A 114,505-nucleotide genomic window follows, 5' to 3' on the forward strand; every position below is an offset into this window, starting at 1 on the left:
CGGCGCAGCGTGCTCAAGGGCCTCGCGGCGAGCGCCGCGGCCAGCACGCTGGCGCTGCCGGGCTATGCCCGCGCGGAGACGGCCGGCAAGATCAAGCTCGGCTATATCAGCCCGACCACGGGCCCGCTCGCCCTGTTCGGCGAAACGGACGGCTACACGCTCCAGAAGATCCGCGCCGTGCTCGGCGGCCAGTTGCAATCGTCCAACGGCAAGACCTACGAGATCGAGATCCTCGATCGCGACAGCCAGTCCAACCCGAACAAGTCGTCGGAAATCGCCGGCAATCTGATCCTGAACGAAGAGATCCACCTGCTTCTCCCGGCATCCACCACCGACACGATCCTGCCGGCGGCCGAGCAGGCCGAGCTTTACGAGACGCCGTGCCTCTCGTCGGGCGCGCCCTGGCAGGCGGTCGTCTTCCCGCGCGGCGGCGGCAAGCAGACCTTCGACTGGACCTATCATTTCTTCTGGGGCCTCGACGAGGCGCTGAACACCTTTGTCGGCATCTGGAACGGCCTGGAGACCAACAAGAAGGTCGGCATGCTGTTCCCGCAGAACATCGATGGCGAGACCTGGGGCAATGATGAATACGGCCTTCCGGTCCCGACCAAGAAGGCGGGCTACGAGGTCTTCGTTCCGGGCTATTTCCAGCCGCGCACCAATGATTTCTCGGCCCAGATCGCCGAGTTCAAGAAGAACAATTGCGAGATCATCGGCGGCATCACCTATCCCGACGATCTGAAGACCTTCGTCACCCAGTGCAACCAGCAGGGCTTCAAGCCCAAGGCGATCACCGTGGCGGCAGCACTTCTGTTCCCCAGTGGTGTCGAGGCGATGGGTCCGCTCGGCAATGGCATGTCGTCGGAAGTCTGGTGGACGCCGGCCTTCCCGTTCAAGTCTTCGCTGACCGGGCAGGTGAGCCAGGATCTCGCGACCCAGTGGGAAGCCGACACCAAGAAGCAGTGGACGCAGCCGCTCGGCTATTCGCACGCCCTGCTCGAAGTGGCGATCGACATCCTGAAGCGTTCTTCCGATCCGCTCAGCCGCGAGGCCAACCGCGACGCGATGGCCGCGACCGACCTGCAGTCGCTCGTCGGCCACATCAAGTTCGACGGATCGCCCCACAAGAATATCTGCAAGACGCCGATCTTCGGCGGCCAGTGGGTGAAGGGCGAGAAGTGGCCCTATGACCTGAAGATCGTCGACAACTCCGTCAACCAGCTCTTCGCCCCGCAGCAGAAGATCGTTCCGATCTCCTGGTAATCGAAAACGCGGGACGCGGAGGGTTGTGATGGACAGGGAAATCCTGCTGAAAGCGAGTGGCGTGTCGAAGTCCTTCGGCGCCGTTCGCGTCCTGCATGAAGTGAGTTTCGAGGTCAATCGCGGCGAGGTGCTGGGCATCCTCGGCCCGAATGGAGCGGGGAAGACGACGCTTTTCAATATGATCAGCGGCGATCTGAAGACATCGGGCGGCGAGATCCGGCTGGGCGACACGATGCTCCGCGGCGAGCCGCCGTTCCGGCGCTGCAAGATGGGGATCGGGCGGACCTATCAGATCCCGCGCCCCTATTCCGGCATGACCACCTTCGAGAACCTGCTGGTCGCCGCCGCGTTCGGCGGCGGCCGGTCGGAAAAGAAGAGCTACGCCTTTTGTGCGCAGGTGTTGCGCGACTGCGAACTGATCGACAAGGCCAATGTCTCGGCCGGCTCGCTGACGCTGCTCGACCGCAAGCGGCTGGAACTGGCGCGCGCGCTCGCCTCGGATCCGAAGCTGCTGCTGCTCGACGAAATCGCGGGCGGGCTGACGGACGATGAATCGAAGGCGCTGGTCGCGCTCGTGCGCCGTATCCGCGACCGCGGCGTCACCATCGTGTGGATCGAGCATGTGCTGCACGCGCTGCTCGCGGTGGCCGACCGGCTGATGGTGCTGAATTTCGGCGAGAAGATCGCGGAAGGGCTGCCAGCCGAAGTGATCGCGCTGCCCGAGGTCCGCCGCGTCTATATGGGGATCGAGGTATGACCGCCGTTCTTTCCACCCATGGGCTTGTCGCCCGCTATGGCGATTTCCAGGCGCTCTACGGTGTCGATACCGAACTGCACCAGGGCGAGGCCGTGGCCCTGATCGGCGCCAATGGCGCCGGCAAGTCGACCTTCTTGCGCTCGATCATGGGCCTGCTGCCGGTCGCGCGTGACATGGTGCGGCTCGACGGCGAGCCCGTCGGCGGCACCGCCACGGATCGCATGGTGCAGAAGGGCATCGCCATCGTGCCGGAGGGCCGTCGGCTCTTCACCGGAATGTCGGTCGAGGACAATCTCCGCGTCGCGATCGACCAGGCCGGGCGCGTCGGCGCCAAGGGCGGCTGGACGCTGGGACGGCTGCACAAGCTCTTCCCGATCCTTGAGGAGAAGGCGCGCACGCCAGTGCAGAGCCTCTCCGGTGGACAGCAGCAGATGGTGTCGATCGGCCGTGCGCTGCTCTGCCAGCCGCGCGTGCTGCTCTGCGACGAGATCAGCCTCGGCCTCGCGCCCAAAGTGATCCGCGAAATCTATGCGGCGCTGCCGGAAATCCGCGCGTCGGGCACGGCGATGATCGTCGTCGAGCAGGATGTCGGTCTCGCCCAATCCGCTTCGGACCGCCTCTATTGCATGCTGGAGGGGCGCGTGACCCTCACCGGCAAGTCGGCCGAAGTCACACGCGAGCAGATCGGCGAAGCCTATTTCGGAGCCAGCCATGCAGTGGTTTGACGCATTGGTGCAGGGGATCCTGCTGGGCGGCATGTACGCCCAATATGCGCTGGGCATGGCGCTGATGTTCGGCGTCATGCGGATCGTGAACATCAGCCACGGCGATCTGGTGATCCTGCTGTCGCTCATCGGCATTTCCATGGCCTCGGCCTGGGGGCTCGGTCCGCTGCCGGTGCTCATCGCCCTGGTGCCCCTGGCCGTGCTGATGGGGTGGCTCCTGCAGAAGCTGGTGCTCAACAAGGTCGTCGGCAGCGATCCGCTCCCCTCGCTGATCGCGACCTTCGGCCTTTCGGTCGCCCTGCAGAACCTCATGCTGCAGATCTGGTCGGCCAATAGCCGCTCGCTGCCGGGCGGCGGGCTCGAAAGCCAGTCGATCGAAATCGGCGGGATCTATATCGGGCTCCTGCCGGTCATCGTGCTCGCGGTCGCGACCGGTCTTACCTGGGGCCTCGACCTGATGCTGAAGCGCACCCGCTTCGGCCGGGCGCTCCGCGCCGCGTCCGCCGATGTCGAGGCGGCGGCGATGACCGGCATCAATCCCCGCGCCGTCTATGCGCTGGCGACGGCAGCGGCGGTCGGCATCCTCGGCTTCGCGGCGGTGTTCCAGGCGCTGCGCTCTACTGTTGCCCCTGCCGACGGTCCGGCCCAGCTGATCTATGCCTTCGAGGCGGTGATCATCGGCGGCATGGGATCGGTCTGGGGCGCCTTCATCGGCTCGATGGTGCTTGGCATCTCGCAGGGCATCGGCTTCCGCATCGATCCCGGCTTCGGCGTCCTCGCCGGCCATATCGTCTTCCTGATCGTGCTGGCCACCCGCCCGCAGGGCTTGTTCGGAAGGGCATGACCATGACCGCTATCCCCTTTGCCGCCACCGAGGCGCCCGAAGTCGTCGTTCAGCGCCAGACACCATCGGGACGCATCGCGATGACGCTGGCGATCCTCGGCCTGATCGGCCTTGCCGCCATGCCCTGGTGGGCGTCGACCGGCACGATCCGCTCCATACTGGAGCTCTGCTGCTACATCGCCGTCGCGCAGATGTGGAACCTGCTTGCCGGTTATGCCGGCCTCGTCTCCGTCGGCCAGCAGGCCTTCATGGGCGCGGCGGGCTATGCGATGTTCGTGCTGGCGCAGACCTATGGCATCAATCCCTTCGTCGCGATCTTCCTGTCGCTCGTCGTCCCGGCCATCCTCGCCGTGCCGATCTATCTGCTGCTGCACCGGCTCGACGGGCCGTATTTCTCGATCGGCACCTGGGTCGTGGCCGAGGTCTTCCGCCTGACCGCCTCGAACCTGCCGATCGTCAATTCCGGCGCCGGCATGTCGCTGCGGGTGATGAAGGATTTCTCGTCCTTCGAGCGCAACATCGCCATGTCGCTGCTCTGCGCCTTCATGCTGCTCGTCACGCTCGGCGGCAGCTATTGGCTGCTGCGCTCGCGCTTCGGCCTCGCGCTGATCGCCATGCGCGACAATCCGGTGGCCGCGGCCAGCCAGGGCGTCAATGTCGCGAAGCTTCGCTTCCTGATCTATGTCGCGGCGGCGGTCGGCTGCGGCCTCGCCGGCTCGATCTACTTCATGGCGCAGCTCCGCATCACTCCCGGATCCGCCTTCGATCCGATGTGGGCGAATGTCGCGATCTTCATCGTGATGATCGGCGGCATCGGTTCGATCGAGGGCGTGCTGATCGGCTCGCTGATCTACTTCGTCGCCGACCGCTGGTTCGGCGAATATGGAGCCACCTATTTCGTCGTGCTCGGTCTGATGACGCTACTGGTCGCGCTCTATGCCCGAACCGGCATCTGGGGCCTCGTCTCGAAGCGGTGGGACGCGCCGTGGTTCCCGATCCGGCGCAAGCTCGTCAATCCGAACGGTTGAGCAGGGGGTTCCTATGAAAGCAGCCATTTTCGACCAGGTCGGCGTCCCGCTGCGCATTGGGACGGTCCCTGACCCATCGCCGGCACCGGACGAGGTCGTCGTCCGCATCGCCGCTTGCGGAATCTGCGGCAGCGATCTGCATATCACCGATGACCCGGCTCCCTTCGGCATCGGATCGGGCTTCGTTCTCGGCCATGAATTCGCCGGCAACATCGTCGCGCTCGGTTCCGACGTGACGGGGCTGCGCATCGGTGACAGGGTCGCCGTCGTGCCGATGCGCGGCTGCGGCCGTTGCGAAGCCTGTCGGCGCGGCGATCCGGCGCGCTGTCCGGAGATGACGCTGATCGGCGGCGGCTATGCCGAATATGCCACCGTCGCCGCCCGCCAGTGCCATATCCTGCCGGATGAAGTCGAGCTTGAGGATGGCGCGCTGGCCGAGCCGCTATCCGTCGCCCTGCACTGCGTCGTCCGCTCCGGCATGAAGCCTGGCGACCGCGTCGCCATCCTGGGCGCGGGGCCGATCGGCCTGCTTGTCGCCTTCTGGGCGCGGCGCATGGGCGCCGCAAAGGTGGTCGTTGCCGATATCCATGAGCATCAGCGTGAGCGTGCGCTGGCGTTGGGCGCCACCGGCTTCGCGCTTTCCGGCCAGAAGCTCGCCGAAAACCTCGCCGATCTTTGCGGCGGCGCACCGGATATCGTCTTCGAGTGCGTCGGCAAGCGCGGCCTGCTCGGCGCGGCGGCGAATGCCGTCCGCCTGCAGGGCACGGTGGTAGGCGTCGGGCTCTGCATCGGCGGCGACGAATGGGACCCGTTCATCGCGCTCTCCAAGGAACTGAACCTGCTGTTCTCGGTGTTCTTCCACCAGCGCAACGAATTCGGCGTCGCCCTTGACGCGCTGCGCGGCGGCCCGTTCGCGCCGCAGGCGCTGATCACGGACCGGATCGATCTGTCGCCCGTGCCGCAGATCTTCGAGAGCCTTCGCCGCCGTACCACGCAATGCAAGGTGCTGATCCAGCCTGAAGTTGTCTGAGGAGGAACGAGAATGACGGTAGCGTTCGAAACGCTCGAATATGATATCGGCGGCGTGAAGACCGTGGTGAAGGCGATCGGCAAGGGTAAGCCGGTGCTGTTCCTGCATGGTGCCTCGACGCTGGAAGGCTTCGATTTCGCGGAAGGGCTTGCGGATCGTTTCCGCGTGCTGGCCGCCAGCCATCCTGGCTGGGGCTATTCCGGCGACGCGCCGCACATCGTCGGCATGTCCGACATGGTGCTGCACTATCTGAACCTGCTCGACGCGCTCGACCTCGACGAGAAGCCGCATCTCATGGGCTTCTCCATGGGCGGCTGGATGGCAAGCGAGCTTGCAGCCGTAGGCCGCGAGCGCTTCGACAAGGTGGTGCTGGTGGCGCCGGCCGGGTTGAACGATCCGGCCCATCCAGCCACCAATCTCGGCGCGGTCGCCCCGCAGGACTTGCCAGGCTATCTGGCCCATGACGTGTCCGTGGCGCTGCGCTATTTCCCGGACGGCACGGACGCCGCCTTCGCCGAAGGCTTTGGGGCGGATCGGGCCCGCGAGGGCGAGACGCTGGGCCGTCTGCTGGCGCCGTTCGGCATGGGCCATCCAAACCTTCGCCGCTTCCTGGCGCGCATCACCAATCCGGCGCTCGTGGTCTGGGGCACCGAGGACAAACTGCTGCCCGCCAGCCAGGCGCCGCTCTGGATCGAGGCGTTACCCGATGCGCAACTGCTGCTGGTCGAGGACGCCGGCCATTTCGTGATGCAGGAGAAGCCCGAGACTCTGGCGAAGATCGGCGATTTTCTCGTCGGCTGAACCGTTTTTAAAGAGGAGGAGAGATCATGAACAAGCCCATCAAGCACGGCTATTGGGGCACGACTGTCGACCATCGCGATCTTCTGAAGCAAATCGCGGAGATTGGCCCGATCCTGGAGGCGAACGCCGCCGCCGACGAGGAGAACGGTGAGCTGACGGAAGCGAGCTTCGAGGCGCTGAAGGCCCTGCGCATGTCGCATGTGCTCGCGACCGAAGCGCTGGGCGGCGCGCAGCTGCCGCCGACCCAGGTGCTTGAACTGCTGGAGGCGATCACCTGGCATTCCGGCTCTGCCGGCTGGGTCTCGATGGTGCATGCCTGCATCGGCGCCATGTCGGCGGCCTTCCTGCCCGATAGCGCCGTCGAAAAGCTGTTCGGGCCCGGCACGGATAACCGCTTCTCGGGACAGGGCGCCCCGCTCGGCATGCTCAAGAAGGTCGAGGGCGGCTACCGGCTCAACGGCAAATGGAGCTATGGCAGCGGCTTCAGTCACGCCACCTATTCGCACAGCGCCGCCTTCGTCGATGATGGCTCGGGCAAGCCCGCCAAGGATGACAAGGGCAACGTCATCATCATGTGCGCGCACGCGCCGATCCCCGAGCACACGCAGCTCGGCAACTGGGATGTGCTCGGCCTCGGCGGCACCGGCAGCATCGACTATTCGGCGGAAGATGTGTTCATCCCAGAAGATTTCGTGTTCCCGATCCTGACCGCGCCGCCGCAGCGGCTGAAGGAACTCTTCAGCCTCGGCGTGGTGGGCCTTGCCGCCATCGGCCACACCGGCTGGGCGCTCGGCACGGGTCGGCGCATGCTGGACGAGATCGCCAAGTTCGCGCGCTCCAAGTCCGGCCGCGCCGGCCTGATCGGCGAAAGCGAGAAGTTCTGGTATGATTATGGTCGCGCCGAAGCGCGCTATCGTGCCGCCCGCGCCTTCGTCTTCGAGACCTGGCGCGATATCGAGGCCACCGTCGAGGCCGGGAACAGCGTCTCGACACGGCAGATCAGCCTCGTGCATCTGGCCAAGTCCGAGATCCACGAGACCGGCGTGGATATCTGCAACTTCGCCTATCGCGCGGGCGGCGGCGCGTCGCTGCGCGCCGGCGTGATCCAGCGCACATTCCGCGAGATGATGGTGGCGGCGAACCACTTCACCATCGCCCCGTCGATCGTCACTTCGGCGGGCCGTGACATCGGCGGCGTCTGGAACAATCGGGTCTGGCAGTTCTACGACCTGATCGAGAAGAAGTAGTCGTGCAAGGGCCGGGCGGCGAGAACCGTCCGGCCCCCTATCTCATGCAGCCGAAGAGATCCGTCGATGAGCCAGCCGCATCCGATGACCGCCGCTTTCCGCGAGGCCTTCCGCCGCCATCCGGCCGGCGTCGCCGTGATCACAGCCGATCCGGGGGAGAGGCCGGTAGCGATGACGGTGTCATCGCTGATCTCGGTCAGTGCCGCGCCACCGATCGTCGCTTTTTCTCTGTCGACGAAGTCGGCCTCGTCCGAGCCTTTGCTGAGGGCGGAAACCATGGTGATTCACCTACTGCGCTACACCGATATCGACCTGGCGCAGCTTTGTGCGTCGAGCGGCGCCGACCGTTTCGGTAAGGACATCGCCTGGGAACGGCTCCCGACCGGCGAGCCACGCTATACCGGCGTCGCGACCTGGTTCCGCGCCAAGAAGCTCGGCGTCCTGCCGATCGAGGGCGCGACGCTGGTCGCGGCGGAGCTTCTGGAAGGCGAGGCGCATCCGATGGAGGATCCACCGGAGGCCCACTCGCTGGTCTATCTCGATCGCCGCTGGCACCGTCTGCACAAAGAACTCGACGACGCGATCGATCTGGTCGATTCGTCGCGGTTCATGTAGGGGCGTGTTCAATCATTCGATGAAGGATCGCGGCGTTTCACCCGCCGATTTTGGCACCTTCGACGTCGTGATCGTCGGCGCGGGCTCGGCCGGCTGCGTGCTGGCCAACCGCCTTTCCGCCGATCCGTCGCGGCGCGTGCTGCTGATCGAGGCGGGGAAGAGCGACAATCACCCTTGGGTGCATATTCCCGTCGGCTATCTGTTTGCCATCGGCAATCCGCGTCTCGACTGGGGCTTCAAGACCGAGCCGGTTCCGGGGCTGAACGGCCGCAGCCTGCTCTATCCGCGCGGCAAGGTGCTGGGCGGCTGTTCCTCGATCAACGGCATGATCTATATGCGCGGCCAGTCTCAGGACTATGATGGCTGGCGCGACGCGGGCAATCCCGGCTGGGGCTGGTCCGACGTGCTGCCGCTGTTCCGCCGCTCCGAGCATCATTTCGGCGCCGCCGACGAAGCCCATGGCACCACGGGCGAATTGCGGGTTGAGCCGCAGCGCCTCCATTGGGCGATCCTCGACGAGGTGGCGCGCGCCGCCGAAGCGATGGGCATTCCCCGGTCGCATGATTTCAATGCCGGCGACAATGAGGGCGTCGGCTATTTCCCGGTCAACCAGAAGCGCGGCATACGCTGGAACGCGCGTAAGGCGTTCCTCGATCCAGCCCGCAAGCGGCGCAATCTGGCAATCCTGACGCAGTGCCATGTGCAGCGCCTCCGCCTCGATGGCAGGCGCGTCACCGGCATCGTGTTCTCGCGCGACGGCAGCCTGTTCGAGGCGCAGGCCCGTCAGGAAGTCGTCCTCGCCGCCGGCGCCATCGGTTCGCCGCAGATCCTCGAACTCTCCGGCATCGGCCGGCCGGACGTGCTGGAACGGATCGGCGTCCCGATCGTCCATGCGCTGCAAGGCGTCGGCGAGAATCTGCAGGATCATCTGCAACTGCGCACCATCTTCGCCGTCATCGGCGCCCGCACGCTGAATGATCGCGCCGCAACGCCCTGGGGCAAGGCTGGCATCGCATTGCAATATGCTATGACACAGAGCGGGCCGATGGCGATGGCGCCGAGCCAGCTCGGGATATTCAGCCGCTCGAGCCCGGCGCATGACCGCGCCAATATCGAATATCACGTCCAGCCGCTGTCGCTGGATGCCTTCGGCCAGCCGCTGCACAAGACAGCGGCGCTGACCGTCTCGGTCTGCAATCTGCGCCCAGCGAGCCGGGGCGCCACGCATGCGGTGAGTGCCGATCCGCTGGCGGCTCCGGCGATCCAGCCAAACTACCTATCGGCCGAGCCCGACCGCATCGTCGCGGCCGACAGCCTGCGCCATGCGCGCCGGCTGATGACGCAGCCGCCCTTGGCGCGCTATCGCCCGATCGAGCTGAAGCCGGGACCCGGTCCCGACGACGACGAGGCGCTGGCGCGGCTCGCTGGCGAGATCGGCACGACGATCTTCCATCCGGTGGGAACGGCGCGCATGGGCAGCGACGCGGATGCGGTGGTCGATCCCGAGTTGAAGGTGCATGGGCTGGACGGTCTCCGCATCGCCGATTGCTCGGTCATGCCGACGATCGTCTCCGGCAACACGCACGCGCCCGCAGTGATGATCGGCGAGCGGGCGGCGGAGCGCGTGCTCGCGGAGGGCAGGGGTTGAGCCCGAGTCGCTGATGCCCGGGCTCTATTTCAGCACGCCCCGGGCCTTGTAGAAGGCTAGCGCCGCCGGATGAAACGGAACCGCACTCGACGTGGCGGCCGTCGCAAGTGTCAGCCGGGCGGCCTCGGGGTGGATTTTGTGGATCGCATCCAGATTGTCGAAGATGCCGGTCAGCAACGCCTCGACCAAGCTATCCTCAGCCTTCGCCGAGACGATGAGGGCATTGGCGATACCGACACACGGCGTATCGGCCGTCATGCCGGCATAGGCCGTCTTGGGTAGCACCAGCGGCACATAGAGGCCGGGATATTTCTTGTCGATCGCGCTCTGTTCGTTGCCCGTCGGCAGAAAAACGATCGGCGGATGGCCGCCCTTCGCGAGTTCGGCGACCGCCGCCGTCGGCACCCCGCCGATCCAGAAGAAGGCGTCGATCTTGCCATCCTTGAGGGCGGCGGCGGATTCGGCGACCCCGAGATTGGACCGCTGCAAATCCGCCTTGGGATCCAGCCCCGCCGCTTCGAGCACGCGGTCGGCGATCGATTCCGTCGAGGAGCCGGCCGAGCCGATCGAGACGCGCTTGCCCTTCAATCCGGCGATGCCGGTGACGCCGGAAGCCTCGCTCGCGACGACATGCAGGTAGGAATCATAGAGGAGCGCGAGGACGCGGATGTCCTGCTTGCCGTCCTTGGCGAAGGCGCCGGTGCCATGGATCGCATCGAAGGCGGCATCGATCGTCGTGAAGCCCAGCTGGGCCTTTTCAGCCTGCAGCCATTTGGCATTGTCGACCGAGCCGCCGGTGACTTCGACCGTCGCCTTAAGTCCTGATCCCGATTTCGACAGGATCGCCGCCAGCCCCTCGCCATAGGGATAGAAGACGCCGCCCTTGCCGCCCGTCGCGATCTGGATCAGCAGCGGCGTCGCCGCCTCGGCCGGCATCGTTGCCATCGCGGCAGCGCCGGCGCCGAGGACAAGGAATTGGCGGCGGTTCAATCGAATGTCGTTCAAGTCTGCCTCCCCAGGCCGATCAAGCGCCGCATTCGGCCGCTCTCCGCCGCGGATGATAGACGTGAACCTGCCGGCCGCAAGCACAACGCGGAGGGGCGGTTAGCAGGCCTTCACCGCAAGATCTCCCGCATCCTCGCACTCACATCCCGAAGCGCCGGCAGGTAGCGCTCGACCAGCGCCTCGATCGGTTCGCCGCGAGCAGGCAGGCCGAGATTGACGGCGGCGACGGTGACACGATGCGCCGTCACCAGCGGGACGGCAATGGAGCGAAGCCCGATCTCCACCTCCTGGTCGATGGCGGCGTAGCCGTTCGCGCGGACACGGCCCAGCTCCGCCAGCACCGCCTCCGGCTCCGTCAGCGTATGCTCTGTCCGGCGGGGCAGGGGCGCCGTGCCCAGCCGCTGGCGCGCTTCTGCCTCGGGGAGGGCGGCGAGCAGCACGCGGCCCATCGAGGTGCAATAAGCCGGCAGGCGCGAGCCGGGCATCAGCGCGATCGACATCAGCTTCCGTTGCGCCGCACGGGCGACATAGACGATCTCGGCGCCGTCCAGCACCGATACCGAGGAACTCTCGCCGATGGCATCCGACAACTGGTCCAGCAGCGGCTGGACGAGCTGCGGCAGCGGCATGGTGGCGAGGCAGGCGGTACCCAGCCGTAGGACGCGCGGCGTCAGCGTGAAGAACTTGCCGTCATAATCGGCATAGCCGAGATGGGCGAGCGTCAGCAGACAGCGCCGCGCCGTCGCCCGGTCGAGACCCGCTGCCGCCGCCACTTCGGCGATCGACTGGCGAGGATGATCCGGGCGGAAGGTCTCGATGACGGCAAGGCCCTTGGCGAGACCGCCCATCAGGTCGCGTTCGGGAACGGCCATATCCGTGCTTGCCTTGAAGTTTGAGCGATATACGAACAAATGCAGCATATCGCACAAAATGGATGGACGGAAGCGCGGCCTCGGCCTATCGCTCTTGGCCATGCCGGGCGTCTGGCGCCATGGGCGCGAGGGAGAGCGAATGGACAAGACAGTCGGAGATCTGGCCACCGCGGTGGAGGGGATCGCGGATGGCATGACCGTGATGATCGGCGGCTTCGGCGGCGCCGGTTCGCCGATCGAGCTGATCCACGCGCTGATCGACCGCTTCCGCGCGACGGGCCATCCCAAGGACCTGACGGTCATCAACAACAATGCCGGCAACGGCCATGTCGGCCTCGCTGCCTTGATCGAGGCAGGCATGGTGAAGAAGCTCATCTGCTCCTTCCCGCGATCCGCCGATCCGGTCGTGTTCACTGATCTCTATCTTGCCGGCCAGATCGAGCTGGAGTTGGTGCCGCAGGGCACGCTTGCCGAGCGCATCCGCGCGGGCGGCGCCGGCATCCCGGCTTTCTACACCCCGACCTCCTATGGCACCGATCTCGCCCTGGGCAAGCCGGTCGAGGAGTTCGATGGCCGCGCCTATGTCCGCGAGCGCTGGCTGAAGGCCGATGTGGCCTTGGTCAAGGCCGAGACCGCCGACACGCATGGCAATCTGACCTACCGGGCGGCGGCGCGGAACTTCAACCCGCTGATGTGCATGGCGGCGGCACGCACCGTGGTGCAGGCGAGCCGGATCGTGCCGGCGGGCGGGATCGACCCCGAGATCGTCATCACGCCTGGCATCTTCGTCCAGGCCGTCGTCGAGGTGGCGCAGCCGCAGCAGGAAGAAGACCTGAACCGCGCCAACGCCGTCTATCCGGGAGTGGCATGACATGAGCGCCAAGCTGACCAACAACCAGATCGCCTGGCGCGCCGCGCAGGACATTCATGATGGTGCCTATGTCAATCTGGGCATCGGCTTCCCGGAGAAGGTGGCGCAGTACCAGCCGCCGGGCCGCGAGGCGATCTTCCACACCGAGAACGGCATCCTGAACTTCGGCGAGGCGCCGCCCGCCGGTCAGGAAGACTGGGACCTCATCAATGCGGGCAAGCGCGCCGTGACGCTTAAGCCCGGCGCCTCGTTCTTCCACCATGCCGACAGCTTCGCCATGGTGCGCGGCGGCCATCTCGATGTGGCGATCCTCGGCGCCTATGAGGTGGCGGAGAATGGTGACCTCGCCAATTGGTCGACCGGGCCGAAGGGCATTCCGGCCGTCGGCGGCGCGATGGACCTCGTCCACGGCGCCAAGCGCGTCGCGGTGATCACCGATCATGTGACCAAGGACGGCAAGCCCAAGCTCCTGAAGCGCTGCACGCTGCCGCTGACCGGCGTCGGCTGCGTGACGCGCGTCTATACCTCGTTGGCCGTGATCGACATCGAGGGCGGTCGCTTCGTCTTGAAGGAAAAGCTGCCGGCCTTGTCGCTCGATGATTTGCAGGCAGTCACCGGCGCCGAACTGCTGGTCGCCGGCCCAGTCGCCGATCTGATCGTTCCGGAGCTCTGAGATGACCGACGTTTTCATCTGCGACTATATCCGCACGCCGATCGGCCGCTTCGGCGGGGCACTCGCATCGGTCCGCGCCGACGATCTCGGCGCGATCCCGCTCAAGGCGCTTCTCGCGCGCAATGCCGGCGTCGATTGGGAAGCCGTCGACGACGTGATCTTCGGCTGCGCCAACCAGGCCGGCGAGGACAACCGCAACGTTGCGCGCATGTCCTTGCTGCTGGCCGGGCTGCCGGTCGGCGTCTCGGGCACGACGATCAACCGCCTCTGCGGTTCCGGCATGGACGCGATCATCACCGCGGCCCGCGCCATCAAGGCAGGCGAGGCGGAGCTGATGATCGCAGGCGGCGTCGAGAGCATGTCGCGCGCGCCCTTCGTCATGCCCAAGGCCGAGACGGCGTTTTCGCGCCATGCCGAGATCCACGACACGACCATCGGCTGGCGCTTCGTCAACCCGTTGATGAAGGCCCAGTACGGCGTCGATTCCATGCCGGAGACAGGCGAGAACGTCGCCGAGGATTTCGCCGTCTCGCGCGTCGACCAGGACGCTTTCGCGGTCCGCAGCCAGGCCAAGGCTGCTGCGGCGCAGGAGAATGGCCGACTGGCGCGCGAGATCACGCCGGTGACGATCCCGCAGCGCAAGGGCGATCCGATCGTCGTCGACAGGGACGAGCATCCACGCGCGACAACCATCGAGGCGCTGGCGAAGCTCGGCACACCGTTCCGCAAGGGCGGTAGCGTGACGGCCGGCAATGCCTCGGGCGTCAATGACGGCGCGGCGGCGCTGATCCTTGCCACCGAGGCTGCGGCGAAAAAGCATGGCCTGACACCGATCGCGCGCGTGCTCGGCGGCGCCGCGGCCGGAGTGCCGCCGCGCATCATGGGCATCGGCCCGGCGCCGGCTTCAAAGAAGCTGATGGCGCGGCTGGGCCTCACGCCCGTCGATTTCGACGTGATCGAGCTGAACGAAGCCTTCGCCTCGCAGGGACTGGCCACATTGCGCGAACTCGGCATCGCCGATGATGACGGGCGGGTGAACCGCAATGGCGGCGCCATCGCGCTCGGCCATCCGCTCGGCATGTCCGGCGCGCGCATCACCGGCACGGCGGCGCTGGAGCTCGCACTGACAGGCGGCCGCCGCTCGCTCTCGACCATGTGCATCGGCGTCGGCCAGGGCATAGCGGTGGCGCTCGAACGCGTCTGATCTCGCCCGCTTCCGGCGAGGCGCTTCGAAACGCCTTGCCGGAAATGTCACGAAATTCGGATTCATATTGCTCGCGGGAGAATTATCGGCACCTTACTAGAAAGTACCCTTTCTCGCTGACAGGCGCCCGACGCGACCGGGATGCGATTTCGCTGCCAATCGACCGGAAAACGTCCGCATGTCCCGTTCCTCGCTCCCTGCCGAAAGCGCCGTGTCGTTGCGCGGCGTCAGCAAGAGCTATGACGGACGCGCGGTCATCTCCGGCCTGTCGCTCGACGTCGCGGCCGGCGAGTTCCTGGCGATCGTCGGCCCGAGCGGCAGCGGCAAGACCACCGTCATGCGCATCATTGGCGGCTTCGAGCCGCTGGATGAAGGCGAGGTTCGGATCGCCGGCGAGGACGTGACCTTCGAGCCGGCCGAGCACCGCCGCGTCAACACCGTGTTCCAAAGCTACGCGCTTTTTCCGCATATGAGCGTGATCGAGAACGTCGCCTATGGCCCCCGAATGCGAGGGCTGTCGCGGCGCGGGCGGCGGGCGAAGGCGGCGGATTTTCTCGATCTCGTGCGGCTCACTGATTTTGCCGAGCGCTATCCGCACGAGCTTTCGGGCGGCATGCAGCAGCGCGTCGCGCTCGCTCGCGCGCTTGCCAACGAGCCGGAAGTGCTGCTGCTCGACGAGCCGCTCGGCGCGCTCGACCGTAAGCTTCGTGACGAGATGCAGCGCGAACTCCGCCGCGTGCAGAGCGAACTCAAGGCGACCTTCATCTATGTGACGCATGACCAGGACGAGGCCTTCGGCATGGCCGACCGGCTCGCCGTCATGCGCGAGGGTCGTTTCGAGCAGATCGGCGCGCCGGCGGAGATCTATGATCGGCCGGCCAATGCGTGGGTTTCGCTATTCGTCGGGTCGGCCAATACGGTTTCTGGCCGCGTCGATCGAACCGGCGATCCGGCGTTGCTGACAAGTGATTTCGGCCCGCTGGAAGTCGGGTATCTGGCGCCGGAACTTGCGCCGGGCGATCGCGGCCTCGTCGTGATCCGCCCGGAGGCGACCCGGTTCGAGCCGCGCGACGGCGGGTCGACGCGGCCAGCCAACCGCATTCCGGCGGAAATCGTCGACGTTGTCGCGATCGGCCCGTCGCTGCGACTTCGCGCCGTCACCGCTGGCGGCCTCGCTTTGGAATCCATCGTGCAACGCCATGCGAGCGCGCCGGACGGGGACGCCGCGCCCGACGATCTTGCGCCGGGGACTCCCGTCTTCGTCGTGTTCGACGCGTCCTCCGCACGCGCCTATCGCGACGAGAAATTCAGCTGAAGTCCGATCCTCCGACCAGAACGGAACCGACCATGACGACAACCATCAAGACCCGCCATCCCCAATTCGCCGGTCTCAGCCGGCGCACCCTGCTCGCGCTGCTGGGCGCGGCGCCGGCAACGGCCGCGCTGTCGGCAGCGTTCCCCGGTGCGTTCCGTGCCGAGGCTGCGACGGGCGCGCTCAACGTCTATTCCTGGCCGGATTATTTCTCGACCGACAATCTCGCCGCCTACGCCAAGAAGACGGGCGTGACGCCGAATATCTCGACCTATGATTCGAACGAGACGCTGTTCGCCAAGCTGAACAGCCCGGCCGGCGCTGGCTTCGACATCGTCATTCCCTCGTCGAGCTGGATCCAGCAACTCGCTGCCAAGGGCCTGCTGCAGGAACTCGACCACAGCCGGCTGAACCTCGCCTCGCTCGATCAGGACCTGCTCAACCGCGACTATGATCCGGGCAACAAGTACTCGATCCCGAAGGATTGGGGCCTGCTCGGCGTTGTCTATGATCCGGAAATCGTCGGTACGATCGAGACTTGGGAGGATTTCTTCAAGGCCTTCGAGAAGTCGGAAGTCTCCGGCAAGATCCGCATGTCGGATTCCGGCTGGGAGACGATCGGCCCGCAGCTCTGGATCGAGGGCAAGGACTGGAACACGGCGACCTCGGACGAGATCCGCGCCGCCGGCGAGAAGGTCAAGGCGCTTGCCAAGCACGTCAAGTCGTTCTCCGGCCTCGACCCGAACTCGGTCGCCAATGGCTCGATCGTGCTGGCCCAGACCAATCAGGGCACGGCGCGCGCCATCATCGGGCTCAATCCGAAGCTGAAATGGGTGGTGCCGGGGCCGTTCAGCGAGCTTTGGGTCGACAATTACGCGATCCCGAAGAGCGCGCCGAACCTCGACCAGGCCTATGACTTCCTGGCTTATCAGCTGCAGCCCGAGGTCCAGCTTTCGGAAACGCAGTATATCGGCTTCCCAGCCGCGCTCGCCGGCCTCGAGGCCAAGCTGCCGGCCGATACCAAGAACGCCGACCTGATTTTCGGCGGCAAGGGTCTCGACTTCAAGAAGCTGACCTCCTTCGTCGTCGATCCCGCGACGATCGGCACCTATCTCCAGGTCCAGACCGAGATCCAGGCGGCGGCGGGCTGATCGCGTAAGCCTATCTTCGATACCATCGCCGGACCCCGGCCTCCGTCGAGGGAGGTCGGGGCCGGCTTTTGCCTGGAATGGACCGTGACACGACACGAGGCGGAAGCCATGGGCACCGCATGACAACCCTTACCCGCCCTCGCTTCGCCACCGGCGCCGCCGATCATATCGTCGCGGCGGTTCCCGCTCTGTGGCTGGTCGCGTTTTTCCTGGCGCCGCTTGGCTTCACCGTCGTTTTCTCGTTCGGCCGCAACCTGTTCGGCGGGGTCGAACTCGCCTTCACCTTCGACAACTATCGCACGGCGCTCACCGGCTTCAACGGCACGACGCTGCTGCGGACTATTATCTTCGCGGCCTCTGCCTCGGCGCTCTGCCTCGCGGCAGCCTATCCGGTCGCCTATTTCCTGGCGCGGCACACGCAGCGCCGCCGAGCGCTCGCGGTCGTGCTGATCCTGGTTCCCTATTTCTCGTCCTTCCTGATCCGCATCATGGCGCTGCACATGCTGATGTCGCGCGGCGGCTTTGCGGAGAGCGTGCTGAATGCGCTCTATCTTCATTCCGGTCCGTTGGACGTTCTGGACACGCAACTCGCCGTCTTCATCGGCATGGTCTACGCCTATCTGCCGATCGCAATCGTGCCGCTCTTCGTGGTGCTGGACCGCATCCCCAAGCCGCTGCTGGAGGCGAGCCGCGATCTCGGTGCATCAAGGTTCAAGACATTCGTCTTCGTCACGCTGCCGCTCTCCCGTCCCGGCATCGCGACAGCGGTGCTGCTCACCGCCGTGCCCATGCTCGGCGAAATGGTGATCCCCAAGCTGCTCGGCGGTTCCAAGGGCGTGCTGATGGGGCAGGCGATCTCGTCGCAGTTCCTGCAGTCGCAGAACTATCCGCTGGGCGCCGCGATGGCCGTGCTCGTGCTGCTGGTCATCGGCGTGATCGTCGTCCTGCTGGCGCGGCTCACCAAGGGCTTCGCCGAGGTCGGCCAATGAGCGCACTCCGCTTCACGCCGGGCCGCTGGGGCGAGCGGACGACCAACGCCGCGCTGCTGCTCTGGTACGCCGCCGCCGTCCTGTTCCTGTTCGCGCCGATCTTCGCGGCGATCCTCTATTCGTTCAATCTCGGCGTCGTGAACAAGCAGACGGCGACGATCACCGGCTGGACGCTGAAATGGTTCCCGGCCGCGTGGAACGACCTGTCGCTGCGCCGTTCGGTCGAGGCCAGTCTCGTTGTCGCCTTCTGGTCAGCGCTGATCTCCATCCTGATCGGATCGGCGCTCGGCTATGCGATCGTGCGCCATCCGAGCGCGCGAATCCGGGCGGGACTGGCCGGACTCACCTATGTTCTTCTCATCGTGCCGGAATCGGTGATTGGCATCTCGCTGCTGCTCTTCTATGGCGTCACGCGCATCCCGCTCTCGACGGCGACGCTGGTCGCCGGCATCACGCCGATGGTGATTGCCGTCGTCGCGCTGATCGTGCGGGCCCGCGTGCTGACGCTCGATCGCCGCGTCGAAGAAGCGGCCGCCGATCTCGGCAGCACGCGCCTGAAAACGCTGTGGTTCATCGTGTTGCCGCAGCTCGCGCCCGCCATCGCCGCCGGCGGCATCATGGCCTACACCTTCTCCTTCGATAATCTCGTCGTCTCGGCCTTCCTCACCACGCCCCAGATCAATACGCTGCCCGTCTATCTCTATGGCAGCCTGCAATATGGACCGTCGCCCGCCGTCTATGCGGCCGCCTCCGCCGTCTTCGTCTTCACGCTCGCCATGCTCGGTGTCGCGGGGCTGATCTTCCGCTGGACCAGCCGCCATACGGCCGCGCCGCTTCCCTGAACGAACAAGGTTATCGCGCCGTGTCTCCTCATGATTACAACGCGCTTCTCGACATTCCGAACTTTCCACCCGAGCGCTATGCACCGCTCGCCGACCGGATCGCGCGGCTGCTCGGAACCCGCTCCGATATTGTGTTCGTGCAGGCCGAGGCGCTGCTGGCGCTGGAGGCCATTGCGACCAGCGTGGCGCGTCCCGGTCTCGTGGCCGCCAACATCGTGACCAGCCCCTATGGCGCCTATTTCGGCGCCTGGCTGCGGCGCGGCGGGGTGGAGGTCCTGGATATCGTCGCCGAGCCCGGCCAGCCAATCACGGCGCCGGCGGTCGAGGCGGCGATCAGCGTGCTGCCGAAGCTCGACATCCTCGTCATGGTCCATGGCGAGGCGGCGAATGGCGCGCTCAATCCGCTGGAGGCTGTGGCCCGGCAGGCGAGGGCGCATGGTGCGCTGCTGATCATCGACGCAGTTGCCTCCGTGGGAGCCCATGCGATCGATATCGACGGCCTCGGCATCGATTTCCTGGCCATCGGCCCGCAAAAGGCACTGGGCGGGCCCGTTGGCCTCTCCGCCGTCGCCATCAGCCCGCGCGGCTGGTCCCATATTGCCGCGACGCCTTCGCCGTCGCCTTCCTTGCTGTCGCTGGCGGACATCAAGGCCAACTGGCTGGACAAGGGGCGTGGCGCGCTGCCAGGCACGCCGCCGCCGCTCGAATTCTGGGCGCTGGAAGCGGCGATAGGCCGAGTCGAGGCGGAGGGCATCGACGCGCGTATCGCGCGGCATCAACTCGCCGCGCGCGCAACGCGGACTGGGCTGCGGGCGATGGGCGTCGAGCCTTGGATCGTCGATGACGATGCGGCGTCTGCGCTCGTCACCTCAGTGCCTGTTCCTCCCGGTCTCGATGCCGGGACGCTGATTGTGGAAGGGGCTGGCCTCGGCGTGGCGCTCGGCCGTGGTTTCGGCGACATCGAAGACCGTCTGCTGAGAATTGACCATACCGGCCGCCGGGCCGCCTTCGCCAGCGTGTCGGCGAGCCTTGCCGGATTAGGCGCCGTCCTCAAGGCCCATGGCGTCGCTGTCGATATCGGTGCCGCGATCCGGGTCGTCGCGGCCGTCTACAAGCGAACCTGACCTACTCGGAGAGCCCTCGATGTTCGATCTTTCGGCAGCGCAGGCCCATCTTCGCCAACAGGGCATCGACGCCTGGCTGCTCTATGATTATCGCGGCAGCAACCTCTTTTTCTGGAGCGTCCTCGGAGAGACGAAGACGCCGACGCGGCGGGCCTTTCTCGTCATCCGGCCGGCTGGCGAGCCGGTTCTGGTCCTGCATACGGTCGACCAGATGTTCTTCATCGACGTGAAGGTCGAGAAGCGCGTCTATCGCGGCTGGGAGGAGATGCGCGCTCTGGTGCGCGAACTGCTTGGCTCCGCGCACCGTCTCGCCGTCGAGTATTCGCCGGACGGCGCCGTGCCGACGGCCTCCTTCCTCGATGCCGGGACGGCGGAGTGGCTGCGCGAAACCGGCTATGACCTCGTCTCCTCGGCCGATCTCTTCCAGGTCTCGGCCTCGGCCTGGGACGACTTTGCCATCGAATCCCACAAGCGCGCCTGTGTCGTCGTCGCCGGCATCAAGGATGCGGCCTTCGACCTGGTCCGCCAAAGGATCCGTCGCGGCGAGACGATTGACGAATATGAACTGCAGCAATTCATCGTCTCGGAGTTCGAGCGTCTCGACCTCGAAAGCGAGGGCCATCCTGTGGTCCAGGTCAATGAGCATTCGGGCCAGGTATTCTACGAGCCGCGCCCGGGCGCCTCGTCGCCGATCGGCAAGGGCGACTGGCTGCTGATCGATTTCTGGGCACGCTATCCTGGCGAGCGCAACGTCTATTCCGACATCGCCTGGGGCGCCTATGCCGGCGAGGTCATTCCGGAGCGGTTGCAATCCGTTTTCGACATTGTGAGAGGGGCCCGCGACGCGGCGCTGGCTGCGATCCGCAATGCCTGGCAGCGGGGCGAGACGCTCGCCGGGTTCGAGGTCGACGATGTGGCGCGCGGCGTTATCGCCAATGCTGGCTTCCGGGCGAACTTCCACCACCGCACGGGCCATTCGATGGGGCCGGGCAAAAGGCTTCACGCGCTCGGTGTCAATCTCGACAATCTCGAGACCCACGACACGAGGCTGATCCTGCCGCGCACCGGCTTCTCGATCGAGCCGGCCATCTATCTGCCGGAATTCGGCGTGCGCCTGGAGATCAACGTCTTCCTTGATCCGGTAGCGGGGCCGAGCGTGACGACGCCGATCCAAGACGAGATCGTCCGTCTGGTCTGAACCATCCGATCGGCCGGCGCCCGGACGTCAGAAGGCGACGGCCTGGCCGTCCTTGCGCGGATCCGAGCCGGCAACATAGGCGTCGCCGAGCCGCTGCACGATCTGCGCGCCGCCAAAGGCGAAGACCGCGTCCGGCGATTCGAAGACAATCTCGTGACCCTTGGCGCGCAAAGCTTCAGCGACAGCCGGATCGTAGCTCGATTCGACGGCGACCGTCCTGCCGCCTGCGACGCGCCAACGGGGCGCATCCGCCGCGGCCTGCGGATTCTGGCCATAGGCGAGCATGCGCAGCATCATTTGGGTATGGCCCTGTGCCTGCATCGGGCCGCCCATCACGCCGAAGGCGGACAGCGGCGCCCCGGCGGCGTCGAGCGCAAAGCCTGGAATGATGGTGTGGAAGGGACGTTTTGCCGGCGCCACGCGGTTGGCATGGCCATCCGTCAAGGAGAAGCCGGCTCCGCGGTTCTGCAGGCTGATTCCGGTGCCCGGCACGACGATGCCCGAGCCGAAACCCATGTAGTTGGACTGGATGAACGAGACCATGCGGCCCTGGCTGTCGGCGGTCGCCAGATAGACGGTGCCGCCGGGTCCCGGGACGCCATAGGCGGGAAGGCTGGCCCGCGTCCTGTCGATGAGACGCGCGCGCTGATCGAGATAGGCCGGGTCGAGGAGCTGTTCCGATGCGAATTCCATATGGTCGGCATCGGCCACGTGCTGGTGGGCATCGGCCAGCGCCAGCTTGGTCGCTTCAAGAACGAGATGCACCGTCTCCGGATCATCGACGGGCCGGTCGCCAATGCCGAGCCGTTCCAGAAGCCCGAGCGTGATCAGGGTGACGATGCCCTGGCCGTTCGGCGGGATCTCGTGCACATGCGCGCCGGCAAAGGGCATTGCGATCGTGCCGACCCAATCGGCTTGGTGGGTAGCGAGGTCGTCCAGCGTCAACGCACCGCCATTCGCGGCGGCATGTGTGGTGAGCCGCTCGGCCAGGACGCCACGATAGAAGGACTCGCCTTCGCTGGCGACGATCGCCTCAAGGCTCTGCGCGAGGGCAGGATTGCGGAAGTGCTCGCCGGGGCGTGGCGCCCGTCCGTTCGGCAGGAACGCCTCGGCAAAACCCGGTTGCCGGCCAAGCGCTGCGCCGCCCTTTTCCCAGAGAATCGCGATGATCGGCGAGACGGGAAAGCCGTCACGGGCATAGCGGATCGCCGGTGCGGCGATCGTCTCCAGGCCCAGGCTGCCGAAGCGTCGCCAGAGCGCGATCCAGGCCGAAACGGCGCCTGGGACGGTCACGCTGTCCCAGCCGCGCTCCGGCATGCGCTCCGCTCCGGCGAAGCGCTCGGCGGTCCAGGCGGCGGGCGCGCGTCCGGAGGCGTTGAGCCCGTGCAGTTCGCTGCCATCCCAGAGGATCGCGAAGGCGTCGCTGCCAAGGCCGCAACCTGTCGGCTCGACGACCGTCAGTGCCATGGCGGCGGCGATCGCGGCGTCGATGGCGTTGCCGCCTTGAGCCAGCATCGCGAGCCCGGCCTGGGCGGCGAGGGGCTGCGACGTCGCGACGACATTGTCGCCATGGACGGGGGAACGTTGTGAAGTGTAAGGCAGTGCGAAATCCATGCCCGTCAGCTCTTCGACGGCTTGTTGCCGAACGATATCGGCGGTGTGCCGCGGTAGAGCGACATGTGAGTGTGATTGGCTACCCAGCGTTCCGTGATACTGCCGCGAATGAGGGAAACCGTCGCTCGTCCGGCGCGGACGAAAGTCGAGCCGTCCTCGTGGTAGCCGGTGGAATCGAACACAGCGAGGCCGACGGCGAACAGGCGGTCGGGAGAGACGAGTGCGCGGATGTCGTCACGGAAGGTGAAGCCGTCGATGGACGGCCAGACCTTGCGCCACTGCGTCATCTCGGCGACCTGCTGGCCAACCATGAAATCCGTGATGGTGCCGAAAGCGATGAAGTCCTCGACGACGAGCCGGCGGGCCGGCACGAAATCGACAGCGCGAACCAGCGCCGCAAGCTCGGTAAACCAGGCGCGGACACCTTCGAGATCCTCGTCATGGACCAGGGTGCCAGCTTCCTCATGCGTCGCCATTCGTCTTCTCCTGTTGGACGGAATCGTGTCCGGTGCCGAGCCGATTCCGGATTCTATGGGTCAGGTTACAGAATCGCGTGGTCTTGTGCAGCGCCACAACGTCGCGCGAACGTTCAAGCGTACGTGCACGCTGGCCGAAGAGCGTCCTGTGAGCCCCGGCAATTCGGCGGTCGGCCCTCAGCGATGAAGGGTTTTCAAGAAACGATCGAACTCGCCGAAATCGATCGACGCGGGGAGGGGGGTCGCCCCTATTTCCATGGCTTCGCGAAGCTCGCTCGGCGGGAGGCCGAAGGTCTGGCGGAATGCTCTCGTGAATGCCGAGGCATCGCTGAAGCCGTAGCGTGTCGCCAGCGAGACGATGGTCGGGCCGCCTTCCGCCTGGCCAAGTTCCAGGCGGGCGGCCTCCAGCTTTTCCCGGCGCACGAAGGTTGCGATTCCGCCGAGCGGCTCGAACAGGCGATAGAGCGTCGCCCGCGAAATGCCGAAACGCTGGCAGAGCTCGCCGGCATCCAGCGTCGGTGAGGTCAGGTTCTCGCGGATGTGGCGCTTGATGCGCTCGGTCAGGCCGGCGCGCAGAAGATCGCGAGCGTCTTCGATGTTGCCTGGCGTGGTGGAAAGGCAGGACAGGATCATGGCGCGGAGCGCATCGCGCACTTGGGCCGGGTTCAGTTGATCGGCGTGGGCGCCGAGACGATTGCCGAGCGAGACGACGAAGTCGGCGAGCAAGGCGTTCAGCCCCTGATCGGCGACGTCCGGATCGAGGAGATCGAAGACGCCTGGATTATCCCGGAACAGATCGCGCGGCACGAACAGCGAGACGACCCTCGTGTCTGAAACGGTGCCCGCGAGTGGCCGTGCCAGCGATCCGAAGGAAAGGGGGCGCCGTCGATAGGCCATTCCGGAGCCGTCGGCGATGGGGACGACGAGCGACCAATGGTCGAGTTCCGCCCGGGGATTGTGGCTCCAACGGCGGGCAAAGCCCTCGCCGGGCAAAGACATCGAGCCGAGCGCGATTCCACCAATGTCCCAGGCCTCCAGCGTTGCCGCGAAGCCGGTGTTGTTCCGTTCGCTCGCCGGCCGTTCGACCTGGATCGACCGGACCATTGCCGCATGCCAGGCATCGAACTGGTGTTCGGGGCGCTCGTCGAGGGTAGAGAAACGAAAGGACTGGACGGCCGGAACGTTTGCGTCGAGTGGCGATGGGATGGGTTCGTTCGTCGGAACGTCGGCTTGGCGCATGGAACTCCATCACCGGCGAAATGACGGCACGACGGCTGAATGCGCTCCGTCTACGACGAGATCGTGGCAACAATCCAGAGAAGTGGCGGTTCCAGAGCCGTCCGGCGGGCCTTCCCACGTCGGCCTGCATGCCTCTCGCACTGGAGCGGAGTTGTCTGCGCGTTGCATCCCAAGGCGAGCGCCGCGCGGAAAACGGATGGCCCCTCTTTATCTTTAGGGCCAGAGCTTCCTGCCCAAAAACGAACAACGCCCGGATCGACCGGGCGTTCTCCTGTGCGTGCCGTGCGGCAGCCGCTACTTCGTTCTCCTCACCCGGATCAAGCGATTTCCAGATGGTCGCGATCGGGAAGGGTGGGGAAGGGCGCGGTTGGGAGCGTCTGGTACCAGAAGGCGACCGAGGCGATATCGTCCTGCAGCGGCAGATAGCGCGGGTCCTTCTTCTCGGTTCGCCAGCCGAGCGCCTGGATGGTGACGCGCAGGTCGCTCTCGAAGCGGATCGGGTCGTTCAGGTGCCAGCGATACATGCCGAAGCGCTGCTGGCTGCGATAGACGCCGTCCGGCCTCAGCACCTGCGGCAGGCCCGAATAGGGCGTGGTGAATTCGCGGTACCGTTTGTCCATCGTGTCGTCGACGACGCCGCCGTCGAAATTATAGGCGCCGCAGAAATAGTCCTCGGTGCCGGTGCCGCAGATCGTCGGGAAGGTGGTGTCGCCATCCATGAAGAACTTGATCTCGCCCTCGCCCCACCAGCCGGAATTGTTCACGCCCCAGGCCATATAGGTGCCGACATAGTGGCCGCGGCCGCTGACGCCGTCGACGATCGTATAGTCTTCCTTGAACGGCAGCGGATTGGTGCGGCGGAACTGGGCGTGGAAATAGGCGGCGTCCTCCGGCACGTCGGTCAGCGTGTAGTTGATCTGGTAGAAGATGACGCCGAAATTCTCCGGATCGCGGTTCTCGATCTCGATGCGCGCGGCCTTGCGGAAGGGCATTTCCCAATAGCAGTTGAAGGCCCGGCCGGGATTGACGCAGACGGCGAGCGAGGACACCTGCGCATACTGGTTCCAGCCCGAGCAGAAGAAGTCGCCCAGCGGACACTCGACAGAGGGCTGCTCCTGATCGTCCCACCAGATGCGCAGGATTAGCTCGCGCCAGCGCAGATACGCGGATGTCATCCAGATCTGCTGGATCGCGCCCATGCCGCGAATGTCGGCGAGCACGCGCGTCTCGCCGGGCTCGATGCGGATCGAGGGCGAGACCTTCCAGCCGAGGACGCCGCCATCGGGCGCCAGGCCGCGCGCATGGATGGCGCCCGTGCCTTCGGTCGCCATGCCGCCCTGGCCCTTCTCGCCCGTCATGTTCTCGGCGGAGATGGAGCGCGTCTTGGCAGAGGAGAGGCGATAGAGATTGTGCAGGCCGACGCCGAGGCCGTTGAACGAGGTGGTCATGTGAAGATCCGTTGTTGGGGGCCGGATTTACTTGAGGCCCGTCGTCTTGATCGAATCCATGATCTGTCGCTGGAAGATCACGAACACGACGAGCATGGGGATGGCGACGATGACGGAGGCCGCCATCGTATAGTTCCAGGCAGCTGAGTACTGGCTCTTGAAATTGGCGATCGCGACCTGAACGACCCAGAGATCGGACTGCGGCGCGACGGTGAGCGGCCAGAGGAAGCTGTTCCAGTTGGCGAGAAAGAAGAGGATCGCCAGCGTCGAGACGATCGGGCGGCTGAGCGGCAGGATGATGCTCCAGTAGATCCGCCAATAGCCCGCACCGTCGATCAGCGCCGCCTCCTCCAGCTCCCGCGGCAGCGACAGATAATATTGCCGCAGCAGGAAGATGCCGAAAGCGTCGAAGATCGAGGGAATGATCAGCCCCGCCCAGCTGTTCACCATCCCCATCATCCGCACCATCGCGAAGAGGGGCACGATGATGACCGGCAGCGAGACCAGGAAGGTGGAGAGCATCGCGAGGAAGACCGCTTCGCGTCCCGGAAAGCGCAGCCGCGCCAGCGCGTAGCCCGCCATGGTGTGGAAGAAGAGCGCGACCACCGTGACGACCGACGAGACGATGAAGGTGTTGGCGAGATAGTGCCAGAACGGCACCTCGGTCAGCACATAGAAGAAGTTCGCGAGCGTCGGCTGCGCCGGGACCACGTTGGAACGGAAGACCTCCGGCGGCGGCTTGAACGAGATCGAGAGCATATAGAGCAGCGGATAGATCGCCATCACGCCGAGGATGGCCGTGATCACCATCAGGATGAGGCGGACGATGCGCTGCTGGCCGTCATAGACGGGCGGCGCGGGTGCCTTATTCATATTGGAACCTCCCGCCGCGCGTCGCCCAGAAGAAGGCGAGCGTGATCGCCATCAGCATCAGCACGAGCAGCGTCGCCATGGCGGAGGCGTATCCGAACGCGCCGTACTGGAAGGCCTGCTGATAGATGTAGGTGATCAGCAGCAGCGTCGCGTTCGCCGGTCCGCCGCGCGTCATCACATAGACGAGGTCGAAGGCCTGCTGGCCCGAGACGGCCGCAACCGACGAGACGACGAGCACGAAGAAGCTGGTCGGCCGCAGCAGGGGCAGCGTGATGTGCCAGAAGCTCTGGGCGCGGCTGGCGCCGTCGATGCGGGCGGCCTCGTAATATTCCTTGGGAATATCCTGCAGGCCGCCGATGAAGATCAGCATGTAGAACCCCATCAGGAACCAGACGAAGGCCAGCACCACGGTGAACAGCGCGACATGCGGATTGCCGAGGAAGGACACGGATCCCAGGCCAAGGCTGGCGATGAGGCGCGGCAGCACGCCGATCTTCTCGACGGACATGAGCTGCCAGACGAGCGCCACGACGACGAGGCTGACGACCTGCGGCGCGAAGAACAGGAAGCGCATCGCGGTGTTGAAGCGCGACGTCTTCTGGACGAGCAGCGCCAGCATCAGGCCGATGACATAGAGCAGCGGCACCGCCATCAGCGCGAAGGTCAGCGTGACCCGCAGCGCCGACCAGAACAGCGGATCGGCCGCCATGCGCGCATAATTGTCGAGCCCGACGAAACGGAAGCCGCCGAAGCCGTCAACCTCGAAAGCGCTCATGCCGATCGCCAGCAGCATGGGCAGGCCGATGAAGACCAGCAGCCCCAGCGCGTCCGGAAGGACGAACAGGATGCCGGCGAGGGCCTCGCGCCGCTCCGTCGGAAGCGCTCGCAAGGCGGCGCGCTTGGCCGCCTTGCGATCTTCGTTCAGCTGGGCCGTCACAGCAGCGGCGCGCCCTTGTAGCTCGCCAGGAAGGCGTCGATCTGCTGGCTGGCCGTCGCCGCGGCCTGCTGCGCATCCGCGCCGCCCAGCATGGTGCCCTGGATCGCGTCGGAGATCATCTTGTAGACCTCCGGCGGCAGGCGCGGCTCGGCCCGCGTGCCGGGATGGATCTCGCGGGTGAAGACGCCGAGCACGCCCTTGTCGAAGGCCGCGGCGCCCGCCTTGAGCGCCGAGTTACGCGGCGGCATGTCCGATTTGGCGACGGTGCACCAGTCCACGACGCGGTCGATCGATTCCTTCGACATCGAGGCGAGCGCCCAGGCGATGAACTTGCCGGCCGCTTCGGGATTCTTGCCCTTGGCGTTGGCGACGAACGCCCAGCCGCCGCCGACCGTCACATATTTTCCGCCCGTCGGAACGGGGAGCCTGAAGACGCCGTATTTGAAGTCGGGCGCGTTGTTGGCGAGGTCCGAGATGCCCCAGATGCCCATGTTCTGGATGGCGCAATAGCCCGAGGCGAGGTTGGCGGCGATGTCGCTGCCGCCACCGCCCAGTGCCTGGCGCGGCGCCGAGCCGGACGCCACGGCATCCTGCCACAGCTTCAGCGCCGCGACGGTCGCCGGGCTGTCGAACGCGCTCTTGCCGTCGGCCTTCTGGAACTCGCCGCCGCCCTGCCACAGGAAGGGATACCAGGTGAAGTTCTGGTAATAGCCGGGCTGCGTCTCGAACAAGAGGCCGTAGCGGTCCGCCGTCGTCAGCTTCTTGCCGACTTCCAGCAGTTCGTCCCAGGTCTTCGGAACGTCGTTCTCGTTGAGGCCTGCATCCTCGAACGCCTTGACCGAATAGTAGAAGGCCATCGGCTCGACTTCCATCGGGACGCCGTAGATCTTGCCGTCCACCTTGCGGTTGGCGATCACGGTCTCGGGGAAATCGGCCTGGGCGGCCGCGTCGATGTGGGGCGAGAGATCCGCCAGCACGCCGCCATTGTAATAACGCAGGAAATCGCCCGGCGAGATCAGGAAGATATCCGGGCCCTGGCCGGATGCGAACGACGTCGCCAGCTTCGTGCCGCCGATATATTCGCTGTCCGGCACGTAATCGAGCGTGATCTTGGCGTCATTGGCGCCGTTCCACGCGTCGACCAGTTTCTGGATCCAGTCGGACTGCGTCTTGGACGGGCCATTCGGCCCGATGAACTGCATGAAATTCAGGCCGGCGTCTGCGGCGAACGCGCTCGAACCCAGCGAGAGGCCGGTGAGGCCGGCTGCGCCCAGGCCGGCACCGACCTTCAGGATCGAACGCCGGGACCAGCCTTGTGGACGGAAATGGCTGTCAGTCATGGTTTTCCTCTGGAGTTTTGTTGGCTTTTTTGCAGTTTCTTGGCGTCGGGCCGTTTCGCCCGTCTCATTCCGCCTGCATCAGGCGGTATCGAATTGCCGGAGGATGCAGGGCAGGATCTCGTTGCGCGGCGAACCGTCGACGCGTCCCTCGACCCGGTCGAGCAGCATCGTGACCGAGCGTGTGGCGAGCAGCGCCGGGTCGTTGCCGACGCGGGTCACGCGCGGGCGGAAATACTCGAAGTGCTCCCACCCGCCGAAGGAAGCGACGGCGATATCGTCGGGAATCCTCAGCCCGTGGTCGTAAAGGGCCGCGAGCCCGCCCTGGGCCATCAGCGAACTGGAGAAGAAAATGGCGTCGGGAAGATTGCCGCCATGCTCGCGCAGCAGCCACTCGACGCCCTCATAGCCCGAGGGCGTGAGATAGCTGCCTTCATAGTGCAGACTTGTGTCGACGATGCCGCCATGCTGGCCGAAGCCTTCGTCGAAGGCTCTGCGGCGGACCACGGCCTGCTCGAAGAAGGATGGGCCGGTGATATGCGACACGCGGCGATGACCCGCCTCGGCGAGGTATTTCCCCATGAGATAGGCGCCGCCGGCATCGTCGATCCCGACGCTGTCGATGACCTGGCTCGGGAGCTGGCCGATGAACACCGCGGGGATGGTCAGGCGTTCGAGATCCTCATGCATCCGGTGCACGGCGAAATCGCCGATCAGGATGCCGTCGAAACGCTTGGGGCTGATCTGGCGCAGATATTCCCGGCCATGCTCGATCGATCGCCCGCCCGGCACGTCGGTATTGAAGATCATCGCCTCGAGCCCGGCCTTCTCGAGCTCGGTCTGGATGACATGGACGAGCTTCACGTAGAACGGGTTGAGAATATCTGGGATCAGGACGGCGATGAGGTTCGTGCGTCCGGTGCGCAGCGACCGCGCCTGCGGGTTCGGCGCATAGCCCAGTTCCTCGACGGCGGCCATGACCTTGTCGCGCAGCGGCTTCGATACGCGATCCGCGTGATTGAGCACGTGCGACACCGTCGTTCGTGACACCCCCGCTCGCTCGGCAACCTTTGAAATCGTGCTCATGACAGGAAGCTAGCGCGGCAGAAATCGATTTGCAAATTGATTTGCAAATCGATTTGGAAGATTGCCGGGTGCCTTGGTGCGCTTGGGAGCCATGCCATGGGATCGACCCGCTAGAAGAGCGCCTTGACACCCGCAGCCGAACCCTGATGCGGGGAAGATCACGCAGGATGAAGCACCGTCGCTTGATCGGCCAAGGGGTTCCTGTCCTTGGGCGCGGCGCGGGTCTTGGCTGAGGTGGTGACCGGGGCTGTTCCGGTATGGTCTGATTGCTGACACCCACGCCAGAGCCAAACATCGACCGATGACGGCCGACATAATGTGCCAGGCGGCGGCTCTCGAGATTGTAGCTGGGCACCGTCCGGACTTGGTTTCGGATGAGGCCGAGGCGATGAGAGGCGGGAAGGACGACGATCATCCCTTCACCCTCGGCCTTTATCTCGACCCGCACCCGGAGACTTCGCTTGCGGGATCGAGCGCCATCATCAGGTCGCTGCGAAGCTGCCAACCGCCAACCTGTTCGAATTCGCCTTCTGTGGTCGCGCCTACAGACAACGAAGGATCAGGCGGAGGTCATCGCATCGGGAGTACGCCAAACAAGGCATTGGACGGCTCCGGGAAACGCGGAGCGGTTCAGGCCACTGAACAACAGCCCGACATGGACGGATGATCCGCAGGCGGCCGGGCAATACATTGAAACACCAGCGGTTTCTGGCCGGCCGCTCCGTGCGTATCCTAAAGTCTGGGGACGAAAGTCTGGGGCTGACAACAAGCAGCACGACACCGAATATGGCAAGCGTCATGCTGTACGGGTTGCACATGCGACCGAGGCTTGCATAGCCGTCGGCGCGGTTCAATTCGTGGCGGATTGACTCCATTGCGCATGAACATCACCATATTCCAGCGTCACTCAGACGCCGCTTGGCGCATGTCGTCCACCACTCGCAGCTTGGGAATTGGGCCACTGCTGCGCCAAGGGTGAGGATCCGCGCGTTGCGGGTCTGCGCGTCGCCTCAGAAGCCGACCTTGAGGCTGGCGTTGAAGCCGTTCTGCTCGACGGCGTCGCCGAACTGGCCAGTATAGGCGATGCCGAGCGTCGATTCGGCGCCGAGGCGCATGTCCAGCCCCGCTTCCAGCACCGCCGCCGTTTCGGCGATCGGCGTGCCGGTAATGATGAAAGCGCCGGAGGTCGGGAATGCCTGGCTCATCGCCGGGGTGATGGCCCCGAAGGACTGGCGCCAGCCGACGGTTCCGCGCAGCGTCGTCGCATGGACGCCGAGCGTCAGTTCTTTCGCCATCCGCAGGCCAAGCGTCGCGAAGGTGGTGTTCATGTTGGCCCCATCCGAATGCAGCGCCGCCACACCGCCGGTCTCGGCAAAGTCCGACGTATCGAGGCTGACATAGGCGAGGTTGGCGAAGGGCTCAAAGCTGGCAAAGGCCGTGTCGATCCGGTTGCCGATCTCGCCGAATGCCTGGAATGCGTCGGCATTGTAGTCTGCCGTGAGATAATCCGCGAAACCCGGGAAGGCGACTGAGCGGCTGGTGGAAACGTCCTGCCACGTATAGGCAAGGCCGCCGCGCACGGCGAACGCGTCCCAGCTTCTACCGGCATAGAGGGCGGCGTGCCAGTTGTCGCTGTTGCCGGAGGCGGTACTGCCGCTCGCCTGGAAGGCGGTGTGGCTGTAGCCGCCGGCGAGGCCGACCCGCCAGGCGTCGCCGACCAGCGTATCGGCACCGATCAGGAAGCCGCCCGTGGAATCGCTGAGGCCGGCTGCGTTCGCACTGCCGTCGAAGGAGCCCCAGTTGCCGAACCCCGTCGTCCACAGCGCCAACTTTTCGACCGGCGCGGGCACCGCGTTGAGCGACAGGCCCATATTGGCCGCCAAGGGCGACTTCGGGGTGTCTTCCGCATAAGCGAGCGCACCACCCGCCGTCTCGACGACGCTGACGACGCTTCCCGCCGGGGCACCGACCCCGCCCTGCGCCGCCCGCAGGCGATCATTCACTGCACCGCGGATCAGCGCGCTCTGCTCCATGAAGACGCTCTGCGCCGACGCGTGCACGTCGCCGGAGAGCTGGTCGAATGCGCTGCGCGCTTCGGCATCGCTCTGCAGCCAGGCAATGGCGTCGAAGAGCGGATCGCCGAGGGTGAGGCTGTTCAGCGCGCTCGCGGTGTTCGCTTGGTTGGGCGTCGCCGCGGCTGAGGCGAAGGAGCGGGTCTGAGCCACGTCCAGGAATACGTTGCCGCCGGCATAGTCATAGACGACCACGGGAGCGTAGAAGGCGCTTATCGCGCCGACGTCGCCGGCGACGGTGCTGAAGCTGCCGGAGAGCCCGTTGGAGGCCAGCAGCGTGTAGTGATCGCCGAGGCTGAAGGGCTGCTGGGCCTCCACGTTAAGGGTCGTGCCGTCGACAATGGTGGCCGTTCCGCCGACCGTGAGCCGGTCCGATTGTCCGCCGCCGAGTTCCACCTGATAGGTGGAGCCGGCGCCGAAAGTGGCGTCCCCCGCTACGGTTAGGGCGCCGGTTGAATTGCCCGGCGCAACCGTGCTGCCGGCGCCGGCATTCAGCGCGCCGATGGTGCCGGTGCCGCTCAGCGTCGCGCCGGAGAGCACCTCCACAGTGCCGCCCAGAGTGCCGGTTACGGCGAGCCACCCGGCGGCAACGCTGGTGGTCCCGGCAAACCCGCCGCTGCTTCCCCCATAGACAAGGGTGCCAACCCCCTGTTTCTCGAACATGCCGGTACCGGACAGCGTGCCGTCAAAACCGCTGGTGGCCGTGGCGGTCAGTTCGAAGGTAGCGCCGCCCGAGATGTCGACATCCCCGGCGAAGCGGGAGATGTCGGCCGCGAGGCGTCCGGCCTCTAGCGTCCAGTCGAAGTCGGAGGGGCCGAAGAGGGCGAGCGTGCCGGCGCCGAGCTTGTTGAGGGTGCCGGTGCCGGTGATCGCCCCCGCGAGGGCGAGTTGCGTGCCGTCCGCCACGTCAAAGCCGCCCGCACCATCCACGCTGACGCTGCGCGCCGTGTCGAAGCTGGCCGTGGTCCCAAGCGTGCCGCCGGCGAGCAGGATGCCGTCCGAAGCCTGGCCGAGATTGGCGTCGGCAGAAACGGAGAGAGTGCCGCCGGAAACTTCTGTGCCGCCCGAGTAGGTGTTAACGCCGGAGAGCACCAGCGTGCCGCCGCCGACCTTCCTGAGGCCGTTCGCGCCGGTGCCGTCGGCGATCACGGAACCGATGGTGGTGGTGACGCCGGCATCCGTCGCGACCGTACCGAAGCTGCCGAAAGCGGGCGCGATGGCGAGCGTGCCGCCGGTCAGCCCATAGCCGTCGGTCTTGAACTGGAGGGTGTCGAACGCCTGCGTGCCGTCCACCGTCACGGTGCCGGCAGTGCCCATGAAAACGCCCACCGAGCCCATCCACGGCGCGTTGAGGCCGGCATCGCCGGGAGCGCCGGTCCAGTTGGTGGTGGCGGCGTTCCAGGTGCCCGTGCCGCCCTCGACGGTGCCATTGCCGGTGAGTTGCGAGCCGTCCCAGAACTGTACGGTCTGGCCCGTGCCGGCCGCCAGCAGCGTCACAGCACTGTCAGTCCCGCTGCCATAGCCGACGACGCTGTTCTGCATCTCGACGCCGCCGGTGCCGGTGACATGGGTGGCGTCGAAGCTGCTCCCGGAAGCGAGGCTGCCATAGGTGAAGAGGGCGTAGTAGCCCGCCGAGCTGACATCGGCGTCCAGCGTGCCGCCAAGGGTGAGGGTACCGTCGACCCGCACGAGATCGTTGCTCGCTCCGCCGGTCACGCCCGGTGCATTCAGTTCGAACAGGGAGGTGGAGCCGGAGCCGAGCGTCAGATCGTCCTGGAAGGTCAGCGTGCCGGGGCTGTTGCCGGCGGCGAGCGTGCCATCGATGGTCGTGGCGCCGCCGATGGTGCCGGAGCCGCGCAGCGTCGCCCCCGCGTCCACCTGCAGGGTGCCGCCCAGGGCGCCGCTCGTGCCGTCACCCACCCGCAGCGTGCCGGCGGCAACGGTGGTCGCGCCGGCAAAGCCGGAGCTGTCGCCGGTGAGCAGCAGGGTGCCCGTGCCCTGCTTGGTGAGAGTGCCGCTGCCGTCGAAGGCGCCGGCGAAGGTAGTGTCGTTGGCGGTGCCTGCGGCGAGGCCGTTGCTGCCCAGCTTGACCTTGGAGCCGGCGACGCCGGAGAGGTCGCCGATGGTGCGGCCGCCATCGGCACCGGACAGGTCGAACACCGAAGAGCTGCCGGTGAGCGCCACGGCGCCCGTGGCCGCGAGCGTGCCCGTGCCCGACAGGGCCAGCGTGCCGGCGGCGATGGTCGTTCCGCCCGCATAGGTGCTGGCTCCCGTCAGCGCCACCGTTCCGGCGCCGGATTTGGTGATCGCGCCATCGGCGCCGCCGAGCCCGCCGGCGAGGGTGAAGCTGTCGGTGGCGCCCAGCGCCGCGACGTTGAGCGCTCCCTCCAGCGTGATGCCGCCGGTGGCGGCGAGGGTCAGCGAGGTGGCGCCGCCCTTCTCCTTGAAGGTGGGGTCGGTGCCGCCCATGGCGGTATCGGCATTGCCGCCGCGCAACGTGGCGCCGTCCTCGAAGGTGATGGTGCCGGCGGTGGTGACGCTGTTCGCGCCGCCGGCGACCAGCGTGCCGTCGGCGCCGACCGTGAAGGTGGAGCCGGCGCCGTCGAGCTGAAGCGTGCCGACGCCGACCACGGCGTCCTCGTCGTCCGTCGTCGGGTTGTCGACCTCGCCGGCAGCGTAGAGGTAGAGCCGGCCTTCGGAGATGGCGAAATCGGTGCGGCCGGTGCCGGATACGGCGAGGACATTGCCGCCCCCCAGCGCCCAGGTGCCGTCCCCGGTCTTGGTCAGCGTGTTGGCGACGGTGTCGGCGTTGCCGCTCATCGGGTCGCGCATGTCGAGCAGCGCGCCTGTACCCGTGTCGACGTTGAGCGTGGACGCCGTGTAGATAAATTGGGGGAACGTGAGGACCCCGGTCCCCACATGGATCGCCGACGCCTGACCGCCGGCCATATTGCCGGAGAACAGGCTGCCGGAGCCATCGCTGACCGTCAGGTTCAGCGTGCCGCCCAGCAGCGCGATCGCGCCGCCTGCGGACCCGGCGCTGTTGCCGGTGAAATCGCTGTCGACGAGGCTCACGACGACGGGTCTGGCTGCCCCTTCAACAGAGATCGCGCCGCCCTGCTCTCCCGCGCTGTTGCCGGAGAAGCTGCTTGCGATGACCGTGGTGTACCCGCCAAAGGCGGCGATCGCTCCACCCACCGACTGCACGTCATTGCCCGCGAAGCTGCTGCGCTCGACGAGAAGGGTGCCAACCTGGGCCATGGCCCCGCCGGAGCCAGCGGAGTTCCCAGTGAAGGTGCTGTCGGCCAGCGCCAAGACGCTGTAATTGGCGATGGCTCCACCGGCGTAGCCCGCCGAATTGTCGCTGAAGGTCGCGCTGGCGATGCTCACCGTTCCAGCTGCGTTGTAGAGGACGCTACCTCCGTCGGAAGCATGATTCTCGCTGAAGACATAGCCCTGCGTCTGGCCTTCACCGACGCCCAGATCGAGCGTGCTATCGGGGTTGACCATGATGGCACTGCCGAACATGCTGCCCTGGAAGCCGCTCAGGGTCAGCCCGGCATCGGCGCCTTCCAGGCGGATCGCACCTGCCTGCCCATACCCTATCGTGATCGCGCTGTCGGTCGCCGGGTCGAGCGACACCGACCCGGTGATCTGCAGCGTCGGAAGTTCGCCGCTGGCCTGTCCTTCGTCGATCGCCTGCCGGTAGCCGGCCTGCGCCGCCGCGAGCGCCGCCGCGTTCTCTGCTGTCGGCACGCTGGCATAGGTGGAGATGGCGGATGAGAGGGCGGACGCCGTACCGGAAAGCCCGGTTACGCCGCTCACCGGCGCATTGAAGCGGAGGCTGACGCCGTCGCCCAGCGCCGCCTTGCTGGCCACGCTCAGCGTGCCGGAGGTTAATGTCGTGCCGCCGGAATAGCTATTGACGCCCGACAGCGTCAGAACCTGCGGCCCGACATTGACGACGACACCGCCCTGACCGGTGATGTTGTTCGATACATCGGCGTCTATGCCGTCCAGCTTGAAGGTGAGCGAACTGCCAGCGGCGTTCACGCCCAGATCGCCGGTAAGGCTCCAGCCCTCCTGAAGCGTCAGGCTATTTGAGCCGCCGGTAAAGGTGATGGCATTGGCACGTGTCCCGCCATCGCCCGACAACCCGCCGGAGATCGCGCCGGCATTGATGATCGTCAGATCGGCGCCGACGACACCGGTTCCACCGGCTCCCGCGGCCCCGGCTACGTTGGCGGACGTCCCCCCCGCCCCGCCTGCGCCGCCGAGGATGGTCCCCGAATTGACGAGCGTACCGCTGCCGGAGAAAAAGACGCCCGTCCCACCGGTGCCGCCGCTGCCCCCAACGCCTTGGGGGCCGCTGCCATTGCCGCCCGCGCCGCCCGTCCCCCCTTCGGCGGTCCCGGTCAGGGTGTAGGTAAGGCCGGTGCCGTCGACGACGACGCCCCAACCGGCTGCGCCACCGCCTCCGCCGCCGCCGCCGGGGGCGCCGGTAATCGGTGATCCATTGCCGCCACGGCCGCCACTACCACCGATCGCACCAGCATCGGTTGTCGTCGTCGTGAGCACTTGGCCATGCGCGCCGCCGCCGCCGCCACCACCACCGCTGCCGTTGCCGGCAAAGGTCGAGCCCTCGCCGCCGTCACTGCCCGTGCCGCCGGCTGCGATGGCTCCGGCACTGCCCGCGCCCGATGCGCCGCCGCTCTTGCCGCCGGCGCCACCAGCTACACCGGCGCCACCACCTCCACCGGCCGTGACCGCAAAAGTGCCCCCACCGCCGGCGTCGCCGGTTGCCGTAGCGGAATCGGCACCGCCAGCGCCGCCGCCGGAAATTGGTGAAGTCGAGGCGCCATTGCCGCCCTCGGCGAAAGCCGGCAGCAGGAACAGGGCCGGAGATAGCAGCAACACGCCGCACAACACGGTGGAAGACAGCAGAGTGCCCCGCAAGGCGAGGGATCCACGGGGTCCGACCCCGCAGCCGCGCCCTGGGGCCACGTCCGCATCCGCTGCCCGAGCCGCAGATTCAGTTCCCGCCATCATTCCAGCCCCGCAGCCTGGCGCCCATCGGTGCGGGCGATTCAACGCTGGACGGTAAGGGCAAGGGGGGAATGATCCTATTCCTCTAATCAGAGGAGAGGCCCGCGGGGCATCGATATCGCGGATCCGGACGGGTCCCAGGTCCACGATGCCGAGAACGTCGCCGTGCTGGTGTCCAATATGCTCATCACTATGAGTTGAATCATTATCGCCTGACGGACAAAGGCAGGGCGAATTGAGGCGGAGATCATCGACCCGAACCCTGGCGAGATCGCTACCGCCTGATCGACGACGACGACGATATGAAGAGGGCGCCGATCGGGGTCCTCTTCATATCGTCATGCCCGCATCAACAATGGCCTGCTTTTACTCCGCCCCACTGGCCTGGAATCTGACCGGCGTTGACAGCTTGATCGGTTGCTCCAATTCCTTGCCTCGCCCGCCCAGGTCCTCGCGATGTCGGCGTCCGATCTCGATTCCACCGTCCGTGCGAACTCGCCCCTCACTGCACTCGGACAAAGCGCGCTGCTGGAGGCAGCACAGCGGAACGCATCCGACCTTGCGACCGTCGATGCTGTGGCGCACCTCTGCGTTCTGCTCGCCGTGCTGCAAAGGGTCGATATGCACCGCGAGCCACGCTTTGGTACTGCCGAAAGCCGGCAGAGAGACCAGGACGATAAAGCGGCGTGGAATCGGCGCGGAAATCGTCTCGCACAACAGGCGCCCGTGCGTAGCCCTCGCAAGACCCGGAAACGGCGGCCGAATCCTCAGCGTAAAAAAGCAAAAAATAACAATATCAATGGGTTAATTGGTGGCGGAAGGGGTGGGATTCGAACCCACGGTGGGCTTGCACCCACGGCGGTTTTCAAGACCGCTGCCTTAAACCACTCGGCCACCCTTCCTCGCGGGGGATCAATGCGGATGCGTCCCGCAAAATCAAGGGGATCTCCGACCTCTCGGTGTTTTTCTCTCGGTCGCGCACATCATCCTTGCCCGCCTCGTCGGTGCGAGCCGGAGGTGTTCCCTGCCGTGCGGCGGGTCCTGCACATAAAGCGCTAACCATTCGGCGGGGCAGGGCGGGATAGGTCGGATTTGAGGGATCGCGGCAAGGCGGCATTAACGCTTCCTCAAGCGGAAGGCCTGTCTATGGAGTGGGCCGGAAATGGTTCAAACGGAGACGTCCCCACGACAGGGGTCGGATCCGGGCCAGAAAGCCGCATCGGTCGACAATTTCGCCGGTTGCTGCTATCGAGGAAGCAAGATGGGGACGAGCGCCATAACCGTGTTGTGTACCAAGCGCGTCGCATCGCCTGCCAGAAAGCGGGCGGTCCAGTCAGCTGTTTTGCTTTCGGCCGCTGTTCTTCTGGCCGCCTGCGCGTCCAAGCCGCCGACGCCGACCAAGCGTTCCAAGGAATATTTTCCGGAAAGCGTCTACGGCGTAAAGGCCAGCCCGCGCGTCGTCGAATATGGCCAGCCCGTACCGCAGGGAGGCGGGCGCTATCTCGTCGGCAATGCCTATAAGGTCAAGGGCCGGACCTACACGCCCAAGGAATACAAGCGCTATACGGCGGTTGGCTATGCCTCCTGGTATGGTTCCGCCTTCCACGGTCGTCGTACCGCCAATGGCGAAGTCTACGACATGGACACGCTTTCGGCGGCGCATCCGACCATGCCACTGCCGAGCTATGCCCGCGTCACCAATCTGCGCAACGGCAGTTCGGTCGTCGTGCGCGTCAATGATCGCGGGCCCTATGAGCGCGATCGCGTGATCGATCTTTCCGCAAAAACCGCCGAAATGCTCGATGTCAGGCGGCATGGGTCGGTCAAGGTCAAGGTGGAGTATGTCGGTCCCGCCCGGATGGAGGGACACGACAAGCAGATGCTGATGGCAAGCTATGTGCCGCCGCGCGGCGGGGTGCCCGTCTATCGCGACGCGCCGCCGGCGAGCCGCGACACGATGATCGCCATGACGCCGCCGTCGAACAATCCGTCCGTCGTCCTCGCCATGGTGCCGATCCCGCGCTCTCGCCCCGACCTCGAGGGCGGCGTCGCGATCGATCCCTACCAGAATTACGAGATCCAGGCCGCTTCGATCGAGGTGCCGCGCTCGGGCCGGGCGGCGCGGAACGATGCTGCCTTTGCCGCCACCGAGGCGCCCGACAATGTCGCCGTGCCGCAGGTCGTCCAGGCGTCCGCGGCGGGCGAGGGCGGGTATCCCGAGGGCGGGACGAATTATGGCGAGCGTACGCTCGGCACCTTCACGACGTCGGAGCCCGTCAGCTTCGCCCCGGCTACCGGCGGCTCGGCCCGGTCGTCCTACGCGGAGTCCTCTTCGCTGTCGCCAGCGCAGATTGCCGCCGAAACCATGGCCTATCCGGGCCGCCAGAAGCTCCAGTTAGCGCTCGCTGGCGCCGTGGCGCGCCAGGCCGCCGAGCGCAGCGCCGAACTCGTCGAGATCCAGGTCGGCGTCTATTCGAGCGCTGACAACGCTGCCGTGATCGGCGGAAAGATCGGCCGCCTCGGCCATGTCCGGATCGCGGCCGTCTCGGTCGGCGGCAAATCGATGCAGGCCGTGCGGCTCTATGTCGATCCCTCGATCGGCGGCGATGCGGCCCTTCAGGCAGTTGCCGACGCCGGCGCGCGCGGAGCCTATGTCGTCACGCGCTGAGGGCTGGGATTGATCCTCGGCTTGCCTAGCTGGTAGCAATGCAGACCGCCGCCGCTTCGGCGTACGGACCCGTGTCTCATGTGTGCCAAAAGCCAGCCCCTGCGCCTTGTCGTTCTGGCCTTGCTTGCCGCTGCCGGGAGCCTTGCGGCTGCCTGCGCCGCGGCGGCGCAGGGTTATGACAGCAAGGCTCCCTACGCGATCCTGATCGACGTCGATTCCGGCGCCGTACTCTATCGCAAGGCCGACGACGTACCGTTCGAGCCGGCAGCGATGGTCAAGATGATGACCATGGCGGTGGTGTTCGATGCGATCGCGAGCGGGCAGATCTCCCTCGATCAGACATTTCCGGTCAGCGAGAGTTCGTGGCGGAAGGGCGGGGCGCCATCCGGCGGCGCAACCATGTTCGCGGCACTGAAATCGCAGGTTCCGGTATCCGACCTTCTGCGCGGCGCGATCGTGCAGGCCGGCAACGATGCCTGCCTCATCCTCGCCGAGGGAATAGCGGGGTCGGAGGAAGCGTTTGTCCGCCGCATGAACGACAAGGCGAGCGAATTGCAGTTGACGGGAAGCACCTTCACCAATGTGACGGGCCTCGACGACCCGGCGCAAAAGGTGACGGCGCGGGATCTGGCGACCATTGCCGACTATCTCATTCGCCGACATCCGGACCTCTATCGGATCTATGGCGAGCCGGACTTCACCTGGAACAAGATCTATCAGCGCAACCGCAATCCATTGCTGGGCGCAGGGCTCGGCGTCGACGGGCTTTCCACCGGCTCCACAGCTTCATCCGGTTTCGGACTGACGATTTCCGCCATCCAGGATGGCCATCGCACCACGCTGGTCGTCGGTGGGCTCGGCAGCGACAAGGATCGCACCGACGAGGCGAAGCGGCTGCTGGGCTATGCCAATAGCGGCTTCGAGCGCGTCCGCTTCTTCGCGCCGGGCGAGCCGCTGGCCGAGGCTCGTGTGTTCGGCGGCGCGGCCAGCACGGTTCCGCTCGCGACGGAGGAGGCGCTTGACATCCTGCTGGAGCGGGGCGCCCGTTCGCGCGTCCGAGCCCGCGCCATCTATACGGGGCCGCTCGTAGCTCCGGTTGCGAAGGGCGCGCAGGTCGGCGTGGTGCGCGTGTGGATCGGCGACGATGTCGCGGTCGAGAAGCCGGTCTACACGACGCAGACGGTTGCCGAGGGCAGCATGACCCAGCGCGCTATCGATGCGGTCAGCCAATTGCTGATCGGTTGGCTGTGACCGTGTCGGGACATTTCATTACCTTCGAAGGCGGGGAGGGGTCCGGCAAGTCGACCCAGGCCCGCCGTCTGGCGGAGCGCCTGCGCGAGACCGGGGCGACGGTCGTCGTCACGCGCGAACCGGGCGGCACCGAGACCGCTGAGCGGATCCGCGATTTCCTGCTGTCGGGACGCGGGGAGGGGTTCGGGGCCGAGGGGGAGGCAATCCTGTTCGCAGCCGCCCGCGCCGATCACGTCGACCGGGTCATCCGTCCGGCGCTGGAGCGCGGCGAGTGGGTGCTCTCCGATCGCTTCTTCGATTCAACCCGCGCCTATCAGGGCGGCGACGGTGTCGACGAGGCGCTGCTTTCGGCGCTCGAGCATCTTGCAGTCGGGAGCGTACGTCCGCATTTGACCTTGCTGCTTGACCTGCCCGTCGAGGCCGGACTTGCGCGGGCGGCCAAGCGGCGAGGCGAGGGCGATGTGCCGGACCGCTTCGAGCGCGAGACCGTGGAGCGGCATGACCGGCGCCGGCAAGCCTTTCTCGCCATCGCGTCCCGTGAGCCGGAACGCCTCATCATTGTCGATGCCTCCCGCGGCGAGGATGAGGTTGCCGCCCATGTCTGGCGGGCCGTGGAGCTTCGTCTGTTGACCTCGCAGGAAGCGCGCTGAAATGGCCGATGCCGCCGACATACTCGCGCCCGATGCCATCGAAGGCTGGCCGCTGCCGGAGGCGCAGGACGAATGGTATGGCAGCCCGGAGGTCGAGCGGCTGCTGATCGAGGCCTATCGCGGTGGGCGAATGCACCATGCCTGGCTGATCGGCGGACCGAAGGGGATCGGCAAGGCCACGCTCGCCTATCGCTTCGCCCGATTCGCGCTGGCCTATCCCGATCCTTCGGTGGCGCCGGATGCGGAGACGCTTGAGGTCTCGCCGAACGCACCCGCGGCACGCAAGATCGCGGCCGGTTCGCATCCGAACCTCCTGACCCTGTCGCGTCCCTATGACGAGAAGAACAAGCGCTTCCTGTCTTCGCTCTCGATCGATGAAGTCCGCCGCACGATCCCGTTCTTCGGCTCGACTGCTGGCGAGGCGGGCTGGCGAATCGCAATCGTCGATTCGGCTGAAGACATGAACATCAATGCAGCCAATGCCTTGCTGAAGATTCTTGAAGAGCCACCGAAGCGTTCGTTGTTTCTCGTGTTGTCCCATGCGCCGGGGCGGCTTCTGCCGACCATCCGCTCGCGCTGCCGGCGGCTCGATCTCGAACCGCTGCCGGCCGACGCGATCGAGCGCGCGCTGGCCCGTCACACCGATGCGGACGTCGATGCGCGGCGCTTCGCGGCGGAGGCGGGCAGGGGGAGCCTGCGCCGGGCGATCCGCTTCCTTGACGAGGACGTCGCCGCCATCGGCCGCGCCTTTGCGAGCGCGATCGGGTCGATGCCGGAGCTGAATGCGTCGTCGGCGCATGCGCTGGGCGACATTGTCGCGCAGCGTGGTGCGGACGAGGCTTTCGAGGGCTTCCAGGACCTCGTTTTCGACTGGCTGGCGCGGCGGGCGAGGGGAGAGGACGAACCGGCGGAGCTTGGCGCCCTGCCCCCGGCGGCGGCCGCCGTTCCGCTTGCGGCCTGGGCGGAGGTATGGGAAAAGGTCCGCCTTGCTTCGGCAGAGGTCGAGGCCCTCAATCTCGACCGCAAACAGTTTGTGCTCACGACTTTGACCATGCTCGCCCGCGCGACCCGAATGTGACGCTAGGAGAGGACCGGCCCCGCCGGTCCCGCTTCGGCATGGTGCGGAACATACGAAAGGCGAGCAGCCGATGACGGCGCCCAAATTCTACGTAACCACAGCGATTGCCTATCCGAACGGCGTGCCGCATATCGGCCATGCCTATGAGATTCTGGCAACCGACGCCCTGGCGCGGTTCAAGCGCCATGACGGCTACGACGTCCACTTCCTGACCGGCACGGACGAGCACGGCATCAAGATGGTGCAGACGGCGGCGCGCGAAGGCGTGTCGCCACGCGAACTGGCCGACCGCAACGTGCCGCGCTTCCAGGCGATGGCCGAGGCGCTGGACTGCTCCAACGACGATTTCATTCGCACGACCGAGCCGCGCCATCGTGCCGCCTCGCAGGCGATATGGGAGCGCATGCAGGCAGCGGGTGATATCTACAAGGACACCTATGCCGGCTGGTATTCCGTCCGCGACGAGGCGTACTACGCCGAGAGCGAGACGGAAGTTCGGGCCGACGGCGTTCGCTATGGTCCGCAGGGCACGCCGGTCGACTGGGTCGAAGAGGAGAGCTATTTCTTCCGCCTTTCAGCCTATCAGGACCGGCTGCTCGCTCATTTCGAGGCGCACCCGGAGTTCATCGGACCCGATGAGCGCCGCAACGAGGTGGTGAGCTTCGTCAAGGGCGGGCTCAAGGATCTGTCGATCTCGCGCACAACCTTCGACTGGGGCATTCCGGTGCCTGGCGATCCGAAGCATGTCATGTATGTCTGGGTCGACGCGCTGACGAACTACATCACCGGCGTCGGCTATCCCGATGTCGAGAGTGAGTCTTTCCGCCGCTACTGGCCAGCCGATCTGCACGTGATCGGCAAGGACATCGTCCGCTTCCACACGGTCTATTGGCCCGCTTTCCTATTCTCGGCAGGACTGGAACCGCCGAAGCGCGTCTTCGCGCATGGGTTCCTGTTCAACCGCGGCGAGAAGATGTCGAAGTCGGTCGGCAACGTCATCGACCCGTTCTCGCTGGTCGCGGAATATGGCGTCGATCCAGTGCGCTTCTTCTTCCTGCGCGAGGTGCCGTTCGGCCAGGACGGCAATTACAGTCACGAGGCGATCGTCAACCGCGTCAATGCCGACCTCGCCAATGACCTTGGTAATCTGGCGCAGCGCTCGCTTTCCATGATCGGCAAGAACCTTGACGGCGTCCTGCCCGAGCCGGGCGCTCTGACGGCCGAGGACGAGGCGATCCTGTCGGCCGCAGACGGATTGCTGCCGCTCTGCCGGGAAGCCTTCGACGGCCAGCAGATCCATCTGGCGTTGAATGCCGTCTGGGGGCTGGTCGCCGAGGCGAACCGCTATTTCGCCAATGCCGCGCCGTGGCAATTGCGCAAGACCGATCCGGCGCGGATGGGTACCGTCCTTTATGTGACGGCCGAATTGATCCGCCAGATCGCGATTCTCTCCCAGCCGGCCATGCCCGGCTCGGCGGCGAAACTGCTCGATTTGCTGGCGGTCCCGGCCGATCGCCGTGACTTCGATGCGCTTGGGCCGGTTGGTCGGCTCAAGGCTGGAGCCGTGCTGCCGCCGCCGGCTGGCGTGTTCCCACGCTATCAGGAGAAGGAAGAGGGCGCCGCCGGCTGACGGCGCGTTCTCGTGCTCATCTTGCGCCGAAGCGCTCGTTGATGCGCTGGACCGTCGCGACCGTCTCCGATTCGGCCGTGCGCCGAAGTGCGAACTCCTGTCCGGCATTGGCAATGTCCCGGCAGGCTAGGTCGTGTTCGCGGCACCATTCGACCTTTTCGATCAGATCGGAAAGGTCGGCCGCGACGGGAACGTAGTGGGTCCATTCGACGAGGTCGTCATAATACCACTGCCGGAATCCGCTCTGCGAGGAGACCTTCAGCACGCAGCAGCCGAGCAGCAGGCGGGTGTAGAAATTCGCCCAGCTATTGGTCGGGCCATCTATGTCGAGCGCGAATTTGACGTCGATCCAGCGAGACGGCGCGATCGAGCCGCCGAGGATGCCATGCGCTCCCAACGCCGCGGTGGCCTGGTGCTCGGCCTTGTCGCGGTGGGTCGACAGCAGCTTCACATCGACATCCGGCAGACCGCGCAGCGCAAGGCAGAGACGCACGCGCTGTTTCAATGCCGGGTCGTCGACTTCCATCGCTTGCGTCACCGTGAGTCCTTCGCCGGCAATGGCACCGCGCCAGAGCAGCGTGTCCCTACGCGCGTGCCACCGGTCCGGTTGGCTGTCGCCAAGCTCGCGGAATGGCTCATAGAGATGCGTGGTCATGAAGGCCGGATCTGGCACAAGAAAGGCTTGCGGCTCGTCGGAGCAGAAGGCCAGCTCCTCCGGTTGATTGCCGCCGCCATCCGAGATATTGGCGCTGATCGGCGCGAGCTCCCGCGAAGCGCGCGACAGGAGCCGGATCAGCGTCGGCAGTCGCCGCCACGTCATGCGGTAAAGTTCCCAGTCGCCGGCAAGGCGCTCCCGGTCGAGAATGATGCTCAGACGATTGCCTTCCCGTCCAAAAGCCACCTGATGGCGGTGACGGCTGCGCTCGCCGCCATGCTCGAAGGCGAGGGTGGGCGGGGAGGGGGTCATGGTAGGGAGGGCGGTGCCGAGCCGCCGCAGCATCGCCTCTTCCTTGAGGCGCTTCGGCACGGAGCCGAACAGGATCTTCTCGGTGGTTAGCAAAGCTGGCCCGACTCTCGCGACGCCGAAGGAGCGAAGTCTAGATTGCGGCGATCCGTACTGTCCAGAACGGTCGACAGGGCCGGCGTAAGCCGGTACTGACAGGGCCGATAAGCGGCGCCGATATCGTAAGGCGCCCGTACTTGAAGTCCATTGAAATGCTCGTAGACAGCCACTGCCATCTTGATTTTGCCGATTTCGACGCCGACCGCGCGGCGCTCATGGCCCGAGCGGCGGAGGCAGGCGTCGGATTGATGGTGACGATCTCCACGCGGATCGCGACTTTCCCGCGCGTCCTCGCGATCGCCGAGGGTCATGGCAACGTCTATTGCTCGGTCGGGGTTCATCCGAACAGCGCCCATGAGGAGCCGGACGTCACCACGGAAGAGGTTGTCGACCTGTCCCGCCACCCGAAGGTCGTTGCGATCGGCGAGGCCGGGCTCGACTATTTCTACGGCGCCGAGCACAAGGCAGTGCAGGCGGTCGGGCTTCGCCGCCACATCGCCGCGGCGCGGATCACCGGGCTGCCGCTCGTGATCCATGCCCGCAATGCCGATGACGACATGATCGCGATCCTGACTGAGGAGATGGGGCAGGGCGCCTTCCCGGCTATCCTGCATTGTTTCTCTTCAGGTCCTGAACTCGCGCGTGTCGGCGTCGAGCTCGGCCTTTATGTCTCCTTCTCTGGGATCCTGACCTTCCGCAACGCCGAGGCGATCCGTGAGGTCGCGCTCTCCGTTCCCAAGGATCGGCTTCTCGTCGAGACGGACGCGCCCTATCTGGCGCCCATTCCCCATCGCGGCCAGCGCAACGAGCCGGCCTATGTGCGCGATACTGCGAAGTTTCTGGGCGAGCTGATCGGCGTTGGCGACGAGATCGAGGCGATCACGACGGCGAATTTCCGCCGCCTGTTCGCGAAGATCCCGGCCGAGGCGTTCGAAAGCAAGGCGCCGTTTCATGGCTGATGGCGAATATGGCCACGGGCCTATCGAGCGGCTCCGCATCACCGTTCTGGGCTGCGGCGCCTCGCCGGGCGTGCCGCGCATCGGCAATGATTGGGGCGCCTGCGATCCATCGGAGCCCAAGAACCGTCGCACCCGCTCGGCGATCCTGATCGACGGCTTGCGTGCCGACCGGCCCTATCCGACACGCATTCTGGTCGATACGGGACCGGACCTGCGCAATCAGCTTCTGGACGCTCGCGTCGATCGGCTGGATGGCGTTCTCTACACTCACGCGCACGCCGACCACACCCACGGCATCGACGATCTCCGCGCCTTCTGGCTCGAGAGCCGCCGTCTCGTGCCGGTCTATACCGACGATTTCACCCAGGAGCGTCTTGAGGAGGCCTTCGGCTATTGCTTCCGAACGCCAGCCGGCGGGAGCTATCCTCCGATCCTTGGAAGGCGCCGCATCGTCGCCGGCTCCGCCTTTGCGGTCGACGGCCCAGGCGGCAAGGTCGAGATCCTGCCTTTCCGGCAGATACATGGCGATATCGACAGCCTCGGCTTCCGGATCGGCGATTTTGCCTATTCGAGCGATGTCAGCGACCTGCCGCCCGAGACGCTCCCTGCGCTGGTCGGGCTGGATCTCTGGATCGTCGATGCGCTGCGCTGGCGACCGCATCCGAGCCATTTCAGCGTCGATGAAACGCTGGCCTGGAAGGACCGTCTCGCGCCGCGCCGCACCGTCCTGACCCATATGCATGGCGACCTAGACTATCGATCGCTGACGTCGCAACTGCCGGGCGACGTCGCGCCGGCCTATGACGGGCTGGTCCTCGACATTTCGATGTGACGGCGCCGCCTGCCTGATCACGAAGCATGAATTGCTGCAATTTGACGAGATTGTTTCCTTGGCACGGCCCTCGCCCGCATGCCAATCTCCGGCCGGGCCGACAGATTCCGGGGCCGTATCGAAGAGGGAAGGGGATCTCGCCTGATGAAACTCCGCAATGCCGCCTGGTCCATTTTCGGCATCGTTGCGGTTCTCGTGTCCGGATACATCCTCTATCGCGAGTTCCGCCGCATCTCTTTCGCGGAGGTAGCGGACAGCCTTGCTGCGATCAGCATGCACAATTGGGTGCTATCCGCCGTCGCGACGCTCTGCGCCTATGGCGCGCTCGCCTGGTACGACCGGATCGCGATCGCCCATATCGGGGCTAAGAAGATCTCCTGGCTGTTTATTTCGGTCTGCTCGTTCACGACCTATGCGCTGTCGCATAATATCGGTGCCTCGGTCCTTTCCGGCGCCGTGGTGCGTTACCGCGCCTACACGACACGGGGGCTGACGCCGCAGGAGATCGGCCTGCTGATCGTCTTCTGCTCCTTCACCTTCGCGCTCGGCACGGTGCTGACGACCGGCGTCGTGCTCGTCGCTGGCCCGCACATTGTCTCTCGCTTGGTCAACATGCCACCATGGATGAGCGTTGCGATCGGTCTCGTTCTACTGGGGTTGGTGGCGCTGTATGTACTCGGTTCCTGGCGGCATTTTCCGCCGGTTCATTGGAAGCGCTTCCATATCCAGTATCCGCGCCTGCCGATCGTTGGCCGCCAGCTTCTTGCGGGCCCGATCGAACTCTGCAGCGCCGCGGCGATCATTTATTTCGCCCTGCCTGTGGCCGACAATCCGGGCTACCTGATCGTCCTTGGCGTCTTTCTCGCGTCTTTCACGCTTGCTCTGCTCTCGCATGCCCCCGGAGGACTCGGTGTCCTCGAAGTCACGTTTCTCGCGGCAATGCCGGAACTGAACCCCAACGACGTGCTCGCGGCCCTGATCGTGTTCCGGCTGCTTTACCTCCTCATCCCGTTTGCCATCTCGCTGGTGATCGTTCTGTTGTTCGAGCGCACGCAACTCGCTCGCACAGACTCATGATGCGGCAATATTTGGCCACATAGTGCCGAATATTGCCCTATTCACGTCGAAGTTGGGCCTGATTGCCGGTCCATGCTCCACCATGAAAGATGAGCAATTTTAGGGACTGTGCCATGGCTGGCTATCTTGTTGCCGAACGCGTGATCGAGCTGGCTCCCGAAGGGGAGGATGGGGCAGGGCACCTGGCCCGCTACGCCCTGTATGCCGCGGCCGCTGCTGCCGCGCTGGCCGGCGCCTGGCTCATCGCCGCTCCATCTTCGGGGAGCGCCCCTGCCCCTGGGGCGATGACGGCCCGCACGGCGGAACTTCCCGTCGCCGCGGAGATGCCCGCCTCCAACATTCGGCAGATCGACATGTCGAAGGCCGCAGCGCAGGACGGCGGCGTGGATAGCGCTTCGACGGCCGCCGGCCCGACAGCCTATTCCGCGCCTTCGGTGCCGGCCGCTCCTGCACCGGCGGCCGCGATGGCTGAAATGTCGATCCCACCGAAGCCGGTTCCGCGCCCCACGAATGTAACCGTCCGCCAGGCGCCGGTCATTGCAGCGGAGCCGGCCGCACGGATCGCCGCGCCGGCCATGCCGGCGGCTGAGCCCGCACCGCGCATGGTCCAGACTGGAGCACCGCCTCAGGACCTCGGCGTCCTGCGTGACGCGGCAGCGCCGTCCTATGCGGCCCCGGTTTATGTTCCGGCCCAGCCGCCGGCCGTGGCCTACGAGCCTTCGGGTCCGGTTCCGCCCATGCCGGTCGAAGACGCTGCCGCTACCGCGGCACCGGCCGGCACGCCCGTCCATCATCAGGGATTGCTGGGTGCCAGCGAGCGCGCCGTCGGTACGGCATGGAACTGGACGACGGGTACCGTGGGCGGCGTTGTCCGAGGCGTCCAGCAGAGCTTCTGACGGGTCGATCGTCAGGCCAGGGTCTTGTTGTGGCTCAAAGCGATTGCCGCCCGGCTAGCCAAGGCTGGTCGGGCGCCGACGGTGACAAATGCCAAGATCCAGCCTCGGTTCGCCTGAGCGTCAATTAGGTTCCATAATATATCTTATGCGAATTACGTGTAGACTGGAGCGGCGTGGATCAATCGTAGCCATTCCTCCCCCTCGCATGCCGTCGGGTGCTCTTTTCGATGGCGAACGCTGTAGCCCGGAATGTGTCCGTGTCCGTGTCCTTGGATCAAGGATCGGATGGCAATGCTGAGCGTAGTTGGGGACGCCCTGCCCGCTACGAGCCTGTAGGCGTCGCCACGGCGCTTGCCGGTCGGTCAGAGCCTAACGGCGCCGACATGTATGTTGACGTGCTTTGCCGTCAGGCCTTGACGGCGTGCCGCGGCGCGCGGACCTCGCCGCGGACGCTGCCGATCCCGAGTTCGAAGCTGTCGGCAATGCGGTTGGCGCGGTCGATGAAGATCGCCGCCGCGTCGGGCGGCATGATCTCGGCCGTCGTGGCGCGGAAGAGCGTCAGCCAGCGGTCAAAATGGGTCGCCTGGATCGGAAGGCGCAGATGCTTCTGCATCGGCCGGCCCTGATAGCGCCCGGTTCGCAGCACGACGTTGGACCAGAAGTCACAGAGCTTCTGGAGATGCTCCGGCCAATCGTCGATCTGTGCGTCGAAGACTGGACCGAGCAGCGGATCCAGCCGGACGCGATCATAGAAGGTGTGGACCAGCCTGCGGATCGAGGCTTCGTCCACGCCGGCGATTTTCTCGTTCCAGCCGCCCGTTTCCATGGTCGCTCCGTCTCCGCGGCGTCTTGTTGCCATCGCAGCTAAGCGCTGGGCTGTTGCCGAACAAGCCGCTGCGGCAAGCCGCCGCTAGGTTTCAATTGACAGATACCGGTCTCTTCGACAGATAAACGTCCAACACTAGAGAACGGTGAAAAGTCGGCCGTCCGCCGACCCGTTTCCGCGCGAAGCGCGGCGCGTTCGTCACCCGCCGAACGGACCGCCTGCCGATCACGCATATCGAGACTCTCATTTCATGAATAGCGAAGCCCCGCGCATTTCCTTCGTCAGCCTCGGCTGCCCCAAGGCGCTCGTCGATTCCGAGCGGATCCTGACGCATCTGCGTTCCGAGGGATACGAACTGTCGCGCCATCATGACGGCGCCGACGTCGTCATCGTCAATACATGTGGTTTCCTCGACAGCGCCAAGGCGGAGTCGCTCGAGGCGATCGGCCTGGCGATGAAGGAGAATGGCAAGGTCATCGTCACGGGCTGTATGGGCGCCGAGCCCGAGCAGATCCGCCACGCCTTCCCGAACGTGCTAGCGATCACCGGGCCACAGCAATATGAAAGCGTGCTCGGTGCCGTGCATCAGGCCGTACCGCCGGCGCACGATCCCTTTGTCGATCTCGTGCCGCCGCAGGGCATCAAGCTGACGCCGAGGCACTACGCCTATCTGAAGATCTCGGAAGGCTGCAACAATCGCTGTTCGTTCTGCATCATCCCGAAGCTGCGCGGCGATCTCGTCAGCCGGCCGGCTGGCGACGTGCTGCGCGAGGCCGAGCGTCTGGTGAAGGCGGGCGTCAAAGAGCTGCTGGTCATCTCGCAGGACACCAGCGCCTATGGCGTCGATTTGAAATATGCCGCGAGCCCGTGGCGCGACCGCGAGGTGAGGGCGAAATTCCTCGACCTTTCGGCGGCGCTGGGCGAACTTGGCGCCTGGGTGCGCATGCATTATGTCTACCCCTACCCTCACGTCGACGCCGTGGTCGAACTGATGGCCGAGGGCAAGATCCTCCCCTATATCGACATCCCGTTCCAGCATGCGAGCCCGTCCGTGCTGAAGGCGATGCGCCGGCCCGCGCATCAGGAAAAGACAGCCGAGCGCATTCATCGCTGGCGCGAGATCTGTTCGGACATGGCCATCCGCTCGACCTTTATCGTCGGGTTTCCCGGCGAGACGGACGAGGATTTCGAGTTCCTGCTTGATTGGCTCGATGAGGTGAAGCTCGACCGCGTCGGCTGCTTCAAGTTCGAGCCGGTCGACGGCGCCCCGGCCAACGAACTGGCCGGCGCCGTTCCCGAAGAGGTCAAGCAGCAGCGCTGGAACCGCTTCATGCAGCGCCAGCAGGCGATCAGCGCCAGGCAGCTGGCGAAAAAGGTCGGCCGCCGGGTGCAGGTCATCGTCGATGAGAGCTCGGGCCTGACGGCCAAGGCGCGCACTGTCTGGGACGCTCCCGAGATCGATGGTACTGTCCACCTCACGTCGCGCCGCCCGATCCGGGCCGGTGAGATCGTCACGGCAAGGATCGAAAGCGCGGATGCCTATGATCTCCACGCCGTGGTTGTCTGAGGCCCCTCGCGGCGAACATTCCTTAATTTCTGCCACCTAGAGTGGCCGCGACCGAACGGAATCGGCGCAAGGCATGGCGGGGGCTCGTTGTGCCCCGCTGCGATTCCCGCAGGACGGGCCACGCGCTTGTTTTCTCCGACCAACCGGCATTTCGCGGCCCTGGATGGCTGCCGTGGCTTCTGCGCTGCCATGGTCGCGATCTTCCACTTCAACGCCTATAGCCATTTCCGCCTGCTTGGCGTCGTTGCGAACGCCTATCTGTTTGTCGATTTCTTCTTTGTTCTGAGCGGCTTCGTCATCGCTGCCAACTATGCTCGGGACCTCCGGGAGGGCTTCGGGGTAGGGCGATTCATGCTGCTCCGGATGGGGCGCCTCTATCCGCTCCATGTCGCCATGTTGCTGGTGCTTGTGGTGCTCGAATGCCTCCCTCTCCTGCTTCGTGGGCTCGCAGGGCATGACGCCGCGCCATTCTCGACCGCCGATCGGGGGCTTGGCTCGCTTGCCGCCAATCTCTTCATGATCCAGGGACTTGGCTTCGAACGCTCGCTCACCTGGAATTTTCCGAGCTGGAGCATCAGCGCGGAACTCGCCACCTATCTCCTGTTCGCCTTCGTCGCGACCGCCCTCCCCGCCGGTCGTCTCGTTCGCCTACTGGTCGTGGTCGCGTTCACCTGTCCGCTTCTGCTTGGCTGGATCAGCCCGCGCAACATGGACGCGACCTATGATTTCGGCCTTATCCGCGCCATGGGAGGCTTCAGCGCCGGCGTGCTCGGCTACGCGCTCTATAGCGGCATCGATCTGCAGGCGTGGGCCGCTCGGCTGAGCCGGCCGCTTTGGACATTCATCGAGATCGCCACCGTCTTCGCCATCGTCGCCTTCGTATCGATTGCCGGGATCACGCCGCTGTCGTTGGCCGGGTCGCTGGTCTTCCTTGTCGGCGTTCTCGTTTTTGCGGTGGAGGGCGGGGCGGTCAGCGCCGGCCTTCGCTCGCGCCCTGCCCTCAGAGTCGGTGTCCTGTCCTATTCGATCTACATGGTGCATGTGCCGGTGCTGCATGTTCTGATGATGGCAGTCCACACGCTTGAGCGCCGCACCGGCATCGATTTGACGACGCCCGGCTTTCGCGATGGCCACCCGGCGCTGTTCGTCGGTCGCGAGCGCTGGCAGGGCGATCTGCTGACGCTGGGCGTCCTCGCTGTCGTGCTGGTCGCCTCGTCGGTGACCTATGCATGGATCGAAACGCCGGGCCGGCGCTGGACGCGCCGCATCGTCGACCGCCACTTGCCCGGCAAGTTGAAGGGGCGCTTCGAGGCGAGGGACGCCCTGCCCTCCTAGCCGGCGTTGTCGATCAGCAGCGCCGCATAGCGCTTCAGCGTCTCTTCCGGCACGCGGCCGATCAGCATGCGCGCAAAGCCGCCGCTTGCCCAATGGACGACGTTGAATCCGTCCACCACAATCGCCGTGGGCGGCGTCTCGCGCTTGTTTGGATCGGTGATCAGGCAGAACGCGATCGGCTCGCCGTCGCGGTTCAGATAGGCGATCTGCGCCAATGGACGGCCGGCGAAATCGAAGATCGTCGCACCTCGAAATGACGCATCCGGCAAGGCCACGTTCTGCATGGCGAGCGGCAGGCCGAGCCGTTCGGCAGCGAGCTGCAACTGGCGCGCGGCGTGGTCGGCGGTGGGTTCGATGGCCAGCGTATCGGGCGTTGTCAGCCGCCAATATTCGGCTACGGCCTCCCGCCAGGTTTCGGGCGGACCACTGGACGGCGCGCCGAGAACCGCGTAGCCGATCCAGATACCGGCAATGCCGGCGATGACCGCCGTCAAGACCGGGGCGAGCGCGATGCGGAAGAGCGGCCAGGGCTTGCGGCGCACCGGCTCCTGGACGGGTGCCCTTGGCGGGGCCTGATCGGCAATGGCACGGTCGAGGATGGCGTCGAGGCGCTCGATCGGCGCTGTATCCAGCAGGAAGTCGAAGGCCGGACGAATCCCCTGCCCGCTCCGCTCCAGGCGTGCGAATTGATCCCGCAAGGCGGCATCCCCGCCGAGGCGGGCGATGATCGCTTCGCCTGTATCCGGCTCGATCTCTCCGTCGAGCAGGGCGACGAGAGCGTCGCGGTCGGTTGGATCGATCTCCGCCATCTAGTCCCGCCCCCTTTCCGTAGTTTCGGCCAGCTTTTCGCGGGCCGCGGCCAGCCGGCTCATGATTGTCCCGATCGGCACCCCGAGCAGATCCGCCGCCTCGCGATAAGCGTAGCCTTCGCCATAGACGAGAAGGACCGTCTCCCGCTGCGCCTCCGGAAGTCTTCCGATCCGCTCTAACAGTTGAGCCGCCAGAATATTCGTTTCGATCTCATGGGCGCCGTCGACCACAAGCGCGATCTCGGCATCGACCTCACCGGTCCCGTGCCGCACACGGCGCGCGCGCAGGTCGTTGATCCATATGGAATGCAGGATCGTAAACAGCCAACGATCCAGCCTTGTGCCGGATTGAAACTGCTCGGCGCGCTCCAGCGCCCGCAGGCAGGTCGCCTGAACCAGTTCTTCAGCTGTATCCCGATTGCGGGACAGCACGAGGCCATAACGCCAGAGGGCCGCCAGATGGACCCGCAATCCGCTTTTCACCTCTTCGTGACCGGGAGTGACCATGCGGGGAGCGAATAAGACCGACTTGGGGGCTGTTCATCGCGTGCCTTCGCAATCGGGCGACGGCGCATCAGGAGAGATCCATGACTATCATGTCTCAATCGGCGAAGCGATCCGTCGTCGCCCTGGCTATGGCCGGTTTCTGTGGTCTCGTCGCCTCCTCCGCCTTTGCGGCGAGCGGAAGTGGCGGCGGTAGCGGTGGCGGTGGTGGCGGGGGCAGCAACAGCGTGCCGGCCCAGCAGGTGTGCAACAAGGGCTGGGTGTGGAGCAAGGCGGTGCAGCGCTGCGTGAAGGCCAATTCCGGCAGTCTCGACGACAAGCAATTGCTGGAGCAGGGCCGGGCTCTTGCCCTTTCTGGCTACTACGACAACGCCCTCGCCGTTCTCGACGCCGTCTCCAACAAGAACGACGCCGTGGTGCTGACCTATATCGGCTACAGCCATCGCAAGATGGGCGATACCGACGTCGGCATCGGCTATTACAAGCAGGCCCTCGCCATCGATCCGCACAATCTGAACACTCGCGAATATCTTGGCGAAGGCTATATGAGCGCCGGAAAGCTGGAACTCGCCCAGGCCGAGCTGGCCACGATCGAGCAGCTATGCGGCAACCGCGAATGCGAGCAGTATCAGGATCTCGCCAACGCGCTCGCCGGCAGGCCGGAATAGCGGGCCGACCAGGCAGAAGGTCCAACAAGATCATGCTCGACCGTTCATCCACCGTCCCGGCGGCGCCCTTGGGCGCTGTCGCTGCCCTCAACGTGTCCATGCGCTCGCTCGTCACCGCGACGCCGCCGCACAAAGTTCCCCAAGCCCTCGCGAAGGAGCGGGCGCGGGAGGTTTTCGCCAGCCGGATGCCGTTCTTCCCCCAGCTGGAACAAGTGTTCGACAACGCCGCGATCGACTACCGCTATTCCTGCCTGCCGGTTGAATGGTTCCTCGGACCGGCCGATTTCGGCGAGAAGACTCGCCTTTATGTCGAGCATGCCACGGCTTTGGCTGAGGACGCGGCTCGCCGCGCGCTGGAGGCCGCGGCGATGACCGAAGCCGACATCGACGCCATCGTCTTCGTCAGCTCGACGGGCATCTCGACGCCGAGTATCGAGGCGCGGCTGATGAACCGGATGCCGTTCCGCAGCGATGTCATGCGTCTGCCGATCTTCGGGCTCGGCTGCGCGGGCGGCGTGATCGGCATGACGCGAGCTGCCCAGATGGCCCGGTCGCAGCCGGGTCTGAACGTGCTTCTGATCGTCGTCGAGCTTTCCTCCCTCGCGTTCCGCTATGACCGGATCAGCAAGGCCAACATGGTTGCCTGTGCCCTTTTCGGGGACGGTGCGGCGGCGGCTATCCTGTCGAGCGACACGGAAGGCGCCGGCGGCATCACGATCGGCGACGGAGGCGAGCATTGCTGGCCTGGAACGCTGGGCGTGATGGGCTGGGATGTCGACGGTCAGGGGCTGGACGTGATCTTCCAGCAGAGCATTCCGGAGATCACCGCCCGCGACTATCCCGGTGCGCTGGATGGTTTTCTCGCTCGTCGGGGCCTCACCCGTTCGGCGATCGATCGGCCGTGCTGTCATCCTGGCGGCGCCAAGGTAGTCGTCGAGCTGGAACGCGTCTTCGGCTATGGCGAGGGTGAACTGGACGCCGAACGCCGTGTGCTGCGCAATTATGGCAACATGTCAGCGCCGACTGTGCTCTTCGTCCTTGACGATCTGATCCGCAACGGCGCCAGCGGCCAATTGCTGCTCTCCTCCCTTGGGCCGGGCTTCACGGCGGCGTTCCAATTTGTCGAAGTGGGAGCGTCACGTAGCGCGTCATGACGCTTTTCTGGATCTATGCCTTGCTGGGTTTCGTCGTGCTGCAGCGCGGAATTGAACTCGCCTACGCACGACGAAATGCCGCCCGGCTGCTGGCCCGGGGTGGACGCGAGGTTGGGGGCGAGCACTATCCGCTCTTCATCGCGCTGCATGCATCGTGGCTCGCCGCGCTTATTTTGCTCGCTCGGCCAACGGAGAATGTTCCTTGGCTGCTGCTCGCAATCTTCGCCGTCCTGCAGATGTTGCGAATCTGGATTATCGCGAGCCTCGGGCCTTATTGGACGACGCGGATCGTGACCCTGCCCGATGCGCCCCTTCAGCGGCGTGGACCTTATCGCTGGCTCGAGCACCCAAACTATCTGCTTGTCGCTGCCGAGATCCCGGTTCTGCCGCTGATCCTGAATCTGCCAGTTGTGGCGCTGTTGTTTGGATTGCTCAATGCGGCGTTGCTGACCTACCGAATCCATGTTGAGGATCGGGCTCTGAAGCCGCGCAGGAGGGTCGCCGCTTCAGACTGAGAGCAGCGTTTCCAGTGCCCGGGCGACGATCTCGGTCGCGGCGCGCAAATCGTCGAGACGCAGATGCTCGTCGGCCGAATAGGCATTGGCCTCGACGATGGAGCGGGGCCCGGCGCCATAGAGCACGGTCGGAATGCCGGCCGCCGCATAGTGACGGGCATCTGTGAAGAGCGGCACGCCCGTAACCTCGATCGGCACGCCCAGAACGGCCTCCGCCGGCGTCTTCAACGCCGCCACGAGCTGTTCCACGCCAGGCAGCGGCCGGAGCGGCTCGGCGAGCAGTATGCGCCGGCATTCGATCTCGATGCCTGGTGTCGGCACAGCTGCCGCCTCGATCCGCTCGATCAGTTCCGCCTCGACCGTCTCACCGTCTTCTTCCGTGATCAGCCGCCGGTCGATCCGGATGACGATCCGCTCCGGCACGACATTGGTGTTCGTGCCGCCGGAGATGAGGCCGACCGTGATCTGCGGCGAACCGATGCCGGGATCGGCGGAGACGATGGATGCAAGGCGCCTCCGCTCGGCATAGATCGCGGCAAGGATTGGCACCGTCGCCTCCAGTGCGTCCGCACCGGCGGAAGGAACGGAGGAATGGGCCTGTCGGCCCCGCACGATGACTTCGAGATGCAGCACGCCGCTATGGGCCGTCGTGATCGCATAGGAGAAGCCGGCAGTAATTGCATAGTTCGCGCGGCTATGGCCGTGTTCGAGCAACCATTTCGGCCCGACGAATCCGCCGCTCTCCTCGTCATAGGTGAAGTGCAGTTCGACGCCGCCGTCGAGCGGCTTCCTGGATTTCCCGAGGGCGAGCAGCGCGAAGGCATAGGTGGCGAAGTCGGATTTCGATACGGCAGCGCCGCGCCCATAAATCGCGCCGCGACGCTCGTCGGCGCCATAGGGGTCGGTTGACCAGCCCTCCCCCGGCGGCACCACGTCGCCATGCGCATTGAGGGCGATCACCGGGCCCCTGCCCACGCCAAAGCTGCGGCGGACGATGAGGTTGACGATACTCTTCAGGCCATATTGCCGTGCGAAGGGGTCGGGAACCGGGTGGATTTCGACATGGAAGCCCAATTCCTGAAGCATGGCAGCCACGGCTTCGGCATGCGGTGCGCAGTCGCCCGGCGGGTTGCTGCTCGGCAGGCGGATCAGAGCCTTCAGAAATTCGACCTCGCGACCGAAATTTGCGTCGACCGCTTCGCGGATCATCGCTCGGCACTCTCCTGGCGGGCGATCTCGGCAATGGTGCCGACCAGCGCCTCCACGGCCGCGCCCATGTCGTCGATTGTCACCGACTCGTTGGGATTATGGCTGATGCCGGCCCGGCAGCGCACAAAGATCATACCGAAATCGCCGAGCTGGACCATGGACTGGCCGTCATGACCGGCCCCGGACATCAACGCACGCGCCGGCTTGCCCTGGATGGCGGCAACCGCCGTGCCGATCGCCTTTTGCAGGCGCGGCGCACAACGCGCGACGGACTTTTCCATCATCGTCTCGACGCCCACGACCACATGCCGGCGGCGGTCGATCTTGCGAGCGAAATTCTTGATCGTCTCGACGGCCGCCTGCCGCGCCGCATCGTCGGCAGCCCGGACATCAACGGTGAAGCGGACATCGGCCGGGATGACGTTGGAAGCGCCTGGCATCACCTCGACATGACCGACTGTCGCCACCAGCGAGTGCTTCTTGCCCTTCCGGGCGATCGCCTCGATTTCGAGAATGATCTCGGCCGCCGCCGTCAGCGCGTCGTGGCGCATGCCCATCGGTACGGTACCGGCATGCCCCGCCTCGCCCTTGATCCGCACGCGGTGGCGGCTCTGGCTGGCGATGGCCGTGACCACGCCGAGCGGCTCGTTCACCCGCTCCAGTACCGGCCCCTGCTCAATATGGACTTCGAGATAGCCTAGCACGCCAGGGCGGGCATAGGCCTCCTGCTGCAAGCGCGTGGGATCGCCGCCGAACGCAGTCAGTGCGGCGGCGAGCGATGTATCGCCCTCATCCGTGACGGCAAGGGCCTTCGGATCGAAGACGCCAGCGGCAACCGCCGAACTCGTCAGCGTTACCGGGAAGCGCACGCCCTCCTCGTCCCCAAAGGCGAGGATTTCCAGGCCGAAGGGCAATTTCACTCCCCTCGCCTTCAGCGTCTCGACAGCAAGGACGGCCACCACGACGCCCAAATTGCCGTCATAGCGGCCGGCATCGATGACCGTGTCGATATGCGAGCCGATCAAGAGAGCCTTGTTGGAGCTCTTCCCCGAGCGGCCAGGCGGCAGCGAGCCGCGCATCGTGCCGGCAGCGTCCATGCGGACGGAAAGACCGCTGGCAGCCATCCATTCGCCGACCAGTTCGGCGGCACGCTTATGCTCAGGCGTCAGATAGAGGCGGGTCAGTCGATCCGGATCGGCCGAGATCGCCGCGAGCGCATCGATCATGCGCTGGGCCTTTTCGCCGAGTTCACGCATCGACGGCGCACTGGACGCTACCGCGCTCATGACGCGACCCGGTCCTCAAGGCGGAAGCGCAGGATCCGCTGGACCTGGCCGAGCGCCGTCTGGAACTCCGTCTCCGGATCGTTGGGGAGCCGTTCCTGGAAGGCGGCGATGATCTGCGCCTTGGTCGAACCTTTCACCGCGCGGATGAACGGGATGCCATGGCGGGCGCGGTAGCGTGTGTTCAGATCGGTGAAGAACGCGTATTCCTCGGACGTCATCCGATCGAGACCAGCGCCGGATTGCTCGTTGTAGGATTCAGGCGCGAGCGAACCCGCGATCGCGGCCTTGCCGGCGAGATCCGGGTGCTCGCGCAGCAAAGCGAGCTGGGCTTCGCGGTCCATTTCGGCCATGGCGCGGTGGAAGGCAGCGACCAGCGCCGCGTGATCCAGAAACGGCGCGAAGGCGAAAGCCGCCTCCGCAACCCATGGAGAATGCTCGGCAATATCGCCGAAGGCGGCCACGAAGGCCGCCTCGTCCATGCGGTTGACTTCGTCGAGCGTCAGCGGCGGATTCGGCATGGGGTCCCGATATTCGTAAGACGTCCAGCTCTCTAATGGCTTTGCAGCCAGGCGCCAAGCCTCTTGCGGTCCTCCGGCGTCATCCCCTTCTCATTGCCGAGCGGCATGGCGTTGCCCTGGACCGCCTGGGCGATGATCTGGTCCTTGTGGGCGATCAGTTCCGCGGTCGTCTGCAGCATTACGCCCTTAGGCGGGGCGTCGAAGCCGTCATGGGTCGGTTTGGCAGAATGGCATACGGCGCAATGGGTTGCGGTCAGAGTGAGGATCTCGATATCGCTGACCTGCAGGCTTGGATCGATCTCGACGGGCTTGGGCGCGGTCATGACCAGGAGCACGGCGAGAAACACGAGCCCGGCCGGCAGTGCCCAGACATATTTCGACAGCGGGTCATGGGCTTCATGACGGTTGATGAAATGTCGTATCGAGCCGCCGAGCAGAAGGATGAAAGCGACGAGGATCCAGCTCTGCGGGTGGCCCGTCAGGAACGGATAGTGATTGCTCACCATCATCAGCAGGACTGGCAGAGTCAGATAGTTATTGTGAACGGAACGTTGCTTGCCGATGGCGCCTAGGCGCGGGTCTGGCCGTTCGTGCTTCAGCAGCGACGCGACGATCTTCTTCTGGTTCGGCACGATGACGCCGAAAACATTGACCGCCATGATCGTGCCGACAAAGGCGCCGACATGGATCAGCGCGCCCCGGCCGGAGAAGACATGCGTGAACATATAGGCGGCGGCAACGATCAAGGCAAAGACACAGACAGCCAGAACCGGGGTATTGCGGCCGATCGGCGATTTGCACAACTGGTCATAGATCACCCAGCCGCCGATGAGCGATAGGAACGATATCACGATCGCCTGTGACGGCAGCAGTGGCAGGACCGATCGATCGATCAGGAACGTGTTGGCGTTCCAGTAATACTGGACGATCAGCAACAAGAAGCCCGTCACCCAGGTGAGATAGGCTTCCCATTTGTACCAGATCAAATCATCGGGAAGCGCGTCCGGAGCGACGAGGTATTTCTCGACATGATAAAAGCCGCCGCCATGAACCTCCCACGCTGTCCCATAGACGCCGGGATTCATCTGCGCTCGCTTCTTCAGGCTCAGATCGAGCGCGATGAAGTAGAATGAGGTGCCGATCCAGCCGATGCCAACGATCATATGGGCCCAGCGGACGAGAAGATTGAGCCATTCGACGACGAATGCGGACATGTGGTGGTGAGGCCCCCGGTTGACGACGGCCGGCACCTCTCAAAGGCGCCGGCCGGATTGGTTTCGCCCGGCGTCGCCCGGACGCCGCCATTGGCGAAAGCGGATGCTTATTGTGGCAGCTTGTCGTCGATGCCCTTAACGTACCAGTTGAGGCCGGACAGCGTCTTGTCGTCCATGACCGCGCCATCGGCGACGCCGACCGACCCGTCCTGCTTGGTGATCGGTCCCTTGAAGACCTGCAACTCGCCGGACTTGATCTTCTCCATAGTGCTCTCGGCGAGGGCCTTCACGTCGTCAGGCATGTTGGTGAGCGGCTGGAGCTCCACCATGCCGGACTTGATACCGCCCCAGGTGTCGGTGGACTTCCAAGTGCCGTCGAGCGCCGCCTGGACACGATCGATGTAGTAGGGCGTCCAGTTGTCGACCAGCGAGGCCAGATGCGCCTTGGGGCCGAACTTGGACATGTCGGCCGACTGGCCAAAGGCGTGCAGGCCGCGTTCCTCGGCGATCTGCATGGCGGCGGGCGAATCAGTGTGCTGGACGATGATGTCGACGCCCTGGTCGATCAGCGCCTTGGCGGCGTCGGCTTCCTTGCCGGGATCGAACCAGGTGTTGACCCAGACGACCTTGACCTTGAAGTCGGGGTTGACCGACTGCGCGCCGAGCATGAAGGCGTCGATGCCCATCACCACTTCGGGGATCGGAAAGGAGACGATGTAGCCGGCGACGCCGGTCTTCGACATCTTCGCGGCGATCTGGCCCTGAACGTAGCGCCCCTCATACCAGCGCATGTTGTAGATCGAGACATTGTCGGCCATCTTGTAGCCGGCATCGTGCTCGAACTTCACCTTCGGGAACTTCTTGGCGATCTTGATGGTCGGATCCATGAAGCCGAACGACGTCGTGAAGATCATGCCGCAGCCGGAACGGGCGAGACGCTCGATGGCGCGCTCGGCGTCCGGGCCTTCTGCCACGTTCTCGACATAGGCCGTCTCGATCTTGTCGCCGAACTTCGCCTCAAGGGCGAGGCGGGCCGTGTCGTGCTGCTGGCTCCAGCCGCCATCATTGTGCGGGCCGGTATAGACGAAGCAGACCTTGAGCTTGTCGGCGGCGCTGGCGCCGGTCGCCAAGCCGGCGATGAGCGCGAATGCGCCGATCACGGCGAGATATTTCTTCATCGAAGTTCCCTTCCTCTGGATCAGGTTTTGCACGTGGTGCCGCATCCCCTTCCCTGCTCAGGGACGCAGCGTGAAGCTCATGTGTCGGGGACAAAGGGCCGGCCGAGGGTTGCCGGCGTATTGACGGAAAGCAGCGCCCGGTTGCGCGAAATCAGCACCAGGGCGATGACGGTGACGATATAGGGCAGCATGGACAGGAACTGCGACGGGATGCCGATGCCGAGCGCCTGCGCATGCAATTGCAGGATCGACACGGCGCCGAAGAGCAGTGCGCCGATCACAAGGCGCCCCGGCAGCCAGCTGGCGAAGACGACGAGCGCGAGCGCGATCCAGCCGCGGCCGGCGGTCATCGCCTGTGTCCATTGCGGCGTATAGACCATGGAGAGATAGGCTCCGGCGATGCCGGCGCAGGCCCCGCCGAACAGCACGGCGAGGAAGCGCGTGCGGAACACGGAGAAGCCGAGTGCATGCGCCGAGGCGGCATTGTCGCCGACGGCGCGCAGGATCAGCCCGCCGCGCGTCTTGAAGATGAACCACCAGGTGGCGATGGTGAGGAGGATGGCGCCATAGACGAAGGGATCCTGCCCGAAGACCAGGGTACCGACCACCGGCAGTTCGCTCAAGCCCGGAATATACACCTTCGGGATCGGCACGCCCGGCACGCCGACAAAGGCGCTGCCGATCAGGCCCGATAGGCCGAGCCCGAACAAGGTGAGTGCGACGCCGGTGGCGTTCTGGTTCGCCACGAAGAACAGCGCGACGATGCCGAAGAGGCTCGCCGCCAGCATGCCGGCGATCATCGCGGCGAGGACGCCGAGGAGCGGGTTGCCGGTCAGGTTGGAGGCGGCGAAGCCGCAGACGGCGCCGACCGCCATCATGCCCTCGACGCCGAGATTGAGCACGCCGGAGCGCTCGGCCACCAGTTCGCCGATCGCGGCGAAGAGCAGCGGCGTTGCAGCCGTGATGATCGTCAGCAGGATGCCTTCGAACATGGTCATGACGCCACCCTCGCCGCCGTGGCTTCGTGCGAGCGATCGCGAACAAAACGGAGCCGGTAATAGATGAAGCTGTCGCAGGCGAGCACGTAGAAGAGCAGCATGCCCTGGAACACCTGCGTCGTCTGGTCGGAAAGGCCGAGTGCCACCTGGGCGCCCTCCCCGCCCATATAGGAAAGCGCCAGCAGCAGGCCGGCGACGAGAATGCCGAAGGGATGCAGCCGTCCGAGGAAGGCGACGATGATCGCGGTGAAGCCGTAGCCCGGCGAGACTGTCGTCCGCAGCAGGCCGATCGGCCCGGCGACTTCGCAGATGCCGGCAAGGCCGGCCAGTCCACCCGAGATCAGGAAGGTCAGCATCACCATCTTGTTGCGGGAGAAGCCGCCAAAGGCGCCGGCACGCGGCGAGAGACCGAGCACGCGGATTTTGAAGCCAGTCATGGTCTTCGAGGTCAGGAACCAGGCGATGACGACGGCCGCCAGCATGAACACGATCGACAGCCGCACCGTGTCGCCCGCGATGATCGGCAGCAGCTGGCCGTCCTCGAACGGCTTGGAGTTCGGGAAATTCATTCCGGCCGGGTCTCGCCACGGCCCACGCGCCATATAGTCGAGAAACAGGTTCGCCACATAGACGAGCATCAGCGTCGTCAGCGTCTCGTTGGCATTGAAGCGGATTTTCAGGATGGCGGGGATCGCCGCATAGGCCATGCCGCCGAGCACGCCCATGATCATCATGGCCGCCAGCACCCAGGGTCCCTGCAGACTTGGATAGAGCACGGGAAGGATAGAGCCGGCGAGAGCGCCTGCGGCGAGTTGGCCCTCGGCCCCGATGTTCCAGACGGCGGATTGGTAGCAGAAGGAAAGGCCGATCGCGATCAGGATGATCGGCGCCGCCTTGGTCAGCAGATCCTCGATCGACCAGCCGGCGGTCAGCGGCTCGACGAAATAGATGTAGAGCGCCTGCAGCGGGTCGATGCCCGAGAGCACGAAAATGATGAAGAAGGAGACAAGCGACAGCCCGATCGCGATGATCGGCGACAGATATTGCATCGCCTGGCTGTGCGAGGCGCGCCGTTCAAGCTGAATGCGCATGGGCCGCCCCCGTCGTTCCACGCTTGCCTTCGCCGAGGCCGGCCATCATTAGTCCGATCTGTTCGCGCGTCATGGTCCTGGCCGGTACGGGGTCGGAGAGATGGCCGCGCGAGATGACGGCGATCCGATCGGCGATCTCGAAGATCTCGTCGAGATCCTGGCTGACGACGATGACGGCCGAGCCGGAGCGCGCCAGATCGATCAGCGCCTGCCGGATCACGGCCGCCGCGCCGGCATCGACGCCCCAGGTCGGCTGGCTGACGAGCAGAACGCCCGGCTGGCGATCGATCTCGCGGCCGACGATGAATTTTTGCAGATTGCCGCCGGAAAGGGAGCCCGCCTCGGGGTCTGGTCCCGACTTTCGGACATCGAACGAACGGCCGATGCGCTCGGCCAGCGTCTTCATGCTGGCAAAATCGATGACGCCGATGCGCATCAACTGGTCGCCGGTCGCGTGGCGGGTGAGCAGCACATTGTCCGAGAGCTTCAGGCGCGGCACGGCGCCATGGCCCATGCGCTCCTCCGGCACGAAGGCGGCCCCGAGCCGGCGCCGCGCCGTCACGCCCATCCGTCCCGCCGGCCTATTGTCGATCAGCACGGCATCGGCCCGGTCGGCGAGCCGCTCACCGGACAACGCTTCGAAGAGTTCGCTCTGGCCATTGCCGGCGATGCCGGCAATGCCGACGATCTCGCCGGCCTTCACTTCCAGCGAGACATTCTTGAGCGCCACCGCAAAGGGATGCGGCTCCGGCATGGAAAGGCCCTGGATGACGAAGCGGGCCTTGGCGGCGATCGGCGGCGGCGTGTCGGAGGTGATGGCGTGGACCTCGGCGCCGACCATCAGGCTCGCCAGCCGCGAGGCCGTTTCCTTCTGCGGATCGCATTCGCCGACGATTCTGCCGAGGCGCAGGATCGTCGCGTGATGGCAGATCTGCTTCACTTCCTCGAGGCGGTGGCTGATGTAGAGCACGGCACAGCCGCGCGCGATCAGCTTGTCGAGCGTGACGAAGAGGTCGTCGGCCTCCTGCGGCGTCAGCACCGAGGTCGGCTCGTCCATGATCAGGAGTTCGGGGTTCTGCAACAGGCAGCGCACGATCTCGACCCGCTGACGCTCGCCGACCGAGAGGTCGACGATGCGCGAGGCGGGATTGAGCGGCAGGCCATATTCGGCCGAGACCTTCTCGATTTCACGGGCGAGTTCGGCGCGGTTGTTGCGATCGGAAAGCGCGAGCGCGATGTTCTCGGTGACGGTCAGCGCCTCGAACAGCGAGAAATGCTGGAACACCATGCCGATGCCGAGGCGGCGGGCCGCCGAGGGGTTCGGGATGACGACCGGCTGGCCCTTCCAGCGTAATTCGCCATCCGTCGGTTGCAGCGAGCCATAGATGATCTTGACCAGCGTCGACTTGCCGGCGCCGTTTTCGCCGAGCAGGGCGTGAATCTCGCCGGGTCGGATGGCGAAATCGACATTGTCGTTCGCCGTGAAGTCGCCGAACCGCTTGGTGATACCGACCGCTTCAAGCAGCGGGGCGCTGTCGGGTCTCGTTCGGCCGCCGGATGGGGTTTGCTGCAAGATCAGACGACCTTTCGAGAAGGGATGGCCGGAAGCGGGGCCGCTTCGGCAATCATGGCCGCATGACGCGCAGCCTCATCGCGTATCAGCAAGTCCGATGCCACCGAGGCGGCGATCGCCGCCGGCAGCTTGGAGCGGATGCCGGCAATGCCGATCGGCGTGGTCATCCGGTCGACATCGGTCCTCGCCAACCCTGCCTCGCCCAGCAGTCGGCGGAAGCGGGCACGCTTCGAAGCGCTGCCGATGACGCCCAGATAGGCGATGCCGGGCCGTTTCAGCGCCGCTTCGGTGATGGCGAGATCGAGGCCGTGATTATGGGTCATCACCAGGACGAAATCGCCCTCCCCGGCATCGACGAGCATTGAAGGCGGATCTCCCGCCTCGATGCAGCGGACATTGGCCGGAACGCGGGCCGGGAAGGCATCGGGGCGCGGATCGATCCAGATCGTCTCGAATGGGAGCGGCGCCAGCGCCAGCACTAAGGCGCGGCCGACATGGCCGGCGCCGTAGAGAAAGAGCCGGCGCGGCGCCTCGCCGAAACCTTCCTCAATCCGCGCGCCCATTCGGCGGACCGAGCCGATGGCGACGCTGCCCGTGGCATCGACCTCGCGGTCGAGAGCTGCCTCGCCGGCGATGGCGGCGCGGGTGCGGAACGGTCCCTCCGCCTCCAGCGTGGCAAGTCGTTCGATCGCCTCGCGCTGCTCCGGGCCGAACATCTCATAGGCGAGTTCAACCCGGCCGCCGCAGCATTGGCCGAGCTCTGGCCCGAGCGCGATCGAGCGAAGCTGGAACGGCCTTGGCGACGGGCGGGAGAGCAGGGCCTGAAGATCAGCCAGCGCGCGCCATTCGAGCGTTCCGCCGCCGATCGTGCCAAAGAACGAACCATCCGGAAGCGCCACGACACGGGCGCCGGCCTCGCGCGGCGTCGAGCCCTGCATGCCGATGACGCTGGCCATCGCGGCAATGCCGTGATGCTCCAGTTCGTCCTTCAGGCGCTGCCAGAGGCGCATCGGCTCAGTCTCCCGCCACCATGGCCCGGACCGACTTCAGGATCGCCTCGGGCGTCGCCGGGGCATTCAGCTTTGGTACGCCGCCGGGCCGCAGGCTCGCGATCGCATTGGCGATGGCGCACCAAACGGAGATCGGCAGCATCAAGGGCGGCTCGCCCACGGCCTTGGAGCGATAGATCGTCTTCTCGCGCGCGCCGTCCGACTGAAACAGCTCGACGCGGAAATGCTCGGGAATGTCCGAGGCGGCCGGGATCTTGTAGGTCGAGGGCGCATGCGTCCGCAGACGGCCCTGACTATCCCAGACCAGCTCCTCCGTCGTCAGCCAGCCCATGCCCTGCACGAAGCCGCCCTCGATCTGGCCGATATCGATGGCCGGATTAAGCGATTTGCCGACATCATGCAGCACGTCGATCCGATCGACCTTCATCTCGCCGGTCATCGTATCGATGGTGACCTCGGAGCAGGAGGCGCCATAGGCGAAATAGAAGAACGGCCGGCCCTCCGCCTTGTCGCGATTCCAAGAAATAACCGGCGTCTTGTAGTGGCCGGCGGCCGAGAGCGAGACGCGCTCCAGATAGGCGGCGTTGGCGAGTTCGCCGAGGCTCATGGCGCGATTGCCGAAGAAGACCTGATTATCCCGGAATCTCACCTGATGGCGGCGGATCTGCCATTTCTGCTCGATGAAGGCGTAAAGCCGCTCCTTGATCTGCCCGCAGGCATCGACCGCCGCCATGGCATTGAGGTCCGTGCCGGCGGAGGCGGCGGTGGGCGAGGTGTTGGGCACCTTGTCGGTGCGCGTCGCCGTGATCGCGACCTTGCCGAGATCGACGCCGAATTCCTCGGCGACGACCTGCGCCACCTTGAGAAAGAGCCCCTGCCCCATCTCGGTGCCGCCATGGTTCAGATGCAGCGAACCGTCGCGATAGAGATGGACCAGCGCGCCGGCCTGGTTGAGCGGCATCAGCGTGAAGGAGATGCCGAACTTGATCGGCGTCAGCGCCAGGCCGCGCTTCAGGATGCGGCTCTCGGCGTTCCAGGCGGCGATCTCCTCGCGGCGGGCGCGATAGTCGCTCTTCGCCTCCAGTTCGGCCACCAGTTCCGGCAGCAGATTGTCGGTAACCTGCTGGCCATAGGGTGTGCGGTCGCGTCCGGCGGCATAGAAATTCGCCTTGCGGACATCGAGCGGATCCTTGCCGAGCCGATAGGCGATCTGGTCCATCATCCGCTCGGCGAACACCATGCCCTGCGGCCCGCCGAAACCGCGGAACGCGGTGTTGGAACAGGTATTGGTGCGGTAGCGCCGCGTCAGCACCCGGCACTCGGGGTAGAAATAGGAATTGTCGGCGTGGAACATCGTCCGGTCGACGACGCCCATGGAGAGATCCTCGGAGTGGCCGCAGCGCGCCGCAAACGCGACATCGACCGCCGTGAGCACGCCGTCCTCGTCATGGCCGACCGAATAATCGACGCGGAAATCATGCCGCTTGCCGGTCATGATCATGTCGTCGTCACGGTCGAGCCGCATCTTGCACGGCACGCCGGTCTTCCAGGCTGCGACGGCCGCCAATACGGCCCATTGAGTCGCCTGGCTCTCCTTGCCGCCGAAGCCGCCACCCATGCGGCGGATCTCGACCGTCACGGCGCTGGTCGGCAGATGCAGCGCATGGGCGACGACGTGCTGCACCTCGCTTGGATGCTGCGTCGAGGCATAGACGAATATCTCGCCCGCCTCGCCCGGCACGGCCATCGAGACCTGGCCCTCGAGGTAGAAATGCTCCTGCCCGCCGATGCGGAAACTGTCGGAGAATTTTACTGGCGCGCCGGCGATGGCGGCGTCCGGGTCGCCCCTGAGGAACGCATAGTCCGGAAGGACGGTGTCGCTCGCCTCGTCGACATCGATGACGGGCTTGGCGGCCTCGGTGGCGAATTTCGCCTTCTTCGCCGCGCGCCGTGCCTGGTCGCGCGTCTCGGCGATGACGATGAACACGACCTGGCCGTGGAAGCGGATCTCGCCGTCGGCAAGCGCCGGATCGTCGCCAATCAGCTTCGGCGAGATGTCGTTGGCGCCCGGCAGGTCCGCCGCCGTCATCACCGCGACGACGCCAGGCGATGCGCTCACGGCTGAGAGATCGACATCGAGCAGGCGGCCTGCAGCGATCGGCGCATAGCCCGGCGCGACATGCAGCGTGCCGGCCGGCTCGCGTATATCGTCGATATAGGCTGCGGCGCCCGTCACGTGGCGCGGCGCGCTGTCATGCGGCAGCGGCTTGCGGACGACGGCAAGCTCCGAATCGGGAATGAGAACGTCACTCGGCGGCATGGATAGCCTCCCTGCGGCCGATGAGGCGGGTGCGGTGTGTCGAGGTACCTGCCGATTCGAGCAGTGCCTTGCCGAGCAGCGCATGCGCGGTCTCGGCGCGATAGGCGGCGCTGGCGCGGTGGTCGTCGAGCGGCGTGAAGTCTTCCTTCAGCGCCGCGAACGCCTTCGACCAGGCGGCCGAATCGCGGATCGACGAGCCGGTCAGCGCGCTTTCGGCATGCTTTGCCCGCTTCGGGGTGCCGGCCATTCCGCCATAGGCGATGCGGGCCTCGCGGATCATGCCGCCGGCATCGAGCGTGAAGCGGAAAGCGCCCATCACCGACGAAATGTCCTGGTCGAAGCGCTTCGTCACCTTGTAGCAGCGGAAGACCTGATCGGCCTTCAGGCGCGGGATCATCAACCCGGTGACGAACTCGCCGGAGGCGCGGTTCTGCTTGCCATATTCGATGTAGAAATCCTCGACCGGCAGCACGCGCGAGCGCTCGCCTTTACGGAGTTCCATCGTAGCGCCGAGCGCGATCAGAGCCGGCGGCGTATCGCCGATCGGCGAACCATTGGCGACATTGCCGCCGACCGTGCCGCTGGCGCGCACCTGCTTGGAGCCAATGCGCCGGAAAAGTTCGCCGAAATCCGGATCGATCGCGTGAGCATAGGGCTCGACATCGGCATAGGTCGCCGCGGCGCCGATCAGCAGTTCGCGGCCCGTATCCTCGATGCCGTCGAGCCCGGGCACGCGGCCGATATGGATGATCTTCGGAATGTCGCGCAGCTGCTTGGTGATCCAGAGGCCGACATCGGTGGCGCCGGCGACGATCACGGCGGTCGGATGGCGCTCATAGAGCGTCGCGAGTCCATCGATCGAGGCGGGCGCAGCGAAGAAGCGTTCATGGTCGCCGATGAACAGATCTCGTCCATCGGAAAGGAACTGCAATATGCCGGCCGTATCGGCATTGGCGTCGCGGAACTTATCCGCCCGCTCCTGCGAGCAGACGGAGAGCGCCGCCTCGACGATCGGCCGATAGCCGGTGCAGCGGCAGAGATTGCCGGCAATGCAATCGTTGACGGCGCCGCGCGTCACCGGCCCCTCGGTCGACTGGTAGAGGGTGAACAGGCTCATGACGAAGCCCGGCGTGCAGAAGCCGCATTGCGAGGCGTGCTTCTCGACCATGGCCGTCTGGATCGGGTGCAGCTCCGCGCCGGTGGCGAGGTCTTCGACCGCGACGATCTCGGTGCCGTCGATCATGCCGAGCAACTGGATGCAGGCATTGACGGGCTGATAGACGACCTGGCCGTCCTTCTGCCGGCCAATCGCCACGGTGCATGCGCCGCAATCGCCCTCCCCGCAGCCCTCCTTGGTTCCCGTGGCTCCCTCGGCGAGGCGCAGATGGTCGAGCAGCGTCGTCATCGGATCGATATTGCCGATCTCGACGATCTGGCCGCGGCGGACGAAACGGACGGTATCGCGCATGGGTGCTCAGCTGCCCCGATAGGTCGAATAGCCGTAAGGCGAGAGCAGCAACGGCACATGATAATGCTGCGATGGGTCGGCAATGCCGAATCGGATCGGGATCACATCAAGAAAAGGCGGGTCCGTGAGCCGGGCGGACGACTGGCGCAGATAGTCGCCGGCGTGGAACCGCAGCTCGTAGACGCCGGCCGCCAACGCTTCGCCCTCCAGCAAGGGCTCGTCGACACGGCCATCGTCATTCGTCGTTACCGCGCGCACGAAGCTCAATTCGTCGTCGACGCGGAACAATTCGATGGCGAGACCGCCAGCGGGCCTGCCGGTGGCAATATCCAGAACATGCGTGGTGAGACGGCCCATTATCTGCTTTCTCGAAAGCCCGACCCTACGGACCGGCGATGCCCGACTCTAGGAAATGCCCAAGGCTTAATCAAATCCAATCTTGCCCATCCGGTTGCCCGCTAGGGAAGCAAAATGCCGCGTCCGACGCGCGCGAAACATGGTAGGACGGTGCGGATGCAGGGAATACTACTAGATTGAGCGCGACATGCTGCCGGAAAGGCAGCATGTGAGTATTGGGAGTCGGAGATGGATGGAGCGGGTTCGCGGGCGGGCCATGTCTCGGCGGCCTCACTCGCCCGGCTTTTTCACACCCCTTCCCTGCTCTATTTCGTCTCGGTGGCCGAGACGCTGTCGATGCGCGAGACGGCACGGCGGCTCAACATCGCGTCCTCGGCGGTAGCCAGGCAGATCGGCCATCTGGAAGAGACGCTGGGCTTCAAGCTGTTTTCACGTGAGAGGCGGCGACTACGGCTTACCCCGGCCGGCGAGATCCTGCTGCGTCACGCCCGCGAGCTGACCCATCCCCTGGAAGCCGCGGTCTCGGAGCTCGATCTGCTCGCAGGTCTCCAGTCCGGCTCCGTCCGCATCGCCACTGTCGAGAGTGTCGGCCTGTCGATCCTGCCGCGGCTGATCGCCGAATTCGGCCGCCGCTATCCGCGGCTGAAGGTCGAGACTCGGGTGGCACCGGCCTCCGACGTGGTCGAGCTGGTCGCCGCCGGAGAGGCCGACATGGGTTTCGCCTTCCTGGCGCGGGCAACCCGCCATGTCGAAATCGCCGTCCGCCGCGACCTGCCGATCGGCGTGGTGATCCGGTCTGATCACCCCCTGGCGGCAGCGCAAGCGCTCTCTTTCGCCGATTGCTTCGCCCATCCCTGCGCCGTGCCGGCGCGGGGATTGTCGATCCGCGAAGTCATCGACCCGTTCCTGGTGCCATTCGGTGATCTGCCGCGCTCTGTGGTCGAGGCGAATTCCGTGCGCATGCTCTATGAGCTAGCTCGCTCGGGCCACTACGCCGCATTCCTGACGCCGCTCGGCATCGAGCGCGAGATCATGTCGGGCGAGGTGTTGTTCCGCCCGCTCACCGAGCGCGGCCTGCCGCTCAACCGCTTCGGCATGATCGTGCGATCGCAAAGCAGCCTTCGCTTCGCGCCCGCTGCCTTCTTCGACATGGCGCGCATCTATTTCGACACGGCCGGAAACCTGAGCGAGTTTCCGGCCGGTCCATGACGTCCCTCACGCCCCGCTGCGAACCGCGCCGATCGCATCGGGCTCGATCCGGCGTGGGCGGACGCGAACCTGGCCGGAGAGCAGCAGGCTGGCGAGCGCCGGGATCAGCAGCGTACCGAGGCCGATCCGGAGGCCGGCGAATTCGGTGACGAAACCGATGACGGGCGGGCCGATCAGGAAGCCGGTGAACGACAGCAGCGACAGCGCCGCGACGTTGACGGCCGACGATCCCTCGCGTCCGGCTGCGGCGGAAACGGCGAGCGGGAAGATGATCGACACGCCGAAGCCCGCCGCTGCCGCGCCGAGGATCACGAAGAGCGGCGAGGTGGCCAGAACCATCAGCGTCAGGCCGGCGAGGCCGATCGAGCAGCAGACCCGCGCCATCGTCACCGGGCCGAAGCGCATGGAAAGATAGTCGCCCGCCAGCCGCCCCACCGCCATGACGCCGCCAAAGGCCGTGAAGGCGAAGCCGGTGACCGGCGGTTTGGCACCGAATACGTCGCGCAGATAGATGGCGCTCCAGTCGGTTATCGCGCCCTCGACCAGCAGCATGCCGAAGCCGAAGAAGCACAGCAGCACGATGTTGCGCGGCGGCAGCACGAAGACCGGGGTCTTTTCGGCATTTTCCGTGACCGGGGTGCGGAATTGCGGCATGCGCGCACCGAAAAGCTGCGAGGCGACGAGCGCAAACACCGCGACGAGAATCATGTGCTGATAGGGCGCCAGGCCAAAGGCCGCCGCGGCCGAGCCCACGGCACCGCCCGCCATCAGGCCAAGGCTCCAGAAGCCGTGGCAGCGCGACATGATCGTGCGTCCGAGTGCGACGCCGATCCGGTCCGCCGCGACGTTCACGCCGACCTCGACTGCGCCCATCGAGAGCCCGACCGCGACCAGCGCGAAGAACAGCCAGGTCGCGTTGCCCGCTAGCGGAGGCAGCAGCAGTGCCGCGATCAGGAAGATGAAGCCATAGCGGATGGCGTTGGCGGCGCCAAAGCGCTCCACGACCATCCCGGAAAACGCCATCGAGATGACGAGGCCGACCGGCATGCCGATCAGGCAGATCGCCAGCTGCGCCGGCTCCAGGCCCAGCATGTGCTGCACGTCCGGAATGCGGATCAGCCAGTTCGATATTCCGAACGAATAGACGAAGAACAGCGCCATGACGAGGCGCGCCGAAGCGAAGGAGAGGACCATCTGGATAACCGTCAAGCGGGCGGAGGCGGCCGCCTTCGCGGCCGGGGCGCGTGTCCGACGTCCACGGATTCGCCAATGCACAGAATATGTGCCCCGTATATAGGCAGATTGCCTCGCTCGCAACCGACCAGACGACATTCGCGAGCCCGCATCGCGTTGCGTCGGCCTCCCTTGGGCGGAAGGCCGGCGCTGAGGCGTCAGCTCTTTTTCGGCCCTCGCTTGGCGGCGACATTGAGCACTTCGACAAAGGCCGAGAAGGCCATCGCCGCGTAGATGTAGCCGCGTGGGATGTGGAAGCCGAGACCATCGGCGACGAGCGCGATGCCGATCATCAGCAGGAAGGCGAGCGCCAGCATCTTGGTCGTCGGATGGCGCTCGATGAAGGACGAGATGGCTCCCGAGGCCAGATACATCACGCCCATCGCAATGATGACGGCGAGGATCATGATCTCGACATGCTCGGCCATCCCGATCGCCGTGATGATCGAATCGACCGAGAACACCATGTCGATGACGATGATCTGCGAGACGATCGCCGCGAAGCTGGCCTGGACCGGCTTCTGGCCGTCCTCGTGCGAGCCCTCGACGCCCTGGTGGATCTCGTGCGTCGATTTGTAGATCAGGAAGAGGCCACCGGCGAGCAGGATCAGATCGCGCCAGGAGAGCGAGAGGCCGAAGGCCGTGACCACGGGCTCCGTCAGCCCGATGAGCCAGGAGAGGACGACGAGCAGCGCGATGCGGAAGACGAGCGCCAGGGCAAGGCCGATCTGGCGTGCTTTCTTGGAGCTTTCCGCCGGCAATCGGCTGACCAGCACGGAAATGAACACGATGTTGTCGATGCCGAGCACGATCTCCATCGCGGTCAGCGTCAGAAGGCTCGCCCAGGCGCCGGCTTGAAAGAAGAGTTCGAAATTCATCGACAATCCGTGTTCGTGGGGTGAAGGGGTCAGGCGCTCGATGCGCTGCGCCGTCTCCATAGACGCGCAGCCTGAAGAAAGGCTCCGATCAGCGCAAGATAAGCTGAACTGATGCCGAGCCCCCAGAGAATGGCTGCCGATGGCTTCAGATCCGCCAGCACTGCGAGAAGCGCGAAGACGGCCCAAGCCAAGGTCATGGTGAGTGTCAGCGGCCGGGCCTGCCGGACCCGGAAGGGGTGAATGAACTCAACCGGTGTGAAGGTCAGCACCAAAAAAAGCGCGATCAGCGCGGCGCCGGCATAGGGCGGCAGCGCAAAGGCGACGAGGACGAAGACAACCGCGTTCCAGACGGCTGGAAACCCCCGGAAGCCGAAATCGACCGTCTTCATCCGCGTATCGGCGAAATAGATCGCGCCGATCACCGCCACCGCGATCGCGGCAGGAATCGCCAGAAGTGGCGGCATGATGTCGGCGCGGGCCAGCATCAGCGCCGGAATGAACACATAGGTCGCATAATCGATGACGAGATCGAGGATCGCGCCGTCGAACCAGGGCACGCGCTCCTCGACCTTGAAGGTGCGGGCGAGCGGCCCGTCTATGCCATCGACGAAGAGCGCTGCGCCGAGCCAGGCGAAGGTCGCCGTCCAGTTGCTCTCAAAGGCGGAAAGCGTTGCCAGTACGGCGAAGGCCGCCCCGCTCGCCGTGAGAAGATGCACGGCCCAGCTTTCCGTGCGCGGCCAGCCCCGCCGCTTCGGCATGAAGTACCCCTGCGTTTCACGTCCCTACCCCGATGCTCCGTCCGGGGAGCCGCGGGTTCTGTCTTGTCCGGAGAATTCCACAGAAAGTCCCCGCTTCCCTCGATACGGAAGCGCGGCGACGCTGGCAAGCGATGGCGAGCCTCGACTTCTCGCCAATTTGCCCGATGCGACACTGCTCGGTCTTGCCCTCGCCCCGCCCCTCGCCCACTTTCCACTCGAATTCGGTAGGAGATGTCCATGTCGAGCTTCGATGTCCTGGTGATTGGTGCCGGACCGGCCGGGCTTGCCGCGGCGATACTGGCGCAGCAGGCCGGCGCCACGACGGCCCTCCTCGCGCCGAGGCTTGAGGCGCGCGACCGCCGCACGGTCGCCATGCTCGGCGTCTCGGTCGATATCCTGAAGCAGGCCGGCATCTTCGCCGCGGTTGAGGGCGTCTCGGCACCGATGCGCACCATGCGGCTCGTTGATTCGACGCGCCGGCTGATCAGGGCGCCGCTGGTCGAGTTCCACGCCAGCGAGATCGGCAGGGAGGTCTTCGGCTACAACATTCCCCATGCCGCGCTGGTGAGCGCGCTGGAGCAGGCGGCGACGGCGATCGGCGTGGAGCGCATCGACGGCGTTGCCGCGTCGATCGAGCCGGATCTGGACGCTGTCACCGTCGTGACCGGCGCCGGCGACACGATCACCGCGCGCCTCCTCGGTGCCGCCGATGGCCGCCGTTCGCCGGGCCGCGAGGCGGCCGGCATCGGCGTCCGCAGCTGGTCCTATCCGCAATCCGCCCTCGTCGTGAACACGGCCCATGCCCTGCCGCATGACGATGTCTCGACGGAGTTTCATACCGAGACCGGCCCGTTCACCCTCGTGCCGCTGCCGGGTCTGCATTCGGCTGTCGTCTGTGTCGAGCGGCCTGCCGAGGCGGAGCGGCTGATGGGCTTGAGCGACGATGCGCTGGCGGCGGAGTTCGAGCGGCGGTCGCATTTCCTGCTGGGTGCGATCCGCATCGACGGCCCGCGCCAGGTCTTTCCGCTGACCGGCCTGGCGGCCCGCAAATTTGCGGCAAGACGAATCGCGCTCATCGGCGAGGCGGCGCATGTCTTCCCGCCGATCGGGGCGCAGGGGCTCAATCTCGGCCTTCGCGATGCGGCCGTGTTCGCCAATGTCATCGCCGGACACCTCGCCGATCCGGGCTCGGCGGCAGCGCTCTCAGCCTATGACAGGGGCCGCACCGGCGACGTCTTCACGCGCACGGCCGGCGTCGACGCTCTGAACCGGACCCTGCTCACCAGCTTCCTTCCGGTGCAGGCGGCGCGTGGCATCGGCCTGTTCGCGATGGACCGTCTGCCGGCGCTGAAGCGCGCCGCCATGCGCCGGGCGCTGGCGCCGCATCTTTAGCCAGCGCGGCCCCGAAAGGTTGACAGCCCTGCGCGTTCGTGCCTTTTGGCGACCCGCCGCCAAGAGGCATGGGAGCCATGGGTCAGACGCGTTCCGCCAAGTTTCAGATCGGACAGATCGTCCGCCACCGCGTATTCCCATTTCGCGGCGTGATCTATGACGTCGATCCGGTTTTCGCCAATACCGAGGAATGGTGGCTGTCGATCCCGGAGGAGGTGCGTCCCTCGAAGGACCAGCCCTTCTATCATCTGCTCGCCGAGAACGACGAGAGCGAATATGTCGCCTATGTCTCGGAGCAGAACCTCGTCGCCGACGGCTCGGAAGAGCCGCTGCGCCACGCCCAGATCGGTGATTATTTCGACGGCCGCGACGGCGATCTCTATGTCTCGCGAGACCGCGGCCTGAACTGAATCTCGCACGGCTCTGCTGCAACGGAGCGGCGCTCCGCCAGCCCCAAACAAAACGGCGCCCGAAGGCGCCGTTTTCATTTGTCCGGTGAGACGCTTGGCCCCTTACTGCGGGGTTGCCGTCCGTTCCTTGTTCTGCTGGTCGATCAGGGCCTTGTTGCGCTCGGTGGCGCGCTTCTGCACGGCTTCCTGCAGCTGGTTGCGGCGGGCGGCGCCGGCGGCGCGGTCGAGACCCTCGCCCTCGAAGGTCTTGGTGAAGCCCGTCAGCGGGAACGGGAACACCATTGGCTTGCCCTGCGGGTTCATGGTGATCGACGCGATGCGCTTGCCCTTCTTCAGGGAAGCGACGAAAGCGTCGTCGACCTCGCCCTGCGCGTAGCAGACCGACGGATCGCAGATCACATATTTCAGCGGGATCGCCTTGTTCTGGTCGACCTGGATCAGGAGACCCGGCTGGATCAGCTGGCCGGTGAGCACGATGGCGGTCAGCGCCATCTTGGGATCACCCTCGAGCTGACGAAGCTGCAGCGAGGCGATGAACTGGTTGGTCTCGGCGCGCAGCTCCTGCGAGGTGATGCAGAGCTTCTTCTTGGACTGCTGGTCCTGCGCGCATTCCTTGATCCATGACGGAGCTGGCGGGGCATTGTCGCCAGCAGCCGGCGCGGCGGCTGCTGCGGCCGGCGCGGGCGCCGCATCGGCCGGAGCCGGCGTGTCCTGGGCCATGGCGCCCGTCGCGGTCATCGCAACGAAGAGCGCGACGGCTGCCAGCTGCGGCACCCGGACCATTCCTGAATTCCAACCATGCAGCATCGCGCGTTTCCTTGCATTCATCTGGGGCCTGGCGTTCACCCGAAGTCTTCGACTCTCAAGCCGACCCTCACGCTTCAGCCAAATGTAGGGGCTGGATGGAGAGCAAATGCGGCGACACGGTGACGACCCGGCGGCGCCGCATGAATAGCGCGGTGCGGGCGCGATTTCCAGCGGGAAGGCATGGACAATTGCATGGGCGAAGGGCCGTTGATTCCGCGGTCATGTTAGGGTTCGCTTCGCTCGAATCGCTGGCCGCGTCGGAGGAAACCGAAATGTCGCACCATTGGCGTTCCATGGGTCTCGGCCTCGCCGCTCTCGTTTCGGCCGCCATCTGGGGCACCCAATCACCCGCAGCCGCCGAGCCGGCGCATGCAATCGCGATGCATGGCGACCCGGCGCTGCCCGCCGGCTTCGACCATCTTCCCTATGCCGATCCGAACGCGCCGAAGGGCGGCACGGTCACCTATGCCTATGTCGGCACCTATGACAGCGTAAACCCCTTCATCGTGAAGAGCGCCACGACGACATCGCGCGGCATCTGGGACGTCGCGCTCGGCAACAACGTCTTCGAGAGCCTGCTGGTACGCAATCGTGACGAGGCCTTCTCGCTGTATGGGCTACTGGCCGATAGCGTCGACATGCCGGACGACCGCACCTCGATCGCCTTTACCATCGACCCGAAGGCGCATTTTTCCGATGGCCAGCCGGTGACGGTCGACGACGTGCTCTTCACGGTCGATCTGCTCAAGGAGAAGGGCCGGCCGATCTACAAGACTTGGTACTCGCAGGTCGAGAAGACCGAGAAGATCGGCGATCGTGGCATCAAATTCACCTTCAAGGATGGCGGCGAGAACCGCGAATTGCCGCTGCTGATCGGCCTGATGCCGATCCTGCCGAAGCATGCCATCGACCCCGAGACCTTCGACCAGTCGACGCTGAAGCCGATGATCGGTTCCGGTCCCTATGTCATGGGCGAGATCAAGCCCGGCGAGCGCTTCGTCCTGCAGCGCGATCCCAACTACTGGGGCAAGGACCTGCCGGTGAAGCGCGGCTTCGACAATTTCGACGAAATCCGCATCGATTATTACCGCGACCGCAATGTGATGTTCGAGGCGTTCAAGAAGGGGCTCTACGACGTCAATCCGGAGGGCGATCCGGCGAACTGGCTGCACAATTACGATTTTCCCGCCGCAGCCGACGGCCGCGTGGTCAAGGAGACGGTGAGGAACGGCCTGCCGAAGGGGATGCTCGGCCTCGCCATGAACACACGCAGGCCGATGTTCGCCGATGTTCGGGCGCGCAAGGCGCTCGCCATGTTGTTCGACTTCGAATCGGTCAACAAGAACCTCTTTTCCGGCGCCTATAGCCGCAATGGCAGCTTCTTCCAGGATTCGGTGCTGTCTTCCCTCGGCGTCCCGGCCTCCGACATCGAGAAGAAGCTGCTAGCCCCCTTCCCCGATGCCGTCGAGCCAGACGTCATGGCCGGCACCTACAAGCCGACCGTATCGGACGGCTCGGGCGGCGACCGCAAGGTGCTGCGCACCGCGCTCGATCTGCTCGAACAGGCTGGCTACAAACTCGCCGGCAACCAGCTCGTCGACAGCGCCGGCCAGCCGTTCGCCTTCGAGATCTTGCTGCAGGATCGCGAGCAGGAGAAGGTCGGCCTCGCCTACGCCCGCACGCTGCAGCGCATCGGCATCGAGGCGACGACCCGCACGGTCGATTCGACGCAGTACCAGCGCCGCGTGCAGGATTTCGACTTCGACGTGATTCAGACCTCGTGGCCGGCGTCGCTGTCGCCGGGCAACGAGCAGGGCAATCGCTGGTCGAGCACCAATGTCGATGTACCGGGCTCGTTCAACTATGTCGGCGCCAAGAGCCCAGCGATCGACGCCATGCTGGCGGCGCTGCTCGCGGCCAAGAGCCAGGAAGATTTCGTCGCCGCCGTCCGCGCCCTCGACCGCGTCCTGATCTCCGGACACTACGTCGTCCCGCTCTACTACCTCCCCGAACAATGGATCGCCCATTGGGCCCGCGTCGATCATCCGCAGACGCAATCGGTCAACGGCTACACGCTGTCGACCTGGTTTGCCGCGCCTGGGAAGTAAGGGGGGCCGTCCTTCCTTGACCCCTCCCCTTGCGGGAGGGCCGAAAACGCCCTCGCGTTTTCGGGGAGGGGTCGCTCTGGTGGGAAGTCTCAGGAAGAGGCTACACACTGGCTCCGGGCAATCTCCGGCCAGAGCCCTGTAAGCCCCCTCCCCGACCCTCCCCCGCAAGCGGGAGAGGGGGAGGAGTCGCTACCGCTTCACTTCCCACGTCGTGACGATCTCGCCGGTCGTCGGGTCCTTGGCGTCTTTGAGCGCGATGCCCATGGCGTCGAGTTCGTTCCGGATGCGGTCTGCTTCGGCGAAGTCTTTCGCGCGACGGGCTTCGAGACGGGTGACAATAAGGGAAGCAATCTTTTTCGAGTTCACTATACGAGATCGAGCCGAGAACTCGGAGATGCTACTATCATCAATCCTCACAGAGAGCCGCCGGACCGACACGACATTTCCAAGTCGTTTCAGGCTGATCAGGAGGTCTGCCTCCGGCCGCAATTTGCCACTTCGATAGTGCGACGCCCTAGCAGCCTTAGCCACAAGCGATCGAACAAAATCCGCAGGAAAAGCCTCCAAGAGACGAACGAGATTTACGGCGCCTTTGACGATTTTATTCAGTAATAATGGTGAATAATCCGATGACTCCGTTCCATAATCCGGTACTATGTTATTTATATCGGATATACGATCCACGGTAACGATATCGTACGATGAATCATCATAATCATACCCACGTGATACGACTATACTTTCTATAAGATTAAGACATATGATGAGATTCGTTTGGGGTCTTAATTTTCTATCACTGCCTCTGGAATTATATATCGCCATATCAACAATATCGTTGATGTTTTCTGTAGAAAAGTCTTCTAGATATCGAGTAAGCCTTCTAGTTTCCAGCGATGCCTTCTTCACAGGTGTGAGTGGCGACTTGAAGCCTAAAATATTTAGTGCCTTGTATACAAAGAACCTCTGCTCAGCGGCTGGATTTTTGGCGGACACTGCTTCATCTATTACAGATAGCGCGCCAGGAGTATTGAGGTCATCCAGTAGATATTCGAGGAATTGGCCCATCCGGTGATAGTCCATTTCCTTGGTAGTGCGCTCGGCAGCAAAGGCACGCCATTTCTTGAGGCGCTCTCGGGAGCGATATAAGTTTTCTACCGTAAAATCAATTGGTTGACGGTAGGCAGTCCCGAGCATCGCAAGTCGAAGAACAGGGCCGGTCCATCGGCGGCCGCCTAGTCGAGTGGTATATCGTGCCTCCCTTATCGTCACGAAATTCCCGACACTCTTGCTCATCTTCTCGCCTTCGACCTGCAGGAAGCCGTTGTGCATCCAGATGTTGGCCATGCGGGGGGAGTTGAAGGCGCAGCAGGATTGGGCGATTTCGTTTTCGTGGTGGGGGAAGACGAGGTCGATGCCGCCGCCGTGGATGTCGAAGGTGTTCCGCGTCGGGTCGGTGCATTCCAAACCGCCGCCGAACGGCTCCAGCAGCTTCGCCATCGACATGGCCGAGCATTCGATGTGCCAGCCCGGGCGACCCCTGCCCTCGATGCCGGCCGGCGACGGCCAGCCGGGCTCGTCCGCGGCCGAAGGTTTCCACAGCACGAAATCGGTGGAATCGCGCTTGTAGGGCGCCACGTCGACGCGGGCGCCGGCGATCATCTCGTCGAGCGAGCGCCGCGCCAGCGCGCCATAGCGCGGCAGCACCCCGTTCAACCGGTCCATCTCGGCCGGCGAGAACAGCACATGGCCCTCGGCGACATAAGCGACGCCGCGCGACACGAGCCGCTCGATCATCGCCTTCATCGCATCGATGTGCTCGGTCGCGCGCGGCTGCTCGGTTGGCGGCAGGCAGCCGAGCGCCGCGACGTCGGCCTGGAACTGGGTGTTGGTCTTCTCGGTGACGCGGCGGATCGCCTCGTTGAGCGGCAGGTCGGGATAGTCGACCGCCGCGCGCGCGTTGATCTTGTCGTCCACGTCCGTGATGTTGCGGACATAGGTGACGTTCGCCTCGCCGTAGAGATGGCGCAGCAGGCGGAAAAGAACGTCGAAGACGATGACGGGCCGCGCATTGCCGATATGGGCGAAGTCATAGACCGTGGGGCCGCAAACATACATGCGCACATGCGGCTTGCCCTCGGCGTCATGGAAGAGCGGCTTGAGCTCGTCCTTTTCCTTCGTCAGCGTGTTGTAGAGGCGAAGCGTCATCGTCGACCCCGAATGAGGAACCCATCATGCAGGGCGCGCCTCTCGGGATGGACCGGGCCGAGACGGAGCGCCCGGCCAGCTCGCGCTAACCGGCCAGAACGTCGCGACAGCAGAGAAGGAATACGCGCCGGAAAGCCATCATGGCGAGCGTGATGCAGGATTTCGACTGGAGCGTCAAGGCTGTGGAAACGGGCGCGAATTGTGACCGGATCATGGTGAATCATTCGAATTTTAATCAAATCGCAATCAATCCGAACGATATCTGAATGCGGATTTCAGGACCCGTTCAGGCGAAGAAAGCCAGTATGGCGGCGGGTTTAATGAGTGTGTTGGAGTACCCTGTCATGGCCACCCGTTCCTTTCTGGTCGTCACCCTGTTCGCCACATTGTTCGGCATCGGCATGGCCGAGCTGGTCCGCCCGTCGCTGCATCGCGATCTGAGCGATTCCCGCACCTCGATGCTCGGCCTCTGCCTGAAGAGCGGCATCGGCTGCGGCATCGCCGCGCCCGGTCCGGTGAGCAATCTCTGACGCTCGCCTCACTCCCGGCGATGTTGTAGGAGAGTCCGCACCGCGATCGCGCGGAGCGAACTTTCAAGCGACAGGCAGGAAATGACCGAAAGAGGCCGGACGGACGCCGATCTCGACCAGAGCGCCCTTTACTATCACCAGTATCCGCAGCCGGGAAAACTGGAGATCCGGGCGACCAAGCCACTGGGAAACCAGCGCGATCTGGCGCTCGCCTATTCCCCCGGCGTCGCGGCTCCCTGTCTCGCCATCGCCGCCGATCCCGCTAAGGCCTTCGATTACACCGCCCGTGGCAACCTCGTCGCGGTGATCTCCAACGGCACCGCCGTGCTGGGACTCGGCGCGATCGGCGCGCTCGCCGGCAAGCCGGTGATGGAAGGCAAGGCCGTCCTCTTCAAGAAGTTCGCCGGCATCGATGTCTTCGACATCGAAGTCGAGGAACGCGACATCGACAAGTTCGTCGATGTCGTCGCGGCGCTGGAGCCGACCTTCGGCGGCATCAATCTCGAGGACATCAAGGCGCCGGAATGCTTCGACATCGAGGCGAAGCTGCGCGCGCGGATGAAGATCCCCGTCTTCCACGACGACCAGCACGGCACGGCGATCATCGTCGGCGCGGCAGTCACCAACGCGCTCGGCATCAAGAACAAGCCGATCGAGGAGGCGAAGATCGTCGCCTCCGGTGCGGGCGCGGCGGCGCTGGCCTGCCTCAACATGCTCGTCTCGCTCGGCGCGAAGCACGAGAACATTACCGTCTGCGACATCGAGGGCGTGGTCTATGAAGGCCGCACCACGCTGATGGACCGCTGGAAATCCGCCTTCGCGCGGAAGACCGACAAGCGCACGCTCGGCGAGGTCATCGACGGCGCCGACATCTTCCTCGGCCTTTCGGCAGCCGGCGTGCTGAAGGCGGAGATGGTGGCGAAGATGGCCGACCATCCGCTGATCCTCGCGCTCGCCAACCCGTCGCCGGAGATCATGCCCGAGGTCGCCCGCGCGGCGCGGCCGGACGCGATGATCTGCACCGGCCGTTCGGATTTCCCCAATCAGGTCAACAACGTCCTCTGCTTTCCTTACATCTTCCGCGGCGCGCTCGATGTCGGCGCGACGACGATCAACGAGGAAATGAAGCATGCGGCGGTGCGCGCCATCGCGGCTCTCGCCAAGGAGGAGCCGTCGGACGTGGTGGCGCAGGCCTATGGCGGCGTCGAGCGGACCTTCGGTCCTGATTTCCTGATCCCCTCGCCCTTCGACCAGCGGCTGATCCTGCGCATCGCGCCGGCCGTTGCGAAGGCGGCGATGGAATCGGGCGTGGCAACGCGGCCGATCGCCGATTTCGACGCCTATATGGACCGGCTGACGCGCTTCGTCTTCAAGTCGGGCCTCGTCATGAAGCCGCTGGTGGCGGCGGCGAAGAAGGACGTGAAGCGCGTCATCTATGCCGATGGCGAGGATGAGCGCGTGCTGCGCGCGGCGCAGGTCGCGATCGAAGATGGGCTCGCCGCGCCGATCCTCATCGGCCGCCCGTCGGTCATTGCGACGCGATTGAAGCGCTTCGGCCTCAAGATCCGGCCGGATGCCGATTTCGAGGTGATCAACCCCGAGGACGATCCGCGCTATCGCGACTATGTCGACCTGCTGCTCGAAAAGACCGGCCGGCGCGGCGTCACTCCCGAGGCCGCGCGTACCATGGTGCGCACCTCGACCACGGCGATCGCGGCGCTTGCGCTGGAGCGCGGCGAGGCCGATGCGATGCTGTGCGGCCTTGAGGGACAGTTCCGCACCCATTTCAAGATGATCCGCGAGGTCATCGGCCTGCGTCCCGGAAGCCGGCGCTTCGCGGCGATGAGCCTGCTCATCTCGTCGGAATCGACGACCTTCCTCACCGACACCTATGTGAACGTCGATCCTTCCGCCGAGGAGATCGCCGAACTGACCAGCCTGGCAGCGGACCAGGTGCGCCGGTTCGGCATCGTACCGAAGGCGGCCCTGCTGTCGCATTCGAATTTCGGCTCGCACGACACACCGTCGAGCCGCAAGATGCGGGACGCGGTCCGGCTCTTGTGGGAGATGGCGCCCGAGTTGGAGGTCGACGGCGAGATGCACGGCGACTCCGCGCTGTCCGAGACGCTGCGCCAGCGCGCCATGCCGAAATCGAAGCTCACCGGAGAAGCCAATCTCCTCGTGTTCCCCAATCTCGACGCGGCCAACATCACGCTCAACGTCGTCAAAGTCATGACCGACGCGCTCCATGTCGGCCCGATCCTGCTCGGGGCCGCGAAGCCGGCGCATATTCTGACGCCGTCCATCACCTCGCGCGGCGTTGCCAACATGACGACGCTCGCCGCCGTCGAGGCCCAGTCGCCATAGGGAGGCTCGATTGACCGATGCCAGGGATGCCGTCTCGTCGCCCGCCTCGGCCGATCCGCATGCGGTGTCGCTCCAGCTGAGCGACATCCATCACTTTTTCCAGACGCCCGAACTCGATCCATTCCTGGGCGAGAATATCGAGGCGTCGGGCATGGAACAGGTGCTGGATACGCTGAAGTCGCGTCCGCGCCTTGCGACGCGGATTACCCGCATCGTCATCCACCTACCCGCGTCGACCGCGACAGACGGACTGGCGTTGAAGACGCGCGCCGCGATTGGCACCTATTGCGGCGCCCAGATCCGTCGCCTCAAGCAGAAGAAGCGCGACATTCATCTACAGGCGCGCCGCGCCGTGCCGGTAGGCTTCGGCGTTTGGGCGGTCTGCCTGGTCCTATCGCTGATGTCCGAGGCGCTGTTGGGCTCGGAAGCCGTCATCGCCCGCGTTTTCAGCGAGGGCTTCATCATCGCTGGCTGGGTCAGCCTCTGGCATCCGGCAGAGCTTCTGCTCTACGACTGGCGCCCCTACGCCCGCGACATCCTGCTTTACGAGCAGATCCGCGGCATGGAGGTGGTGATCGCTCCGCTTTCCGATGGCCGCTGAGGCCGATCTGCTGGTCTTGCAGAGCCTCGATATCGCTGAAGCGCCCTGTTGAAGGCAGGGCGGATTATGCCTCCGTCCGAGGACAAGTGACTTCGCGGGGTAACAGGCGCGGTTATTTTGTCCGGGTATTATTGACCGTACCATTTTATCCGGGTAATAACTGCTGCTCGCCCCTTGGGGGCAAGCACAAAGTTCCCTTCGTTCCCGGATACCCACGATCATGACCAGCGCAAAAGCCAATGGCATCGAACTCGCCTGGGACAGTTTCGGCGACGCCGCCGACGAAGCGATAATCCTGATCGCCGGACTCGGGACGCAGATGATCCGTTGGACGGCGCCGTTCTGCGAACGGCTTGCGGCGCTCGGTTATCGCGTCATCCGTTTCGACAATCGCGACACCGGCTGCTCGACACGTTTCAGTGCGTGCTCTGCCCCGGATTTCGGCGCTCTGGCGACTGCGCTCATGGCCGGCCGACGACCCGACGTGCCCTACACACTGGACGACATGGCGGCGGACGCCATCGGCCTTCTCGATGCGCTCGCGATCGACCGGGCGCATGTCGTCGGCCGATCGATGGGCGGCATGATCGCGCAGATCCTGGCGAGCGAACATGCGAACCGGGTCCGATCGCTCACCTCGATCATGTCGAGCACGGGCAATCCCGCACTTCCGCAGGCCGCACCGGACGTCATGGCGATGATGATGCAGCCCGCACCCGATCCGATCACGGATCAGGAGGGTTTTCTGTCGCAGCACCTCGCTTTCGCGCGCCGCATTGCCGGAGGCGGCTATCCGTTCGACGAGAGCGCGCATCGTGCTCTTCTGCTGGATGAGGTTCGACGCGGCCTTGTGCCGGGCGGAACGGCACGGCAGATCGCGGCGATGGCGGTGGCCGGCGATCGCCGAGGGCGTCTGGCGACGATCAAGGCGCCGACGCTTGTCATTCACGGGAATGACGATCCGCTCATACCGCCAGCCTGCGGCAGCGATACCGCCGCCTCGATCCCCGGAGCGATCTATATGCCAATCGACGGCATGGGTCATGACGTGCCGCCTGAAGTCTATCGAGCGGTCACGGCAGCGATTTCTGGCTTGGCGCGGGCGGGATCGTGAAAGCCTGTAGAAGGGCTCCAGGCCAGCTATCTGGACCGATGGTGCCCTGGTGAAAGGGCCGGGCGATCTTCCGTATCACTTCGTCCGGGCGGTCGGAAACTCGGCGTGGAACGTGGTCTCGTATTTGTCCGGGATGCGGATGGTGATCCGCGTGGTGCCGTCCTCGTCGTCCTGGCGCGAAAACACTTCGCCGATCTCGTAGAGCCGATGCAGCTTCGCGAGGTCGGCGCCGGCCAGCACGACGGTATAGCTTGCGCGGTTCTTGTTGACGCGGTCCTCGACCAGTTGCAGCAGTGCGGGAACGCCCTCGCCCGTCAGCGCCGAGATCGGGACGATCGCGGGCTTGCCCTTCTCTGCTTGCAGCCGGTCCATCGGCCGCGCGTCCGGCGGCAGCAGGTCGATCTTGTTCCAGACCTCGATGATGCGATCCGAATCGCCGATCTCGATGCCGAGCTGCTCCAGCACCTTCATCACGTCTTCCGACTGCGCCTCGCTATCCTCATGGGCGATGTCGCGCACATGCAGGATCAGCGAGGCCTCGATCACCTCTTCCAGCGTAGCGCGGAAGGCGGCGACGAGATGGGTCGGCAGGTCGGAGATGAAACCCACTGTGTCGGAGAGGATCGCCTCTGTGCCATGCGGCAGCTCGATGCGGCGCAGCGTGGGGTCCAGCGTGGCGAATAGCAGGTCCTGCGCCAGGATGCCGGCATTCGTCAGCGTGTTGAACAGCGTTGATTTGCCGGCGTTGGTGTAGCCGACGAGCGCCACGATCGGATGTGGGACCTTTCGGCGGTTCTCGCGCTGCAGGCGACGGGTGCGCACGACGGTTTCGAGCTCGTGCTCGATGCGGGCAATGCGCTCCTGCAGCGCCCGCCTGTCCGCCTCGATCTGCGTCTCGCCGGGGCCGCCGAGGAAGCCGAAGCCGCCGCGCTGGCGCTCCAGATGGGTCCAGGAGCGGACGAGCCGGCTCTTCTGGTAGTTCAGATGGGCGAGTTCGACCTGCAGGCGGCCTTCGCGCGTCTGCGCCCGCTCGCCGAATATCTCCAGGATGAGCCCGGTCCGGTCGATGACCTTGGCGTTCCAGGCTTCTTCCAGATTGCGCTGCTGAACGGGCGACAGCGTGTGATCCACGAAGACGAGTCCCGCGCCGCGCTCGGCGACCATCGCGCCGATTTCCTCGACCTTGCCGGTGCCGAACAACGTTGCCGGTCGCAGGGTCGAAAGCGTCACGGCGGCGGCCTCGACGATGTCGAGATCGATCGCTCCGGCGAGACCTACGGCCTCGTCGACACGCGCCTTGGTGCTGCGCTGGGCACTGCGCCCTTCCCCGGCGCCACGCCGCTGGCGGCCGGAGCGAACCGGCACCAGGACAACGGTTCGGTCAGCGACGCGCTCTTCGTGAGCCGGCGCTTCATCGGGCGACGGCTCGGCGTCGTCCGGAAGCTCGTCTTCCTCGATCATCAAGCTCCGGACCGATCGCCTTCTTCGCCCGGCTCGAAGAGCTGGACGGGCGCCCCAGGCATGATCGTCGAGATGGCATGCTTGTAGACGAGCTGCGAATGTCCGTCGCGACGGAGCAGGACGCAGAAATTATCGAACCAGGTCACGATGCCTTGCAACTTCACGCCATTGACGAGGAAAATCGTCAGCGGCGTCTTGGTCTTCCGGACATGGTTCAGGAATGTGTCTTGAAGGTTTTGTGCGCGGTCCGCCATTCGTGTCTCTCACGCCTCGACTTGTTGGGGACGACAGTCCCGAGGGCCACATTTGCTGCGGCCACGCCAACAGTTTGCCCGGTAAATGGGCGCGCGTCACCCTACAAATGCAATGCAGCACCGTTTTGGCACTGCGGCATAGATCGCTCAGCCATGCGACCAGCGCGGGCTGCGTTCGGCAAAATCGTGGAATGCCTTACGCAGTTCGGTCGCGACGCTGCCCGGAGCGCCATTGCCGATGACGCGATCGTCGATCTTGGTGATGGGCGTCACGATCGTGGTTGCGCCGGTGATGAAGGCTTCGCGCGCGCCCTTGGCCTCTTCGAGGCTGAATTTCCGTTCCTCGACCTTGATGCCGAGTCGCGCCGCGACATCGAGCAAGACGGTCCGCGTGATGCCGCGCAGGATGCCATGCTCTGCCGGACGGGTCACCAGCACGCCGTCGCCCGTCACGATCCAGGCATTGGTCGACGATCCCTCGGTGACGTTGCCGTCGGCGTCATAGAACCAGGCTTCATAGACGCCCGCATCGCGCGCGGCCTGCTTGGCGAGAACGTTCGGGAGCAGCGACACCGTCTTGATGTCGACGCGGTCCCAGCGATTATCGGGAACGCTGATCGCCGCGACGCCTTCCTCGGCGTGGTGGTCGGCATAGGCGCGCGAGACCGAACGGGCGGTGACGACCAGCGCCGGCGGCGTGCCTTCCGCCGGGAACGGGTGGTTGCGAGGCGCCACACCGCGCGTCACCTGCAGATAGACCAGCCCGTCGACGACATGGTTGCGGCGCACAAGCTCGCGCAGCACGACGCCGAGGGCGGCCCGGCTCATCGGCTTCGGGATCCGCAACTCGGCCAGCGAGCGCTCCAGCCGGTCGATATGCCGGCGCTCGTCGATCAGCAGCCCGTCGCGGATCTCGCAGACTTCATAGACGCCGTCGGCAAACTGATAGCCGCGATCCTCGATATGAACGGCGGCATCGGCGTGGCGGACATAGCGTCCATTGACATAAGCGAAGCGGGGCATGGCGGACTCTGAGGAAGGGAGAGAGGTTTCAAATCGGAATGCGGCAGGGGCTACCCGACGCCGAGCGACTTCAGCTTGCGATGCAGCGCCGAACGCTCCATGCCGACGAATTCTGCGGTTCGGGAGATGTTGCCGCCGAAGCGGTTGACCTGTGCGGTCAGATATTCGCGCTCGAAGATCTCGCGCGCATCGCGCAGCGGCAGCGACATCAGATGTTCGCCGCCACGATTGGGCGTCGTCGGCAACAACTCGCCAATTTCCGGCGGCAGCATGTCGGCGGTGATGATCTGGGTTTCGTCGCCGCGCGCCAGGATCAGCAGCCGTTCGATATTGTTGCGGAGCTGGCGGATATTGCCCGGCCAGTCATGGGCCTGCAGCACGGCGAGCGCATCTTCGCCGACCTGACGCATCGGCAGGCCGGTCGTCTGCGAAATCTGCTCGATGAAATGCTGCACCAGGGCCGGTATGTCGTCGCGGCGCTCGGCCAGAGCCGGAACCCGCAGCGGCACGACCGAAAGCCGGTGGAACAGGTCCTCGCGGAAGCTGCCCTCCTGAATTTCGCGTTCAAGGTCGCGCGCCGTCGACGAGACGATGCGGACATCGACATTCACTCGCGTCGTGCCGCCGACGCGAAGGAAATTCTGCTCGATCAGGACGCGCAGGATCTTGCCCTGCGTCTCGCGCGGCATATCGGCCACTTCGTCGAGATAGAGCGTGCCGCCATGGGCCTCTTCCAGAGCGCCGATCTTGCGCGGCCCGCCTTCGACGCTCTCCGTGCCGAAGACTTCGTGCTCCATGCGATCGGGCGTGATCGCGGCGGCGTTCAGCACGACAAAGGGTCCGCTCGCTCGGTGCGAGGCCTCGTGGATAGTGCGCGCCACTGTCTCCTTGCCCGAACCAGAGGGGCCGGAGATCATGATGCGGCTATTGGTCGGCGCCACCCGGTCGATCGTCTGGCGCAGATGGTTCATCGCGACCGATGTGCCGATAAGGGCCGAGGTGTTGCCGGCGCGCTGGCGCAGCTCCTTGACCTCGCGCCGCAGCTTCGACGCCTCCAGCGCACGCTCCGCGACCAGCACCAGCCGATCGGCCTTGAACGGCTTCTCGATATAGTCATAGGCGCCGCGCCGGATCGCGGAGACGGCGGTCTCGATGTTGCCATGGCCGGAGATCATCACGACGGGCAGGTCGGCGTGCTGCGCCTTGATGATGTCGAGCATGGCGAGGCCATCGATCCGGCTGCCGGTCAGCCAGATATCCAGAAAAACGAGGTTCGGCCGCCGCATCTCAATCTCGGCCAGGCCTTTGTCGGTATCGCCGGCCGTGCGCGTTCCGTGGCCTTCATCCTCGAGAATGCCGGCCACCAGGCCGCGAATATCAGCTTCGTCGTCAATGATCAGAATATCGGAGGGCATGGCTCTGCTTCTTCAGTTTGACGCGTTATCGGTTTCTTCTTGCCCGGCCGGCGGCTCGGACTTTGGCGCCGAGCGCGGCAGCGTGATGCGGATCATCGCACCCCTGCCCCCGCTCGCCACCGCGGGCGAATCAAGAAGCTCCAGCGTCCCGCCGTGCTCCTCGATGATCTTGCTGACAATGGCGAGGCCAAGGCCGGTGCCCTTCTCCCGCGTCGTCATATAGGGTTCGAGCAGGCGGTGGCGATTTTCCTGCGGCAGGCCGACGCCCGTATCGATGACTTCCACCACATTGCTGGCTTCTTCGGCCCGGCCTATGACGGTGATCACCGCCCCGGCCTGGTCCTCGCTCGGCAGAGAAGCGATCGCCTCCGTCGCGTTTTTCACGACATTGGTGAAGACCTGCGAGATCAGCCGCGGATCAAATAGGCCCAGCATCGGCGCTTCCGGCAGTTCCACCTTGAAGGCGATTTCCGGATGGGCGACTTCCTGCAGGAAGACGGCCTCGCGGACCGCCTCGCCGAGATTGCGCTCGACCATGGTCGGCTTCGGCATGCGCGCGAAGGATGAGAATTCGTCGACCATGCGGCCAATGTCGCCGACCTGGCGGATGATGGTATCCGTGCACTGGTCGAATACATCCTTGCCTTCGCCGACCGTCTTGCCGAAGCGGCGCTTCAGCCGTTCGGCCGAGAGTTGGATCGGCGTCAGCGGGTTCTTGATTTCATGGGCGATGCGCCGGGCGATATCGGCCCAAGCCGAGCTTCGCTGCGCGACGACGAGATCGGTGATGTCGTCCAGCGTGATGACATAGCCATGCTCGCCCGAGTCCGCCTCCTCCGTCGTGACGCGGACATTGATGGTCCGCTCGCGACCATCGCGCACGATCGAGACCTGTTCGCGGTGCTCGGTACGATAATGATCGCTCAGCGCCGTCTCCATGACGCTGGCCAGTTCCGGCGCGACTGTGGTGACCGCCTGTCCAGCGATCGTCGGCGAGCCGAGGATTCGGGCGGCGCCGCGATTGGCAATGGTGACGACGCCCTTCGCATCGGTGCCGACCACGCCGGCACTGACACCGGCGAGCACGGCCTCTGAGAAGCGACGGCGGGCATCGATCTGCTCGCTGGCCGCCATGAGTTCCGCCCGCTGGCTGCGCAGTTCCGCCGTCATGGTGTTGAACGTCGCCCCAAGGGCGCCAAGATCGCCATCGGCGCTGCGGAACGGCACCGTGACCTCGAGGTTGCCGCGCCCGATCTCGTCGGCGGCGTCGATCAGCTTGCGGATCGGCGAGACGAGGCGGTTGGCGAGGCCGATGCCTAGCCAGATCGCCGAAAGAAGCAAGACGAGGGCGAGGCCGAGATAGAGCACGCCGAACGCGACCTGTACGCCGAGCCGTGTCGCCGCGAGGTTCTTGTATTCGTCGACGCTGGCGCTCGTCTCGGCGATGTAGCGCAGCACCTTCGGATCGATCTCCCGGGCGATGTAGAGATAGACCTCATTGTAATTGTCGAGCTTCACCACCGCGCCGATGACATTGGACCGGCCTGGCGCGATCAGGATCGGCTCGGCTCCGCCCTTGATCGCGCTCTGCATGGCATCGGGCGGCGGCGGCGGGAACGAGGCCGAGAACTGGAATTCCGCCTGGGCGATCATGGAACCGTCCGGCTTCACCAGATAGACGCCGGGAATGCCGCGCAGCGCGGCGATCGAGTTCATGAATTGCTGGAACTGGTCGGGATCGGTGACGAGCAGGGTCTGCGCCCGGTCGAAATCGGTCTTGAGGGCTAGGATATCGACCTTGAGCGCCCGGGCATGATCATCGGCATAGGCCTGCGCAATGGAGAGCGAGGTGTCGACGATCGAGCGTGTACGTTCGGAGAACCAGTGATCCAGCCCGCGATTGAGCGTCACGCTGGCGACCATCGCCATCAAGATCGCCGGCAGCACGGCAACGATCGAAAACAGTCCCACAATGCGGATATGGAGGCGCGCTGCCGCCCTGCCTCGCCGTCGCGCCCGGATCAGCACGCCGACCTCGATCGCGGTCTCGATGAGGAGAACCACCGTCAGCAAGCCGTTGACGACCAGGGCCCAGAACACGACCTGCTCGGTCGGCTCGATCGGCGTCAGCCCCATCAACAGGAATAGCGAGGCGCAGGCGCTCGAAAGCGCAAGAATCACCGTGACATAGCCGGCGCCCCGAACGGTCAGGCGAAGACGCCTCGGCTGGCGCGGCTCGGCGGAGGCCGAGAGCGGCGATGGCGAATCAGCGACGACCGTCATCCGGAAAACCCCGGGGCAACGGCAGCGGACGAGCATGTGCGATTGAGTCTGGAGGCCGACATGCGGCGGAGACTGAGACCGAATTGCAACATCATTGTGGCGAAGCGGCAACAGCCACTTCGCCTGCTGATTTCCCGCAAACTCAACGCGACGAACGGATGACCTGGACGTCGAGGTCGCGGATCTTCTTCCTGAGCGTGTTGCGGTTGACGCCGAGGAGCTCCGCCGCCTTGATCTGGTTGCCGCGCGTCGCAGCCAGGGCCGTCGAGATCAGAGGATATTCCACCTCGCGCAGGATGCGGTGATAGAGGCCGGGAGGCGGCAATCCGTCGCCGAAGCCATGGAAATAGGCCGCCAGGTGCCGTTCCATCGAGCCGGCGAGCGTGTCCTCATTCGCCGATTCGGGCTGGGAGAGGTTGGCCGCCGGCTGGTCGAGCTCTGCCTCGATGATGTTCTCGGTGATCGTATCCTGCGGGTAGAGCGCGGCGAGGCGGCGGATCAGGTTTTCAAGTTCGCGCACATTGCCCGGCCAGCGATAGCGCTTCAACCGCTCGACCGCGGCCGGCTCGATCTGCTTGTTCGGGAGGCCTTCCTTCTCGACCAGCGTGAAGAAGTGGCGCACGAGATCGGGAATGTCCTCGGAACGCTCGCGCAGCCCCGGCAGACGGATCGGCACGACGTTGAGGCGGAAGAACAGATCCTCGCGGAAAAGGCCCTGGTTGATGAGGATCCGCAGGTCCTTGTTGGTCGCCGCCACGATGCGGACATCCGTTTTGATCGGAGTGCGCCCGCCCACCGTCGTATATTCGCCCTGCTGCAAGACGCGTAGCAGCCGCGTCTGCGCCTCCATCGGCATGTCGCCGATTTCGTCGAGGAAGAGCGTGCCGCCCTCGGCCTGCTCGAAGCGACCGGAGGAGCGGGCCTGCGCGCCGGTGAAGGCACCCTTCTCATGGCCGAACAGCTCGCTCTCGATCAAATCGCGCGGGATTGCGGCCATATTGATCGCGACGAACGGGCCGGTGCGCCGCTTGCCATAATCATGGAGTGCGCGGGCCACGAGCTCCTTGCCGGTGCCCGATTCGCCCGAGATCATGACGGTCAGGTCGGTCTGCATCAGGCGCGCCAGCACGCGGTAGATGTCCTGCATCGCCGGCGAGCGGCCGACGAGCGGAATGTTCTCGCCGCCCTCGTCGACGCGCGCATCCTGTCGGCGGAGCTTTGGCTCGGCGAGCGCGCGCCCGACGATCGAGATCAGTTCCTTCAGATCGAACGGCTTGGGCAGATATTCATAGGCGCCCTTCTCGGAGGCGCGGATTGCCGTCATGAACGTGTTCTGCGCGCTCATGACGATGACGGGCAATTCCGGCCGCGCTCGCTTGATGCGGGGCAGCAGGTCGAAGGCGTTTTCATCCGGCATGATGACGTCGGTAATGACGAGGTCGCCTTCGCCCTGGCTCACCCAGCGCCAGAGCGTCGCGGCATTCGACGTGAGACGAACTTCATAACCGGCACGCGAAAGCGCCTGGTTCAGGACAGTTCGGATCGCCGCGTCGTCATCGGCTACGAGAATGTTGCCGATCGGCATTTCAGTCATCCTTGTCAGTGGGTGCTGCGCCCGGATAGGCCGGCAAGAGCACGCGGAAGGTCGTTCGGTTCTGCTGCGATTCGCATTCGATGACGCCGCCATGGTCACCGATGATCTTGGCGACCAACGCGAGGCCGAGGCCGGTGCCGTTGGTCTTGGTCGTGACGAACGGATCGAACAGATGCGGCAGGATCTCCGGCGGCACGCCCGGACCATTGTCGCGGACCGCGAATTCCAGCGGCAGCGTCACGCGGTTGGCAGAACCAGGAACGGAGAGACGGATGCCAGGCTTGAACGCCGTGGTGAGCAGTATCTCGCCGTCCACGTCGTCGCCGATCGCCTCGGCCGCGTTCTTGACGAGGTTCAGGAATACCTGGATGAGCTGGTCGCGATTAGCGAATACCGGCGGCAGCGAGGGGTCGTACTCCTCGATGATGCGGATGTTGCGGGCAAAACCCGACTGGGCCAGCCGCTTCACATGTTCGAGCACGACATGGATGTTGACAGGTGTGCGCTCGATCGGCCGCTCGTCGGAGAATACTTCCATGCGGTCGACCAGCTTCACGATCCGGTCGGCCTCGTCGGTGATCAGCCGCGTCAGCGCCCGATCATTGTCGTCCACCGAGGATTCGAGCAGCTGTGCCGCGCCGCGAATGCCGGAAAGCGGGTTCTTGATCTCATGTGCCAGCATGGCGGCAAGCCCGGTAACCGACCGGGCCGCGCCGCGATGGGTGAGCTGGCGGTCGATCTTCTCCGCCATCGTCCGTTCCTGCAGCATGAGCACGACCGCGTTCGGACGCTCCAGGATCGGCGTGGCGTAGATGTCGACGACGCGTTCCGCGCCATTGCGGGGGGTGCCGACATCGACGCGATATTCGTTCACGGCCGAGCCGCGCATCCGCACCTGGTCGATCAATGCGAGCAAAGGACTGCCGAAAGGCACGAAATTGGCCAGCGGCTGCCGCCGCAGCATGGCCGTCGATACCTGGAAGAAATCCTGTGCAGCGCCGTTCGCCTCGCTGACATGGCCGTCTGCCTCGATAAGCAGCACGGGGTGTGGCAAGGCATCGAGCAGCAGCGCGGCGCTGCCGCCTTCCGGCGGCTTGCGAGGAATGCCGGAGGAACCGCTCATGCAGCCCTCCTGAGAGCGGCCTCGCCGAGATGGCGGCGGACCAGCGCGATGACGTTGGACGGGCGCGTCTCGGTCAGGATCGACAGCCGCGCGGTCTCCTCCATCCGCCCGGCGGGCAGGGTCTCCATCGTCCAGCCGAGGTGCTTGCGCGCCTGACGCACCCCGAGGATCGGCCCGTACAGAGCCAGCATTTCTTCATATTGGCCGATGATGAGTTCCACGAGTTCTTCGCCTTCCGGCGCTTCCGGCATACGCCCGGTGCGGCACCATTCAGCGATGTGTCCCGGCAACCAGGGCCGGCCATAGGCGCCGCGACCGATCATGACGCCATCGGCGCCGGAGCGGCTGAGCGCGTTCTCCGCGTCTTCGACGCTGGCAATGTCGCCATTGACGATGAGCGGGATCGAAATCGCCGCGCGCACCGCGGCCACGGCCGACCAGTCGGCGCTGCCCTTGTAGAACTGGCAGCGCGTGCGGCCATGCACCGTCACCATGGATATCCCCGCCGCTTCGGCGCGCTGCGCCAGTTCCGGCGCGTTCATGGTGCGTTCGTCCCAGCCGAGGCGCATTTTCAGCGTGACCGGCACGGGGCTGGCCGCCACCGTGGCCTCCACCAGCGTCATGGCGTGATCGAGATCGCGCATCAGCGCCGAGCCGGAATAGCCCGTCGTCACCCGCTTGGCGGGGCAACCCATGTTGATGTCGATGATGTCGGCGCCGGCATCCGCCGCGGCGCGTGCGCCCTCGGCCATCCAATGTGGTTCGCGCCCGGCGAGCTGAACGACATGCAGCGAATTGCCCGTCGCTTCCGCGCGCATCGCGCTCTCTGGATTGCCGGTGGCGAATTCCTCGCTCGCCACCATTTCCGACAGCACAAGGCCTGCGCCGGCCGCCGCTGCGATACGGCGAAAGGGGCGATCGGACACTCCGGACATCGGCGCGAGCAGAACCCGGTTCGCGATCTCGATGCCTCCGATTCGGAGCGGCTGCGCCAATTGGCGCAGCAAGGTTGAGTTTTCGATCAATTGACTACCGAATAGGCATGGTCATGGCTGCCCACATATTAGTCAGGGATTGCGGCACGGCAAGAGACTTGTTGCACGAGGCTCCAAAATCTCCGATCCATGCCCCGCCGCGGTTCAGCGGCGTCCAAGCCAGATGGAAATTCGGCCATGCCCCGACCTGAGCCCGATCGCGTGATCGCCCTGATCGTTGCGGCGGGTCGCGGCGTGCGCGCCGGGGGCGGCACGCCGAAGCAGTACAGGAACATCGGCGGAAAGGCCATTTTGCGGCGTACTGCCGAGCTGTTCCTGGGCCATCCGCGCATTGGCGGCGTCGTAGTCGTCATCCATCCGGATGATCGCGCGCTCTATGACGAGGCGATCGGCGACCTTGAAGGTCTGCTGCCGCCGCTTTCCGGTGGCACGAGCCGGCAGGAATCCGTGCGCGCCGGGCTTGAAGCGCTGACGGCACTCGATGCCGAGCATGTGCTCATCCATGATGCGGTGCGCCCTTTTGCCTCTGCCGCGCTCATCGACCGCGTGCTCGATGCGCTGGAGGAGCAGGAAGCGGCGTTGGCCGCCTCCCCCGTGACCGACACGCTGAAGCGCGCCACCGCCGGGCCGGTCGTCGAAAGCACCGTAGCGCGTGAGGGACTCTATGCCGCCGAGACGCCGCAGGGTTTCCGCTTCGCCGCCATCCTGGATGCGCATCGCCGCGCCGCTGAGGCCGGCATTCCCGTCACCGACGATGCGAGCATCGCCGAATGGGCCGGCATCGCCGTGCATCTTGTGCCGGGCGAGCGTACCAATGCCAAGCTGACCACGCCTGAGGATATCGCCATCGCCGACGAACGCCTTTCCGCCATGCCGGTGCTGCGCGAGACGCGGGTCGGCACCGGCTATGACGTCCACCCGTTCACGGAGGGCGAAGCCGTCTGGCTCGGCGGCGTCCGCATTCCTTATGACAAACGCCTGGCTGGCCATTCCGATGCCGACGTCGCTCTGCATGCGCTGACCGACGCCGTTCTCGGTGCCATCGCCGACGGCGATATCGGCGTGCATTTCCCGCCGTCCGATCCGCAGTGGAAGGGCGCCTCATCCGACCGCTTCCTTGCCTATGCGATCGAGCGGGCGCGGGCGCGCGGGGCGAAGATCGTGCATCTCGACCTCGCCATCGTGGCTGAGGGCCCGAAGATCGGCCCGCATCGCGACGCCATGCGGGCGCGCATCGCCGAGATCGCCGGCATCGGCATCGGCCGTGTCGGCGTCAAGGCGACCACCAATGAGAAGCTCGGCTTCATCGGCCGCGGCGAAGGCATTGCCGCGATCGGAACGGCGACGCTGAGCCTGCCGGCATCGGATGAATAGGAAATGACCGACCTCACCCCCCTCCTTCCTGCCGCCGAAGCGCTCATCCAGCGCCTCGCCAAGGCCGGGCTTACCGTCGCGACCGCCGAATCCTGCACGGGCGGGCTGATCGCCGGGACGCTGACCGAAGTCTCGGGGTCCTCGGCCGTGGTCGATAGGGGATATGTCACCTATTCGAACGAAGCCAAGACCGACATGCTCGGCGTTCCGGCCGAACTCATCGCGCATGTCGGCGCGGTCAGCCGCGAGGTGGCGCTGGCCATGGTAGAAGGCGCGCTCGCCCGCTCCGGCGCCGATCTCGCCGTTGCCGTCACCGGCATTGCCGGGCCGAATGGCGGTTCGCCGGAAAAGCCCGTCGGCCTCGTCCATTTCGGCATCGCCCGCCGTGGTCATCCCGCCCGGCATGACGTCCAGATCTTCGCCGGCCTCGACCGTTCCGGCGTCCGCCTCGCGACGGTGGCGCATGCGCTGAAGCTGCTGGGGGAAGCGGCCGAGGGGTGAGGCGTCAGGTCTTGCGCAGCATCGCCGCTGCCATGTCGCTGCGCTCCGCCGCGAAATCGCCCATGCCCTCCGGCTTCCCGGCGCGGCGATACCAGTAGCGCGCGTTCCAATCGTCGCCTTCGATACGGTGGATATGGGCGTGGACCCAGGCCGAGGCGGCGTCCTCCTCATGCTGGACGAGTTCGTGCGCGCCGTCCCAGTCGCCCTTTTCCAGCAGCCACAGCGCACGGAGCGGTGGCGGCCAGGCGGCAGGTGGCTTCGCCAGCGCGAGGCTTGCGCCGAATGCTGAAGCGTCTTCCGGGGACGGTACGGCCATCGATCCCTCCTGTTGCCCGCCTGCATCGCGCCGCGACCACTGCATATTGGCCGCTTGCGCGCGCGGAAGCGGCGAATTATCTCCATCCCCGTCCGACAGGAGTGTGGATGTCAAGGTCATCTCAGTCCCGGTGAGCCCTGCCCGATAGTGGCAGGGAGAAAGTCCGCGAGCCCGATGGTTTGCGGCCCGCTTCAGTGCGGCTTTCGCTCACCCGAACTTTTGACGACATCCATGAACATCTCGAAACGCGAGCAGCGCGTGCTGCACGCTTTGGCCCAGGGTGGCCATATCCGCCATATCCGCGACGAAAATGGCGCCATCGTCGAAGCGCATTGCGTGACGCGCGACGGCTACCGCCTCGTCGATGGAACGCTGGAACTCTTCCGCCGACTGAAACGCCGAGGCTTCATCGCCTCACGCGACGGAGGGCCTTACCGCGTCACGCGGTTCGGGCTCGAGGCGGTGCGATCCCAGCTCGACAATCGCTGAAGAATGGACGGGGCCGCCATGCCGGTCGCCCCGTCCAACCTCCGCCAACCAGCTCTAGGCCGGCCGCCATCCCGCTTCCTTGAAGCGTCGTGGCAGCAGGAAGTCGAACACCGCGAAGCCGACGAGCGCAATGCCGCCGAGCGGGAAGATCACGCCGAGCACGATGGCGATGAGCGCGACGCCGAATGTCAGGCGGAAATCCTTGGCGTAGAGCGGCGGCGCAAAGCCGCCGGCGGGCCTGCGCTTCCACCACATCGCCACGCCCGACACGCAGAGCAACAGGATGAGGGTGAGATAGACGAGGTTAAAGACGAAGTTGATCGGCCCCGCCATGCCCTTGTGGAGGGCGATACCCCACGCCATCAGCTTGCCGACCACGCTGTAATCCGAATAGCGGACATCGGCGAGGATGTTGCCGGTATACTGGTCGATATGGACGAAGCGATCTCCCGACGGGAGCGCGCTGTCCTGGTTCCGCCCATCATAGGCGACCGTGAAGACCCCGGTCGGATCCGCTGGCAGGGACAGCTTGAACTGCCCGGCAAAGCCATTCGCCTCTGCCCATTGCGCCACGGTGTCGAGCGTCACCGGCTGCGCCACCGCCGACGAGCCCGCCTTGGATCCCGACGCGGGCAGCGGGGTTGCCTCGAGCGCCCACGGCACCTCATGCAGGATGTCATGGTTCAGCGCCGCATGCGTCGCATCGGACAGTGGAATATTGTCCCATTTGCTGGCGGGGAACCCCGACCACGGCTTCACATAGCGGTCGCCCCAGATGCCGGTCCAGGAAAGGCCCGACAGCATGAACAGGAAGAGGAAGACGGCCGTCCAGACGCCGATCGACTTGTGAAGGTCCTTCCAGAACGGTCGGCCCTTGAGCGAGAGGTTCGGCAGCAGCGCGCGTGACAGCCGCGTGGCCCCCCTCGGCCACCAGAGATAGAGGCCGGTGACGATCAGCACGATCGACAGTGAGGCCGCCACCTCGATCAGCCGGTCGCCGAGATCGCCGAGCAACAAGGTGCCGTGGATCTTCTCGGCGATGGTGCGCGGCGTGCGGCTCTCGTCATTGGTGGCGAGCACCTTGCCGTCATATGGATCGACGGCGACCGCGTAATAGGCGTCGCCTTGCTTCATTTCGTAGAAGGCGGGGCGGTTTGTCGCCTGCGGCGCAATGTAGGTGGCGAGGAGACCGCCGGGAACGGCGGCGATCGCGGCCTTGGCCTGGGCCGATACGGGCTCCGGAAGGCCGGCGACGGCGACATCGGACACCCAGCCGAGTTCGTTGCTCCGGTCCGAATAGATCATCATGAAGCCGCCGGTGACGGCGAGCATGATCAGGAACGGGAGGACATAGAGCCCGGCATAGAAATGCCATCGCCAGACGGCCCGGTAGAGTCGGGTATTCGCAGCAGCAGCGGGCTGCGCTTGCTCGATCGTGGACATTGAAACCTCGAAGACGTGAAAAGGAGCGCCAATAGGCGCCCGGTCAGGAATGGCGTTTCACATCACGAGGTGGTCGGCGGACCGCGCGGCAGGCCTTCATCGGAGCGGCTCGTCCCACCGATCCGGCCGGCGACCAGGACAATGCCGAAGGTTGCCCGCTCGACCGGATGGAACCTGCCGATCTCAACGGCGGCGCTGGCCGGCGGCGCGCATCCCCCGGCGCAGAAGGTGGGACAATAGGGACAGCCGGTGGCAGGCGTCGGCGTGCCATCATGCTTCTGCGTTGGGTCTCCGGCGCAGAGGCTGCTGGCCAGGACGCTATAGAGAGCCTGCTCGCGGACGAGTTCAGGCGTGGACGCCGCACCGAGCACGCTCGGCAGCAGCAGCGCGAGCGCCAGCAGACGCACAACGGCGTCGCGCAGCCATGGCAATCGGCCCAGAATCCCCCTCATCGATCGATGATCGTCAATCCGGGGCCGCGTTCAAGAGCGCAAATTGTCCAGCGGGGCATTTGTCCGCAACGCCGCGCCGCGATGCGACATTCGCCACCGTCGCGGCCGCGTGGCGCTAGGCGGCGCCCAGCCGCCTAGCGATTGCTTCGCGCTCGAAGGCGATGTTCCAGTCGATCAGGTGGGCCCAGAGCTCCCGGGCCAGTCCTGGGTCAAATCCCGCTGCACTGGCCGTCGCCGCGACCCGGTCGAGCACTTCGTCGACCCGCGCCGGCACCAGCGCTTCGTCCGGATCGGTCTTCAGTTCTGCCATGCGCTGTACATAGGCGAAGCGCTCGGCGAGCCTCTCCACCAGTTCGCGGTCCAGCCGGTCGATCTCCGTGCGGATTTCGGCCTTCGAATGGCAATCCTCGGGGCGGCGGACCATGCGCGTCACCACCAGCGCTTGGGTTCGAAGCGGCCGGCGGCCTTTTCGATCACTTCGCCGAGGGAGAACAAGGTCTCCTCGCCAAAGGGACGGCCGATGAGCTGCAGCCCGAGGGGCAGGCCGGAGGGGTCGCGGCCTGCGGGAACGGCGATGCCCGGCAGGCCGGCCATGTTCACCGTCACCGTGAAGACGTCGTTCAGATACATCTCGACCGGCGAGGCCATGGCCATCGCCTCCAGGCCAAAGGCCGAGGATGGCGTTGCCGGCGTCAGGATCGCATCGACGCCAGCCTCGAAGGCGAGGTCGAAATCGCGCTTGATCAGGCTGCGGACCTTCTGGGCGCGGACGTAATAGGCATCATAGTAGCCGGCCGAAAGCACATAGGTGCCGATCAGGATGCGCCGCTTGACCTCGTGACCGAAACCGGCGGCGCGGCTGTTCTCATAGAGCGAGACGATGTCGTCCCCCGGCGCCCGCAGGCCATAGCGCACGCCGTCATAGCGCGCGAGGTTGGACGAGGCCTCGGCGGGTGCGACGATGTAGTAAGCCGGCAGCGCGTATTTCGTGTGCGGCAGTGTGATGTCGACGATCTCCGCGCCGGCGTCCTTCAGCCAATCAATGCCCTGCTGCCACAGCGCTTCGATCTCGGCCGGCATGCCATCGATGCGGTATTCCTTCGGAATGCCGATCTTCAAGCCCTTCACAGGACGGCCGACTGCGCCTTCATAATCGCCGACCGGCAGGTCGACCGAGGTCGTGTCCTTCGCGTCGACGGAAGCCATGGATTTCAGGAGGATCGCCGCGTCGCGGACGTCGCGGGCAATCGGTCCTGCCTGGTCGAGTGACGAGGCGAAGGCGACGATGCCCCAGCGCGAGCAGCGGCCATAGGTCGGCTTGATGCCGACCGTGCCGGTGAAGGCAGCCGGCTGGCGGATCGAGCCGCCCGTGTCGGTCGCCGTGGCGCCGGCGCAGATATGGGCCGCGACGGCCGACGCCGAGCCGCCTGACGAGCCGCCGGGCACCAGGGGAAGATTGGAACCTTCCTTGCGCCACGGATTGACGACCGGGCCGTAGTAGGAGGTCTCGTTCGACGAGCCCATGGCGAACTCGTCCATGTTGAGCTTGCCGAGCATCACCGCGCCGTCGCGCCACAGATTGGACGTGACGCTCGATTCATAGGGCGGCTTGAAGCCGTCCAGGATGTGCGAGGCGGCCTGGGTGTGCACGCCCTCGGTCGCGAACAGATCCTTGATGCCAAGCGGCACGCCTTCCAGAGGACGCTGCTCGCCGCGCGCAATGTGCTCGTCCGAGGCGGCCGCCATGGCGAGCGCCTTTTCCGGCGTCTCGACGACATAGGCGTTGAGCGCGCGCGCCGCCTCCATTGCGCCGATATAGGCCGTGGTCAGTTCGGTGGCCGAGAACGAGCGGGCAGCGAGCCCGTCGCGGATTTCGGCGATGGTGAAGCGGGTCAGTTCCGTAGAGCGGGTCATGTCGGTCTCGTATGAAAAGGGGAACTGCCGGTCACTCGACCACTTTCGGCACGACGAAGAAGTCGTCATCCGTCGACGGCGCATTGGCGACGACCTTGCCGGCATAAAATCCATCGGTGACGACATCGTCCCGCATCTTCATCGTCTGCTCGACGACCGAAGTCATCGGTTCGACGCCGGTGACGTCGATCTCGCCAAGTTGTTCGACGAAGCCGAGGATCGTATTCAGTTCGCCCTGGAACGCGGCCGCCTCCTCCTCCGTGATGGCGATCCGCGCCAGATGCGCGACGCGCTTGACGGTGGCGATATCGACGCTCATGGCGGGGGTCCTTCGATCGTGGCGCGACGACGCGCAAATGAATGGGCTCGCTATATCATCCGCCCTCGCCGCGCCGCAACCAAGGGCGGATATTTGCGATGGCTCTCCGCGCGCATTACGATTCGCCCGGATGCTCGGATGAAGCTGCCGGAACGGACGGCCATGACACCTGCCCTGCCCTCGTCCGCCGCCTTATGCCGTGACTGCTTCGCGCCGGCCGCCGGCCGCATGCGCTGTGCGAATTGCGGCAGCCCGCGCATCGTCGCCCATGGCGAACTCTCGGATCTCGCCATTGCCCATGTCGACTGCGATGCCTTCTACGCATCGATCGAGAAGCGCGACGATCCCAGCCTCGTCGACAAGCCGCTGATCATCGGCGGCGGGCGGCGCGGCGTGGTTTCAACCGCCTGCTACATAGCCCGCATCAAGGGCGTACGTTCCGCCATGCCGATGTTCAAGGCGCTCGAACTCTGCCCCGAGGCGACCATCATCAGGCCGAACATGGAAAAATACGTCGCCGTCGGACGCCAGATCCGCGCCATGATGCTGGACCTGACGCCGCTGGTCGAGCCGCTCTCCATCGACGAGGCGTTCATGGATCTCTCGGGCACGGAGCGGCTGCACCGCGCCTCGCCCGCGCTGACGCTGGCCCGTTTCGCGCAGCGGGTCGAGCGTGAGATCGGCGTCACGCTGTCGGTCGGACTTTCGTTCAACAAATTCCTCGCCAAGATCGCCTCGGACCTCGACAAGCCGCGCGGCTTTTCGGTGATTGGCCGCGCCGACGCCCTGCCCTTCCTGGCGTCGCTGCCGGTCTCGAAGATCTGGGGTGTCGGCAAGGCGATGGAGCGTCGGCTCGCCGAGGACGGCATCCGCTCGGTCGGCCAGCTCCAGACGATGGACGAGGCCGACCTCGCGCGACGCTACGGCTCGATGGGCCTGCGCCTTGCGCGGCTCGCCAAGGCCGATGACCGACGGGCCGTCGATCCTCGTCACGAGGCGAAGTCGATCGGCGCGGAGACGACCTTCGATCGCGACTATGCCAGTCGCGACGAGTTGCGCCCCATCCTGCGCAAACTTTGCGAAAAGGCCTCGCTCCGTCTGAAACGCGCCGATCTCGCCGCCTGGACGGTGACGCTCAAGATGAAGACCACGGATTTCCGCATTCGCACGCGGAGCCGGCAGCTCGCCGATCCGACCCGGCTTGCCGATCGCATCTTTCGGGTCGCCGAGGAATTGCTGGAAGGCGAGCTGGATGGTTCGACCTATCGGCTGATCGGTGTCTCGCTCTCGAACTTCGCCGATCCGGCCCTCGCCGATCCCGATGATCTCGTCGACCCGGCCGCGGCGCGCCGCGCGGCGGCCGAGGCGGCGATCGACAAGCTGCGTGGCCGGTTCGGTGGCGACGCAGTCGGCCACGGGATCACCTTCCGCCCGCATGAATGATGCGCCGATACGGCGGATCAGCCGCCATTTATGCGAGAGTGCGCCACGCCATTGTGATCCGCGGCCCCATTGCCGGAGAGCGGCTCCGTGCCGATAGCCAACAATTCGGCATGATCATCGGTCGGATTGACGATCTCATAGGGCTGTCTGGTCGAAAAATGAAAGGCGTCGCCGGCCTGAAGTTCGTAGATGGTGTCGTCCAGCTTGTAGCGGACAGTCCCGGTCAGGACATAGACGACCTGCTCACCCTCGAAGGAAAGAATATTGCTGCGGTGGCGAGCCGGCACATGGAGCTTGGTCGCGTTCAGCAGCTGGCCCGGAAACGTCGTCGAGAGCTGCTCGACCGAGGGGCCGCCGTGGCGCATCGGATAGGCATGGCGGCCGTCGGCCCGGGAGACCGCGGTCGGCAGGTCGGGGCTATGCAGGAAGGCGCTGACGGGCAGGTCGAGCGAGCGCGCGATCGTCACCAGCGAACTCAGCGACGGACGGGTGATGTCCCGTTCGACCTGGCTCAGAAAGCCAATCGAAAGTCCGGACTTCGACGAGACGCGCTGTAGCGTCAGACGACGGTGGCGCCGCGCCTCTCGGATCTTCGCTCCGATCTTCAACGCCGACCCGTTCATCCTGCCCTCGATCGCAATTCGGGAACCAGCCGCCAAGGAGCCCATGCGGGGCCGTCGGTCATCTGAAACAATCGAACGGCTGGCCGCCTCGGCGGTTCCGAACGAGTTTCCCGTGATTTTGAACGAGTTTGGCGCGATATCCTCGCGCGGGACAACCGGAATTTTCACGCGGGGCTAACAAAAGCGCGGGGCGATCGACTTTTGCACCGAGCGGCTTTGCACAGCATCCCGAAACTGTGCCTGATGTCCCGGTTGCCTTATCAATCCGCCTTCGGCCAGGGCGGATGCCGCACCGGCCGAAGGCGCTTGGCGATCCGAATCAGCCCCTCAGGATGCTGCGCCCGGCATACTGGCCCTGGATGCCCAGTTGCTCCTCGATGCGGATCAGCTGGTTGTACTTCGCGGTCCGGTCCGAGCGGGCGAGCGAGCCGGTCTTGATCTGTCCGCAATTTGTGGCGACGGCGAGATCGGCGATGGTCGAATCCTCGGTCTCGCCCGAGCGGTGCGACATGACGGCGGTGTAGGCCGCCTTGTGGGCCATGGCGACGGCATCAAGCGTCTCGGTCAGCGAGCCGATCTGGTTGACTTTGACCAGGATCGAATTCGCCGTGCCCGACTTGATGCCGCGCGAGAGGCGGGTGGTGTTGGTGACGAAGAGATCATCGCCCACGAGCTGGACCTTGTCGCCGATCTTGTCCGTCAGGCCCTTCCAGCCGGCCCAGTCGTCCTCGCTCATGCCGTCCTCGATCGAGATGATCGGGAATTTCGAGGCGAGATCGGCAAGATAGTCGATCTGCTCGTCGATGGTGCGTACGACGCCCTCGCCCTCATAATTATACTTGCCGTCCTTGAAGAACTCGGTCGCGGCGCAATCGAGGCCGAGATAGATGTCCTCGCCGAGCTTGTAGCCGGCCTTCTCGATCGACTTCGCGACGAAATCGAGCGCCGCGACGGCGGACGGCAGGTTCGGCGCAAAGCCGCCCTCGTCGCCGACATTGGTGTTGTGGCCCGCGTCCTTCAGCGCCTTCTTCAGCGTGTGGAAGACTTCGGAGCCCCAGCGCACGGCTTCAGCCAACGTCGGCGCGCCGACGGGCAGGATCATGAATTCCTGGAAGTCGATCGGATTGTCGGCATGCACGCCGCCATTGATGATGTTCATCATCGGCACCGGCAGCACCTTGGCATTGACGCCGCCGACATAGCGGTAGAGCGGTTGGCCCGAAGCTTCGGCAGCGGCCTTGGCGAGGGCAAGCGATACGCCGAGGATCGCATTGGCGCCGAGGCGCGACTTGTTCGGCGTGCCGTCGAGCTCGATCATCGTCGTGTCGATGAGGCTCTGCTCCTCGGCTTCCATGCCGCCGATGGCATCGAAGATCTCGGTGTTGACGGCTTCTACCGCCTTGAGGACGCCCTTGCCTTGATAGACCGACTTGTCGCCGTCGCGCAGTTCCACCGCCTCATGCGCACCCGTCGAGGCGCCCGACGGAACGGCGGCGCGGCCAAGCGAGCCGTCCTCAAGCAGCACATCGACCTCGACGGTCGGGTTGCCGCGGCTGTCGAGAATCTGGCGGGCGGTAATGTCGATGATCGCGGTCATGGGAATCCCCGTTTGGGCGGTGGCTCGGAAGGAAAGGCTGTCGGCCGCTTCTATCCCGGCACTGTGTATTGGGGAAGTCCCCGCGCGGCCGCGCCAATCCTCGATCGTCAGGCTTGGAGCGCAATGGCGACGGTTTCATGAAGGCGCGTCACCTGCGGCCGGCTTGCGTTCAACCTTTCGAGAGGCTCAGGGTAGGGACACGCGGATAGAGACTGCCGCCCATCGCTTTGAGCAGGCCGCTCGCCTGTTCGAGCCAGGCGCTCCGGTCGCTGCATTGGTCGGCCAGATTGAAGCGGTAGAGCTTGTCTAGAAAGCTGTCGCCGCCTTGGCCGCAAGCGGCCTGAAAAATTCCGGATACGTCGAGAACGCCCTTCGGGGCGTTGGAGGATACAGCGTTGAACGCCGTGCGGACCGACCGGAAGCGGCTGTCATAGACGAGCGGCCCAGCGATGAAATTGCTGAATTCCGGCGTGTCGTAGCGAAAGCGCAGCAGCGCCGCCTCGAAATCCTCGACCGAGATCGGAAGGCCCGTATCGACGAATTGATATTGGGCCATGGAGCCGGAGGAGACGGCCGCGATATAGCCCGAGAGATCCGGCGTGAAGCCGGCGGCGACGATCGCCTTGCGCGCCGCCACCACCGGGTCTGCGGCGTCCGCCAGATTGCGGACGTCATCGGCGATAGAGGCGGTCTGCTGTTCGATCCGGTCCGCCGACGCCTTGGTCTCGCGCGTCGTCGCATCGATGGCGGTCGTCGTCTGCTCCACGCGTCCCAACCCCGCCTGGATGTCGTTCAACATGCGGGTCTGCAGCGCCGCGATCGGCGGGAACGTGTCCGCCAGCAGGCCGTTCGGCTGATCCCCTGGCATCACGGCTTCCATGCCGAAAAGACCCAGCATCAAGGCCGCGACGAGCCCGCCGCTCACCCGGCCGAGTTTCAGCCAGCGTCGGCCGGTCGCGCCCGGCAGCCGCATGGCGAAATGGCACAGCGTGGCGAGGAGCACGCCGATGAAGAAAGCCGCTGATTGCAGCGACGCGAGCGGCTTCAGGAAGTCGATAATGGTGCCGATGGCGCCGCAAATACCGAGCGCTTTCAGCCAGAGATATTCACCGGCGGATTGAGGCGCATCGTCGGGCGGGGCGAACCGACGGGGCGGCTCCACGGCGGAGGCGGATCTTGGACCGGAGTTCGGCGTTGTCGCCGCGTTCTTCACGGCGAACTGTTTCTCGATACGCGCGGCCGCGATCTCGGCGCTGCGCTTCATCGTCTGGAACATGGCTTCGTCGAGGCTGCCATCGGCACGGCGGCAATTATTCTCGATCGACGTCAGGGCCTTTGCATAGAGCTGACGTCGCGTCACCTCGCTGCTATCCGGCAGGCGAGACACGGCGCCGGACAGCAGTTCGTACATCTTATCTGGATCCATCGATCGCCCCCGTCCGAATGGTCGCCCGGAGGCTAACGGGTCGTCCTGCGGGAGGGCAAGGTAGATCGCCGGGTCAGAAGGGTATCACCCGGCCTTCGCGAGCCGGTCGAATGCCATCAGTCGCTCCAGCAGCGCCGGCATGTCGTCGATCTTGATCATGTTGGGGCCGTCGGAGGGGGCGTTGTCCGGGTCCTGGTGGGTTTCTATGAACACGCCGGCAACGCCGACAGCGATGGCGGCGCGCGCCAGCACGGCGACGAATTCCCGCTGGCCGCCCGAAGAGCTGCCCTGCCCGCCCGGCTGCTGCACCGAATGCGTGGCATCGAAGATCACGGGCGCGCCCATGGCTGCCATGATCGGCAGCGAGCGCATGTCGGAGACGAGCGTGTTGTAGCCGAAGCTGACGCCGCGCTCGGTGAGCAGCACATTGGGATTGCCGCTGCCCGTGACCTTGGCGAGCACATTCTTCATGTCCCAGGGCGCCAGGAACTGCCCCTTCTTGACGTTCACGACGCGGCCGGTCTCGGCGGCGGCAACGAGGAGATCGGTCTGCCGCGAAAGGAAGGCCGGGATCTGCAGTATATCGACGAATTCGGCGAGGATCGCGCATTGCTCGCGCTCATGCACGTCGGTCAGCACCGGCACGCCAAACTCGGCCTTGATGTCGGCGAAGATCGGCAGCGCCGCCTCGAGACCGGCACCGCGCCGGCCCTCGATCGAGGTTCGGTTCGCCTTGTCGAAGGACGTCTTGTAGACGAAGCCCATCCCGAGCTTCGACGTTATCTCCTTCAGCCGCCCGGCCAAGTCGAAGGCGTGCTGGCGGCTTTCGAGCTGGCATGGGCCGGCGATCAGCGTCAGCGGCAGATCGTTACCGAAAACGGCGCTGCCGATCTCGACATGGGCATTGGGGGCGAACGTCATGGACTGCTTCCTGATGAAGGGCTGGGCGAACCCTTACACCGGGAAGCGATGCGACGCGACAGCCTCGGCAGCCGTCAGAGCATGTCGTCGAGGCTCCAATGGTTCGACCAGCGCGCGTCGATCTCGTCGCGGACATTCTGATAACGAATGTCGCAGGAGAGGCGGATGCGGCCGTCCGGATCGTCATTCGCGGTGGCGGCATGGATCATATAGGGGCTGTGCAGCACGACATCGCCGACCTCGTAATCCGCGATCAGCCAGCGCGCATCGAAGCGCTCCGCCATGGCAGGCAGGTCCTTCGAAATCCAGCCGCCCTCGCCCATGTTGCGATTATAAGCGCTGATCCGCATTGCGGCGTCCATGTCGGCATTGTCGGCCGCGAATTTCGCCTCCAGCCGTCGCCCTTCCGCGTGCGAGCCCTCCAGATAGCAGAGACCGCCCATGATGGCGGGCGTGTCGCCGATGGGGATCCAGGCTGTGACGATGCGGTCCGTGCCGCCGCGCAGATAGACGAGGTCGTAATGGGCTGGGGTCGAGAAAGCCTGTCCGGGCTTGGTCATGCGCAGCAGCTTGCGCTTGTGCAGATAGGAAAGCCCGCCGAGCAGGCCGTCCATGAAGCGCCAGAGCCCCGGCGACAGGCAGAAGGCCTCGAACGCCGCCGAACGCACCATTTCCATCAGCCGCCGCCGCGACAGATCAGCATTCTCCGCGCTGCCCGCGATGCCGATCGCCGGATCGGAGCCGGGCGCCAGCAAACCGGTGTCGGCAAAGGCCGCGAATACATAGGCGCGAATGGCCAGAACATCGTCGCGTGGTAGCAGGCCCTTGAGCCACAGATAGCCGTCGCGCTGGAGGCGTTCGGAGAGAAGGGCGAGGCCATCGGCCGGATCGCTGGGGACGAGATGACCCATTCGCGTGGGTGATCGGTCAAGCGGCTGGCCACCCGCGCGAAGCGGCGGCCAGGATGATTCCCGTGAACTCGATCGCATCGTCCACGACGTTTGATGCATGGCGTCTATCCTCTTCCGCCATAGAATTACCGGCAAACTGGGCCGGCGGCCAAGGAATAAGCCGATGGCTGAAGCCTACGAAGCAGAGCAAGGACCGTCGGGAGGCGACTGGCTATCTTGAGCCGAGCCTTGAACTCATCCCCGCTGCGAGCAGATGGCCGGAGCGTCAGACTGAACCAGAATGGCGGCCGCGATACCAAGCCCGGATCAGCGTGAACGGCACAAGGAATTGCAAAGCAGACGTACCGATCGCATGAACTTTGCTGTAGACAAAAACCCCGTAAGTCACCTCGGTCAGCGTTCCGTGATTGGACAGGTAGTAACGCCCGGCGCTCTCATGGCCGTTTAACGCATCTCCGCCAATCAATGCTGCAACCACCACGAACGCCACGAGGTTGATGGCCCAGGTTATCTGGATTGCTCGGTCCAACCAGCTGAACTGCACGATCACGCATTCCCATATGGCCAGCGCTCCAACTGCTTCTCACTGATCGCTTGAAGCGAACGAGCGCTACGATGTCGCGTAGGCGGTGGCACAGCACATGGCTCGATCGAGCCAACCGTCAATCAAGCGATGATCAACTGCAATAATGCGGGACCATCATCGGGCCCGACCGTCCCGTAATCGGCTTTTCGCCGACAGACTCCGTGTGACGATTTGGCGACCCCGGCGTGACTCGAACACGCAACCGCCCGCTTAGAAGGCGGGTGCTCTATCCGGTTGAGCTACGGGGCCTAAGGGCCGTCGCAGCCTTCGCTCTAGCAAAGGACGACGGAAAAATCACGCCTGTTCCGCGCCGAACGCCGCGGAGCGCCGAACCCTCAATGAGTCCAGGACTGGGCGCGGCCGAACTTGAAATTGTCCGAATAGGAGATCTTCCGGCGGGTATCGAGATGCGGTTCGAACAGCTGGTAGGGGATGCCGTTCTTCTGCGCATAGTCGATCGCCTCTTCCTTCGTCTCGAAGGAGAGCTTGATCTGCCGGTTCATGTCGGAGGACGAGCTGTAGCCCATCAGCGGCTCGATCGTGATCGGGCTTTCGGGCTCATAGGTCAGCTGCCAACGCTCTGCCTTGGCTTTGCCAGACTGCATCGCATTGCGCGCCGGCTTGAAGATGCGTGCGACCATGCTCGTGTCGATCTCCGCTCCGTGGTCCTCGTGTCGTTGGTCGGGGCAGCAAGATTCGAACTTGCGACCCTCTGGTCCCAAACCAGATGCGCTACCAGACTGCGCTATGCCCCGCCTCGACGACACGGCTGAATTACACGCAACCCCCGCCCCTATCAAGGCGCCGATTGTCGCCATTGGCGATAAGTATGTGCCTATCGCGCCGGGATCACGACTTTGTCGCCTGCCGCGATGCCGAGGCGACTGGCGGTTCCGCCGACGACTTCCAGCACGTAGCGCACCGGCGCGCCGCTGGGGATGATGGAAAGCGAATAGGGTTTCGCTCGCTTCTCGACGCGCTTTACCGTCCCGTCGGCGGCGATGAAGACCATGTCGAGCGACAATGGCGTGTTCTTCATCCAGAAGGCGACATCCTGATCGTCGCCGAAATCGAAGATCATGCCGTGGTCGACCGCCAACTGCTTGCGGCCCATCAGGCCGTGCTCGCGCTCCGCCTCGGTCGTCGCCCATTCCAGCGTGAAACGGTGATCGCCGGACGTGGTGCGAATGATGAGCGAATCGGGAGCTTTCGCGCCTGCCGGCGCCAGCAGCGCGCCCATGCCGGCCAGAGCCAGGAACAGGGCAAAGAGCCGCGGCAGCCATGCCAGCGCGACCCGATTGGATGACATGGTCAATGCGAAGCGGGCGGGCCGCCGGCCGCGCCGTCCGGACGGATCTCGGCGGCCATGAGCCCCTTGTCGCCCGGCCCGAAGCGCACCAGCACAGTCTGTCCCGGACGAAGCTCCATCATGCCATAGCGGCGCAGCGTCTCCATATGGACGAAGATGTCCTCCGTCCCCTCGCCGCGCGACACGAAGCCATAGCCCTTGACGCGGTTGAACCATTTGACGACGCAGCGCTCGAGCCCGCTAGTCGGCGTCACCACGCTGTGCGTGCGCGGCGGTCCGACCTGAGCCGGGTGAACGGCGGTCGATTCATCCATCGAGAGGATACGGAACGCCTGCAACCCACGCGCGCCATGCGACGCCTCGCAGACAATGCGAGCGCCCTCATAGGCGGTTTGAAAGCCGTCCCTGCGCAGGCACGTCACATGCAGCAGGACATCCGGCGTGCCGTCGTCCGGAACGATGAATCCATAACCCTTGGATGCATCGAACCACTTGATCGCGCCGATGACCTCGATCAGGTCAAGCCCGCTTCCATCCTCGTTTTCCGACGTGGACGAAGACGAGCCGACGCTATTCTTGGACCCCATATGCTGGCCCCCAGACAGGCCAAACCTTGGCCTTACCTCATGACAAATCGCGAGCCCCATCCCACCGAACGGTGGGTTCGCAACCGATTCCTGATTCGACAATAGCACCCAAGCCATCCGTGACCAGTGACACAGACGACACAACTGAGGATTTCCGCTAACGCTTCGTTCATTCCTGTTAACGCGATCCTACGACGGTCCGATCCGAGCTGCCAGCGCTTGGCGCGGTCGTCATGCAGGCCTATCTTCCCGGTCCCGCGAAATTCACCCTGCCAACGCCAAGCGAAGGACGCCCTCCCATGAAATATCTCCACACCATGGTTCGCGTGACGGACGTCGAGCAGTCGCTCGATTTCTATTGCAACAAGTTCGGCCTGAAGGAAGTCCGCCGAATCGAGAACGAGAAGGGCCGCTTCACGCTGATCTTCCTCGCCGCTCCGGGCGATGAGAGCGCGCAGGTGGAACTGACCTATAATTGGGATCCGGAAGTGTATGGCGAGGGCCGCAATTTCGGCCATCTCGCCTATCGCGTCGATGACATCTACGCCCTCTGCGAAAAGCTGATGCAGGCAGGCGTTACGATCAACCGCCCACCGCGCGACGGCCACATGGCCTTCATTCGCTCGCCCGACAACATTTCGATCGAGCTGATCCAGGCCGGCGATGCGTTGCCGCCGAAGGAGCCGTGGGCTTCCATGCCCAATACCGGCAAGTGGTAAGGGCCTTCGCGCGAAGGTTTTCCACACCGGCGCAAACTGTGGGCGGACGGCCTTGTGCCCGCCCGCGAACGCATCTATAAACCGCGCCGCTGCGCCCTTCGTCTATCGGTTAGGACGCCACCCTTTCACGGTGGAGAGAGGGGTTCGACTCCCCTAGGGCGCACCACTTCCGCACAAAGTTGAAGAACACCGCTTCCGGCCTTCGCTGCGTCGGCAGCGTTGGCCGATGCCGGCGATCATCGGGCGTTGCCGCGTCAGGCGGCTCCCTGCTTCCGGTCCGACGGGAACGGCGCCAGCACCAGCCCCAGGGCCCAGCCGAGATAGAACCTCGCATCGACCAGCAGGTCGTGCAGGCTATAGAGTCTGGGCCAGTCGGCGTGCAGTGCGGTCGCGACCGCGTCGAAGATCAGCGCGGCCAACAACCAGGCGGCTGCGACGCCCGCCACGACCGGCGCACAGCGCGCGAACGCGCCGTCGTCGGGGAAACCCGTCAACCGTCGATAGCCGAGAAACTGAATCAGCAGGCACGGGATCGCCGTCGCAACAATCGTCTTGATATCCCAGTCAAACAGCAATCCGGCGATGAAGGGAGACGCAGCCCCGATGAGACCCGTGGGCATGACGAACCATCGGTGGCGCGCGCCCTGCCAGGCGAGCGCCACGCAGAACGGCACAATTGCCCAGGCGGCGGTCAATCGGATCCCTGCATTCAGACCAGTCACGGTCCCGGCACTGCTGACGCCTTGATCGGAGACAAAGGCCAGCATGGCTTCGTGCAAGGAGA

The 114,505-nt window shown here is 65.2% G+C and carries 104 protein-coding genes, 4 tRNA genes and 1 pseudogene (2 of these 109 cut by a window edge); 48 read left to right on the forward strand and 61 right to left on the reverse strand.

The genetic code is table 11. From position 1 onward, the window contains the following. The 10 genes from OSH05_RS14620 to OSH05_RS14665 all read left to right on the forward strand — a co-directional run. Positions 1–1,263, forward strand: the 3' portion of a protein-coding gene (locus OSH05_RS14620) for an ABC transporter substrate-binding protein (RefSeq protein WP_104221446.1). Its footprint begins 45 nt before the window's first position; 1,263 of the gene's 1,308 nt are visible here — the last part of the coding sequence; its start codon lies beyond the left edge, outside the window; the stop codon is at positions 1,261–1,263. A gap of 28 nt (positions 1,264–1,291) precedes the next feature. Next, the gene (locus OSH05_RS14625) at positions 1,292–2,020 is read left to right on the forward strand and encodes an ABC transporter ATP-binding protein (RefSeq protein ID WP_104221445.1); all 729 of its coding nucleotides are present in this window, start codon (positions 1,292–1,294) and stop codon (positions 2,018–2,020) included. Further along, entirely contained in the window at positions 2,017–2,745 is a 729-nt protein-coding gene (locus OSH05_RS14630; RefSeq protein ID WP_104221444.1) for an ABC transporter ATP-binding protein, read from the forward strand. The genes OSH05_RS14625 and OSH05_RS14630 overlap by 4 nt, the downstream gene beginning before the upstream one ends. Next, positions 2,732–3,589, forward strand: coding sequence for a branched-chain amino acid ABC transporter permease (locus OSH05_RS14635; RefSeq protein WP_104221443.1), 858 nt, complete (start codon positions 2,732–2,734; stop codon positions 3,587–3,589). The genes OSH05_RS14630 and OSH05_RS14635 overlap by 14 nt, the downstream gene beginning before the upstream one ends. Before the next feature lie 2 nt (positions 3,590–3,591). Next, complete coding sequence (locus OSH05_RS14640; RefSeq protein WP_104221460.1) at positions 3,592–4,617, forward strand: branched-chain amino acid ABC transporter permease; 1,026 nt, start codon at positions 3,592–3,594, stop codon at positions 4,615–4,617. Between the two features lie 13 nt (positions 4,618–4,630). After that, a complete protein-coding gene (locus OSH05_RS14645; RefSeq protein WP_104221442.1) occupies positions 4,631–5,647 on the forward strand; it encodes a zinc-dependent alcohol dehydrogenase in 1,017 nt (338 codons plus the stop codon). 12 nt (positions 5,648–5,659) lie between these two features. Beyond that, entirely contained in the window at positions 5,660–6,448 is a 789-nt protein-coding gene (locus OSH05_RS14650) for an alpha/beta fold hydrolase (protein WP_104221441.1), read from the forward strand. A 26-nt stretch (positions 6,449–6,474) separates the two neighbouring features. After that, positions 6,475–7,695 carry an acyl-CoA dehydrogenase family protein gene (locus tag OSH05_RS14655; RefSeq protein WP_104221440.1) on the forward strand — a complete coding sequence of 407 codons (1,221 nt, stop codon included), beginning with the start codon at positions 6,475–6,477 and terminating at the stop codon, positions 7,693–7,695. Positions 7,696–7,761: 66 nt separating this feature from the next. After that, positions 7,762–8,310: a flavin reductase family protein gene (locus OSH05_RS14660; RefSeq protein ID WP_104221439.1), complete on the forward strand. Its 549-nt coding sequence runs from the start codon at positions 7,762–7,764 to the stop codon at positions 8,308–8,310. Positions 8,311–8,329: 19 nt separating this feature from the next. Further along, positions 8,330–9,958: a GMC family oxidoreductase gene (locus OSH05_RS14665; protein WP_104221459.1), complete on the forward strand. Its 1,629-nt coding sequence runs from the start codon at positions 8,330–8,332 to the stop codon at positions 9,956–9,958. Between the two features lie 24 nt (positions 9,959–9,982). Here the strand turns inward: OSH05_RS14665 and OSH05_RS14670 are convergent, their stop codons facing one another. After that, a complete protein-coding gene (locus tag OSH05_RS14670; RefSeq protein ID WP_266352513.1) occupies positions 9,983–10,963 on the reverse strand; it encodes a TAXI family TRAP transporter solute-binding subunit in 981 nt (326 codons plus the stop codon). A gap of 110 nt (positions 10,964–11,073) precedes the next feature. Continuing rightward, on the reverse strand, positions 11,074–11,835 hold the full coding sequence (locus tag OSH05_RS14675; protein WP_104219268.1) for an IclR family transcriptional regulator domain-containing protein: 762 nt from the start codon (positions 11,833–11,835) through the stop codon (positions 11,074–11,076). Positions 11,836–11,974: 139 nt separating this feature from the next. Here OSH05_RS14675 and OSH05_RS14680 point away from each other — a divergent pair, with 139 nt between their 5' ends. The 9 genes from OSH05_RS14680 to OSH05_RS14720 all read left to right on the forward strand — a co-directional run bounded on the left by OSH05_RS14680 (position 11,975) and on the right by OSH05_RS14720 (position 21,199). Beyond that, positions 11,975–12,706: a 3-oxoacid CoA-transferase subunit A gene (locus tag OSH05_RS14680; RefSeq protein ID WP_104219269.1), complete on the forward strand. Its 732-nt coding sequence runs from the start codon at positions 11,975–11,977 to the stop codon at positions 12,704–12,706. A gap of 1 nt (position 12,707) precedes the next feature. Then, on the forward strand, positions 12,708–13,379 hold the full coding sequence (locus OSH05_RS14685; protein WP_104218843.1) for a 3-oxoacid CoA-transferase subunit B: 672 nt from the start codon (positions 12,708–12,710) through the stop codon (positions 13,377–13,379). Between the two features lies 1 nt (position 13,380). Further along, entirely contained in the window at positions 13,381–14,583 is a 1,203-nt protein-coding gene (pcaF, locus tag OSH05_RS14690) for a 3-oxoadipyl-CoA thiolase (RefSeq protein WP_104218844.1), read from the forward strand. Positions 14,584–14,761: 178 nt separating this feature from the next. Further along, a complete protein-coding gene (locus OSH05_RS14695; protein ID WP_104218845.1) occupies positions 14,762–15,898 on the forward strand; it encodes an ABC transporter ATP-binding protein in 1,137 nt (378 codons plus the stop codon). A 32-nt stretch (positions 15,899–15,930) separates the two neighbouring features. Beyond that, positions 15,931–17,046: a polyamine ABC transporter substrate-binding protein gene (locus tag OSH05_RS14700; protein WP_104218846.1), complete on the forward strand. Its 1,116-nt coding sequence runs from the start codon at positions 15,931–15,933 to the stop codon at positions 17,044–17,046. A gap of 119 nt (positions 17,047–17,165) precedes the next feature. Continuing rightward, positions 17,166–18,035: an ABC transporter permease gene (locus OSH05_RS14705; protein WP_165801561.1), complete on the forward strand. Its 870-nt coding sequence runs from the start codon at positions 17,166–17,168 to the stop codon at positions 18,033–18,035. Beyond that, entirely contained in the window at positions 18,032–18,877 is an 846-nt protein-coding gene (locus OSH05_RS14710; RefSeq protein WP_104218848.1) for an ABC transporter permease, read from the forward strand. The genes OSH05_RS14705 and OSH05_RS14710 overlap by 4 nt, the downstream gene beginning before the upstream one ends. A gap of 20 nt (positions 18,878–18,897) precedes the next feature. After that, positions 18,898–20,001: a pyridoxal-phosphate-dependent aminotransferase family protein gene (locus OSH05_RS14715; RefSeq protein WP_104218849.1), complete on the forward strand. Its 1,104-nt coding sequence runs from the start codon at positions 18,898–18,900 to the stop codon at positions 19,999–20,001. Between the two features lie 19 nt (positions 20,002–20,020). Continuing rightward, entirely contained in the window at positions 20,021–21,199 is a 1,179-nt protein-coding gene (locus OSH05_RS14720) for a M24 family metallopeptidase (RefSeq protein WP_165801562.1), read from the forward strand. A 27-nt stretch (positions 21,200–21,226) separates the two neighbouring features. Here the strand turns inward: OSH05_RS14720 and OSH05_RS14725 are convergent, their stop codons facing one another. The 11 genes from OSH05_RS14725 to OSH05_RS14775 all read right to left on the reverse strand — a co-directional run bounded on the left by OSH05_RS14725 (position 21,227) and on the right by OSH05_RS14775 (position 38,229). Next, positions 21,227–22,813: a gamma-glutamyltransferase family protein gene (locus OSH05_RS14725; protein WP_104218851.1), complete on the reverse strand. Its 1,587-nt coding sequence runs from the start codon at positions 22,811–22,813 to the stop codon at positions 21,227–21,229. 5 nt (positions 22,814–22,818) lie between these two features. Then, the gene (locus OSH05_RS14730) at positions 22,819–23,289 is read right to left on the reverse strand and encodes a ketosteroid isomerase (RefSeq protein ID WP_104218852.1); all 471 of its coding nucleotides are present in this window, start codon (positions 23,287–23,289) and stop codon (positions 22,819–22,821) included. Between the two features lie 177 nt (positions 23,290–23,466). Continuing rightward, entirely contained in the window at positions 23,467–24,528 is a 1,062-nt protein-coding gene (locus tag OSH05_RS14735; RefSeq protein ID WP_104218853.1) for an AraC family transcriptional regulator, read from the reverse strand. 317 nt (positions 24,529–24,845) lie between these two features. Then, complete coding sequence (locus tag OSH05_RS14740; RefSeq protein ID WP_104218854.1) at positions 24,846–25,976, reverse strand: glycoside hydrolase family 172 protein; 1,131 nt, start codon at positions 25,974–25,976, stop codon at positions 24,846–24,848. Between the two features lie 27 nt (positions 25,977–26,003). Then, positions 26,004–26,849, reverse strand: a complete 846-nt coding sequence (locus tag OSH05_RS14745; RefSeq protein ID WP_104218855.1) for a carbohydrate ABC transporter permease — start codon at positions 26,847–26,849, stop codon at positions 26,004–26,006. Further along, positions 26,842–27,786 carry a carbohydrate ABC transporter permease gene (locus OSH05_RS14750; RefSeq protein ID WP_266352515.1) on the reverse strand — a complete coding sequence of 315 codons (945 nt, stop codon included), beginning with the start codon at positions 27,784–27,786 and terminating at the stop codon, positions 26,842–26,844. The genes OSH05_RS14745 and OSH05_RS14750 overlap by 8 nt, the downstream gene beginning before the upstream one ends. Then, the gene (locus OSH05_RS14755; protein ID WP_104218856.1) at positions 27,783–29,126 is read right to left on the reverse strand and encodes an ABC transporter substrate-binding protein; all 1,344 of its coding nucleotides are present in this window, start codon (positions 29,124–29,126) and stop codon (positions 27,783–27,785) included. Before OSH05_RS14755 ends, OSH05_RS14750 begins: the two co-directional genes overlap by 4 nt. Positions 29,127–29,204: 78 nt before the next feature. Then, positions 29,205–30,209 (reverse strand): LacI family DNA-binding transcriptional regulator, encoded by a 1,005-nt coding sequence (locus OSH05_RS14760; RefSeq protein WP_104218857.1) that lies wholly within the window; start codon positions 30,207–30,209, stop codon positions 29,205–29,207. A 1,010-nt stretch (positions 30,210–31,219) separates the two neighbouring features. Continuing rightward, positions 31,220–37,237: an autotransporter domain-containing protein gene (locus OSH05_RS14765; RefSeq protein WP_104218859.1), complete on the reverse strand. Its 6,018-nt coding sequence runs from the start codon at positions 37,235–37,237 to the stop codon at positions 31,220–31,222. 456 nt (positions 37,238–37,693) lie between these two features. After that, the gene (locus OSH05_RS14770; RefSeq protein WP_104218860.1) at positions 37,694–38,044 is read right to left on the reverse strand and encodes a hypothetical protein; all 351 of its coding nucleotides are present in this window, start codon (positions 38,042–38,044) and stop codon (positions 37,694–37,696) included. A gap of 95 nt (positions 38,045–38,139) precedes the next feature. After that, a tRNA-Ser gene (locus OSH05_RS14775) sits at positions 38,140–38,229 on the reverse strand. Between the two features lie 440 nt (positions 38,230–38,669). Between OSH05_RS14775 and OSH05_RS25210 the strand changes: the two genes are divergently transcribed. The 5 genes from OSH05_RS25210 to metG all read left to right on the forward strand — a co-directional run bounded on the left by OSH05_RS25210 (position 38,670) and on the right by metG (position 44,604). After that, positions 38,670–39,995, forward strand: coding sequence for a septal ring lytic transglycosylase RlpA family protein (locus OSH05_RS25210; protein WP_407660394.1), 1,326 nt, complete (start codon positions 38,670–38,672; stop codon positions 39,993–39,995). A gap of 78 nt (positions 39,996–40,073) precedes the next feature. Next, positions 40,074–41,246 carry a D-alanyl-D-alanine carboxypeptidase family protein gene (locus OSH05_RS14785; protein ID WP_104218862.1) on the forward strand — a complete coding sequence of 391 codons (1,173 nt, stop codon included), beginning with the start codon at positions 40,074–40,076 and terminating at the stop codon, positions 41,244–41,246. Continuing rightward, complete coding sequence (gene tmk, locus OSH05_RS14790; protein ID WP_266352516.1) at positions 41,243–41,896, forward strand: dTMP kinase; 654 nt, start codon at positions 41,243–41,245, stop codon at positions 41,894–41,896. The genes OSH05_RS14785 and tmk overlap by 4 nt, the downstream gene beginning before the upstream one ends. A 1-nt stretch (position 41,897) precedes the next feature. Next, positions 41,898–42,974 (forward strand): DNA polymerase III subunit delta', encoded by a 1,077-nt coding sequence (locus tag OSH05_RS14795; RefSeq protein ID WP_104218863.1) that lies wholly within the window; start codon positions 41,898–41,900, stop codon positions 42,972–42,974. 70 nt (positions 42,975–43,044) lie between these two features. Continuing rightward, positions 43,045–44,604 (forward strand): methionine--tRNA ligase, encoded by a 1,560-nt coding sequence (gene metG, locus OSH05_RS14800; RefSeq protein ID WP_104218864.1) that lies wholly within the window; start codon positions 43,045–43,047, stop codon positions 44,602–44,604. A 16-nt stretch (positions 44,605–44,620) separates the two neighbouring features. Here the strand turns inward: metG and OSH05_RS14805 are convergent, their stop codons facing one another. Beyond that, positions 44,621–45,664, reverse strand: coding sequence for a glycosyl transferase family 90 (locus tag OSH05_RS14805; protein WP_104218865.1), 1,044 nt, complete (start codon positions 45,662–45,664; stop codon positions 44,621–44,623). A 155-nt stretch (positions 45,665–45,819) separates the two neighbouring features. Between OSH05_RS14805 and OSH05_RS14810 the strand changes: the two genes are divergently transcribed. From OSH05_RS14810 to OSH05_RS14825, 4 genes are all read left to right on the forward strand, one after another. Beyond that, positions 45,820–46,626: a TatD family hydrolase gene (locus tag OSH05_RS14810; protein WP_104218866.1), complete on the forward strand. Its 807-nt coding sequence runs from the start codon at positions 45,820–45,822 to the stop codon at positions 46,624–46,626. Further along, positions 46,619–47,458 carry an MBL fold metallo-hydrolase gene (locus tag OSH05_RS14815; RefSeq protein WP_104218867.1) on the forward strand — a complete coding sequence of 280 codons (840 nt, stop codon included), beginning with the start codon at positions 46,619–46,621 and terminating at the stop codon, positions 47,456–47,458. Before OSH05_RS14810 ends, OSH05_RS14815 begins: the two co-directional genes overlap by 8 nt. A 144-nt stretch (positions 47,459–47,602) precedes the next feature. After that, positions 47,603–48,535: a lysylphosphatidylglycerol synthase transmembrane domain-containing protein gene (locus OSH05_RS14820; RefSeq protein ID WP_207778741.1), complete on the forward strand. Its 933-nt coding sequence runs from the start codon at positions 47,603–47,605 to the stop codon at positions 48,533–48,535. 113 nt (positions 48,536–48,648) lie between these two features. Then, positions 48,649–49,431 (forward strand): hypothetical protein, encoded by a 783-nt coding sequence (locus OSH05_RS14825; protein ID WP_104218868.1) that lies wholly within the window; start codon positions 48,649–48,651, stop codon positions 49,429–49,431. 406 nt (positions 49,432–49,837) lie between these two features. Here the strand turns inward: OSH05_RS14825 and OSH05_RS14830 are convergent, their stop codons facing one another. Beyond that, positions 49,838–50,257: a group III truncated hemoglobin gene (locus OSH05_RS14830; protein ID WP_104218869.1), complete on the reverse strand. Its 420-nt coding sequence runs from the start codon at positions 50,255–50,257 to the stop codon at positions 49,838–49,840. 250 nt (positions 50,258–50,507) lie between these two features. Here OSH05_RS14830 and rimO point away from each other — a divergent pair, with 250 nt between their 5' ends. Together rimO and OSH05_RS14840 are read left to right on the forward strand one after the other, a co-directional pair. Continuing rightward, entirely contained in the window at positions 50,508–51,824 is a 1,317-nt protein-coding gene (gene rimO, locus OSH05_RS14835) for a 30S ribosomal protein S12 methylthiotransferase RimO (RefSeq protein WP_104218870.1), read from the forward strand. Positions 51,825–51,950: 126 nt separating this feature from the next. Further along, on the forward strand, positions 51,951–53,159 hold the full coding sequence (locus OSH05_RS14840; RefSeq protein ID WP_104218871.1) for an acyltransferase family protein: 1,209 nt from the start codon (positions 51,951–51,953) through the stop codon (positions 53,157–53,159). On the opposite strand, the gene OSH05_RS14845 is transcribed toward OSH05_RS14840, so the two are convergent. Next, entirely contained in the window at positions 53,156–53,968 is an 813-nt protein-coding gene (locus OSH05_RS14845; RefSeq protein WP_104218872.1) for an anti-sigma factor, read from the reverse strand. The two genes, OSH05_RS14840 and OSH05_RS14845, sit on opposite strands and share 4 nt — an antisense overlap. Further along, positions 53,969–54,475, reverse strand: coding sequence for an RNA polymerase sigma factor (locus OSH05_RS14850; RefSeq protein WP_104218873.1), 507 nt, complete (start codon positions 54,473–54,475; stop codon positions 53,969–53,971). It abuts the gene before it with no gap. An 80-nt stretch (positions 54,476–54,555) separates the two neighbouring features. Between OSH05_RS14850 and OSH05_RS14855 the strand changes: the two genes are divergently transcribed. The 3 genes from OSH05_RS14855 to OSH05_RS14865 are packed head-to-tail and all read left to right on the forward strand — an operon-like array spanning position 54,556 to position 56,809. Beyond that, positions 54,556–55,140, forward strand: coding sequence for a tetratricopeptide repeat protein (locus tag OSH05_RS14855; RefSeq protein WP_104218874.1), 585 nt, complete (start codon positions 54,556–54,558; stop codon positions 55,138–55,140). 32 nt (positions 55,141–55,172) lie between these two features. Continuing rightward, on the forward strand, positions 55,173–56,294 hold the full coding sequence (locus OSH05_RS14860; RefSeq protein ID WP_165801563.1) for a type III polyketide synthase: 1,122 nt from the start codon (positions 55,173–55,175) through the stop codon (positions 56,292–56,294). After that, entirely contained in the window at positions 56,291–56,809 is a 519-nt protein-coding gene (locus OSH05_RS14865) for an isoprenylcysteine carboxyl methyltransferase family protein (RefSeq protein WP_104218875.1), read from the forward strand. Before OSH05_RS14860 ends, OSH05_RS14865 begins: the two co-directional genes overlap by 4 nt. Here OSH05_RS14865 and OSH05_RS14870 read toward each other — a convergent pair. The 12 genes from OSH05_RS14870 to uraH all read right to left on the reverse strand — a co-directional run bounded on the left by OSH05_RS14870 (position 56,801) and on the right by uraH (position 71,031). Then, positions 56,801–58,018 (reverse strand): M20/M25/M40 family metallo-hydrolase, encoded by a 1,218-nt coding sequence (locus OSH05_RS14870; RefSeq protein WP_104218876.1) that lies wholly within the window; start codon positions 58,016–58,018, stop codon positions 56,801–56,803. The two genes, OSH05_RS14865 and OSH05_RS14870, sit on opposite strands and share 9 nt — an antisense overlap. After that, positions 58,015–59,304 carry an allantoate amidohydrolase gene (locus OSH05_RS14875; RefSeq protein ID WP_104218877.1) on the reverse strand — a complete coding sequence of 430 codons (1,290 nt, stop codon included), beginning with the start codon at positions 59,302–59,304 and terminating at the stop codon, positions 58,015–58,017. Before OSH05_RS14875 ends, OSH05_RS14870 begins: the two co-directional genes overlap by 4 nt. After that, positions 59,301–59,822: a 2-oxo-4-hydroxy-4-carboxy-5-ureidoimidazoline decarboxylase gene (gene uraD, locus OSH05_RS14880; RefSeq protein ID WP_266352517.1), complete on the reverse strand. Its 522-nt coding sequence runs from the start codon at positions 59,820–59,822 to the stop codon at positions 59,301–59,303. The genes OSH05_RS14875 and uraD overlap by 4 nt, the downstream gene beginning before the upstream one ends. Before the next feature lie 32 nt (positions 59,823–59,854). Next, positions 59,855–61,036: a urate hydroxylase PuuD gene (locus OSH05_RS14885; RefSeq protein WP_104218878.1), complete on the reverse strand. Its 1,182-nt coding sequence runs from the start codon at positions 61,034–61,036 to the stop codon at positions 59,855–59,857. Positions 61,037–61,143: 107 nt separating this feature from the next. Next, positions 61,144–62,214 carry a BMP family ABC transporter substrate-binding protein gene (locus tag OSH05_RS14890; protein ID WP_104218879.1) on the reverse strand — a complete coding sequence of 357 codons (1,071 nt, stop codon included), beginning with the start codon at positions 62,212–62,214 and terminating at the stop codon, positions 61,144–61,146. A gap of 77 nt (positions 62,215–62,291) precedes the next feature. Beyond that, the gene (locus OSH05_RS14895; protein ID WP_104219275.1) at positions 62,292–63,206 is read right to left on the reverse strand and encodes an ABC transporter permease; all 915 of its coding nucleotides are present in this window, start codon (positions 63,204–63,206) and stop codon (positions 62,292–62,294) included. Between the two features lie 2 nt (positions 63,207–63,208). Further along, a complete protein-coding gene (locus OSH05_RS14900; protein WP_104218880.1) occupies positions 63,209–64,303 on the reverse strand; it encodes an ABC transporter permease in 1,095 nt (364 codons plus the stop codon). After that, a complete protein-coding gene (locus OSH05_RS14905; RefSeq protein WP_407660409.1) occupies positions 64,287–65,879 on the reverse strand; it encodes an ABC transporter ATP-binding protein in 1,593 nt (530 codons plus the stop codon). The genes OSH05_RS14900 and OSH05_RS14905 overlap by 17 nt, the downstream gene beginning before the upstream one ends. Beyond that, positions 65,879–66,886 (reverse strand): xanthine dehydrogenase accessory protein XdhC, encoded by a 1,008-nt coding sequence (gene xdhC, locus OSH05_RS14910; RefSeq protein WP_104218881.1) that lies wholly within the window; start codon positions 66,884–66,886, stop codon positions 65,879–65,881. The genes OSH05_RS14905 and xdhC overlap by 1 nt, the downstream gene beginning before the upstream one ends. A 4-nt stretch (positions 66,887–66,890) precedes the next feature. Further along, complete coding sequence (gene xdhB / locus OSH05_RS14915) at positions 66,891–69,206, reverse strand: xanthine dehydrogenase molybdopterin binding subunit (protein WP_104218882.1); 2,316 nt, start codon at positions 69,204–69,206, stop codon at positions 66,891–66,893. Beyond that, the gene (xdhA, locus tag OSH05_RS14920; protein WP_104218883.1) at positions 69,193–70,674 is read right to left on the reverse strand and encodes a xanthine dehydrogenase small subunit; all 1,482 of its coding nucleotides are present in this window, start codon (positions 70,672–70,674) and stop codon (positions 69,193–69,195) included. The genes xdhB and xdhA overlap by 14 nt, the downstream gene beginning before the upstream one ends. Before the next feature lie 6 nt (positions 70,675–70,680). Next, positions 70,681–71,031, reverse strand: coding sequence for a hydroxyisourate hydrolase (gene uraH, locus OSH05_RS14925; protein ID WP_104218884.1), 351 nt, complete (start codon positions 71,029–71,031; stop codon positions 70,681–70,683). A 228-nt stretch (positions 71,032–71,259) separates the two neighbouring features. Between uraH and OSH05_RS14930 the strand changes: the two genes are divergently transcribed. After that, positions 71,260–72,240 (forward strand): LysR family transcriptional regulator, encoded by a 981-nt coding sequence (locus OSH05_RS14930; protein ID WP_104218885.1) that lies wholly within the window; start codon positions 71,260–71,262, stop codon positions 72,238–72,240. Between the two features lie 6 nt (positions 72,241–72,246). Here the strand turns inward: OSH05_RS14930 and OSH05_RS14935 are convergent, their stop codons facing one another. The 3 genes from OSH05_RS14935 to OSH05_RS14945 all read right to left on the reverse strand — a co-directional run bounded on the left by OSH05_RS14935 (position 72,247) and on the right by OSH05_RS14945 (position 75,109). Beyond that, positions 72,247–73,434 carry an MFS transporter gene (locus tag OSH05_RS14935; protein WP_266352518.1) on the reverse strand — a complete coding sequence of 396 codons (1,188 nt, stop codon included), beginning with the start codon at positions 73,432–73,434 and terminating at the stop codon, positions 72,247–72,249. 197 nt (positions 73,435–73,631) lie between these two features. Beyond that, positions 73,632–74,351 carry a TerC family protein gene (locus OSH05_RS14940; RefSeq protein WP_104218887.1) on the reverse strand — a complete coding sequence of 240 codons (720 nt, stop codon included), beginning with the start codon at positions 74,349–74,351 and terminating at the stop codon, positions 73,632–73,634. Between the two features lie 29 nt (positions 74,352–74,380). Continuing rightward, positions 74,381–75,109: a CDP-alcohol phosphatidyltransferase family protein gene (locus OSH05_RS14945; RefSeq protein ID WP_104218888.1), complete on the reverse strand. Its 729-nt coding sequence runs from the start codon at positions 75,107–75,109 to the stop codon at positions 74,381–74,383. A gap of 237 nt (positions 75,110–75,346) precedes the next feature. Here OSH05_RS14945 and OSH05_RS14950 point away from each other — a divergent pair, with 237 nt between their 5' ends. Together OSH05_RS14950 and hspQ are read left to right on the forward strand one after the other, a co-directional pair. Further along, positions 75,347–76,501, forward strand: a complete 1,155-nt coding sequence (locus OSH05_RS14950) for a UbiH/UbiF family hydroxylase (RefSeq protein ID WP_266352519.1) — start codon at positions 75,347–75,349, stop codon at positions 76,499–76,501. 77 nt (positions 76,502–76,578) lie between these two features. Next, the gene (hspQ, locus tag OSH05_RS14955; protein WP_104218890.1) at positions 76,579–76,911 is read left to right on the forward strand and encodes a heat shock protein HspQ; all 333 of its coding nucleotides are present in this window, start codon (positions 76,579–76,581) and stop codon (positions 76,909–76,911) included. 102 nt (positions 76,912–77,013) lie between these two features. Here hspQ and OSH05_RS14960 read toward each other — a convergent pair whose 3' ends face one another. Further along, positions 77,014–77,694 carry an invasion associated locus B family protein gene (locus tag OSH05_RS14960; RefSeq protein ID WP_266352520.1) on the reverse strand — a complete coding sequence of 227 codons (681 nt, stop codon included), beginning with the start codon at positions 77,692–77,694 and terminating at the stop codon, positions 77,014–77,016. A gap of 296 nt (positions 77,695–77,990) precedes the next feature. On the opposite strand from OSH05_RS14960, the gene OSH05_RS14965 reads away from it, so the two are divergent. After that, entirely contained in the window at positions 77,991–79,826 is a 1,836-nt protein-coding gene (locus OSH05_RS14965) for an extracellular solute-binding protein (protein WP_266352521.1), read from the forward strand. A 189-nt stretch (positions 79,827–80,015) separates the two neighbouring features. On the opposite strand, the gene OSH05_RS25265 is transcribed toward OSH05_RS14965, so the two are convergent. After that, a complete protein-coding gene (locus OSH05_RS25265) occupies positions 80,016–80,648 on the reverse strand; it encodes a CysS/YqeB C-terminal domain-containing protein (RefSeq protein WP_456077689.1) in 633 nt (210 codons plus the stop codon). 105 nt (positions 80,649–80,753) lie between these two features. After that, positions 80,754–82,031: pseudogene (cysS, locus tag OSH05_RS14970) on the reverse strand (cysteine--tRNA ligase); the annotation flags it as partial. 140 nt (positions 82,032–82,171) lie between these two features. Here cysS and OSH05_RS14975 point away from each other — a divergent pair. The 5 genes from OSH05_RS14975 to OSH05_RS14995 all read left to right on the forward strand — a co-directional run bounded on the left by OSH05_RS14975 (position 82,172) and on the right by OSH05_RS14995 (position 86,643). Beyond that, a complete protein-coding gene (locus OSH05_RS14975) occupies positions 82,172–82,297 on the forward strand; it encodes a hypothetical protein (RefSeq protein ID WP_266352524.1) in 126 nt (41 codons plus the stop codon). A 78-nt stretch (positions 82,298–82,375) separates the two neighbouring features. Then, on the forward strand, positions 82,376–82,561 hold the full coding sequence (locus tag OSH05_RS14980; RefSeq protein ID WP_104218892.1) for a hypothetical protein: 186 nt from the start codon (positions 82,376–82,378) through the stop codon (positions 82,559–82,561). Positions 82,562–82,642: 81 nt separating this feature from the next. After that, positions 82,643–84,928, forward strand: coding sequence for an NADP-dependent malic enzyme (locus tag OSH05_RS14985; RefSeq protein ID WP_104218893.1), 2,286 nt, complete (start codon positions 82,643–82,645; stop codon positions 84,926–84,928). A 10-nt stretch (positions 84,929–84,938) separates the two neighbouring features. Next, positions 84,939–85,529: a hypothetical protein gene (locus OSH05_RS14990; RefSeq protein WP_104218894.1), complete on the forward strand. Its 591-nt coding sequence runs from the start codon at positions 84,939–84,941 to the stop codon at positions 85,527–85,529. Between the two features lie 220 nt (positions 85,530–85,749). Continuing rightward, complete coding sequence (locus OSH05_RS14995) at positions 85,750–86,643, forward strand: alpha/beta fold hydrolase (RefSeq protein ID WP_104218895.1); 894 nt, start codon at positions 85,750–85,752, stop codon at positions 86,641–86,643. Between the two features lie 75 nt (positions 86,644–86,718). Here the strand turns inward: OSH05_RS14995 and hflX are convergent, their stop codons facing one another. From hflX to dusB, 8 genes are all read right to left on the reverse strand, one after another. Next, entirely contained in the window at positions 86,719–88,104 is a 1,386-nt protein-coding gene (gene hflX / locus OSH05_RS15000) for a GTPase HflX (RefSeq protein ID WP_104218896.1), read from the reverse strand. Further along, positions 88,104–88,358 (reverse strand): RNA chaperone Hfq, encoded by a 255-nt coding sequence (gene hfq / locus OSH05_RS15005; RefSeq protein ID WP_104218897.1) that lies wholly within the window; start codon positions 88,356–88,358, stop codon positions 88,104–88,106. The genes hflX and hfq overlap by 1 nt, the downstream gene beginning before the upstream one ends. Positions 88,359–88,505: 147 nt before the next feature. Next, positions 88,506–89,381 carry a D-amino-acid transaminase gene (locus OSH05_RS15010; RefSeq protein ID WP_104218898.1) on the reverse strand — a complete coding sequence of 292 codons (876 nt, stop codon included), beginning with the start codon at positions 89,379–89,381 and terminating at the stop codon, positions 88,506–88,508. Positions 89,382–89,431: 50 nt separating this feature from the next. Next, positions 89,432–90,796, reverse strand: a complete 1,365-nt coding sequence (gene ntrX / locus OSH05_RS15015) for a nitrogen assimilation response regulator NtrX (RefSeq protein WP_104218899.1) — start codon at positions 90,794–90,796, stop codon at positions 89,432–89,434. Positions 90,797–90,808: 12 nt separating this feature from the next. Next, positions 90,809–93,079 (reverse strand): sensor histidine kinase NtrY-like, encoded by a 2,271-nt coding sequence (locus OSH05_RS15020; protein WP_104218900.1) that lies wholly within the window; start codon positions 93,077–93,079, stop codon positions 90,809–90,811. 142 nt (positions 93,080–93,221) lie between these two features. Continuing rightward, a complete protein-coding gene (gene ntrC / locus OSH05_RS15025; RefSeq protein ID WP_104218901.1) occupies positions 93,222–94,664 on the reverse strand; it encodes a nitrogen regulation protein NR(I) in 1,443 nt (480 codons plus the stop codon). Position 94,665: 1 nt separating this feature from the next. Beyond that, entirely contained in the window at positions 94,666–95,796 is a 1,131-nt protein-coding gene (locus tag OSH05_RS15030) for a two-component system sensor histidine kinase NtrB (RefSeq protein WP_104218902.1), read from the reverse strand. Then, positions 95,793–96,731: a tRNA dihydrouridine synthase DusB gene (gene dusB, locus OSH05_RS15035; protein WP_266352527.1), complete on the reverse strand. Its 939-nt coding sequence runs from the start codon at positions 96,729–96,731 to the stop codon at positions 95,793–95,795. The genes OSH05_RS15030 and dusB overlap by 4 nt, the downstream gene beginning before the upstream one ends. A 237-nt stretch (positions 96,732–96,968) precedes the next feature. On the opposite strand from dusB, the gene OSH05_RS15040 reads away from it, so the two are divergent. Both OSH05_RS15040 and OSH05_RS15045 read left to right on the forward strand, forming a co-directional pair. After that, positions 96,969–98,165, forward strand: coding sequence for a bifunctional 2-C-methyl-D-erythritol 4-phosphate cytidylyltransferase/2-C-methyl-D-erythritol 2,4-cyclodiphosphate synthase (locus OSH05_RS15040; RefSeq protein WP_104218904.1), 1,197 nt, complete (start codon positions 96,969–96,971; stop codon positions 98,163–98,165). A gap of 3 nt (positions 98,166–98,168) precedes the next feature. After that, positions 98,169–98,666, forward strand: coding sequence for a CinA family protein (locus OSH05_RS15045; protein ID WP_104218905.1), 498 nt, complete (start codon positions 98,169–98,171; stop codon positions 98,664–98,666). Positions 98,667–98,670: 4 nt separating this feature from the next. Here OSH05_RS15045 and OSH05_RS15050 read toward each other — a convergent pair whose 3' ends face one another. Next, the gene (locus OSH05_RS15050; RefSeq protein ID WP_104218906.1) at positions 98,671–98,982 is read right to left on the reverse strand and encodes a hypothetical protein; all 312 of its coding nucleotides are present in this window, start codon (positions 98,980–98,982) and stop codon (positions 98,671–98,673) included. 231 nt (positions 98,983–99,213) lie between these two features. Here OSH05_RS15050 and OSH05_RS15055 point away from each other — a divergent pair, with 231 nt between their 5' ends. Then, positions 99,214–99,471 (forward strand): YjhX family toxin, encoded by a 258-nt coding sequence (locus tag OSH05_RS15055; RefSeq protein ID WP_104218907.1) that lies wholly within the window; start codon positions 99,214–99,216, stop codon positions 99,469–99,471. A 54-nt stretch (positions 99,472–99,525) separates the two neighbouring features. On the opposite strand, the gene OSH05_RS15060 is transcribed toward OSH05_RS15055, so the two are convergent. The 5 genes from OSH05_RS15060 to gatC all read right to left on the reverse strand — a co-directional run bounded on the left by OSH05_RS15060 (position 99,526) and on the right by gatC (position 103,599). Beyond that, complete coding sequence (locus OSH05_RS15060; RefSeq protein WP_104218908.1) at positions 99,526–100,914, reverse strand: PepSY-associated TM helix domain-containing protein; 1,389 nt, start codon at positions 100,912–100,914, stop codon at positions 99,526–99,528. Positions 100,915–100,976: 62 nt separating this feature from the next. Next, positions 100,977–101,366 (reverse strand): hypothetical protein, encoded by a 390-nt coding sequence (locus tag OSH05_RS15065; protein ID WP_133163099.1) that lies wholly within the window; start codon positions 101,364–101,366, stop codon positions 100,977–100,979. A gap of 115 nt (positions 101,367–101,481) precedes the next feature. Then, entirely contained in the window at positions 101,482–101,790 is a 309-nt protein-coding gene (locus OSH05_RS15070) for a chorismate mutase (RefSeq protein ID WP_104219278.1), read from the reverse strand. Positions 101,791–101,795: 5 nt separating this feature from the next. Continuing rightward, positions 101,796–103,280 carry an Asp-tRNA(Asn)/Glu-tRNA(Gln) amidotransferase subunit GatA gene (gene gatA / locus OSH05_RS15075; RefSeq protein ID WP_104218910.1) on the reverse strand — a complete coding sequence of 495 codons (1,485 nt, stop codon included), beginning with the start codon at positions 103,278–103,280 and terminating at the stop codon, positions 101,796–101,798. Between the two features lie 31 nt (positions 103,281–103,311). Next, the gene (gatC, locus tag OSH05_RS15080) at positions 103,312–103,599 is read right to left on the reverse strand and encodes an Asp-tRNA(Asn)/Glu-tRNA(Gln) amidotransferase subunit GatC (RefSeq protein WP_104218911.1); all 288 of its coding nucleotides are present in this window, start codon (positions 103,597–103,599) and stop codon (positions 103,312–103,314) included. Positions 103,600–103,761: 162 nt separating this feature from the next. Here gatC and OSH05_RS15085 point away from each other — a divergent pair, with 162 nt between their 5' ends. Next, positions 103,762–105,042, forward strand: coding sequence for a DNA polymerase IV (locus OSH05_RS15085; RefSeq protein ID WP_104219279.1), 1,281 nt, complete (start codon positions 103,762–103,764; stop codon positions 105,040–105,042). Positions 105,043–105,059: 17 nt separating this feature from the next. Here OSH05_RS15085 and OSH05_RS15090 read toward each other — a convergent pair whose 3' ends face one another. The 11 genes from OSH05_RS15090 to OSH05_RS15140 form a co-directional block, all read right to left on the reverse strand. Then, positions 105,060–105,665 (reverse strand): helix-turn-helix domain-containing protein, encoded by a 606-nt coding sequence (locus OSH05_RS15090; RefSeq protein ID WP_165801568.1) that lies wholly within the window; start codon positions 105,663–105,665, stop codon positions 105,060–105,062. A 319-nt stretch (positions 105,666–105,984) separates the two neighbouring features. After that, positions 105,985–107,262 (reverse strand): phosphopyruvate hydratase, encoded by a 1,278-nt coding sequence (eno, locus tag OSH05_RS15095; RefSeq protein ID WP_104218913.1) that lies wholly within the window; start codon positions 107,260–107,262, stop codon positions 105,985–105,987. 169 nt (positions 107,263–107,431) lie between these two features. Beyond that, the gene (locus OSH05_RS15100; protein WP_133163100.1) at positions 107,432–108,688 is read right to left on the reverse strand and encodes a hypothetical protein; all 1,257 of its coding nucleotides are present in this window, start codon (positions 108,686–108,688) and stop codon (positions 107,432–107,434) included. Positions 108,689–108,772: 84 nt separating this feature from the next. Next, a complete protein-coding gene (gene kdsA / locus OSH05_RS15105) occupies positions 108,773–109,609 on the reverse strand; it encodes a 3-deoxy-8-phosphooctulonate synthase (RefSeq protein ID WP_104218915.1) in 837 nt (278 codons plus the stop codon). 74 nt (positions 109,610–109,683) lie between these two features. After that, complete coding sequence (locus OSH05_RS15110; protein ID WP_407660410.1) at positions 109,684–110,598, reverse strand: phytanoyl-CoA dioxygenase family protein; 915 nt, start codon at positions 110,596–110,598, stop codon at positions 109,684–109,686. Positions 110,599–110,785: 187 nt separating this feature from the next. Next, complete coding sequence (locus tag OSH05_RS15115) at positions 110,786–111,064, reverse strand: hypothetical protein (protein WP_133163101.1); 279 nt, start codon at positions 111,062–111,064, stop codon at positions 110,786–110,788. A gap of 214 nt (positions 111,065–111,278) precedes the next feature. Next, positions 111,279–111,355, reverse strand: a tRNA-Arg gene (locus OSH05_RS15120). A gap of 86 nt (positions 111,356–111,441) precedes the next feature. Continuing rightward, entirely contained in the window at positions 111,442–111,747 is a 306-nt protein-coding gene (locus OSH05_RS15125) for an ETC complex I subunit (protein ID WP_104218918.1), read from the reverse strand. 37 nt (positions 111,748–111,784) lie between these two features. After that, positions 111,785–111,861: transfer RNA gene (locus OSH05_RS15130), tRNA-Pro, on the reverse strand. Positions 111,862–111,941: 80 nt separating this feature from the next. Next, on the reverse strand, positions 111,942–112,415 hold the full coding sequence (locus OSH05_RS15135) for a DUF192 domain-containing protein (RefSeq protein ID WP_104218919.1): 474 nt from the start codon (positions 112,413–112,415) through the stop codon (positions 111,942–111,944). Between the two features lie 2 nt (positions 112,416–112,417). Beyond that, complete coding sequence (locus OSH05_RS15140; RefSeq protein WP_104218920.1) at positions 112,418–113,002, reverse strand: cold-shock protein; 585 nt, start codon at positions 113,000–113,002, stop codon at positions 112,418–112,420. A gap of 299 nt (positions 113,003–113,301) precedes the next feature. Here OSH05_RS15140 and OSH05_RS15145 point away from each other — a divergent pair, with 299 nt between their 5' ends. Both OSH05_RS15145 and OSH05_RS15150 read left to right on the forward strand, forming a co-directional pair. Further along, positions 113,302–113,721: a VOC family protein gene (locus tag OSH05_RS15145; protein WP_104218921.1), complete on the forward strand. Its 420-nt coding sequence runs from the start codon at positions 113,302–113,304 to the stop codon at positions 113,719–113,721. Between the two features lie 91 nt (positions 113,722–113,812). Next, positions 113,813–113,887: transfer RNA gene (locus OSH05_RS15150), tRNA-Glu, on the forward strand. A gap of 88 nt (positions 113,888–113,975) precedes the next feature. Here OSH05_RS15150 and OSH05_RS15155 read toward each other — a convergent pair. After that, positions 113,976–114,505, reverse strand: partial view of a hypothetical protein gene (locus OSH05_RS15155; RefSeq protein ID WP_266352534.1) — the 3' portion only. It continues 319 nt past the right edge of the window; only the last 530 of its 849 coding nucleotides appear in the window; its start codon lies beyond the right edge, outside the window — the gene reads right to left on this strand; the stop codon is at positions 113,976–113,978.

It is taken from the genome of Kaistia algarum, from assembly GCF_026343945.1.
In the GTDB taxonomy this organism is placed as follows: Bacteria; Pseudomonadota; Alphaproteobacteria; order Rhizobiales; family Kaistiaceae; genus Kaistia; species Kaistia algarum.

Coding starts and splice junctions, on each gene's coding strand:
- OSH05_RS14855 (WP_104218874.1), top strand. CDS start 54,556: ATGACTATCATGTCTCAATCGGCGAAGCGATCCGTCGTCGCCCTGGCT.
- OSH05_RS14810 (WP_104218866.1), top strand. CDS start 45,820: ATGCTCGTAGACAGCCACTGCCATCTTGATTTTGCCGATTTCGACGCC.
- xdhC (WP_104218881.1), bottom strand. CDS start 66,886: ATGCGCCTCTGGCAGCGCCTGAAGGACGAACTGGAGCATCACGGCATT.
- OSH05_RS25265 (WP_456077689.1), bottom strand. CDS start 80,648: ATGGCGATATATAATTCCAGAGGCAGTGATAGAAAATTAAGACCCCAA.
- OSH05_RS15085 (WP_104219279.1), top strand. CDS start 103,762: ATGACACCTGCCCTGCCCTCGTCCGCCGCCTTATGCCGTGACTGCTTC.
- OSH05_RS14660 (WP_104221439.1), top strand. CDS start 7,762: ATGAGCCAGCCGCATCCGATGACCGCCGCTTTCCGCGAGGCCTTCCGC.
- hflX (WP_104218896.1), bottom strand. CDS start 88,104: ATGATCGAGGAAGACGAGCTTCCGGACGACGCCGAGCCGTCGCCCGAT.
- OSH05_RS14995 (WP_104218895.1), top strand. CDS start 85,750: ATGACCAGCGCAAAAGCCAATGGCATCGAACTCGCCTGGGACAGTTTC.
- OSH05_RS15070 (WP_104219278.1), bottom strand. CDS start 101,790: ATGGTCCGCCGCCCCGAGGATTGCCATTCGAAGGCCGAAATCCGCACG.
- OSH05_RS14875 (WP_104218877.1), bottom strand. CDS start 59,304: ATGAGCGCGGTAGCGTCCAGTGCGCCGTCGATGCGTGAACTCGGCGAA.
- xdhA (WP_104218883.1), bottom strand. CDS start 70,674: ATGCGCGATACCGTCCGTTTCGTCCGCCGCGGCCAGATCGTCGAGATC.
- gatA (WP_104218910.1), bottom strand. CDS start 103,280: ATGACCCGCTCTACGGAACTGACCCGCTTCACCATCGCCGAAATCCGC.
- OSH05_RS15065 (WP_133163099.1), bottom strand. CDS start 101,366: ATGAGGGGGATTCTGGGCCGATTGCCATGGCTGCGCGACGCCGTTGTG.
- OSH05_RS14940 (WP_104218887.1), bottom strand. CDS start 74,351: ATGAATTTCGAACTCTTCTTTCAAGCCGGCGCCTGGGCGAGCCTTCTG.
- OSH05_RS14980 (WP_104218892.1), top strand. CDS start 82,376: ATGGCCACCCGTTCCTTTCTGGTCGTCACCCTGTTCGCCACATTGTTC.
- OSH05_RS14785 (WP_104218862.1), top strand. CDS start 40,074: ATGTGTGCCAAAAGCCAGCCCCTGCGCCTTGTCGTTCTGGCCTTGCTT.
- OSH05_RS15145 (WP_104218921.1), top strand. CDS start 113,302: ATGAAATATCTCCACACCATGGTTCGCGTGACGGACGTCGAGCAGTCG.
- OSH05_RS14900 (WP_104218880.1), bottom strand. CDS start 64,303: ATGCGCATTCAGCTTGAACGGCGCGCCTCGCACAGCCAGGCGATGCAA.
- OSH05_RS14695 (WP_104218845.1), top strand. CDS start 14,762: ATGTCCCGTTCCTCGCTCCCTGCCGAAAGCGCCGTGTCGTTGCGCGGC.
- OSH05_RS14760 (WP_104218857.1), bottom strand. CDS start 30,209: ATGAGCACGATTTCAAAGGTTGCCGAGCGAGCGGGGGTGTCACGAACG.
- OSH05_RS14630 (WP_104221444.1), top strand. CDS start 2,017: ATGACCGCCGTTCTTTCCACCCATGGGCTTGTCGCCCGCTATGGCGAT.
- OSH05_RS14895 (WP_104219275.1), bottom strand. CDS start 63,206: ATGTTCGAAGGCATCCTGCTGACGATCATCACGGCTGCAACGCCGCTG.
- OSH05_RS15020 (WP_104218900.1), bottom strand. CDS start 93,079: ATGACGGTCGTCGCTGATTCGCCATCGCCGCTCTCGGCCTCCGCCGAG.
- OSH05_RS14625 (WP_104221445.1), top strand. CDS start 1,292: ATGGACAGGGAAATCCTGCTGAAAGCGAGTGGCGTGTCGAAGTCCTTC.
- OSH05_RS15040 (WP_104218904.1), top strand. CDS start 96,969: ATGCCCCGACCTGAGCCCGATCGCGTGATCGCCCTGATCGTTGCGGCG.
- OSH05_RS15090 (WP_165801568.1), bottom strand. CDS start 105,665: ATGAACGGGTCGGCGTTGAAGATCGGAGCGAAGATCCGAGAGGCGCGG.
- ntrC (WP_104218901.1), bottom strand. CDS start 94,664: ATGCCGATCGGCAACATTCTCGTAGCCGATGACGACGCGGCGATCCGA.
- pcaF (WP_104218844.1), top strand. CDS start 13,381: ATGACCGACGTTTTCATCTGCGACTATATCCGCACGCCGATCGGCCGC.
- OSH05_RS15125 (WP_104218918.1), bottom strand. CDS start 111,747: ATGGTCGCACGCATCTTCAAGCCGGCGCGCAATGCGATGCAGTCTGGC.
- OSH05_RS14730 (WP_104218852.1), bottom strand. CDS start 23,289: ATGGCGACGCATGAGGAAGCTGGCACCCTGGTCCATGACGAGGATCTC.
- dusB (WP_266352527.1), bottom strand. CDS start 96,731: ATGTCCGGAGTGTCCGATCGCCCCTTTCGCCGTATCGCAGCGGCGGCC.
- OSH05_RS15055 (WP_104218907.1), top strand. CDS start 99,214: ATGAACATCTCGAAACGCGAGCAGCGCGTGCTGCACGCTTTGGCCCAG.
- OSH05_RS14740 (WP_104218854.1), bottom strand. CDS start 25,976: ATGACCACCTCGTTCAACGGCCTCGGCGTCGGCCTGCACAATCTCTAT.
- OSH05_RS14830 (WP_104218869.1), bottom strand. CDS start 50,257: ATGGAAACGGGCGGCTGGAACGAGAAAATCGCCGGCGTGGACGAAGCC.
- OSH05_RS15140 (WP_104218920.1), bottom strand. CDS start 113,002: ATGGGGTCCAAGAATAGCGTCGGCTCGTCTTCGTCCACGTCGGAAAAC.
- OSH05_RS14860 (WP_165801563.1), top strand. CDS start 55,173: ATGCTCGACCGTTCATCCACCGTCCCGGCGGCGCCCTTGGGCGCTGTC.
- OSH05_RS14845 (WP_104218872.1), bottom strand. CDS start 53,968: ATGGCGGAGATCGATCCAACCGACCGCGACGCTCTCGTCGCCCTGCTC.
- hspQ (WP_104218890.1), top strand. CDS start 76,579: ATGGGTCAGACGCGTTCCGCCAAGTTTCAGATCGGACAGATCGTCCGC.
- hfq (WP_104218897.1), bottom strand. CDS start 88,358: ATGGCGGACCGCGCACAAAACCTTCAAGACACATTCCTGAACCATGTC.
- OSH05_RS14795 (WP_104218863.1), top strand. CDS start 41,898: ATGGCCGATGCCGCCGACATACTCGCGCCCGATGCCATCGAAGGCTGG.
- OSH05_RS14965 (WP_266352521.1), top strand. CDS start 77,991: ATGTCGCACCATTGGCGTTCCATGGGTCTCGGCCTCGCCGCTCTCGTT.
- OSH05_RS15030 (WP_104218902.1), bottom strand. CDS start 95,796: ATGAGCGGTTCCTCCGGCATTCCTCGCAAGCCGCCGGAAGGCGGCAGC.
- OSH05_RS14935 (WP_266352518.1), bottom strand. CDS start 73,434: ATGGTCCTCTCCTTCGCTTCGGCGCGCCTCGTCATGGCGCTGTTCTTC.
- OSH05_RS14865 (WP_104218875.1), top strand. CDS start 56,291: ATGACGCTTTTCTGGATCTATGCCTTGCTGGGTTTCGTCGTGCTGCAG.
- OSH05_RS14755 (WP_104218856.1), bottom strand. CDS start 29,126: ATGACTGACAGCCATTTCCGTCCACAAGGCTGGTCCCGGCGTTCGATC.
- uraD (WP_266352517.1), bottom strand. CDS start 59,822: ATGCCGAATCCGCCGCTGACGCTCGACGAAGTCAACCGCATGGACGAG.
- OSH05_RS14815 (WP_104218867.1), top strand. CDS start 46,619: ATGGCTGATGGCGAATATGGCCACGGGCCTATCGAGCGGCTCCGCATC.
- OSH05_RS14950 (WP_266352519.1), top strand. CDS start 75,347: ATGTCGAGCTTCGATGTCCTGGTGATTGGTGCCGGACCGGCCGGGCTT.
- OSH05_RS14825 (WP_104218868.1), top strand. CDS start 48,649: ATGGCTGGCTATCTTGTTGCCGAACGCGTGATCGAGCTGGCTCCCGAA.
- OSH05_RS15135 (WP_104218919.1), bottom strand. CDS start 112,415: ATGTCATCCAATCGGGTCGCGCTGGCATGGCTGCCGCGGCTCTTTGCC.
- ntrX (WP_104218899.1), bottom strand. CDS start 90,796: ATGCCCTCCGATATTCTGATCATTGACGACGAAGCTGATATTCGCGGC.
- OSH05_RS15060 (WP_104218908.1), bottom strand. CDS start 100,914: ATGTCCACGATCGAGCAAGCGCAGCCCGCTGCTGCTGCGAATACCCGA.
- gatC (WP_104218911.1), bottom strand. CDS start 103,599: ATGAGCGTCGATATCGCCACCGTCAAGCGCGTCGCGCATCTGGCGCGG.
- OSH05_RS15110 (WP_407660410.1), bottom strand. CDS start 110,598: ATGCGATCGAGTTCACGGGAATCATCCTGGCCGCCGCTTCGCGCGGGT.
- OSH05_RS14735 (WP_104218853.1), bottom strand. CDS start 24,528: ATGCGCCAAGCCGACGTTCCGACGAACGAACCCATCCCATCGCCACTC.
- OSH05_RS14650 (WP_104221441.1), top strand. CDS start 5,660: ATGACGGTAGCGTTCGAAACGCTCGAATATGATATCGGCGGCGTGAAG.
- OSH05_RS15045 (WP_104218905.1), top strand. CDS start 98,169: ATGACCGACCTCACCCCCCTCCTTCCTGCCGCCGAAGCGCTCATCCAG.
- rimO (WP_104218870.1), top strand. CDS start 50,508: ATGAATAGCGAAGCCCCGCGCATTTCCTTCGTCAGCCTCGGCTGCCCC.
- OSH05_RS14710 (WP_104218848.1), top strand. CDS start 18,032: ATGAGCGCACTCCGCTTCACGCCGGGCCGCTGGGGCGAGCGGACGACC.
- OSH05_RS14870 (WP_104218876.1), bottom strand. CDS start 58,018: ATGATCCGCGAAGCGGTCGACGCAAATTTCGGTCGCGAGGTCGAATTT.
- OSH05_RS14975 (WP_266352524.1), top strand. CDS start 82,172: ATGGCGAGCGTGATGCAGGATTTCGACTGGAGCGTCAAGGCTGTGGAA.
- OSH05_RS14745 (WP_104218855.1), bottom strand. CDS start 26,849: ATGAATAAGGCACCCGCGCCGCCCGTCTATGACGGCCAGCAGCGCATC.
- OSH05_RS14850 (WP_104218873.1), bottom strand. CDS start 54,475: ATGGTCACTCCCGGTCACGAAGAGGTGAAAAGCGGATTGCGGGTCCAT.
- OSH05_RS14665 (WP_104221459.1), top strand. CDS start 8,330: ATGAAGGATCGCGGCGTTTCACCCGCCGATTTTGGCACCTTCGACGTC.
- OSH05_RS14725 (WP_104218851.1), bottom strand. CDS start 22,813: ATGGATTTCGCACTGCCTTACACTTCACAACGTTCCCCCGTCCATGGC.
- OSH05_RS15050 (WP_104218906.1), bottom strand. CDS start 98,982: ATGGCCGTACCGTCCCCGGAAGACGCTTCAGCATTCGGCGCAAGCCTC.
- OSH05_RS14675 (WP_104219268.1), bottom strand. CDS start 11,835: ATGGCCGTTCCCGAACGCGACCTGATGGGCGGTCTCGCCAAGGGCCTT.
- OSH05_RS14720 (WP_165801562.1), top strand. CDS start 20,021: ATGTTCGATCTTTCGGCAGCGCAGGCCCATCTTCGCCAACAGGGCATC.
- OSH05_RS14960 (WP_266352520.1), bottom strand. CDS start 77,694: ATGGTCCGGGTGCCGCAGCTGGCAGCCGTCGCGCTCTTCGTTGCGATG.
- OSH05_RS15100 (WP_133163100.1), bottom strand. CDS start 108,688: ATGGATCCAGATAAGATGTACGAACTGCTGTCCGGCGCCGTGTCTCGC.
- OSH05_RS14685 (WP_104218843.1), top strand. CDS start 12,708: ATGAGCGCCAAGCTGACCAACAACCAGATCGCCTGGCGCGCCGCGCAG.
- OSH05_RS14985 (WP_104218893.1), top strand. CDS start 82,643: ATGACCGAAAGAGGCCGGACGGACGCCGATCTCGACCAGAGCGCCCTT.
- OSH05_RS14645 (WP_104221442.1), top strand. CDS start 4,631: ATGAAAGCAGCCATTTTCGACCAGGTCGGCGTCCCGCTGCGCATTGGG.
- OSH05_RS14640 (WP_104221460.1), top strand. CDS start 3,592: ATGACCGCTATCCCCTTTGCCGCCACCGAGGCGCCCGAAGTCGTCGTT.
- OSH05_RS14820 (WP_207778741.1), top strand. CDS start 47,603: ATGAAACTCCGCAATGCCGCCTGGTCCATTTTCGGCATCGTTGCGGTT.
- xdhB (WP_104218882.1), bottom strand. CDS start 69,206: ATGCCGCCGAGTGACGTTCTCATTCCCGATTCGGAGCTTGCCGTCGTC.
- eno (WP_104218913.1), bottom strand. CDS start 107,262: ATGACCGCGATCATCGACATTACCGCCCGCCAGATTCTCGACAGCCGC.
- OSH05_RS15010 (WP_104218898.1), bottom strand. CDS start 89,381: ATGCCCCGCTTCGCTTATGTCAATGGACGCTATGTCCGCCACGCCGAT.
- OSH05_RS14700 (WP_104218846.1), top strand. CDS start 15,931: ATGACGACAACCATCAAGACCCGCCATCCCCAATTCGCCGGTCTCAGC.
- OSH05_RS14885 (WP_104218878.1), bottom strand. CDS start 61,036: ATGTCCGCATTCGTCGTCGAATGGCTCAATCTTCTCGTCCGCTGGGCC.
- OSH05_RS14680 (WP_104219269.1), top strand. CDS start 11,975: ATGGACAAGACAGTCGGAGATCTGGCCACCGCGGTGGAGGGGATCGCG.
- OSH05_RS14705 (WP_165801561.1), top strand. CDS start 17,166: ATGACAACCCTTACCCGCCCTCGCTTCGCCACCGGCGCCGCCGATCAT.
- metG (WP_104218864.1), top strand. CDS start 43,045: ATGACGGCGCCCAAATTCTACGTAACCACAGCGATTGCCTATCCGAAC.
- OSH05_RS14655 (WP_104221440.1), top strand. CDS start 6,475: ATGAACAAGCCCATCAAGCACGGCTATTGGGGCACGACTGTCGACCAT.
- kdsA (WP_104218915.1), bottom strand. CDS start 109,609: ATGACGTTCGCCCCCAATGCCCATGTCGAGATCGGCAGCGCCGTTTTC.
- OSH05_RS14890 (WP_104218879.1), bottom strand. CDS start 62,214: ATGAAGAAATATCTCGCCGTGATCGGCGCATTCGCGCTCATCGCCGGC.
- uraH (WP_104218884.1), bottom strand. CDS start 71,031: ATGGGCCGTCTCACCACGCATGTTCTGGATATTGCCACCGGCAGGCCC.
- OSH05_RS14635 (WP_104221443.1), top strand. CDS start 2,732: ATGCAGTGGTTTGACGCATTGGTGCAGGGGATCCTGCTGGGCGGCATG.
- OSH05_RS14945 (WP_104218888.1), bottom strand. CDS start 75,109: ATGCCGAAGCGGCGGGGCTGGCCGCGCACGGAAAGCTGGGCCGTGCAT.
- OSH05_RS14930 (WP_104218885.1), top strand. CDS start 71,260: ATGGATGGAGCGGGTTCGCGGGCGGGCCATGTCTCGGCGGCCTCACTC.